Annotated in this window: 100 protein-coding genes and 1 pseudogene (2 of these 101 cut by a window edge); 61 read left to right on the plus strand and 40 right to left on the minus strand. The window is 73.4% G+C overall.

What is annotated here, in order from left to right:
* From B446_RS29065 to B446_RS29085, 5 genes are all read left to right on the plus strand, one after another.
* Window positions 1-212, plus strand: the end of a protein-coding gene (locus tag B446_RS29065) for an FAD binding domain-containing protein (protein WP_020943009.1). 682 nt of this gene lie to the left of the window's left edge; the window shows 212 of its 894 coding nt (coding positions 683-894); the start codon falls outside the window, past its left edge; it ends in the stop codon at window positions 210-212.
* Window positions 212-793 carry a (2Fe-2S)-binding protein gene (locus B446_RS29070; RefSeq protein ID WP_020943010.1) on the plus strand — a complete coding sequence of 194 codons (582 nt, stop codon included), beginning with the start codon at window positions 212-214 and terminating at the stop codon, window positions 791-793. Before B446_RS29065 ends, B446_RS29070 begins: the two co-directional genes overlap by 1 nt.
* 1 nt (window position 794) lies before the next feature.
* Window positions 795-3,179 (plus strand): xanthine dehydrogenase family protein molybdopterin-binding subunit, encoded by a 2,385-nt coding sequence (locus B446_RS29075; protein WP_020943011.1) that lies wholly within the window; start codon window positions 795-797, stop codon window positions 3,177-3,179.
* A 211-nt stretch (window positions 3,180-3,390) separates the two neighbouring features.
* On the plus strand, window positions 3,391-4,848 hold the full coding sequence (locus B446_RS29080; protein WP_020943012.1) for an NCS2 family permease: 1,458 nt from the start codon (window positions 3,391-3,393) through the stop codon (window positions 4,846-4,848).
* Between the two features lie 47 nt (window positions 4,849-4,895).
* Entirely contained in the window at window positions 4,896-6,050 is a 1,155-nt protein-coding gene (locus B446_RS29085) for an XdhC family protein (RefSeq protein ID WP_020943013.1), read from the plus strand.
* Between the two features lie 73 nt (window positions 6,051-6,123).
* Here the strand turns inward: B446_RS29085 and B446_RS29090 are convergent, their stop codons facing one another.
* Both B446_RS29090 and B446_RS29095 read right to left on the minus strand, forming a co-directional pair.
* Complete coding sequence (locus tag B446_RS29090; RefSeq protein WP_020943014.1) at window positions 6,124-6,564, minus strand: hypothetical protein; 441 nt, start codon at window positions 6,562-6,564, stop codon at window positions 6,124-6,126.
* A gap of 93 nt (window positions 6,565-6,657) precedes the next feature.
* Window positions 6,658-7,440, minus strand: coding sequence for a polysaccharide deacetylase family protein (locus B446_RS29095; protein WP_052352197.1), 783 nt, complete (start codon window positions 7,438-7,440; stop codon window positions 6,658-6,660).
* Between the two features lie 257 nt (window positions 7,441-7,697).
* Between B446_RS29095 and B446_RS29100 the strand changes: the two genes are divergently transcribed.
* The 7 genes from B446_RS29100 (at window position 7,698) to B446_RS29130 (ending at window position 17,625) form a co-directional block, all read left to right on the plus strand.
* Entirely contained in the window at window positions 7,698-8,348 is a 651-nt protein-coding gene (locus B446_RS29100) for a phosphoribosyltransferase (protein ID WP_020943016.1), read from the plus strand.
* Window positions 8,349-8,439: 91 nt separating this feature from the next.
* Window positions 8,440-8,961 carry a TIGR03668 family PPOX class F420-dependent oxidoreductase gene (locus tag B446_RS29105; protein ID WP_020943017.1) on the plus strand — a complete coding sequence of 174 codons (522 nt, stop codon included), beginning with the start codon at window positions 8,440-8,442 and terminating at the stop codon, window positions 8,959-8,961.
* Between the two features lie 65 nt (window positions 8,962-9,026).
* Window positions 9,027-10,667 carry a trypsin-like serine peptidase gene (locus B446_RS40830; RefSeq protein ID WP_020943018.1) on the plus strand — a complete coding sequence of 547 codons (1,641 nt, stop codon included), beginning with the start codon at window positions 9,027-9,029 and terminating at the stop codon, window positions 10,665-10,667.
* Window positions 10,668-11,086: 419 nt separating this feature from the next.
* Window positions 11,087-13,492: a serine/threonine-protein kinase gene (locus B446_RS29115; protein WP_020943019.1), complete on the plus strand. Its 2,406-nt coding sequence runs from the start codon at window positions 11,087-11,089 to the stop codon at window positions 13,490-13,492.
* Window positions 13,493-13,526: 34 nt separating this feature from the next.
* Complete coding sequence (locus B446_RS29120; protein ID WP_020943020.1) at window positions 13,527-15,092, plus strand: VWA domain-containing protein; 1,566 nt, start codon at window positions 13,527-13,529, stop codon at window positions 15,090-15,092.
* A gap of 38 nt (window positions 15,093-15,130) precedes the next feature.
* A complete protein-coding gene (locus tag B446_RS29125; RefSeq protein ID WP_020943021.1) occupies window positions 15,131-16,291 on the plus strand; it encodes a hypothetical protein in 1,161 nt (386 codons plus the stop codon).
* Between the two features lie 44 nt (window positions 16,292-16,335).
* Entirely contained in the window at window positions 16,336-17,625 is a 1,290-nt protein-coding gene (locus B446_RS29130; RefSeq protein WP_020943022.1) for an ABC transporter substrate-binding protein, read from the plus strand.
* 351 nt (window positions 17,626-17,976) lie between these two features.
* On the opposite strand, the gene B446_RS29135 is transcribed toward B446_RS29130, so the two are convergent.
* Window positions 17,977-18,876, minus strand: a complete 900-nt coding sequence (locus B446_RS29135; RefSeq protein ID WP_234967576.1) for a hypothetical protein — start codon at window positions 18,874-18,876, stop codon at window positions 17,977-17,979.
* Between the two features lie 134 nt (window positions 18,877-19,010).
* On the opposite strand from B446_RS29135, the gene B446_RS29140 reads away from it, so the two are divergent.
* The 6 genes from B446_RS29140 (at window position 19,011) to B446_RS29165 (ending at window position 26,435) form a co-directional block, all read left to right on the plus strand.
* Window positions 19,011-20,195 carry a CapA family protein gene (locus tag B446_RS29140; protein WP_052352198.1) on the plus strand — a complete coding sequence of 395 codons (1,185 nt, stop codon included), beginning with the start codon at window positions 19,011-19,013 and terminating at the stop codon, window positions 20,193-20,195.
* Between the two features lie 412 nt (window positions 20,196-20,607).
* Window positions 20,608-22,869 (plus strand): cache domain-containing protein, encoded by a 2,262-nt coding sequence (locus tag B446_RS29145; RefSeq protein WP_020943025.1) that lies wholly within the window; start codon window positions 20,608-20,610, stop codon window positions 22,867-22,869.
* Window positions 22,870-22,875: 6 nt separating this feature from the next.
* A complete protein-coding gene (gene pgsB / locus B446_RS29150; RefSeq protein WP_020943026.1) occupies window positions 22,876-24,528 on the plus strand; it encodes a poly-gamma-glutamate synthase PgsB in 1,653 nt (550 codons plus the stop codon).
* Window positions 24,525-25,007, plus strand: coding sequence for a poly-gamma-glutamate biosynthesis protein PgsC/CapC (locus tag B446_RS29155; protein WP_020943027.1), 483 nt, complete (start codon window positions 24,525-24,527; stop codon window positions 25,005-25,007). Before pgsB ends, B446_RS29155 begins: the two co-directional genes overlap by 4 nt.
* Before the next feature lie 37 nt (window positions 25,008-25,044).
* A complete protein-coding gene (locus B446_RS29160) occupies window positions 25,045-26,103 on the plus strand; it encodes an NlpC/P60 family protein (protein ID WP_020943028.1) in 1,059 nt (352 codons plus the stop codon).
* Window positions 26,104-26,165: 62 nt separating this feature from the next.
* Window positions 26,166-26,435 carry a hypothetical protein gene (locus B446_RS29165; protein ID WP_148305756.1) on the plus strand — a complete coding sequence of 90 codons (270 nt, stop codon included), beginning with the start codon at window positions 26,166-26,168 and terminating at the stop codon, window positions 26,433-26,435.
* A 405-nt stretch (window positions 26,436-26,840) separates the two neighbouring features.
* Here B446_RS29165 and B446_RS29170 read toward each other — a convergent pair whose 3' ends face one another.
* From B446_RS29170 to B446_RS29180, 3 genes are all read right to left on the minus strand, one after another.
* Window positions 26,841-27,686 (minus strand): patatin-like phospholipase family protein, encoded by an 846-nt coding sequence (locus B446_RS29170; RefSeq protein WP_020943030.1) that lies wholly within the window; start codon window positions 27,684-27,686, stop codon window positions 26,841-26,843.
* 104 nt (window positions 27,687-27,790) lie between these two features.
* Window positions 27,791-30,523 carry a cation-translocating P-type ATPase gene (locus B446_RS29175; protein ID WP_020943031.1) on the minus strand — a complete coding sequence of 911 codons (2,733 nt, stop codon included), beginning with the start codon at window positions 30,521-30,523 and terminating at the stop codon, window positions 27,791-27,793.
* 39 nt (window positions 30,524-30,562) lie between these two features.
* On the minus strand, window positions 30,563-31,600 hold the full coding sequence (locus B446_RS29180; protein ID WP_020943032.1) for a polyphosphate kinase 2 family protein: 1,038 nt from the start codon (window positions 31,598-31,600) through the stop codon (window positions 30,563-30,565).
* A 758-nt stretch (window positions 31,601-32,358) separates the two neighbouring features.
* Here B446_RS29180 and B446_RS29185 point away from each other — a divergent pair.
* Window positions 32,359-33,225, plus strand: a complete 867-nt coding sequence (locus B446_RS29185) for a LysR family transcriptional regulator (protein ID WP_020943033.1) — start codon at window positions 32,359-32,361, stop codon at window positions 33,223-33,225.
* Between the two features lie 100 nt (window positions 33,226-33,325).
* Window positions 33,326-33,508, plus strand: coding sequence for a 4-oxalocrotonate tautomerase DmpI (dmpI, locus tag B446_RS29190; RefSeq protein WP_020943034.1), 183 nt, complete (start codon window positions 33,326-33,328; stop codon window positions 33,506-33,508).
* Between the two features lie 99 nt (window positions 33,509-33,607).
* On the opposite strand, the gene B446_RS29195 is transcribed toward dmpI, so the two are convergent.
* From B446_RS29195 to B446_RS29205, 3 genes are all read right to left on the minus strand, one after another.
* A complete protein-coding gene (locus tag B446_RS29195; RefSeq protein ID WP_043476645.1) occupies window positions 33,608-34,396 on the minus strand; it encodes a S1 family peptidase in 789 nt (262 codons plus the stop codon).
* A 206-nt stretch (window positions 34,397-34,602) separates the two neighbouring features.
* A complete protein-coding gene (locus B446_RS29200) occupies window positions 34,603-37,449 on the minus strand; it encodes an ATP-binding protein (RefSeq protein WP_020943036.1) in 2,847 nt (948 codons plus the stop codon).
* Window positions 37,450-37,623: 174 nt separating this feature from the next.
* Entirely contained in the window at window positions 37,624-38,466 is an 843-nt protein-coding gene (locus tag B446_RS29205; RefSeq protein WP_020943037.1) for a helix-turn-helix transcriptional regulator, read from the minus strand.
* 217 nt (window positions 38,467-38,683) lie between these two features.
* Between B446_RS29205 and B446_RS29210 the strand changes: the two genes are divergently transcribed.
* Window positions 38,684-40,357: an AMP-binding protein gene (locus B446_RS29210; RefSeq protein ID WP_020943038.1), complete on the plus strand. Its 1,674-nt coding sequence runs from the start codon at window positions 38,684-38,686 to the stop codon at window positions 40,355-40,357.
* A gap of 32 nt (window positions 40,358-40,389) precedes the next feature.
* Entirely contained in the window at window positions 40,390-41,991 is a 1,602-nt protein-coding gene (locus B446_RS29215; RefSeq protein WP_043479336.1) for an AMP-binding protein, read from the plus strand.
* Between the two features lie 7 nt (window positions 41,992-41,998).
* Here B446_RS29215 and B446_RS39905 read toward each other — a convergent pair whose 3' ends face one another.
* Entirely contained in the window at window positions 41,999-42,898 is a 900-nt protein-coding gene (locus B446_RS39905) for a hypothetical protein (protein WP_020943040.1), read from the minus strand.
* A gap of 218 nt (window positions 42,899-43,116) precedes the next feature.
* Here B446_RS39905 and gcl point away from each other — a divergent pair, with 218 nt between their 5' ends.
* Complete coding sequence (gcl, locus tag B446_RS29225) at window positions 43,117-44,904, plus strand: glyoxylate carboligase (RefSeq protein WP_020943041.1); 1,788 nt, start codon at window positions 43,117-43,119, stop codon at window positions 44,902-44,904.
* Window positions 44,905-45,001: 97 nt separating this feature from the next.
* Here gcl and B446_RS29230 read toward each other — a convergent pair whose 3' ends face one another.
* From B446_RS29230 to B446_RS29250, 5 genes are all read right to left on the minus strand, one after another.
* Window positions 45,002-45,574: a TIGR04222 domain-containing membrane protein gene (locus B446_RS29230; protein WP_020943042.1), complete on the minus strand. Its 573-nt coding sequence runs from the start codon at window positions 45,572-45,574 to the stop codon at window positions 45,002-45,004.
* A 159-nt stretch (window positions 45,575-45,733) separates the two neighbouring features.
* Complete coding sequence (locus B446_RS29235; RefSeq protein WP_020943043.1) at window positions 45,734-45,967, minus strand: hypothetical protein; 234 nt, start codon at window positions 45,965-45,967, stop codon at window positions 45,734-45,736.
* Between the two features lie 399 nt (window positions 45,968-46,366).
* The gene (locus B446_RS29240) at window positions 46,367-47,824 is read right to left on the minus strand and encodes a catalase (RefSeq protein ID WP_020943044.1); all 1,458 of its coding nucleotides are present in this window, start codon (window positions 47,822-47,824) and stop codon (window positions 46,367-46,369) included.
* Window positions 47,825-48,020: 196 nt separating this feature from the next.
* A complete protein-coding gene (locus B446_RS29245) occupies window positions 48,021-48,914 on the minus strand; it encodes a 2-hydroxy-3-oxopropionate reductase (RefSeq protein WP_020943045.1) in 894 nt (297 codons plus the stop codon).
* 29 nt (window positions 48,915-48,943) lie between these two features.
* Window positions 48,944-49,765, minus strand: a complete 822-nt coding sequence (locus tag B446_RS29250) for a TIM barrel protein (protein ID WP_020943046.1) — start codon at window positions 49,763-49,765, stop codon at window positions 48,944-48,946.
* Between the two features lie 259 nt (window positions 49,766-50,024).
* Between B446_RS29250 and B446_RS29255 the strand changes: the two genes are divergently transcribed.
* The 8 genes from B446_RS29255 to B446_RS29290 all read left to right on the plus strand — a co-directional run bounded on the left by B446_RS29255 (window position 50,025) and on the right by B446_RS29290 (window position 56,491).
* Window positions 50,025-50,285: a thiamine-binding protein gene (locus B446_RS29255; RefSeq protein WP_020943047.1), complete on the plus strand. Its 261-nt coding sequence runs from the start codon at window positions 50,025-50,027 to the stop codon at window positions 50,283-50,285.
* The gene (locus tag B446_RS29260) at window positions 50,282-50,650 is read left to right on the plus strand and encodes a helix-turn-helix domain-containing protein (protein WP_020943048.1); all 369 of its coding nucleotides are present in this window, start codon (window positions 50,282-50,284) and stop codon (window positions 50,648-50,650) included. Before B446_RS29255 ends, B446_RS29260 begins: the two co-directional genes overlap by 4 nt.
* A 118-nt stretch (window positions 50,651-50,768) precedes the next feature.
* Window positions 50,769-51,281 carry a 2-oxo-4-hydroxy-4-carboxy-5-ureidoimidazoline decarboxylase gene (uraD, locus tag B446_RS29265; RefSeq protein WP_020943049.1) on the plus strand — a complete coding sequence of 171 codons (513 nt, stop codon included), beginning with the start codon at window positions 50,769-50,771 and terminating at the stop codon, window positions 51,279-51,281.
* Between the two features lie 4 nt (window positions 51,282-51,285).
* The gene (gene uraH, locus B446_RS29270) at window positions 51,286-51,690 is read left to right on the plus strand and encodes a hydroxyisourate hydrolase (protein ID WP_020943050.1); all 405 of its coding nucleotides are present in this window, start codon (window positions 51,286-51,288) and stop codon (window positions 51,688-51,690) included.
* A 5-nt stretch (window positions 51,691-51,695) separates the two neighbouring features.
* Window positions 51,696-52,643 (plus strand): factor-independent urate hydroxylase, encoded by a 948-nt coding sequence (gene pucL / locus B446_RS29275; RefSeq protein ID WP_020943051.1) that lies wholly within the window; start codon window positions 51,696-51,698, stop codon window positions 52,641-52,643.
* Window positions 52,644-52,766: 123 nt separating this feature from the next.
* Window positions 52,767-54,146, plus strand: coding sequence for an 8-oxoguanine deaminase (locus B446_RS29280; protein ID WP_020943052.1), 1,380 nt, complete (start codon window positions 52,767-52,769; stop codon window positions 54,144-54,146).
* Window positions 54,147-54,409: 263 nt separating this feature from the next.
* On the plus strand, window positions 54,410-55,801 hold the full coding sequence (locus B446_RS29285) for a nucleobase:cation symporter-2 family protein (protein WP_020943053.1): 1,392 nt from the start codon (window positions 54,410-54,412) through the stop codon (window positions 55,799-55,801).
* 69 nt (window positions 55,802-55,870) lie between these two features.
* Window positions 55,871-56,491, plus strand: coding sequence for a TMEM175 family protein (locus tag B446_RS29290; protein ID WP_020943054.1), 621 nt, complete (start codon window positions 55,871-55,873; stop codon window positions 56,489-56,491).
* Between the two features lie 26 nt (window positions 56,492-56,517).
* On the opposite strand, the gene B446_RS29295 is transcribed toward B446_RS29290, so the two are convergent.
* The 4 genes from B446_RS29295 to B446_RS29310 form a co-directional block, all read right to left on the minus strand.
* Window positions 56,518-56,940, minus strand: a complete 423-nt coding sequence (locus B446_RS29295) for an acyl-CoA thioesterase (protein ID WP_020943055.1) — start codon at window positions 56,938-56,940, stop codon at window positions 56,518-56,520.
* Between the two features lie 51 nt (window positions 56,941-56,991).
* Window positions 56,992-57,624 carry a hypothetical protein gene (locus B446_RS29300; protein ID WP_020943056.1) on the minus strand — a complete coding sequence of 211 codons (633 nt, stop codon included), beginning with the start codon at window positions 57,622-57,624 and terminating at the stop codon, window positions 56,992-56,994.
* Between the two features lie 101 nt (window positions 57,625-57,725).
* A complete protein-coding gene (locus B446_RS29305; protein WP_020943057.1) occupies window positions 57,726-58,325 on the minus strand; it encodes a histidine phosphatase family protein in 600 nt (199 codons plus the stop codon).
* A gap of 90 nt (window positions 58,326-58,415) precedes the next feature.
* Window positions 58,416-59,624, minus strand: coding sequence for a pyridoxal phosphate-dependent aminotransferase (locus tag B446_RS29310; protein ID WP_020943058.1), 1,209 nt, complete (start codon window positions 59,622-59,624; stop codon window positions 58,416-58,418).
* Between the two features lie 81 nt (window positions 59,625-59,705).
* Here B446_RS29310 and B446_RS29315 point away from each other — a divergent pair, with 81 nt between their 5' ends.
* Window positions 59,706-60,344, plus strand: coding sequence for a winged helix-turn-helix transcriptional regulator (locus tag B446_RS29315; protein ID WP_020943059.1), 639 nt, complete (start codon window positions 59,706-59,708; stop codon window positions 60,342-60,344).
* A 56-nt stretch (window positions 60,345-60,400) separates the two neighbouring features.
* Here the strand turns inward: B446_RS29315 and B446_RS29320 are convergent, their stop codons facing one another.
* The 3 genes from B446_RS29320 to B446_RS29330 are packed head-to-tail and all read right to left on the minus strand — an operon-like array spanning window position 60,401 to window position 64,023.
* A complete protein-coding gene (locus B446_RS29320) occupies window positions 60,401-61,207 on the minus strand; it encodes a hypothetical protein (RefSeq protein WP_020943060.1) in 807 nt (268 codons plus the stop codon).
* Window positions 61,207-62,469, minus strand: coding sequence for a VWA domain-containing protein (locus B446_RS29325; protein ID WP_020943061.1), 1,263 nt, complete (start codon window positions 62,467-62,469; stop codon window positions 61,207-61,209). Before B446_RS29325 ends, B446_RS29320 begins: the two co-directional genes overlap by 1 nt.
* A gap of 9 nt (window positions 62,470-62,478) precedes the next feature.
* Complete coding sequence (locus B446_RS29330; protein ID WP_020943062.1) at window positions 62,479-64,023, minus strand: IucA/IucC family protein; 1,545 nt, start codon at window positions 64,021-64,023, stop codon at window positions 62,479-62,481.
* A 104-nt stretch (window positions 64,024-64,127) separates the two neighbouring features.
* On the opposite strand from B446_RS29330, the gene B446_RS29335 reads away from it, so the two are divergent.
* On the plus strand, window positions 64,128-65,636 hold the full coding sequence (locus B446_RS29335) for an IucA/IucC family protein (protein ID WP_043476653.1): 1,509 nt from the start codon (window positions 64,128-64,130) through the stop codon (window positions 65,634-65,636).
* Window positions 65,637-65,681: 45 nt separating this feature from the next.
* On the opposite strand, the gene B446_RS29340 is transcribed toward B446_RS29335, so the two are convergent.
* Entirely contained in the window at window positions 65,682-66,113 is a 432-nt protein-coding gene (locus B446_RS29340) for a response regulator (protein WP_020943064.1), read from the minus strand.
* Between the two features lie 3 nt (window positions 66,114-66,116).
* The gene (locus tag B446_RS29345; RefSeq protein WP_234967578.1) at window positions 66,117-66,455 is read right to left on the minus strand and encodes a hypothetical protein; all 339 of its coding nucleotides are present in this window, start codon (window positions 66,453-66,455) and stop codon (window positions 66,117-66,119) included.
* A 151-nt stretch (window positions 66,456-66,606) separates the two neighbouring features.
* On the opposite strand from B446_RS29345, the gene B446_RS29350 reads away from it, so the two are divergent.
* Window positions 66,607-68,184 carry a sensor histidine kinase gene (locus tag B446_RS29350; protein ID WP_020943066.1) on the plus strand — a complete coding sequence of 526 codons (1,578 nt, stop codon included), beginning with the start codon at window positions 66,607-66,609 and terminating at the stop codon, window positions 68,182-68,184.
* Window positions 68,181-69,398 (plus strand): PP2C family protein-serine/threonine phosphatase, encoded by a 1,218-nt coding sequence (locus B446_RS29355; RefSeq protein ID WP_020943067.1) that lies wholly within the window; start codon window positions 68,181-68,183, stop codon window positions 69,396-69,398. Before B446_RS29350 ends, B446_RS29355 begins: the two co-directional genes overlap by 4 nt.
* Before the next feature lie 3 nt (window positions 69,399-69,401).
* On the opposite strand, the gene B446_RS29360 is transcribed toward B446_RS29355, so the two are convergent.
* On the minus strand, window positions 69,402-70,298 hold the full coding sequence (locus B446_RS29360) for a YihY/virulence factor BrkB family protein (RefSeq protein WP_020943068.1): 897 nt from the start codon (window positions 70,296-70,298) through the stop codon (window positions 69,402-69,404).
* 146 nt (window positions 70,299-70,444) lie between these two features.
* On the opposite strand from B446_RS29360, the gene B446_RS29365 reads away from it, so the two are divergent.
* Entirely contained in the window at window positions 70,445-71,359 is a 915-nt protein-coding gene (locus B446_RS29365; protein ID WP_020943069.1) for a HipA family kinase, read from the plus strand.
* A gap of 56 nt (window positions 71,360-71,415) precedes the next feature.
* Here the strand turns inward: B446_RS29365 and aceB are convergent, their stop codons facing one another.
* Together aceB and B446_RS29375 are read right to left on the minus strand one after the other, a co-directional pair.
* A complete protein-coding gene (aceB, locus tag B446_RS29370; protein WP_020943070.1) occupies window positions 71,416-73,041 on the minus strand; it encodes a malate synthase A in 1,626 nt (541 codons plus the stop codon).
* Window positions 73,042-73,225: 184 nt separating this feature from the next.
* Complete coding sequence (locus tag B446_RS29375) at window positions 73,226-73,843, minus strand: nucleotidyltransferase family protein (RefSeq protein WP_020943071.1); 618 nt, start codon at window positions 73,841-73,843, stop codon at window positions 73,226-73,228.
* Window positions 73,844-73,972: 129 nt separating this feature from the next.
* On the opposite strand from B446_RS29375, the gene B446_RS29380 reads away from it, so the two are divergent.
* Entirely contained in the window at window positions 73,973-74,287 is a 315-nt protein-coding gene (locus tag B446_RS29380; RefSeq protein WP_052352199.1) for a DUF5955 family protein, read from the plus strand.
* Window positions 74,288-74,671: 384 nt separating this feature from the next.
* On the opposite strand, the gene B446_RS29385 is transcribed toward B446_RS29380, so the two are convergent.
* Window positions 74,672-75,466, minus strand: a complete 795-nt coding sequence (locus tag B446_RS29385; RefSeq protein ID WP_020943073.1) for an IclR family transcriptional regulator — start codon at window positions 75,464-75,466, stop codon at window positions 74,672-74,674.
* Between the two features lie 274 nt (window positions 75,467-75,740).
* Between B446_RS29385 and allB the strand changes: the two genes are divergently transcribed.
* On the plus strand, window positions 75,741-77,081 hold the full coding sequence (gene allB / locus B446_RS29390) for an allantoinase AllB (RefSeq protein ID WP_020943074.1): 1,341 nt from the start codon (window positions 75,741-75,743) through the stop codon (window positions 77,079-77,081).
* Window positions 77,082-77,158: 77 nt separating this feature from the next.
* A complete protein-coding gene (gene alc, locus B446_RS29395; protein ID WP_043479340.1) occupies window positions 77,159-78,289 on the plus strand; it encodes an allantoicase in 1,131 nt (376 codons plus the stop codon).
* 377 nt (window positions 78,290-78,666) lie between these two features.
* On the opposite strand, the gene B446_RS29400 is transcribed toward alc, so the two are convergent.
* The gene (locus B446_RS29400) at window positions 78,667-79,419 is read right to left on the minus strand and encodes an SDR family NAD(P)-dependent oxidoreductase (protein WP_020943076.1); all 753 of its coding nucleotides are present in this window, start codon (window positions 79,417-79,419) and stop codon (window positions 78,667-78,669) included.
* 103 nt (window positions 79,420-79,522) lie between these two features.
* Between B446_RS29400 and B446_RS29405 the strand changes: the two genes are divergently transcribed.
* The 6 genes and pseudogenes from B446_RS29405 to B446_RS29425 all read left to right on the plus strand — a co-directional run bounded on the left by B446_RS29405 (window position 79,523) and on the right by B446_RS29425 (window position 83,638).
* Entirely contained in the window at window positions 79,523-80,332 is an 810-nt protein-coding gene (locus B446_RS29405) for an AIM24 family protein (protein ID WP_078614833.1), read from the plus strand.
* A gap of 156 nt (window positions 80,333-80,488) precedes the next feature.
* A complete protein-coding gene (locus B446_RS29410; RefSeq protein WP_020943078.1) occupies window positions 80,489-81,397 on the plus strand; it encodes a DMT family transporter in 909 nt (302 codons plus the stop codon).
* 85 nt (window positions 81,398-81,482) lie between these two features.
* Window positions 81,483-81,869 (plus strand): ribonuclease domain-containing protein, encoded by a 387-nt coding sequence (locus tag B446_RS29415; RefSeq protein ID WP_020943079.1) that lies wholly within the window; start codon window positions 81,483-81,485, stop codon window positions 81,867-81,869.
* A gap of 129 nt (window positions 81,870-81,998) precedes the next feature.
* Entirely contained in the window at window positions 81,999-82,310 is a 312-nt protein-coding gene (locus B446_RS29420; RefSeq protein ID WP_020943080.1) for a hypothetical protein, read from the plus strand.
* Window positions 82,274-82,375: pseudogene (locus tag B446_RS40475) on the plus strand (DNA-binding response regulator); the annotation flags it as partial. The gene B446_RS29420 and the pseudogene B446_RS40475, both read left to right, overlap by 37 nt.
* Before the next feature lie 72 nt (window positions 82,376-82,447).
* Complete coding sequence (locus B446_RS29425; RefSeq protein ID WP_043476658.1) at window positions 82,448-83,638, plus strand: cytochrome P450 family protein; 1,191 nt, start codon at window positions 82,448-82,450, stop codon at window positions 83,636-83,638.
* Window positions 83,639-83,649: 11 nt separating this feature from the next.
* Here the strand turns inward: B446_RS29425 and B446_RS29430 are convergent, their stop codons facing one another.
* Complete coding sequence (locus B446_RS29430; RefSeq protein ID WP_020943082.1) at window positions 83,650-84,672, minus strand: Gfo/Idh/MocA family oxidoreductase; 1,023 nt, start codon at window positions 84,670-84,672, stop codon at window positions 83,650-83,652.
* Between the two features lie 137 nt (window positions 84,673-84,809).
* Between B446_RS29430 and B446_RS29435 the strand changes: the two genes are divergently transcribed.
* The 8 genes from B446_RS29435 to B446_RS36210 all read left to right on the plus strand — a co-directional run bounded on the left by B446_RS29435 (window position 84,810) and on the right by B446_RS36210 (window position 96,032).
* On the plus strand, window positions 84,810-85,547 hold the full coding sequence (locus tag B446_RS29435; RefSeq protein WP_020943083.1) for a GntR family transcriptional regulator: 738 nt from the start codon (window positions 84,810-84,812) through the stop codon (window positions 85,545-85,547).
* A gap of 283 nt (window positions 85,548-85,830) precedes the next feature.
* The gene (locus tag B446_RS29440; protein ID WP_020943084.1) at window positions 85,831-86,835 is read left to right on the plus strand and encodes a sugar ABC transporter substrate-binding protein; all 1,005 of its coding nucleotides are present in this window, start codon (window positions 85,831-85,833) and stop codon (window positions 86,833-86,835) included.
* The gene (locus B446_RS29445) at window positions 86,832-87,875 is read left to right on the plus strand and encodes an ABC transporter permease (RefSeq protein WP_020943085.1); all 1,044 of its coding nucleotides are present in this window, start codon (window positions 86,832-86,834) and stop codon (window positions 87,873-87,875) included. The genes B446_RS29440 and B446_RS29445 overlap by 4 nt, the downstream gene beginning before the upstream one ends.
* On the plus strand, window positions 87,872-88,693 hold the full coding sequence (locus tag B446_RS29450) for an ATP-binding cassette domain-containing protein (RefSeq protein ID WP_020943086.1): 822 nt from the start codon (window positions 87,872-87,874) through the stop codon (window positions 88,691-88,693). Before B446_RS29445 ends, B446_RS29450 begins: the two co-directional genes overlap by 4 nt.
* Before the next feature lie 117 nt (window positions 88,694-88,810).
* Window positions 88,811-89,956, plus strand: a complete 1,146-nt coding sequence (locus tag B446_RS29455; protein WP_020943087.1) for an ROK family glucokinase — start codon at window positions 88,811-88,813, stop codon at window positions 89,954-89,956.
* Complete coding sequence (locus B446_RS29460) at window positions 89,953-90,534, plus strand: hypothetical protein (protein WP_020943088.1); 582 nt, start codon at window positions 89,953-89,955, stop codon at window positions 90,532-90,534. The genes B446_RS29455 and B446_RS29460 overlap by 4 nt, the downstream gene beginning before the upstream one ends.
* Before the next feature lie 195 nt (window positions 90,535-90,729).
* On the plus strand, window positions 90,730-93,573 hold the full coding sequence (locus tag B446_RS29465; RefSeq protein ID WP_020943089.1) for a DEAD/DEAH box helicase: 2,844 nt from the start codon (window positions 90,730-90,732) through the stop codon (window positions 93,571-93,573).
* Window positions 93,570-96,032, plus strand: a complete 2,463-nt coding sequence (locus B446_RS36210; RefSeq protein WP_020943090.1) for an SWIM zinc finger family protein — start codon at window positions 93,570-93,572, stop codon at window positions 96,030-96,032. Before B446_RS29465 ends, B446_RS36210 begins: the two co-directional genes overlap by 4 nt.
* A 114-nt stretch (window positions 96,033-96,146) precedes the next feature.
* Here the strand turns inward: B446_RS36210 and B446_RS39315 are convergent, their stop codons facing one another.
* The 6 genes from B446_RS39315 to B446_RS29495 all read right to left on the minus strand — a co-directional run bounded on the left by B446_RS39315 (window position 96,147) and on the right by B446_RS29495 (window position 101,500).
* Entirely contained in the window at window positions 96,147-96,293 is a 147-nt protein-coding gene (locus tag B446_RS39315) for a hypothetical protein (RefSeq protein WP_158506784.1), read from the minus strand.
* Between the two features lie 206 nt (window positions 96,294-96,499).
* On the minus strand, window positions 96,500-96,706 hold the full coding sequence (locus B446_RS29475; RefSeq protein WP_020943091.1) for a cold-shock protein: 207 nt from the start codon (window positions 96,704-96,706) through the stop codon (window positions 96,500-96,502).
* A gap of 230 nt (window positions 96,707-96,936) precedes the next feature.
* A complete protein-coding gene (locus B446_RS29480) occupies window positions 96,937-97,275 on the minus strand; it encodes a MerR family transcriptional regulator (protein WP_020943092.1) in 339 nt (112 codons plus the stop codon).
* 245 nt (window positions 97,276-97,520) lie between these two features.
* On the minus strand, window positions 97,521-99,206 hold the full coding sequence (locus tag B446_RS29485) for a ribonuclease J (RefSeq protein ID WP_020943093.1): 1,686 nt from the start codon (window positions 99,204-99,206) through the stop codon (window positions 97,521-97,523).
* Between the two features lie 103 nt (window positions 99,207-99,309).
* On the minus strand, window positions 99,310-100,428 hold the full coding sequence (locus B446_RS29490) for a fatty acid desaturase family protein (protein ID WP_020943094.1): 1,119 nt from the start codon (window positions 100,426-100,428) through the stop codon (window positions 99,310-99,312).
* 7 nt (window positions 100,429-100,435) lie between these two features.
* A complete protein-coding gene (locus B446_RS29495) occupies window positions 100,436-101,500 on the minus strand; it encodes a ferredoxin reductase (protein WP_043476662.1) in 1,065 nt (354 codons plus the stop codon).
* An 87-nt stretch (window positions 101,501-101,587) separates the two neighbouring features.
* On the opposite strand from B446_RS29495, the gene B446_RS29500 reads away from it, so the two are divergent.
* The 5 genes from B446_RS29500 (at window position 101,588) to B446_RS29520 (ending at window position 106,074) form a co-directional block, all read left to right on the plus strand.
* Entirely contained in the window at window positions 101,588-102,727 is a 1,140-nt protein-coding gene (locus tag B446_RS29500; protein ID WP_020943096.1) for a PucR family transcriptional regulator, read from the plus strand.
* 122 nt (window positions 102,728-102,849) lie between these two features.
* Window positions 102,850-104,142 (plus strand): 4-carboxymuconolactone decarboxylase, encoded by a 1,293-nt coding sequence (gene pcaC / locus B446_RS29505; protein WP_020943097.1) that lies wholly within the window; start codon window positions 102,850-102,852, stop codon window positions 104,140-104,142.
* Between the two features lie 35 nt (window positions 104,143-104,177).
* Window positions 104,178-104,813: an MBL fold metallo-hydrolase gene (locus B446_RS29510; RefSeq protein WP_020943098.1), complete on the plus strand. Its 636-nt coding sequence runs from the start codon at window positions 104,178-104,180 to the stop codon at window positions 104,811-104,813.
* Between the two features lie 46 nt (window positions 104,814-104,859).
* Window positions 104,860-105,639, plus strand: a complete 780-nt coding sequence (locus B446_RS29515) for an exodeoxyribonuclease III (RefSeq protein ID WP_020943099.1) — start codon at window positions 104,860-104,862, stop codon at window positions 105,637-105,639.
* Window positions 105,640-105,654: 15 nt separating this feature from the next.
* Window positions 105,655-106,074, plus strand: coding sequence for a DUF6278 family protein (locus tag B446_RS29520; protein WP_020943100.1), 420 nt, complete (start codon window positions 105,655-105,657; stop codon window positions 106,072-106,074).
* Window positions 106,075-106,473: 399 nt separating this feature from the next.
* Here B446_RS29520 and B446_RS29525 read toward each other — a convergent pair whose 3' ends face one another.
* Both B446_RS29525 and B446_RS29530 read right to left on the minus strand, forming a co-directional pair.
* On the minus strand, window positions 106,474-108,039 hold the full coding sequence (locus tag B446_RS29525) for an alpha/beta fold hydrolase (RefSeq protein ID WP_020943101.1): 1,566 nt from the start codon (window positions 108,037-108,039) through the stop codon (window positions 106,474-106,476).
* 122 nt (window positions 108,040-108,161) lie between these two features.
* Window positions 108,162-108,914, minus strand: coding sequence for a hypothetical protein (locus tag B446_RS29530; RefSeq protein ID WP_020943102.1), 753 nt, complete (start codon window positions 108,912-108,914; stop codon window positions 108,162-108,164).
* A gap of 142 nt (window positions 108,915-109,056) precedes the next feature.
* Here B446_RS29530 and ggt point away from each other — a divergent pair, with 142 nt between their 5' ends.
* Complete coding sequence (gene ggt / locus B446_RS29535) at window positions 109,057-110,859, plus strand: gamma-glutamyltransferase (RefSeq protein WP_020943103.1); 1,803 nt, start codon at window positions 109,057-109,059, stop codon at window positions 110,857-110,859.
* Window positions 110,860-111,021: 162 nt separating this feature from the next.
* Here ggt and B446_RS29540 read toward each other — a convergent pair whose 3' ends face one another.
* Window positions 111,022-113,610 (minus strand): ATP-dependent Clp protease ATP-binding subunit, encoded by a 2,589-nt coding sequence (locus B446_RS29540; RefSeq protein ID WP_020943104.1) that lies wholly within the window; start codon window positions 113,608-113,610, stop codon window positions 111,022-111,024.
* 219 nt (window positions 113,611-113,829) lie between these two features.
* Complete coding sequence (gene map / locus B446_RS29545; RefSeq protein WP_020943105.1) at window positions 113,830-114,606, minus strand: type I methionyl aminopeptidase; 777 nt, start codon at window positions 114,604-114,606, stop codon at window positions 113,830-113,832.
* 65 nt (window positions 114,607-114,671) lie between these two features.
* On the opposite strand from map, the gene B446_RS29550 reads away from it, so the two are divergent.
* Both B446_RS29550 and B446_RS29555 read left to right on the plus strand, forming a co-directional pair.
* Entirely contained in the window at window positions 114,672-114,923 is a 252-nt protein-coding gene (locus B446_RS29550) for a helix-turn-helix domain-containing protein (RefSeq protein ID WP_043479347.1), read from the plus strand.
* A gap of 125 nt (window positions 114,924-115,048) precedes the next feature.
* Window positions 115,049-115,343 carry the start of a hypothetical protein gene (locus B446_RS29555; protein WP_020943107.1) on the plus strand. Its footprint extends 1,760 nt past the window's final position, so 295 of the gene's 2,055 nt are visible here — the first part of the coding sequence; its start codon is at window positions 115,049-115,051; its stop codon lies beyond the right edge, outside the window.

Consider the following 115,343-nt stretch of genomic DNA (forward strand, 5'->3'; position numbering starts at 1 on the left):
AGGGCGGCTTCTGGGACAACGGAAAGATCATCACCCCGTCGGTCGCCAAGCAGTTCGCGGAGCTGTGCTCCGGCGCCTGCAACCCGATCGACGACGTCCGGGGCACCGCGAGCTACCGCCGCCACGCGGTCGGTGTGATGGCCCGCCGGACGCTCACCTGGACCTGGGAGTCGTACCGCGGCGCCCGCCGCGCATCTGAGGGAGCTGCGTAATGCGCGTCAACTTCACCGTCAACGGACGTCCGCAGGAGGCCGACGACGTCTGGGAGGGCGAGTCCCTGCTGTACGTGCTGCGCGAGCGCCTCGGCCTGCCCGGCTCCAAGAACGCCTGCGAGCAGGGCGAGTGCGGCTCCTGCACCGTGCGCCTGGACGGCGTACCGGTCTGCTCCTGCCTGGTCGCGGCCGGCCAGGCCGAGGGCCGGGACATCGTGACCGTCGAGGGCCTCGCCGACTTCGCCCGGCAGCGCGCCGAGGGCGGCTGCGCGAGCGGCGCCTGCGGCACCACCCCGGACGAGGCCGAGGGCCGGCAGGCCGGGGGCACCGACTCGCAGACCGGCGAGGGCACCGGACTCGCCCCGATCCAGCAGGCGTTCATCGACGCCGGCGCCGTCCAGTGCGGCTTCTGCACCCCCGGCCTGCTCGTCGCCGCCGACGAGATGCTGGAGCGCAACCCGAACCCGACCGACGCGGACATCCGTGAGGCACTGTCGGGCAACCTGTGCCGCTGCACGGGCTACGAGAAGATCATGGACGCGGTCCGCCTGGCCGCCGCCCGCCAGTCCGAGGGGGTCTGACATGCCTGCGAACGGCGCTCCTACGAAGATCACGCAGGGCTCGCAGACCAAGGGCGGCATCGGCGAGTCCACGCTCCGCCCCGACGGCACCCTCAAGGTCACCGGCGAGTTCGCGTACTCGTCCGACATGTGGCACGAGGACATGCTCTGGGGCCAGATCCTGCGCTCCACCGTCGCGCACGCCGAGATCGTCTCCATCGACACCGGCGAGGCCCTGGCCACCCCGGGCGTCTACGCGGTCCTGACCTACGACGACCTGCCCACCGCGGTGAAGAACTACGGCCTGGAGATCCAGGACACCCCGGTCCTCGCCCACGGCAAGGTCCGCCACCACGGCGAACCGGTCGCGATCGTCGCCGCCGACCACCCCGAGACGGCCCGCCGCGCCGCCGCCAAGATCAAGGTCGAGTACCGGGAACTGCCCGTCATCACCGACGAGGCCTCCGCCACCGCCCCGGACGCGATCCTCGTCCACGAGGGCCGCGACGACCACCACGCCGGGCACGTCCCGCACCCCAACATCGTGCACCGCCAGCCGATCGTCCGCGGCGACGCGGACGCGGCCGCCCGCCGGGCCGACGTGATCGTCAGGGGCGAGTACACCTTCGGCATGCAGGACCAGGCCTTCCTCGGCCCCGAGTCCGGCCTCGCCGTGCCCGAGGAGGACGGCGGCGTCCACCTCTACGTCGCCACCCAGTGGCTCCACTCGGACCTGCGCCAGATCGCCCCCGTCCTCGGCCTGCACGAGGACAAGGTGCGCATGACGCTGTCCGGCGTCGGCGGCGCGTTCGGCGGCCGCGAGGACCTGTCCATGCAGATCCACGCCTGCCTGCTGGCGCTGCGCACCGGCAAGCCCGTGAAGATCGTCTACAACCGGTTCGAGTCCTTCTTCGGGCACGTCCACCGCCACCCGGCCAAGCTCTCCTACGAGCACGGCGCCACCCGGGACGGCAAGCTGACCCACATGAAGTGCCGGATCGTCCTGGACGGCGGCGCCTACGCCTCCGCCTCCCCGGCCGTCGTCGGCAACGCCTCCTCCCTGTCGGTCGGCCCCTACGTCGTCGACGACGTCGACATCGAGGCCATCGCCCTCTACACCAACAACCCGCCCTGCGGCGCCATGCGCGGCTTCGGCGCCGTCCAGGCGTGCTTCGCCTACGAGGCGCAGATGGACAAGGTGGCGGCCGAACTCGGCATGGACCCGGTGAAGTTCCGGCAGCTCAACGCCATGGAGCAGGGAACGATCATGCCGACCGGACAGCCGGTCGACTCCCCGGCCCCGGTCGCCGAACTGCTGCGCCGGATCAAGGCGATGCCGCTGCCGCCCGAGCGCCAGTGGGAGTCCAGCGAGGGCGCGGACGTACGGCAGCTGCCCGGCGGCCTGTCCAACACCACGCACGGCGAGGGCGTCGTACGGGGCATCGGCTACGCGGTCGGCATCAAGAACGTCGGCTTCTCCGAGGGCTTCGACGACTACTCGACGGCCAAGGTGCGCATGGAGGTCGTGGGCGGCGAGCCCGTCGCGACCGTGCACACCGCGATGGCGGAGGTCGGCCAGGGCGGCGTCACCGTCCACGCGCAGATCGCCCGCACCGAGCTCGGCGTCGCCCAGGTGACCATCCGACCCGCCGACACCCAGGTCGGCAGCGCCGGCTCCACCTCGGCCTCCCGGCAGACGTACGTCACCGGCGGCGCCGTGAAGAACGCCTGCGAGCTGGTCCGCGAGAAGGTCCTGGAGATCGGCCGGCGCAAGTTCGGCACCTACCACCCGGCCTGGGCGACGGCCGAACTCCTGCTGGAGGGCGGCAAGGTCGTCACCGACGGCGGCGAGGTCCTCGGCGACCTGGCAGACGTGCTGGAGGGCGAGAGCGTCGAGGTCGAGGCCGAATGGCGGCACCGGCCGACCGAGGCCTTCGACCTGCGCACCGGCCAGGGCAACGGGCACGTCCAGTACTCCTTCGCCGCGCACCGCGCGGTCGTCGAGGTCGACACCGAGCTCGGCCTGGTCAAGGTCATCGAACTGGCCTGTGCCCAGGACGTCGGCAAGGCGCTCAACCCGCTCTCCGTCATCGGCCAGATCCAGGGCGGCACGACGCAGGGCCTGGGCGTGGCGGTGATGGAGGAGATCATCGTCGACCCGAAGACCGCCAAGGTCAGGAACCCCTCCTTCACGGACTACCTGATCCCCACCATCCTCGACACGCCGACCATCCCGGTCGACGTGCTCGAACTCGCCGACGACCACGCCCCGTACGGGCTGCGCGGCATCGGCGAGGCCCCGACCCTGTCGTCCACCCCGGCCGTCCTCGCGGCGATCAGGAACGCGACCGGGCTGGAGCTCAACCGCACTCCGGTACGGCCCGAGCACCTCACGGGAACCGCGTAACACCGAAAAGCACTCCGGGCGGCGCAGGGAACGTCACACACTCCGCAGCGCCGCCCGGGGGAACCCTCCTTCGAGTTCCGCACCGCTCGCGGCCTTGAAGTACCAGGCAACACGTTCGTCTCGGGCCGTCCCCCGGGTCGTCCATTCCCAAATCCCGCGCCCGTAAAGGCGGTTGCGCGGGTGCCCCTTTGAACCTTGGGAGATGGCCCCCATGACCCAGCAGTCAGTGGAGCCCAGGACCGCAGCCGACGACGCGGGTGACGGAACCCGCGTCCCGGCAGGGCGGTCCTGGCTCGACCGGTACTTCCACATATCCAGAAGAGGGTCCACGGTCTCGCGCGAAGTCCGTGGCGGCGTCACCACCTTCATGGCGATGGCGTACATCCTCCTGCTCAACCCCCTGATCCTGTCCGGCAAGGACGCGGCGGGGGACACGCTCGGCCAGAAGGCGCTGATCACCGCGACCGCGTTCGCGGCGGCCTTCACCACGCTCCTGATGGGTTTCGTCGGCAAGGTGCCGCTCGCCCTCGCCGCCGGCCTCTCCGTCTCCGGCGTCCTGTCCTCCCAGGTCGCCCCACAGATGACCTGGCCGCAGGCCATGGGCATGTGCGTGATGTACGGCGTCGTCATCATGCTGCTGGTCGTCACCGGCCTGCGCGAGATGATCATGAACGCGATTCCGCTCGCGCTCAAGCACGGCATCACCATGGGCATCGGCCTGTTCATCGCCCTGATCGGCTTCTACAAGGCCGGCTTCGTGCACCAGGGCAAGGCCACCCCGGTCACCCTCGGCCCCGCCGGTGAACTCGCCGGCTGGCCGGTCCTGCTCTTCGCCGGCACCCTGCTGCTGATCTTCATGCTCCAGGCCCGCAACATCCCCGGCGCCATCCTCATCGGCATCATCTCCGGCACCGTCGTCGCCGCCGTCCTCAACGGACTCGGCGTCGTCGCCCCCGAGCAGTGGGCCAACGGCGCGCCCGAACTGCACGGCAGCGCGGTCTCGATGCCCGACTTCTCGCTCTTCGGGCACGTGGAGTTCGGCGGCTGGGGCAAGGTCGGCGCCATGACGGTCGGAATGATCGTCTTCACCCTGGTGCTCGCCGGGTTCTTCGACGCCATGGCCACCATCATCGGCGTCGGTACGGAGGCTCGACTGGCCGACGACAAGGGCCGGATGCCGGGCCTGTCCAAGGCGCTGTTCATCGACGGCGCCGGCGGTGCCATCGGCGGTGTGGCGGGCGGCTCCGGCCAGACCGTCTTCATCGAGTCGGCGACCGGCGTCGGCGAAGGGGCCCGCACGGGACTCGCCTCCGTCGTCACCGGACTGTTCTTCGCGGCCTGCCTGTTCTTCACCCCGGTCACCGCGATCGTCCCGCAGGAGGTCGCCTCCGCCGCCCTGGTCGTCATCGGCGCCCTGATGCTGATGAACGCCCGGCACGTGGACTGGGCCGACCGCGCCACCGCGATCCCGGTGTTCCTGACGGTCGTGCTGATGCCGTTCACGTACACCATCACCACCGGTGTCGCCGCGGGCGTCGTCTCCTACGTGGCCATCAAGACCGCCCAGGGCAAGGCGCGCGAGATCGGCGCCTTCATGTGGGGGCTGACGGTCGTCTTCCTGGTCTACTTCGCGCTCCACCCGATCGAGGGCTGGCTCGGCGTCCACTAGCGGCCGCCGAACACCCCTGCCACGCAACCCCGTTAGGAGACCGACAGATGCTGGACATCGCCGACGAGCTGAACCGGTGGGTCGAGCAGGGCCGCGACTTCGCCGTCGCCACCGTGGTGGCCGTCGGCGGCAGCGCCCCGCGCCAGCCCGGCGCCGCCCTCGCGGTGGACGCCGACGGCACGGCGATCGGCTCGGTCTCCGGCGGCTGCGTGGAGGGCGCCGTGTACGACCTGTGCCGACAGGCGCTCGAGGACGGGGAGACCGTCCTGGAACGCTTCGGGTACAGCGACGAGGACGCCTTCGCCGTCGGCCTGACCTGCGGCGGCGTCATCGACATCCTCGTCGTGCCGGTCCGGGCGGACGGTCCGGCCCGGACGGTGGTCGCCGCCGCGCTGGCCGCCGCCGCGCGAGGGGAGGCGGCGGCGCTCGCGCGGGTCGTGGACGGCCCGGCCGAGTTGATGGGCCGGGCCCTCCTGGTCCGGCCCGACGGCTCCCACGACGGCGGCTTCGGGGCCCACCCCGAGCTGGACCGCACCGTCGCCGCCGAGGCCGGCGCCTTCCTGGACGCGGGCCGCACCGGCACCCTGGAGATCGGGGAGCAGGGCTCGCGCTGCGGCGCCCCGCTCACCCTCCTCGTGGAGTCCTCGGTACCCGCCCCTCGCATGATCGTCTTCGGTGCCATCGACTTCGCCTCGGCGCTGGTCCGCGTCGGCAAGTTCCTCGGCTACCACGTCACCGTGTGCGACGCCCGCCCGGTGTTCGCCACCCCGGCCCGCTTCCCGGAGGCCGACGAGATCGTCGTCGAGTGGCCCCACCGGTACCTGGAGCGCACCGAGGTCGACGCCCGCACGGTGCTGTGCGTCCTCACCCACGACGCCAAGTTCGACATACCGCTGCTCCGGCTGGCCCTGCGGCTGCCGGTCGCCTACGTCGGCGCGATGGGCTCCCGCCGCACCCACCTGGACCGCAACGAACGCCTGCGCGAAGTCGGCGTCGGCGACCTCGAACTCGCCCGCCTGCGCTCCCCGATCGGCCTCGACCTCGGCGCCCGCACCCCCGAGGAGACGGCCCTGTCCATCGCCGCCGAGATCGTCGCGAACCGGCGCGGCGGCAGCGGCGTCTCCCTGACCGGCGCGCACACCCCCATCCACCACGACCGCGCCAAGCGGCCCACGGGCCGCAGGATCGGCTCGGTGGCCTGAACGGCCGGCCGGGCGGGCGCCACGGTGACGCGGGAACCGGCCGCCCCCTGACCGGTACCCCGACCAGCCCCCGTCAGGGCCGGCGCAGCAGGTGGTTGAGGGCGCGGCCGAACACCGTGCGAGAGGTGTGCCGTACGACGTCGTCGAACAGGCTCGGCAGGAAGCGGATACGCAGATCCTCCTGCCACTCCACGCGGGTGCGGCCGCCGGGGCCCGGGCGGACCTCGATCTGCGCCCAGCCCAGGATCACCCGGCCGCGCTTCTCCAGGCGGCACAGCCCCGGCTCGCCGTCCACCGGCGGCCGCCAGACGGTGACCTCCATGGGGTCCTCGAAGGCGAGCGGGCCGAGGCCCGACCGGGCGACGACGCGGGTGCCCTCGCGGGTCGGTCCGGGCGGGACCGAGGTGACCCGGGTCAGCGGGACCGCGTCACCGTGGCGGGGCCATCGGGTCAGCCGGCGCCAGGTCTCCTCGACGGAGAGCGGCACGGTGCGTTCGAGAGAGAAGAAGGGCACGGCACGATCGTAGGCAATCGGCGCCGCCGACCTGTGCGTTCGGCCACGGGTCACCTGTCTGGCCCATGGCCGCGCCGCCCGCGGGCCGCCGCCTCAGGGGCGGTACACCTTGCCCGGCTCCGCCCTGCCCGGCGCGAGCAGCTGAGGCACCGTCACGAAGACGTAGCCGCGGGCCTTCAGGGCGTCGATGATGCCCGGGACGGCGGGTACGGTGCCCCGGTAGATGTCGTGCAGCAGGATGATCCCGTCCCGGGACGCCTGGTCGAGCACCCGCTTGGTGATCAGCGCCGAGTCCTCGGTCGTGTAGTCCTTCGCGGTCACGCTCCACAGCACCTCCGCCAGGCCCTCCTCCTTGGCGATCCGGTGCACGTCGGCGTCGGTACGGCCCTGCGGCGGGCGCATCAGCGTCGGCCTGCGCCCGGTGAGCCGCTCGATCGCGTCGTCGGGACGCTTCAGCTCCTCGCGTATCCGCGCGTCCGGTATGCGGGTGAGGATCTTGTGGTCCCAGGTGTGGCTCGCCACCTCGTGCCCCTCGGCCGCCATCCGCTTGACCAGCTCCGGATACGTGTCGATGTGCCGCTTGCCCAGCAGGAAGAAGGTGGCCGGGACCTTCTTCTCCTTCAGGATGTCCAGCAGCCGGGCCGAGTTCTCGCTGGGCCCGGCGTCGAAGGTCAGCGCGATGCACTTGGCCTCGCGGCAGTCCACCGTCCCCAGCCGGGCCGCCTGCGCCCCGTGCGCGCCCCCGTGCCCGGCCTCGGCGCGCGCCGACGCGGGCGAGGTCGTGCTGACCTGCGCGCAGCCGGACACCGTCAGCGCCAGACAGGCGGCGGCGGACGCGAGCGCGGACAGACGCAACCTTCGGCCGGGTCCGCGCATCTTCCTGTGTGCGGGCGGCGAGGCCGGATTCTTCTCGGAGGAACGCGAAAGAGCCATGCCGGGACTATACACAGAGTGTATAGCTCACGCGTTCGAATGCGTGAGGACCGGTCACCGCTTGGAATCCCGGTGCGGCGACCCGGCGCGGCACGCCACGCACGGCGGCCCGGCACGCCACGCACGGCGGCCCGGTGCGCCGCCGTAGCACCATGGAGGTGCGGGGAGGGCAGCACGCCGGCAGGCGGGAGGAGCAGCCCATGCGCTACCGGGACCGAGCCGAGGCCGGACGGCGACTGGCCGCCCTGCTGAGCGAAGTGCGCGAGCGGGACGGACTGCCCGACCCCGTCGTCCTCGCCCTGCCCCGCGGCGGCATCGCCGTCGCCGAACCCGTCGCCCGCGCGCTCGACGCCCCGCTCGACGTGCTCGTCGTCCGCAAGATCGGCGCACCGCACCACCACGAGTTCGCCGTCGGCGCCCTCGCCGCGGGCGACCCGCCCCTCTTCGACCCCGGCACCCTCGGACAGCTCGGCCTGACCGAGGAGCGGCTCGCCCCGGCCGTGGCGAGCGAACGGCGCGAGCTGGACCGGCGCGAGCGCCGCTACCGCGGCGACCGCCCGCCGCCGCGCGTGGAGGGCCGCAGCGTGATCGTCGTCGACGACGGCCTGGCGACCGGCGCCACCGCACGCGCCGCGCTGCGGCACGTACGGCGCCGGGCGCCCGCCCGGCTCGTCCTCGCCGTCCCGGTCGGCGCCCCGGACTCCCTCGACCGGCTCGCCGCCGAGGCCGACACCGTCCTGTGCCCGCTGCGCCCGGCCGCGTTCAGCGCCGTCGGCCAGTGGTACGACGACTTCGAGCAACTCACCGACGCGGACGTGCTCGGCGTACTCGACGCGCTGCACCCTCGGTGACGAGCCGGGCGGGAGGGCAGCCGGGCAGCCGGGGAGCCGAAGTGCCGGGGAGCCGGGTACTCAGGGGTTCGGGGAGCGAGAGGAGCGGAGGATGCCGGAGCTGGCCGAGGCGGAGGCGCGGCGCCGGTTCACCGCCGCCCGGGTGGCCCGGCTCGCCACGGTGGACGAGGCGGGCCGGCCGCACCAGGTGCCGGTCGTCTGCGTCACCGTGAGCGCCGAGGGCACCGGCGCCGCCGACCGGATCGTGACCGCCGTCGACCACAAGCCGAAGACCACCGCCCGGCTCAAGCGGCTGCGCAACATCGCCGCACACCCGGCGGTCTGCCTGCTCGCCGACGCCTACGACGAGGACTGGGACCACCTGTGGTGGGTCCGCGCCGACGGCGAGGCGAGCGTCCTGACGCCCGGCGCCGCCGACCCGGCCGTACGACAGGCCCACGCGCGTGCCGTCGGACTGCTGTGCGCCAAGTACCCGCAGTACCGCGACGATCCGCCGGCCGGCCCGGTGATCGCGGTCACCGTACGGCGCTGGAGCGGCTGGCAGGCGCGCGCGGAGCCCTCCGGCCGCCGAACCCCGTGCACACCAGTGGTACCGGAAACGCACGAAGAGTAACCTCGGGTGACATGACGCGCACGGGGGAGCGAGCCGTCAAGTCGCGGTTACGGACGCCACCTTGGGTGGCCCGCATCGAGGAGCCGGACGGGCGGGTCCTGGGTGCCGGGGTGCTGCTCGCCCCCGACCGCGTGCTCACCGCCGCCCATGTGGTCCGGCCCGGACAGGCGTACGTCGTCCACTTCGTCGGCGTGCCCGGCGTACCCGGGGTGGCGGCCACCGTCCGCGAGGACGAGTACGTGCCGCAGCAACGGGACACCTTCGGCGACCGCAGCGGCGACCTGGCCCTGCTGCGGCTGGCCGAGCCCCTGCCCGCCGCCCACACCACCCGGCTCTACCGGCTCGCCGCGCCGCACGGACCGGTGAGCATGTACGGCTTCCCGGTGGGCGACGACGGCGGCCGCTGGCACGGCGCCACGCTGGTCGCCGCCCGCGGCCGGGACCATCAGGTGCAACTGCGCCCGGAGACCCCCGGCGAACTCGCGGAGATCGGCTTCAGCGGCGGGGGAGTGGTGGACCACGAGACGGACGAGGTCATCGGCATCGTCCTCAGCGTCGACGAGGGACCGGGTTCCCTGTTCAGCTACATGAGCCCCACCGAGACCATCCTCAGCCATCTGCCGCAGGTCGCCGCCTGGACCGACGGCGCCGAAGCCGTCGACCCGTCGCTGCGCACGGGCGCGCCCGGCGGCGGCGACCGGCTCGACGTGCCGTTCGCCACCGAACTCGCCTCCTGGTTCCGGGGCGAGGGCTGGCCGGTGCTCGTCACCGTCGTCCCCGCCCGCAGCGACCGCGCCTGGACCCTCTCCCGCGCCGTCACCCTGGCCGACCGTGAACTGCGCACCCAGCGCAACACCAGCGCCTTCGGTCAGGATCCGCCCGAGACCGTGCCCCCGGCCGGCGGTCACGACCTCGCCCTGGACGTACGCGACATGACGGCCGCTCAGGTGACGGACCGCATCGCCGCACGGCTGGGCATCCGCGGCGAACCCCGGCCCGAACGGCTCGGCGCGCTGCGCGTCCCCCTCGCCGCCGTCCTCGTCGGAGTCGACCGGGCGGCCGAACCCGACGCCCTGCTCGGCCTGCTCGACCGGCTCGCCCGGCAGGGGGCCCGGCTGTTGCTGGTCTTCCGCGGGCGGGGCGACCAAGCGGACCGAGCGGCCGCGTCCTTCGTCGAGCGGCCCCTCGGCGAACGCTGGGCCCGGCTGCACCGCGAACTCGACCACATCGTCGACGAGTTGGGGCCCGCCCTGGAAGACCGCCGCGACCGGGTGCTGCCCGCCCCCGGCACCCGGCACCTGCTGGACCGGGCCGACTCCGGCGTACGGCGCACCCGGTTGCTGCGCGCCTGGGTCGCGCACACCCCCGAACGGGAGGCGGATCCCCGCCACGCCGACCTCCTGTTCACTTTCGAGGGCGCCGCGGGCCGCCGCCGGCGGCGCCTGGAGCGGGCGGTCGCCCTCCTCGACGAGCGGCTGCGCCGCCGCGACGAACTCCTCGGCCGCGTCACCGCCGAGTGGCCGCTGTGCCGCGAACGGGCCGCATCCGAGGGCGGCGACCGGGTCGAGGACGCCTACCGCCTCTACGAACTGGCCCTGTCCCTGCTGCGCCACACCCCCTGCGACGTGGACGAGGCGGAGGCCGCCGCCCGGCGGTTCGTCGGCTTCTGCTCCGGCACGGCTCCCGGAGCGGAGGGCGGCCGATGACGGCGTGCCTCCGCCCGGGTTGCGCGGGCCACATCATGGCCACCGGATACTGCGGTACCTGCGGCCACCGGCATGCGGAGCCGCGCCCGGAGCGGCGCCCGGAGCCACGGCCTGAGCCGGGCTCGGAGCCACGGCCGGAGCCGCGTCCCGAAGCGCCCCCCGCCCCGTCGCCGCCCGGGTCCCTGGGGCGGACGCGGCCCGAGACGTTGCGGCAGACGCGGCGCGAGTACCCGGGGGAGTCGGGGTCCGAGCCCCCGGGGCAGCGGCGTTCGGAGCCTTGGTCGGGACCGTCGCAGGAGGCGAGTTCGGGTGCGCGTTCGCGGGCGCGGTCCCACTCGCCGCACTCGGGGGCAGCGCCCGAGGGGGCGGCCCGGTCCAGTTCGGGGGCCCCGTCCGAGGCGCGCTCCGGGCCGCAGCCCGTGCCGCCGCACCGGGCGCGCACGACCCACCCGGCACCCCCGGCCGCCCCCGGCGAGCGCCGCACCGCCGTCGAGCGGCCCACTCCGGGCGAGCGGCCCATCGCCGTCGAGCAGTCCACCCCGGGCGAGCGGCCCATCGCCGTCGAGCAGCCCACTCCGGGCAGCCGGCCCGCCGCCGAGCAACCCATGCCAGGCGAGCGGCCCACCGCCGTCGAGCAGTCCGCCCCGGGCGAGCGGCCCACCATCACCGGGCAACCCGCCCCGGGACAGCCGTCCGCCACCGCGGAACGGCCCGTCCCCGTGCCCGTCCACGCCGTGGCCGGCGTCGGTGAACTCGACCAGCACGGGCTGGTGCGGCTGCCCGACGTACCCGCCCCCGGTGACGGGCTGCTCGTCGAGGACCCCCGGCCGCTCACCGGAGGCCGCCGCTGCGGCGCGAACGGCTGCACCATGACCGTCGGGGTCGGCTACGGCGGCCAGCCGGCCCGGGCCACCGGGCGCTGTCCCCGCTGCGGCACCCGCTACTCCTTCCTGCCCCAGCTCGTCGTGGGCGACGTGGTCGACGGCCACTACCGGGTCCTCGGCTGCCTGCCCCGCGGCGGCCTCGGCTGGGTGTACCTGGCCGAGGACACCCGCGCCGACGGCCACCGCGTCGTCCTCAAGGGCCTGATCGACGCCCAGGACGCGCTCGCCCGCCGCAACGCCGTGGAGGAGCGCCGCTCCCTCACCGACCTGCACCACCCGGACATCGTCCGCCTCGTCACCTACGCCGAGCACGCCGCCGAGGGCGGCACCCCCACCGGCTACCTGGTGATGGACTACATCGCCGGGCGCGACCTGCAGCGGCTCTTCCACAGCGACGACGCCGAGCGGATCTTCCAGGGCCGCCCCCGCCTCGACCACGTCCTCACCTACGGCTGCATGATCCTCGGCGCCCTGCAGTACATGCACGAACGCGGCCTGCTCTACTGCGACATGAAGCCGTCCAACGTCATCCACTTCGGACGCGCGATCAAGGTCGTCGACCTCGGAGCGGTCCGCGCCATCGGCGACCGCACCTCCGCCTACGTCTTCACCAGGTCCTTCGCCCCGCCCGCCGAGGAGATCCACAACCGCGGCTGGCACGTCGACAGCGACCTCTACACCGTGGGCACGACCCTCCAGAGCCTCGCCGAGAGCGCCGAACCGGCCCGCGGCCTCGCCCCCGACTCCTTCCGCCGCCTCGTCCACCGCGCCACCCACGCCGACCCGCGCGCCCGGTTCCGCTCGGCCGCCGAGATGTCCCGCCAGCTCTGGGAGGTGCTGCGCGAGTACCGGTCCCTCCAGTTCGGCGAGCAACTGCCCGAAGCGTCCACCCGGTTCCGCGCCACCGACGCCGGTCTGGACGCCGGGCTCGGCGCCATCCCCGCCCTCGACCACTGGACCGCCCGTCCCGGCGCGCTCCCCGCCGTCCTGGACGTCTCCCCGCCGCCGCCCGCCGAGGCCGCCGGCGCGCTCCCGGCCCCGGTGCCCGACCCCGACGACGGCGCCGCCCTCCTGCTCGACACCTTCTCGCCCGACGCGCCCGACCGGGTCGCCCGGCAGTGGACCCGCGAGTCCCGCCTCGGCACCCCCGAGACCGCGCTGTGGCTGTGCCGCGCCTACCTGCGCCGGGGCGAGCAGGCCGCGGCGGAGAGCTGGCTGGCCGAGGCCGTCACCCTGCTCGGCGAGCGGGCCGCCGGGCACGACTGGCGCATCGCCTGGCACCGCGGCGTCCTGCACCTGAGCAGGGCGGAGGTCCGGCAGGCCGGCGAGTGCTTCGAGGCCGTCCACCGAGCGCTGCCCGGCGAGTACGTGCCCAAGCTCGCCCTCGGCCACTGCGCCGAGCACGGCGGCGGGCCCACGGACCGGGTGATGCCGTACTACGAGGCCGTGTGGGCCCGCGACTTCGCGCACACCGCCGCCGCGTTCGGCCTGGCCCGCGGCCACCTGGCGGCCGGCGACCGCGACGCCGCCGTACGCGTCCTCGACGACGTCCCCGCCACCTCCCGCCACTACGACACCGCGCGCATCGCGGCCGTCCGCATCCGCGCCGGCCTCCTGGCCGGCCGGGCGCCGTCGCCCGCCGACCTGCGGGACGCGGAACGGCGGCTCCCCGAACTCCACCTCGACGGCGGCGCCACCGACGGCGAGTCACGGGCCCGGCTGGTCGCCGAGGTCCGCGAGAACGTGCTGCACGGCCTCCAGGAGCGAGCCGGGCCCAGGGAGTTCCCCACGGGCGACCTGCTCGGACCGGGCACCGAGGACGCCCTGCGCACCCTGCTGGAGCAGTCCTTCAGGCACCTGGCCGGACAGGCGCGCACCGCGGACGAACACGGCCGGCTGCTCGACCTGGCCCACGCCGTGCGGCCGATGACCACCTTCTGAGAACGACGGACCGGGAAGCGAGGGGAGCGCGGCCGTGAGCACCGCCGAGTACGCCGGGGGCGCCGAGCACACCGGGCACGCCGGGGACGTCGTGGTGACCCTGGAGGTCGGGCAGAACAAGGAACTGCCCGCCGTACCGGACGCGCCCGGGCAGTCCCGCGACCGGGAGATGCACGCCATCCTGGAGATCGGGGTGACACGCGCCGCCGACCGCACGGATCCCGTCACCGGCGCCGCCCACCCGCCCGGACCCGCCCTCGCCGAGGTGCTGATCGTCGACACCTCCCGCTCCATGCTGCACCCGGCCGCCAAACTCCGCGCCGCCAAGGACGCCACGGCCGCCGCCCTGCGGCTGCTGCCCGAGGGCAGCGCGTTCGCCGTGCTCTCCGGCCGGTTCGACGCCACCGTGGTGCACCCCGGGCCCGGCCACGACGGCATGGCCGTCGCCGGGCCCGCGGAGCGCGCGGCGGCCGAACGCGCCGTACGGATCCTGGACGCGGACGGCGGCACCGCCATCGGCCACTGGCTCGACCTGGCCCGGCGGCTGCTGAGCGGGCAGAGCGCGCCCGTCAAGCACGTCCTGCTGCTCACCGACGGGCGCAACGAGCACGACCACCGCGCCGCCATGCCGCTGGACACCGCCCTGGACGCCTGCGACGGCCGGTTCGTCTGCGACGCGTGGGGCATCGGCGACGACTGGGACGCCGACCTGCTGCTGCGCATCACCCGCCGACTGCACGGCCGGGCCGGCGCGGTCCGCCGCGAGGCGGACCTCACCGGCGTGTACGAGACGCTGGTGAGCGGACTGCTCGGAAAGGCGCTGCCCGAGCTGCGCATCCGGCTTACCCCGACCGCCGGCACCGTGATCCGCCAGGTCAAGCAGGTCGTGCCCGGCGAGCAGGAACTCCCGCCGGCCGTACCGGAGTCCGGGGGACGCGGCACCGAGTACGTCACCCGGGCCTGGGGCGAGGAGACCCGGCACTTCCAGGTCGTGCTGAGCGCCGATCCGACCGGCCGCGCCACCGGCGAGGACCTCCAGCTCGCCGCCGTCGAGGTGGTCGTCCCCGACTTCGGGCGCACCGTGCGGCTGCCCGCGCCCCGGCCGGTCCTCGTCCACTGGACCGACAACCCGCTCGACGCCTCCCGCCCGCACCCCGCGATCCACCGCCACCAGCTGTACCAGCAGGCCAGCGCGGCCGTCGGCCGGGCCTACCGGGCCTGGCTGCGCCGCGCCGAGGGCCGGGCCGAGGCCGACCGGCGGCTCACCCACGCGCTGGCCCTGGCCAGGGAACTCGGCGACGCCCACCTGCTGGGCGCGCTCGCCCGGGTCGAGGCCGCGCCGGGCACCGGACGGTTCCGCGACGGCCTCAAGGACGTCGACTGGCAGCACCTGATCCTCTCCAGCGCCGTGACCACACCACCGGAACCGCCGGCCACCGGGCAGCCCCCGCCCGTACCGCCGGACCCGCCCGGCACCGACGACCCCGCCCCCGCCGGGCCCGGCGGCCTCATCGAGTGCCCCGACTGCGGGTGGATCGGCCCCGCGGACTCGGTCTACTGCGGCGGCGACTGCGGACGGCCGCTGAGGAGGACCCGATGAGGAGGACTCGATGAGGAGGACTCGATGAGGGGGGCCCGGTGAGCGCCGACACGGGTGCCCGGACCGGCGGCGAGGCGGGCGCGCGGACCGGCGGCGGTCCAGGCACGCGGGCCGGTGGCGGGGAGGTCGCGGGGGCGGGCGGCGGGCCGGGCGCGCGCACCGGGGCCGGTGGCCGGGACCGCCCGGGCGCGGCCACGGCCGCCCGCCGTGTCCCCGGCCCGCGCGACGGCGCGTTCCTGCCGCGTCCGCTCGCCCGGCTCCTGGCCGGCGGGCGCCGGCCGCCCACGGACGGCAGCACGACCGCCCACGAACTGGCCGTCCGCAGGCGGCTGCTGCTCACCCTGAGCGCCCTGCTGACCCTCTCCCTGTTCCTGTCCTACGAGGGTGTGCACGGCGACGCGGACCCGCTGCGCACCTCCAGCGCGCCCGCCGTCCTCGCCATCGACACCGCCCTGTACGCGCTCGACGCGGCCCAGTCCGACGCGACCGGGACACCGCCGTCCCTCAGCGAATTCCAGAAGCAGATCTCGGTGGCCGCGCAGAGCATCTCGGTGGCCGCCGCCGACGACGCGGGCGGCCCGGCCGCCCGGCAGGCCGTGCAGACGGTCGCCGGACTGATCACCGGCTACTCCGGCATGGTCCAGAAGGCCCAACTGGAGCCCGAGCGCAGCATCTTGCGGGACGCCTACCTCAGCTACGCCACGGACATCCTCAAGGGTGACGACGCGAGCATCGAGGCCCGGCTCAAGGCGCTGCGCACGCGGCAGCTCGCGGCGGTGAAGCGGCAGACCTCCTTCGGGCCGCTCATGTGGCTCGGCTGGACCGCCTCCACCCTGCTCGTCCTCGCCCTCCTCGCGGCCCTGGCGGAGACGCAGCTCTTCCTGCGCCACCGCTTCCGGCGCCGCTGGAACCGCCGGCTGATCGCCGCCGGGGCACTGCTGGCCGCCGGGTTCGCGGTCCTGCTGCTGTTCACCGTCTGGACCCACCGGGGCATGGCGGACACCCGCGCCCTGCTCGACGGGGCGCCGCCCGGCCCCGCCATCCCCCGCGCGGGGCAGGACGCCGCCGCGCACCTGGCGCACACCGGATTCCGCGCGGCGGCCGCGGTGTGGATCGTGATAGGAGGCGCCCTGCTCATGGCACTGGCCGAGACCGGCCTGCGGCAGCACATCAACGACTACCGGTTCAGGCCCCGGTGAGCGCCCGCACTCCCGGCCCCGGACCCGCCCGTGGTCCGGCCCCCGTGCCGGACGGGCCCGGCACCCGGCGCCGCCCGTCGCGACGGCTGGTGCGCGTGGTCACCGTCGTGGCGAGCTGCCTGGCCGTGCTGGCCGCCGCCGCCGTGGTGGGCGTCCGCACGCTCGGACAGGAACCGACCGTCACGCTGCTGGCCAACTGGACCGGCGACGACGCCCGGCACCTGCGGGACGCGGTGATCGCCCCGTTCGAACGGGCGCACCACGTCCACGTCGACTACCAGGGCAGCTCCGCCGAGAGCCAGGTGCTCAGCGCCGACGTGGAGACGGGCACGCCCCCCGACGTCGTGGTGCTCACCGGGCCGGGCGAACTCGCCGACTACGCGGGCCGGGGACAGCTCCACCCGGTCGAGGACCTGCTCCCCAAGGGCGCGTTCGGCACCTCCTGGGCCACCCCGCTGCACGGGCACGTGTACTGGTTCCCGCTCAAGGCCGACGTCAAGAGCCTCGTCTGGTACCCCGGGGGCACCGCCGTCCCGGAGCTGCGGCGGGCGGCCGGGCGGCCGGACCGGTGGTGCGTGGGGCTGGGCTCCGGCGCCACCAGCGGCTGGCCCGGCACGGACTGGGTCGAGGACATCCTCCTCCAGCAGGCCGGCCCCCGGACGTACCAGCGGTGGGCGCGCGGGCGGCTGCCCTGGCAGTCCAAGGAGGTGGAACGGGCCTGGCGGACCTGGGGGCGGCTGGTCGGCGCCGGTCACTCGCCCGAGCTGGTGGCGCGGGCGCTCAAGACCGGCTACCAGGACGCCTCCAAGCTGCTCGCCGGGCACCCGCGGCAGTGCACGCTGGAACACCAGGCGTCGTTCGTGCGCAGCTACCGGCCCTGGAAGGACGCGCACGGCGCGTACCGGCCCTCGGCCGAACTGATCCCCGGTGCCACGGCCCGGAACGCCTGGGAGGTCTCCGGGGATCTCGTGGCCCTGCTGCACGACACCCCGCAGGCGCGAAAGCTGATCCGCCACCTCGCCTCCGCCGACGCGCAACGGGCCTGGAACGCGAAGGAGTCGGGGTTCTCCGTCTCCACCGCGGCCCAGTCGGCCGCCGACCCCAGCGGTTCCTGGCACCGCTCCCTGGCCCGCGAGCTGCTGGACACCGGCGCGGCGCACTGCTTCGACGCCTCCGACGCCATGCCGCCCCCGGTCCGCGACGCCTTCGCCCAGGCCACCATCGACTTCCTCGCCGACCCGAGCCACCTGGACGCCCTCCTGGCGGACCTGGACAGCATCAGCAGCAACGAGGAACTGACCTGGCTGCCCTCGGTCTGCGACCGCGGCACCTGAGCCCTCCGGGCACGGGGCGACGACGCCTGGTTCCCGGCCCGGACGGCGGCGTCCCGGCGAAGGGAGCGCCCACCGCCCCGGGCCCGGGCCGGTGGTGCCGTCGGCGTTCGGGCCGCCTGCGTGTGCGGGCCGGGGGTGCCGTCGGCGTTCGGGCCGCCTGCGTGCGCCGGTCGCTGATGCCGCCGGCGTTCGGTCCGCCCGTGCGCGCCGGTCGCGGATGCCCCCGGCGTTCGGCTGCCTGCGCGCCCCGAGTCGTGGACGCCACCCGCGCTCAGCTCGCCCGCGTCCCCGGCGTCGGATGCCCCCGCGCTCTGCCCGTCCGCGTGCGCCGCCCTCGGACGCGGCCGGCGCTCAGCCCGTCCGCGTGCCCCCGGCCCAGCCGCGGGTGACGACGGAGACGGCCCGGGCCGCCCGCGAGGCGGTCGCGGGCTCCGTGCGTGGTCCGGGAGCGAACTCCACGTGCAGGAAGGCGACCCCGTGGGCGGCGGCCTCGTGGCCCTGCACGTTGTCCCGGCCGGGCAGCGGGCAGGAGCGGACCCAGGCCCGGCACACGGAGAAGTGGCGTGCGCCCAGCTCGTCCGCGAGCCGGCGGGCCGCCGCGCGCCCGTCCGCCCCGGCGCCCGTGGAGGCGATCACGTCGTAGCGCGGGGCCGACTCCCGGGCGAAACCGTGCAGCTGGATGCCGGGTACCCGACGGGCGACGAGCTCGGCGCAGATCGCGTGGAAGACGGTGTCCCGGCGGTGCGCCACATCGGCCGCGTTCCCCTCGCCGGATTCGCGATGTGCACCAGCAATGACCAGAAGGCCACCGGGGGCACCCCTGAGGACACGGACGCCCAGCTGTTCCGTGTCGCGGTCGGCGACCGGGTGGGGTACTTGTACGGACCAGCGCACGGGGTGGTCGAGGTCGAGGAAGACACGGCCCCAGCCGCGCGGTGAGGGTCCCTGGTCCACACGGTCGTACACCTCTGCGAAGCGTCTGCCGGTGACCGTGTCGACCGTCGTACGCACCGCGAAATCGACCTCGGCGAGACGGTGTTCGGCCTGTTCGCGATGGTGGTCGAGAAGCAGTGCCACCCCCTGGGCGACGGTCTCCCGCTCGGTGCGTCCGGGCGGCCGGAAGCCGCCGCCCGGCGTGAAGCGGCCGGTGTAGGCGGCGACGGAGCGGGCCAGGTCGACGGAGGACGGACCGTCCCCGCGACGGCCTGCGGGTGCGTCGGCGGCGGTGCCGTCGGAGCCTCGCGACAGCACGGCTCCCAGGCCTGCCAGAGCGGCGACGACTAGGAGAAGTGTTGCGATCGTTATCGTTCTGGAGCGGTTTGCCCTCATGGTTGTACCAAGATATCCCGGTGATCAGACGCCGATGCCGCCGCGCCCTGCCCTCGATGCTGACCCCGCTCGCCCTCGTCGCCGCGCTGGCGGGGTGCGGACTCGTCGGTGGCGGTGACGACTCGGCGCCGGCGGGCGGCGGACGCTCGTTCACCGTAGCCGCGGCCGGGGACATCCTCATCCATTCGCAGCTGATCGACCAGGCCAGGGCGGACGCCGGGAAGACCGGCAAGGGCACCGACGGGCTGGACTTCGGCCCGCTGATGGCCGGGATCAAGCCGGTGATCAGCAAGGCCGACCTGGCGATCTGCCACATGGAACCGGTGATCGGCAAGCCGAAGGGGCCCTTCGAGAGCTACCCCGACTTCCTGATCCCGCCGCAGATAGCCGGGACGATCAAGGACATCGGGTACGACACCTGCTCCACCGCCTCCAACCACTCGATCGACCACGGTTACGCCGGAGTCGAGCGCACCCTGGACACCCTGGACGCCGCCGGCCTGAAGCACACGGGCTCCTTCCGGACCGAGAAGGACGCGCTCACCCCGCTGATCATGAAGGTCAAGGGCGTGAAGGTCGCGCAGATCTCCTTCGCCTTCGGCTTCAACGCCCACGAGCTGCCCAACGACAAGCCCTGGCTGGTCAACCAGAACGACCTGGGCCGGATCCGGGCCGCCGAGAAGCGGGCCCGCGCGGCCGGCGCCGAGGTCGTGATCCTCTCCATCCACTGGGGCCGTGAGCACCACCCCAATCCGTCGACCCCGCAGCTGGAGTTCGCCCGGCAGCTGGCCCGCAGGACCGGCATCGACCTGATCATCGGGCACCACGCGCACGTCGTGCAGCCGATGGAGAAGGTCGACGGCACCTGGATCGCGTACGGGCTCGGCAACCAGGTCGCCCGCCACGACGTGCCGACCGGCCTCACCGAGGAGGGGGTCATCGGCTGGTTCACCTTCACCGAGCGCGACGGCAGGTGGCAGGTCGAGCCGCGCTACGAGCCGACCCTCGTGGAGATCCCGCCGGACCCCGAGGTGACGGCGGACGGCACCCCGGCCGAGCCGGTGAAGGGCCAGGTGCGCGACTACCGCCTGGTGGACGTGGCGGCCGAGCTGAAGCGGGACGACCTCAGCGACGTGGAGCGCTCCCGTCTCCGGCTGGCCTTCGAGCGGACCGAGGGCACCATGCTCAACCGCGGTGCGGCGAAGGACGGTCTCAGGCCCCTGACGGAGCTGCCCGGCTGAGCCGCCGGTCGAGGAGACCCGCGCCCGGCCCGCACGAGGGCCGGGCGCTTTCGCATGCCCTGGCCGCGGGGGGAGGGGTGCTTTCGCCGGCCCTCCCCCCGGCTCCGGGTCCGGCGAGACGATCCGTATCCGAAACGATCACACGTGCTCGGAATCGTTCACTTGAAACGCCGATGTAGTCCAGATCACTCCGAACCCGTACAACTTTGTGGTGCCTTTGCCGGTCTCACCCGCTCGGAGACTCAGTTTTCTCACCCGTTTCTCACCCGTTTCACACTGCTGCCTCCGCACCGCACCCGACCCGCCGGCGGGGCCGCCACCAGGCGCTCCCGCCCGTGGCACCGCCTGAGAGGACCTGTCCGTGGCGCCATCGCCCCCGGCGCGGCAGCACCGTGCCCGCCGTAGAGCCGACATGTCGCTGCTCGGTGGCATCAGACCGCCCATCGCGGTCCTCTCCGCGCTGCTCCTCTCCCTCGCGGCCGTCACCGCCCTGGTGCTCGGCCCGGCCGGCGACACCCGCCTCCCCGAGGCCGTCCGTACCTCGCAGCAGCACTTCGCCGAGGACGGCGCGATCGCTCTGCGCGCCTCCATCGACGAGTCGGTGACCGACCTCGAACGCTCCGCCGGCCTCTTCAGCGCCGGTGCCCCCGTCTCCGGTGACGCCGTGCTCGACAAACTGGGCAACACGTACCAGAAGTGGATGGGAACGGCGGTCATCGAGATCCGCTCCGGCAAGCTCGTCGCGGCCCGCGGCGAGACCGTCCCGCTGACCTCGCTCGACCGGTCCGAGCTCGGCGCCGAGGGCGGACTCGCCCCGCGCATGGTGCGCCTGGAGAACGGCGAGGTCCGGCTGCTCTCCTTCGCGCTGCTGTCCTGGCCGGGCCGGCCCCAGCTGCTCCTCGTCGCCTCCAACAGCCTGAAGTTCCCGGGCATCAGCCTCGGCCAGTTCCGGGCCATCGCGGTCGTCGACCGGGCCGGGACCATCCTCAGCAGCGACGGCATCCCCGAGCCCGAGCAGGTGCTCACCGACCTCCAGCGCAAGGAGGTCACCGCATCGAACAAGCAGCTCAGGGCCTTCGCCAAGAAAGCGGCGGGCCAGGCGGGCCGCAAGCCGCTCACCACGAAGGAGCCCGGCTCCGGCGGTTACCTCGGCATCAGCGGCAGCCTGCTCGGCGGCACCTGGCTCAGCGACCGGTCCGTGGCCGGCTACGCCACGCTCTCCTCACCCCAGCCCGGCGAGGCCACCACCGCCACCGCCCTCGGCCTCACGGTGGTCGCCATGGTGAAGGTCGCCGAGGACCCCACCCACACCACCTCGCCCGTCTTCGGCCTCGTCGCCGCCGGTGCCCTGCTGCTCATCGGCGGCATAGCCGTCGCCGTCCTGCTCGGCACCGTCCAGCGGCCGCTGATCCGGCTCTTCCTCGAATCGCGCCGGCTCACCCGCGGCGACCTGGCGCGCCCGGTGAACGTCCCCGGCTACGGCGAGGCCCACCGCATCGGCACGGCCCTGGAACGGCTGCGCCGCCGGCTGCTCGGCGAACCCGGGGGCGACGACGGGCCCGTGCCCGCCCCGCGCGGGGCGCGCCGCATCGGCACCCGCGGCCTCCTCGCCGTGTCCGCGCTCCTGCTGCTCGCCTGGTCGGCTCCGCTGCTGCTCATCCTCAACCGGGCGGACGCCACCGTCGTCGTGCCGCAGCAGCTCGTCAACGACCAGCGCGAACGCACCGACACGCTCACCGACCGGGTGCGCCGCGCGCTCAACGAGGGCGAGGCCGACCTCCAGTCCGTGGCCTCGCTGATCGGCGACCGCACCACCCCCGCCGACATGACCAAGGTGCTCGACCGCACCCTCAACCAGCACCTGCGCTACCAGTCGCTCTACGTCGTGGACGCCGCAGGCCGGGTGGTCACCCGGGTCGGCGGCGCACCGCACGCGGCCCGCACCAAGCCGGCCACCGCCGACCCGATCGAACTGCTCGGGCGGGGCGGCACCAAGCCCCTGATCGTCGGCACCGCGGAGATCCCCGGGCGGGACGGCTCGGCGCTCGTCGGCGAGTTCCGGATCGACTTCCTCAACTCGATGCTCAAACGGCCGGGCCTGGGTGTCGTCCGGGTGGTCGACGACCACGGCAAGGTCGTCGCGGGCAACACCGGATACCTCGCCTTCCAGTCCCTGCCCAGCGACCGCCTGAAGGACCTGGTCCTCGCGGCCGGCCAGCGCGTCGGCAAGTCCGCCCACCCCGCCGGCGTCCTGTACCGCGAGAACGGGGTGCAGATCGCCGGCGCCGCCCCCTTCGTGGGCGGCGGCCCCGCCAAGGAACTCGGCTGGACCGTCGTGAGCTGGCAGCCGGCGAACCGGCTCGCCATCCCGGAGTACGACGTCCAGCACCGCACCGTCCTCGCCGGACTGCTCGGCGCCGCCGCTGCCGCCACCTGCCTCGGCTGGATGCACATCGTGGTGGCCCGGCCGCTGCGTGCCCTCGCGGAACAGGCCGAGGCCCTCGCCGACGGCGACCGGAAGACGGTCCTGTTCCCGCGCAACCACGACGAGGTCGGCGCGGTCACCCGCTCCCTGGAGCTGATCCGCCAACAGCTCCAGGCACAGCGCGGACCACAGCCGGCCGGGCGCCGCGGCGTCCCGGACACCGCTTCCCAGCAGCAGGTAAGGAACTGATCGGCCGTGCTCTTCCTCTACGCCGTCCTGATGGTGGGCTGCGCGATCCTGCTGGTCGCGGGCGTCGTCGAACAGCGGCGGCACTTCACCAACCTGAACCACGTCCCCGCCCGTGTGCTGGTCAACGGCATCCGCGGCAAGTCGTCCATCACCCGGCTGTGCGCGGGCGCGCTGCGCGGCGGCGGCCTCGTCACGGTCGCCAAGACCACCGGCACGGCCGCCCGCTTCATCCACCCGGACGCCACCGAGGAGCCGGTCTACCGCAAGTTCGGCATCGCCAACGTCGTCGAGCAGATCGGCATCGTCCGGCGCGCGGCCGCGTACCATCCGGACGCGCTGGTCATCGAGTGCATGGCCGTCATGCCGGCCCTCCAGGAGATCAACCAGTCGAAGCTGATCCGCTCCACGATCGGCGTCCTGTGCAACGTGCGCGAGGACCACCTCGCCGAGATGGGCCCGACCCTCGACGACGTGGCCCGCTCGCTCTCCCGCTCCATGCCGGAGGGCGGCATCTGCGTCACCGCGGAGCAGGAGCGCTTCGCGATCCTCCAGGAGGAGGCCGACTCCCGCGACTGCGAGCTGATCTACGCCGACCCGGAGACGGTCACCGACGAGGAGCTGCGCGGGTTCAGCTGGTTCACCTTCAAGGAGAACGTGGCGATCGCGCTCAAGGTCGCCGAACTCCTCGGTGTGGAGCGGCAAACGGCCCTGCAGGGCATGTACGACGCGCCGCCGGACCCGGGTGTCCTCTCGGTCGAGCGGTACGTCACCGAGGACGGCAGGAAGCTCCGCTTCGCCAACGTCTTCGCGGCCAACGACCCCGAGTCGACGCTGATGAACATCAACCAGCTCCTCGACCTCGGCGCCATCCACCGGCCGCTCAACGTGGTCGTCAACTGCCGTCCCGACCGCGTCGAGCGCAACGGGCAGATGGGGGAGATCATCCCCGATCTCGACCCCGAGAAGGTGTTCGTGATCGGCCACCCGGCCAAGAGCGCCATCGACGCGATGCCCGCCGAGTACCGCTCCCGCGCGGTGGACCTCGGGGGCGAGCGCCGCGAGCCCGAGGAGTTCATGCGGCTGCTGCTCGGCGAACTCGGCCCGGACAGCTCACTGGTCGCCATCGGCAACATCCACGGTCAGGGCGAGCACCTCCTGGAGCACCTCGCCGAACTCCCCGCCGACGACAGCGAGGACACCCCCGAGGACGGCGGCGCGAACGCAGCGCCGAGCACAACGCCGACGCACGGCCCCGCGACCGCGGCGAGCGGGCGGCGCCCGGTCCCGTCGGGCGTGCCCGAGCACGTCGAGACCGTGCGGCTGTACGCGCCGCGGATCGACCCCTACCAGCGGTACTCGCAGGCGTACGAGACGCGTTACGCGCCGCAGCCGCACGTCCCCGTGCAGCGCACCGCGCACGATCCGTCCCCCCGTCGGCCGGACCACGGGGAACCGTCGGAACAGGCGTACCACGCCTACCAGCCCCACCAGGCCGCCGAGCCCTGGCCGTCCGTGTCGCAGGGCCCCGGCGGCGCACCCGCCCGGCCGTACGGCTCCACCGAACAGCACGGCGCCCACGGCCTCTTCGAACCCCGCCTACCCCCCGCCCACCCCGCCGACGACCCGCAGCAGTGGCGCAGCCCAGGAGAGCCCCGTTGATCCCCTCCGTCCTCACCCCCGAGATCGCCGCGATCGGTATCGGCCTGGGCCTGATGTTCTCGCTGATCTGCTACCTCACGACCAACCTCTCGCCCGGCGGCATGATCACTCCGGGCTGGCTGGCGCTCACCCTCATCGAGGACCTCCAGCGCGCGGCCCTGGTCGTCGGCGTGACCGTGCTGACGTACGCGAGCACCCTGCTGCTCCAGCGCTTCGTGATCCTCTACGGCAAGCGGCTGTTCGCGGCCGTCGTGCTGACCGGCGTGCTGATCCAGGCGACCGTGATCATCGTGCTCCAGATGGAGTTCCCGCTGCTGTACGCCAACCAGACCCTCGGCTTCATCGTTCCCGGTCTCGTCGGCTACCAGCTGGTGCGCCAGCCCAAGGGAGCCACGCTGCTGTCGACCGGTTCGGTCACCCTCGCCACCTATGTGGTGCTGACCGCCGGAATCCTCCTCGGCGCCATGCCGTCCGCCTGAGCCCGCCCGCCATCCGGAAGATCCTGGAGCCCTCATCATGCCGAAGCGCAAAGGCCGTCCCGTTCTCCACGCGGTCACGGTCCTCTCGCTGCTCGCGGGCAGCGCCTACTTCACCTACGAGCTCCGCAAGGACGAGGAGGCGAAGGTCCCGGCCGTGCAGGCGGTGACCGACCGCCCCGACCTGGAGAACTCGGGCAAGGCCACCGGGAAGCAGACCTGGGAGCGGCTGCACAACCCGACGCGTTCCGTGCTGCGCGGCGAGAACGGCGACATCCTCGGCACGTTCACCGACGGAGCCCGCACCGCGACCCTCCGCGGTCCTTCGCGCACCTTCACCGAGCCGGCCAACACCCAGTCCCGGGTGGTCACCCAGGACTGGGTCCGCCTGATGCCGGAAGCCTGGCACAAGGGCGCCGAGAAGGAGAAGTGGTTCAAGGACTGGTTCAAGGAGTACAACGGCAGCGAGGCCGACGACATCTTCGCGATCGCCTTCCAGTACGTCCAGGGCGCGCCCGTGAAGAAGGACGACGAGGGTGTCCCGTACGCGGGCGACGCCGTCTTCGGCCCCTTCAAGGCGGACGGCGTCGACCGCCTGGAGCAGAACGACTTCTACGACTATCTCGGCATCAACTACACCTTCCGCAACGGCACCACGATGGTGGCGCGCAAGGAGCGCTACCGCGCCCTCGACTGCTCCGGGTTCATGCGGATGGTCTGGGGCTACCGGGCCCGCTTCCCGCTGATGGCGACCAACACCGACGGGGACGGACTGCCGCGCAGCGCCGACGGCATGGCCCGCTCGAAGGTGGGCGTGGACGTCCTGAAGCTCTCCGGCCCGTCCCCGTGGTACACGCGCCCCCAGAACATCGACGTCGTCCAGCCCGGTGACCTGCTCTTCTTCAAGATGGACCACCGCACCGGCAACCATCTGGACCACGTCGCCATGTATCTGGGCGTGGACACCGACGGCCACCGCGTCTTCATCTCCAGCCGCAAGGAGGTCAACGGGCCGACGATGGGCGACAAGGGCGGTGCCTCCCGCATCGACGGCAACGGCTTCTACGCCGGCCTGCTGCGCAGCGCCAAGCGCCTGTGAGCCGCCGGCGGCAGCCGGATCGGTCACCCCGCGTCCGTGAACCGCGCGTGCGGAACCTGCAGTTGCCCAGCCCCTGTACGAACTCGGTGACCGCGTTCGGCGGCACCGGTTCGGTCGCCAAGGCCGCGCTGGACGCCGCGGGCGCCGCGATCAGCGCGAGCGCGAGTCGGTTCGTGCACCACCCGTACCACGACGGCGCCGTCCCGGCGGCCTCCCGGCAGAGCACCTACGCGGCCCGCACCGACGGCGGCCTGCCCGCCACGGTCGCCCGCACGGGCCCGACCGGCGCGGCCCCCCGCCTGGACCCGCTCAGGACGGTCCGGCACCAGTAGGGGACAGGCCCCGGGCGGGGGCGCCGATCAGCACGGTCGGCGCCCCCGCCCAGGGGTCGGGCTCACCGCCCTAGGCGTCGGGCTCGTCGCCCCAGGGGTCGGGCCCTCAGCCTCGGGGGTCGGGCCCAGCCCTAGGGGGCGGGTCCTCAGCCTCGGGGGTCGGGTCCTCAGCCTCAGGGGTCGGGCCCAGAGCCTCGGGGGTCGGACCCAGCCCTAGGGGGCGGGTCCTCAGTCTCGGGGGTCAGGCCCAGCCCTAGGGGGCGGGCCCAGAGCCTCGGGGGTCGGGTCCTCAGCCTCAGGGATCGGGCCCAGAGCCTCGGGGGTCGGGTCCTCAGGGGTCGGGCCCAGCCCTAGGGGTCGGGTCCTCAGCCTCAGGGGTCGGGCCAACCGCCCCCCGGGCCGGGCTCAGCCCCGGTCGTCCCAGGGCGGCGTCAGTTCGCGGCCCTGGGCGCGGCCCGCCTCGGCGGCCGGGCGGCGGGTGGCCGGGTCGAGGGCGTTGTCGCCGATCGCCGCCCGGGACGCCTCGTCCGGCTCGATCACCCACACCTCGGCGCCCGCCGCGCGCCGTTCGGCGACGACCCGCTCCACCGGCCGCTCCGTGGGGAACGGATCGGTGGCGCCCAGCGGGAGCAGGACCACCAGCCGGTCCGCGCCGTCCGCGTAGTCGGCGTTGGCCATGGACCGTACGCCGCCGTCGACGTACCGGTGTCCGTCGACGGTGACCGGCGGCCACACGCCCGGCACGGCGCAGCTCGCCGCCACCGCGTCCACCAGCGGCACCCCCGAGTCCCGGTCGAAGACCCGGGCCTCGCCGCTCCCGGCGTCCACGGCGACCACCTTCAGCGCGCGTTCGGGCCAGCTGTGGGAGGGCAGCCGCGACTCGATCACCGCCAGCCGCTCGGCCTCCGTGACGGTCCGCGCCTCCAGCGCCATCCGGCCCACCGCGCGCCGCAGCTCCGGCAGCGAGGAGGCGGCGGCCGCCGCGGCCCCGAACTCGGCGCCGAACTTCTCCAGATCCATCTCGGCCATGATCTCGGCGGACTGCAGCGCGGGGTCCACCTGACGGGCGTAGAGCTCCTCCAGGCCGAGCCCGCTGCCCAGTTGGGCGGCGACGGTCGCGCCCGCGGAGGTCCCGAGCAGCAGGCCGGCCCCCGTCACGTCCCGCCCCCGCTCGGCCAGCCCCGCCAACACCCCGGTGAGCCAGGCGATCCCGCCCACCCCGCCGCCGCCCAGCACCAACGCCTCGGTCATGTCCACTCCTCGGAAGCCCCTGGAAGTCCCTGAACACCGTTGATCCGCAAGGGAATCTACGCCGGACCGGCCGCCGGAGTTCGCGAGGGGTCCCGGAGAACGGGTCAGCGGGCGTGCCGGGCCCGGCGGGCCAGGAGCTTGCCCAGCTCCCACAGGAGCAGCAGGACGACGGCGGACAGCAGCGCCCAGCCGAACTGCCGGGCGTCGATCCGGGTCGTCCCCAGCAGGCGGCGCAGGCCGTCCAGTTGGGTCACGAACACGGCGAGCGCGAACTGGGCCAGGGCCACCCAGTTCATCTGCCGGCTGTCGAACGTGGCCGGGGTGAGCACGGACTCCGTCTCGCTGCGGCACTCGAACGCGGCGACGATCAGGCAGAGCGCGAAGGCCGTGAACGCGACCGACTGCCCGATCGCGACACTGCCGAAGACGGCCTGGCCGAGCCGGATCATGCCGAGCAGCACGACGGTGATCGCCAGCCCGCCGAGCCCGACCGTCACCAGCACCGGCCGGGTGAGCACCGACTCCCCGCGCGGCCGCGGCCGGCGGCGCATCAGCCCGGGGCTCTCCCGGTCGAAGCCGAGCGCGAAGCCGAAGGAGGCGTTGACCACGAAGTGGATCCACAGCACCTGCGGCGGGGTGAACGGCTCGCCCGCCGCGATGTTCAGCACGGTGGCGCCGAGGAACGTCAGGACGAAGGTGACCAGCAGCAGCAGGACGAACCGGATGTACTTGGTGAGGTTGTCGTAGATCGTCCGGCCCTGCTCGACGGCGTACACGATGGTGGCGAAGTTGTCGTCGGAGAGGATCATGCGGCCGGCGTTCTTCGCCACGTCCGTGCCGCTGCCCATGGCGATGCCGATGTCCGCCGCCTTGATGGCGGGCGCGTCGTTGACGCCGTCCCCGGTCATCGCCACGACGTCGCCCTTCTTCTTGAGCGTGTCGGCGAGCAGCACCTTGTGCTCCGGCGCGACCCGTCCGACCACGCCGACGGTGTCGATGCGGGCCAGCCGCTCCTCCTCGCTCAGGGCGGCGAAGTCGGCGCCCAGGACGGCCTCGCCGGGGATGCCGATCTGCCGGGCGATCGCCGCGCCGGTGGTGACGTCGTCGCCGGTCACCAGGCGCACCCTGATCTGCGCCGCCCGGGCGTCCGCCACCGCGTCCCGGGACTCGGCGCGGGGCGGGTCGACCATGCCGACCAGGCTGGTCACCCGCAGCCCGGTGACGTGCGCGAGCAGGTCGCCCTCCGGGTCGAACGCGGCCGGGTCGAGGTCGCGGGTGGCCGCGGCCATCACCCGCAGCCCCTCGCCGCCCATCCGCCGGGTCTGCGCCTCGGCGCGCTCGCGCAGCTCCGCGTCCCAGGGGACGGTCCCGTCCGGTACGAGCGCGTCGGCGGCCCGTGCCGTCACCGCGGGGGCCGCGCCCTTGACGAAGCACCGGACGACCGGCCGGCCGGCGGCGTCGACGGCCGCATGGAAGGTGGCCATGAGCTTGTAGGACGGGTCGAAGGGGAGGGTGGCGAGCCGGGGGAGCCGGTCCCGGGAGGCGTCGACGTCCAGGCCCGCCTTGTGGGCCAGCACCAGCAGGGCGCCCTCGGTGGGGTCGCCGACCACCGCGCCGTCCACCAGCGTGGCGTCGCTCGCCATGGCGTACGGCAGGATCGCGTCCTCGATGCCCGGGGCCGTGCCGGCGGCGTGGTGGATCCTGCCCTCGAGGCCGTAACCCGTGCCCGAGACCGTGTACCGGTCGGTGGGGGTGAGCACCTCGACGGCGGTCATCTGGTTCATGGTGAGGGTGCCGGTCTTGTCCGAGTTGATCGCCGAGGTGAACGCCAGCGTCTCGACCGACGGCAGCTCCTTCACGATGGCGTTCCGCTTCGCCAGGTTGAGGCTGCCGACGGAGAGGATCGCCTGGGTCACGGTCGGCAGGGCCTCGGGGATGGCCGCGATGGCGAGGGAGACCGCGCTGACGAACAGCGTGTCCCAGGGCTGGCCGCGGCCGCGCCCCAGCGCGAACATCACGATCATGGTGAGTCCGGCCGCCCCGGTGATCCACAGGGTGAGGCTGTCCAGCTCCCGGGTGAGCGGCGGCACCTCCTTCCCGGTGGCCGACAGCATCCCGGAGATCTTGCCCAGCTCGGTGTCCTCGCCGGTGGCGGTGACCACGAGGACCCCGCTGCCGTGGGTGATCGGCGTGTTCATGAACGCCATACAGGTCTGGTCGCCGGGCGGCAGCCGGTCACCGGACACGGCGCCGGTGTCCTTCGCGGCCGGGACGCTCTCCCCGGTGAGCGCCGACTCGTCGATCTGCAGCGCGCTGGCCTCGATCACACGCCCGTCCGCGGGCACCTGGTCGCCGGCGGCGATCAGCACGACGTCGCCGACGACGAGCCGGTCGGCGGGCAGCTCCGCCTCGACGCCGTCCCTGCGCACCCGGGCGGTGGCCTCCAGCATCGACTTCAGCGCGTTCATCGCGCTCTCGGCCTTGCCCTCCTGGCGCAGGCCCACCACCGCGTTGAGCAGGGTCAGCACCAGCAGCAGGACCGCGGTCGTCCACTCCCCGATGCCCAGCGAGACGGCCGCGGCGGCCACCAGCACGAGCTGCATGTAGCTGCGGTACTGCGCGAGGAACCGGCGCCAGGCGGGCGTCCGCCGTTCCTCGGGCAGGGCGTTCGGGCCGTGCGCGGCGAGCAGTTCGGCGGCCCGCGCCGCGGTGAGGCCGGCCGCCGGGTCGACGCCGAGCGCCGCCACGACCTCGGGCGCGGGCACCGTGTACCACGGTCGCCGCGCCCCCTGTGAGGAGTCCGAGCCCCTCTCCGCCGAGTCCGACCGCACCGTCATCGCGTCGCCTCCGATCCGGGCGCCGAGGGTCCGGCCGTGTCAGCGCCGGCCGTGCTTCGCGCCGTGCTTCCCGCCCCGCCGTCCGCCCTGCTCGCCGCCGTCCCTCCGCTCCGGGCCGGCCGCCCCCGCCGGGTCCGCCGGCGTGTGCCGGGCCGCGTACGGGTCGGCCGCGGCCCCCGTGGGCGCCTCCCGCTCCAGGTCCTCCCGGGCGGCGAGCAGTTCCCTGCGCGCCTCCTCGCCCACGTCCGGGTAGCGGGGGTCGATGTCCATCAGCGTGTGCGCGAGGACGGCGGACGTGCACACCCGCGCGACCCACTTGCGGTCCGCCGGCACCACGTACCAGGGGGCCCACTCCGTGCTGGTCGCCGAGAGCATCTCGGAGAAGGCCCGCTGGTACTCGTCCCAGTGGCGCCGCTCGCGGACGTCGGACGCGGAGAACTTCCAGTTCTTCTCCGGCAGGTCGATCCGCTTCAGGAAGCGGACGCGCTGTTCCTCCCTGGACAGGTTCAGGAAGACCTTGACCACCTTGAACCCGTTGTCCGTCAGGTAGTGCTCCCACTCGTTGATCTCGCGGTGGCGCCGGTCCCAGACGCCCGGGCCGCGGGCCCGTTCCGGCAGCCGCTGCCGTACCAGGTTCTCCGGGTGCACCCGCACCACGAGGACCTCCTCGTAGTGCGAGCGGTTGAAGATGGCGATCTCGCCGCGCCGGGGCAGCCGCCGGGCGTAGCGCCACAGGTAGTCGTGGTCCAGTTCCTCCGCCGAGGGCACCTTGAAGCTGCTCACCCGGACGCCCTGCGGATTGACCCCGCTCATGACGTGCCGGATCGTCCCGTCCTTGCCCCCGGCGTCGAGCGCCTGCAGGCACAGCAGGACCCCGTAGGTGTCCTGGGCGGCCAGCCGTTCCTGGTACTCGGCCAGCAGGGCCACCCCGGACCGCAGCAGCTCCGCCGCGTCCCGCTTGCGCAGGCCCGCCTTCCAGGACGGGTCGAAGTCCCTGGCGAGGTCCACTCTCGCGCCCGGGGCCACGCGCAGGGGCGCGACGAACTCCGCGACGCGTGCGGCTCTGTCGTCCGACACCGGTCAGCCCCTCTCCGGTCAGGGCGGCCGGGGCCTGCCCACGACACCGCACCCGGCCCCCGGGCCGGCCGGGAAGCCCGCACCCGGCCCACGCTCATTCTCGGCGTGCCCGAGCAAGATCGCCCGTCGAACCGCCCGACCGCTCCGCTGGGAAGCGGGCGAACAGGGCGGGAGGCGGTGGCCTCCGGCGGGAGCGGGCGGCTGGAGGCGAGGGGCGCGGCCAGGATGAGCGGGCGGGCCGGGCGCAAGCCGGCGGCCGGGGCGGGAGCGGGCCGTGGCAGGAGCAGGCGGCCGGGGCGCCGCCGCACCGCCAAGTGCTCATGCGCCGCCGCACCGCCGCACCGCCGTGCACGGGGCACCATCGCGCGGCCATGCACCGCCGGTCACCGCCGCACCGCCGGGTATCGAGCACGGCCGCGCCGCCGGGTACCGCCGCACCGCCATGCACGGGGCACCATCGCGGGGCCATGCACCGCCGGGCGCCGCCGCACCGCCGGGCATGGCCGTGCGCCAGGCATCGCCGCGCCGCGGGTACCGGGCACGGCCCTGCCGCCGGGCGCCGCCGCGGGCGCCCGCCGCACCGCCGGGTACCGGGCATCGCCGCGCCGCCGGGCACCGCCGCACCGCCGGGCATGGCCGTGCGCCAGGCATCGCCGCACCGCCGTGCACGGGGCGCCGCCGCGCGGCCGCGCTCCGCCACCGCGCCGGGCTGTCGTGAGCCCGGGCGGCCGGGTGGGGCGGCGTTCTACAGTCGGGGGATGGAACTGCGGCAGCTCACCTACTTCGTCGCCGTGGCCGAGGAGTTGCACTTCGGACGGGCGGCCGGTCGGCTGCACATCGTGCAGTCCGCGGTCAGTCAGCAGATACAGCGTCTGGAACGGGAACTGGGCGCGGAGCTGTTCGACCGCTCGCCGCGCCGGGTGCGGCTGACGGCCGCCGGGGAGCGGCTGCTGCCCGAGGCGCGGGCGGTGCTGACCGCGGCCGAGCGGGCCCGGGCGGCCGTGGCGCCGCCCGCCGGGCTGCGCATCGGCACCAGCACCGGGCTCGGCGCCCACCTGGACCGGGTGCTCGCCGCGTTCGCCGCGCGGGAACCGGACGTACCGGTGGAGCTGTTCTCGCTGCCCGCCGGGGAACGGCTGGCCGGGGTCGCCGCCGGCCGGCTCGACGCCGCGTTCGTGCGGGCGGCCGAACCCCCGCCCGGCGTACGGGTGCTGCCCCTGTGGCCCGATCCGCTGGTGGCCGCCCTCCCGGCCACGCACCCGCTGGCCGCCCGGCCGGAGGTCGCGCTCGCCGACCTGGCCGGGCTGCCGCTGGCCCTGACCCCGCGCCGTACCAACCCCGCCCTGGTGGACCTGCTCCTCGGCGCCTGCCGGGCGGCCGGGTTCGAGCCGCGGCCGGGGCCCGTCGGCGGCTCCCTCCAGGACACCCTCGCCACCATCGGCTCCCGGCCCCTGTGGACGGTGGTGTTCGCCTCCCACGCGCGCGTGCTGCACACGCCCCGGGTGGCCTACCTGCCCTTCCGCGCGCCCGGCCTCGCGCTGCCCACCGGGCTGGCCGTCCCCGCCGCCGACCCCACGCCGCACCTGGAGAAACTGCTTCTGGCCTGCGGCGATCACGAAGGCTGATCGTCACGGTCGCGATCTGCTTCTTGGTCGGCGCCCCACCGCGCGGTGGACTGGTGCCACGGGCGATCATCCGCGGTCGCCGGCCACCAGGGAGTCAGTCATGCCGATCGTCACCGTCCAGCAGGGCCCGCGCGACACCGAGCTCAAGCGCGACCTCGTCAAGCGCGTCACCGACGCCTTCGTGGACGCCTACGGGGTCCCGGCCGAGAGCGTGCAGGTGTGGATCCACGAGGTGCCGGCCGACAGCTGGGGCGCCGCCGGGAAGCTCACCGCCGACCGGTAGCCGGGCAGATGGAAAGGGGGGCGCTGCGGGCCGCTCGTGGTGGCTCGCAACGCCCCCCCGGCTTCTACCTGAGGGGTGCTCAGGTGCACTGCTCCCGGGTCAGGACCCGACCTGCGCGGTCACGAGGTCCGAGAAGGTGGTCAGCCGGGTGTACACACCCGGGTAACCCGCCTCCGCGCACCCCTCCCCCCAGGAAGTGATCCCTGCCAGGACGCCCCCGATGAGCAGGGGACCGCCGCTGTCGCCCTGGCAGGTGTCTACGCCGCCGGACGTGTATCCGGCGCAAACCATGTCGGACTGGACGAAGTCCGAACCGTAGGAGCTCTTGCAGCCGGAGTCGGACACGATCGGGACGGTCGCGGTCCGCAGCTGGTTGGATGAGCTGCCGTTCTCCGAGGTGGTGCCCCAGCCGAGGATCCGGGCGGTGGTGCCGGACGCGTACAGACCGGTCTGGGACGGGGTGACGTACGGCGCCGGCTTGTACGGCATCGACGTCGCGAGGGTCAGCACGGCCACGTCGTCGCCGTCGGTGGCGTCGTGGTAGGCCGGGTTCACCCAGATCTTGCCGACCTTGCTCACGGTGCCGTCGGTGCCGTTCAGGTTGGTCCGCCCGCCGACCACCCGGACACTGCTCGTCGTCTCGCCGACCATGCAGTGCGCGGCCGTCACGACCTTCCGGGGGGCGACCAGGGTGCCGCCGCAGAACTGGCTCCCCGACGCGTCGGTGATCTGCATCACGAAGGGGTACGCCGCGGTGGTGGTGGTCGTACCGCCCACGATGGGCTGGGGTGCGGCGGTCGCCGTGGGGGAGGCGGCCAGCGCGGTCGCCGCGGCGGCGGTGGCCACCAGCACCGCGGCGGTAGGTCTTGCACGTCTGAGCCCGAACATGAGTCTCCTCAGTGGCGTTGCCGGTGGGGGGGTCGCACGGGTGTGGGGGTCGGTCACGGAAGGCCGCGGAAGCGGACCCCGTATGCCCGGGCGAGCGGCACACCCCTTACGCTAGGACCCGTGACCTCCGTCCCCCAATGAGGGAAACCCCCTGGGGGGTGGGGGAGGGAAAACCCTCGGTCCGGCTCAGTTAACCTGGCGCGTCGTCACTTCGCGCGCCGCGCCGCCGCCAAACGGACGATGTCCACGCGCGAGCGGATGCCGAGCTTGCGGTAGACGCGGGTCAGGGTCGCCTCGACCGTCTTCACACTGACGAACAGCCGCCCGGCTATCTCCCGGTTGGTGGCGCCCTCCATCACCAGCGCGGCCACCTGACGCTCCATCGACGCCAGGCCCGCCAGCGCGTCCCGCGCGTCCGGGGTCTCCGGCACCGCCGGGGACGGCTCCGGCTGCTGCCCGGTGAGGGCCTCCTCCACCTGGCGCAGCCACGGCAGCGCCCGGCAGCGCCGGAACTGCCGCGTGGCCTCGTCGTACGCCGCCGTCCTGCGGGGGCCGTTCTCGGTGTGCCGGGTGCGCAGCTGGGCCAGCGCGAACGCGGCCCTCGCCTCCTCCAGGCCGTACCCGAGCTTGGCGAGGCGGTCCTGAGCGGACGTCAGCTGCGCCACGGCGCCGTCCTGGTCGCCGAGCGCCGCGCGGACCAGTGCCTGCGCCCGGTCCAGGACGGCGAGCACGCTCTCCCGGCCGAGCCGCAGGGCGTGCTCGCGGCTGGCGTCGATGACGTCCTGCGCCTCGGCCGGCTCACCGATGCGGACCAGCGCCTCGGCGAGGTCGCCGTGCCAGCGGCCGCGCGCCGGGTCGGTGATGCCGAGCCCCAGCTCCAGACGGCGTACCCGGCGCAGCGACCGGACCGTGCCCGCCGGGTCCCCGGCCACCAGCTGGGCGTACCCGAGGGCGCCCAGGGCCCGGGACAGGTACATCTGGTCGCCGTCCTCCTCGGCGTGCTCCACCGCCTCCCGGGCGAGGGCCAGCGCGCGGTCCACGTCCCCGCCGGACGCCTCGGCGAGCGAGGTGAGCATCGCCGAGGCGGTCTCGCCGATGCCCGAGTCCCGGGCCAGGCGCAGGCTTTCGCGGGCCAGTTCCAGGGCCCGGCCGCAGTGCCCGGCCCGCAGCTCGGTCTCGGCCAGGCCGCGCAGGAAGTGCACCTCGCTCTCCACCGAGCCGCGCCGGCGCACCTCGCGCAGCAGCGCGGTGACCGTCGCCCGGGCCTCCACCAGCTGGTCGCCCATGACCAGCCAGCGGAACCGGGCGCTGCCCGCGCCGTTGTGGTGCCAGGCCACCCGCGGGTCCTGGGGCTCCTTCAGGGCGCGCTTGATGGTCCGGGGGGCCTCCGGATGGCCCATCAGCGTCTCGGTCTGCGCCTGGAAGGCGAGGGCGAGCAGTTCGGTGCGCCGGTCGCCGCCGCGCTCGGCCAGCTCGGCGGCGTGCGCGGCCTCCTCCCGGGCCTCGGTGAAGTCGCCCTCCACGATCAGCCCCCGCCAGGCGAGCTGGTAGTGGACGAGGGCCAGCAGCCGCAGGTCGTCCCCGGCGTCGGCCAGGGCCTGCGGGAAGACGGCGTCCACCTCGGCCATGGTGTGCCCGGCGGTGTCGATGACGATGATCCAGGCCCGTACCCGGTCCGCGGGCACGGTCGCCCGGGTCAGCACCTCGCGGGCGATGTCCCGGGCCAGGTCGACCTCGCCCGCGGTGATCGCGTCCTCGGCCGCCTGCAGCCGCCGTTCGTCGGGGCCGGGCACGCTGTCGGCGGGGGTGTGCCGGGCGGCGAGCAGCCCGAGCTGGGCGGCGACCGAGGGGGCGCCCCGGTCCCGGGCCAGGGCCGCGGCCTCGGCGAGCCGGGCGGCCACCTCGGGGTCGGTGCCGGTGGTGGCGAGGGCCAGGTGCCGGGCCCGTTCGATCGGGTCGGAGGCGGCGGTCGACAGCGCCGCGTGCGCGGCCCGCCGCTCCTGGGCGGGCGCCTCGGCGTACAGCGCGGCGGAGATGAGCGGATGCGCGAACCGCACCGCCGACGGTGCCTCCTGCTCGGTGGCCAGCAGGCCGAGTTCGGCGGCCTGGGCGCACTCGGCCTCGGCGTTGTCCCGGCCGGCCGCGTGCAGCAGGGTCAGGGTGGGGCGGGCGCCGGCGCTGGCCACCAGCAGCGTGCGGCGGGCCTCGACCGACAGCATGTCCAGGCGGCTGAGGACCAGGGCGCGCAGCGAGGTCGGCACCGGCAGCGGCTCGCCCGGCCGGGGCCGGGCGGTGCTCTCGGCGAGGGCGCGGCCCAGCTCCAGGGCGAACAGCGGGTTGCCGCCGCTGGTGCGGTGGATCTCGCGGACCGTGGAGCGGGGCAGGCCGCCGTGGCCCCGGTGGTCGAGCAGCTGGGCGACCTGGGCGCGGTTGAGCGGGCCGAGCCGGACGGCGACCGTGTCCGGCGGGCAGGAGCGCAGGTGGCGGGCGTACTCCTGGCTCTCCTGGCCCTCCGTGCGCACCGCGCACAGCAGCTGCACCGGGGTGCCCTCGAGACGGCGGGCGGCGAAGCCGAGCAGTTCGGCGCTGGCCGGATCCAGCCACTGCAGGTCGTCCGCCACGACCAGGACCGGGCCCCGGGTGGCGAGCGCGCGCAGGGCGGAGAGCACCGCCAGGCGCAGCGCGAGGCCGTCGCGCAGCAGGCTGGACTCGCCGCGTCCGGTCAGCGCCGACTCCAGAGCGGTGCGCTGGGCGGCGGGCAGCCGCGGGGCGATGTCGTCGAGGACCAGGCCGAGCAGGTCGGCGAGGGCCAGGAACGGCAGGTGCGATTCGGACTCCGTCGCCGAGCAGCGCAGGACGGTGTGCGCGGTGGCCCCGTATTCGTCGGCCAATGCCCGCAGGACGGTCGATTTCCCAATTCCGGCGGCGCCGTGCAGCAGCACGCTGCCGCCCGAGGCGAGCTGGTCGCGCGCGGTGGTGAACAGGTCCTCGCGGCCGATGAGCAGGTCGGGGCGGCATCGGGCAGGCTCCTGGAAGTCCCGTCGCACGGTCACCGCTCCCCTCCTGTGTCGCGTACTGGCCAAATTCTAGGCAACGATCCGTGAAATCCGGATGGAGGCCGTGGTGAGGGAAATAACAAACGGTCACGCATGGGAAAATTCAGAGCACCGTTGCATGAATGGGCAGGTGCCCCCACGGTCGCGGCGGACGGCCCGGCGGCCGCCCGCCTAGGGCAGCAGTCCGGCCCGGCGTGCCGCGGTCACCGCCTCCCCCCGGGTGTGGGCGCCCAGCCTCCGCATCGCCGAGCGCAGATATCCCTTCACCGTCTCCGGGCGCAGGCCCAGCCGCTCGCCCACGGCCGCGTTGGTGGCGCCCGCCGCCACCCAGGACAGCACGTCCAGCTCACGCGGCGCCAGGCTCGTGCCGGCGGCGGGGCGCGTCGCGGTCAGCAGGCCGCAGGCGGCGAGCAGTTCGGCCCGCAGCGCCGGATCGGCGATCCGCGGCGCCAGCGCGCGCAGCGCCGCGTGCGCCTCGCGCACCTGCTCCCAGCCGCCCGCGCCGTCCCCCCGCCTCGAGCCCGCGGCCGGCTCCGGGCCGGCCGCGGCCAGCAGCCCCCGCACCTCGTCCCGGACCACCAGCGCCTGCTCCACGTCCCGCGCCGCCGCCACCGCCGCGTCCAGCGTGCGGTCGCCCAGCGGCTGGGCCGAGCGCAGGGCGCCGTACAGCACCCCGCGCACCCGCCGCCGCACCACGACCGGCACCGCGAGCACGGAGCGGATGCCCTCGGCGGCCACCGGCACGTCGTACTCGTGGCTGATGTGCCGGGAGCTGGGGTAGTCCATGACCGCGCACGGCCGGCCCAGCGCCACCGCCTTGCCGCCCAGCCCGTTGCCCGAGGTCACCGCGAGCGAGCTGAGGGCCGCCGTCGCGGTGCCGCTCAGCTCGCTGATGCGGATCTGCGGCCTGCCGGACTCGACCAGGCCCCCGAAGGCGACGGGGAGTCCGGTGCCGCGCCGCAGCCGGGCCAGCGCACCACGAATCTCCACCGCCGCCACGGCCTCTGCTGCCACTTCATCGCTCCTTCGGCGCGGCTCCCGTGCTGCCCACACCCCCGTTTCGCGTGGCTCACACCCCCGTTCGGGGGTAGTGAGACCTGCATCACGGATTAGACGATGCCATGGAGCCGCCCGGCAATGGTCGGGAACACCGGGAGTGAGCCCGCGGAAGCACACCGGCACCGTCCGGGACCCCGCCGGGGGCGAGCGACCAGACAGGCCTGGAGGAGAGATGACGACGGCGACCGAGCTGTTCCGCAGCGCTCGGGACTTCCTGCTGGAGCACCGCGAGGACTACGCGCGGGCCTACGAGGGCTTCCGCTGGCCGCGGCCCGAGCACTTCAACTGGGCGCTGGACTGGTTCGACGTGATCGCCGCCGGCAACGACCGGACCGCGCTGCACATCGTCGAGGAGGACGGCACCGAGACCCGCCTCTCCTTCGCCGAGCTGGCCGAGCGCTCCAACCGGGTCGCGAACCACCTGCGCGCGCGGGGCGTCGGCGCCGAGGACCGCGTCCTGGTCATGCTCGGCAACCAGGCCGAGCTGTGGGAGACCGCGCTGGCCGCGATGAAGCTGCGCGCGGTCGTCATCCCGGCCACCCCGCTGCTCGGCCCCGCCGACCTGCGGGACCGGGTGGAGCGGGGCCGGGTCAGGCACGTGCTGGTGCGGGCCGAGGACACCGCGAAGTTCGCCGACGTGCCCGGCGCCTACACCCGGTTCTCGGTCGGCGGGCTGCCCGAGGAGGGCTGGGAGCCCTACGAGGACGCCTACACCGCCTCCGCCGAGTTCGTGCCCGACGGCCCCACCCTGGCCGACGACCCGCTCATGCTGTACTTCACCTCCGGCACGACCGCCCGGCCCAAGCTGGTCGAGCAGACCCACACCTCGTACCCCATCGGGCACCTGGCCACCATGTTCTGGGTCGGCCTGAAACCCGGCGACGTGCACCTGAACATCTCCTCGCCCGGCTGGGCCAAGCACGCCTGGTCCAACCTGTTCGCGCCGTGGAACGCCGAGGCGACGGTCTTCATCCACAACTACACGCGCTTCGACGCGGCCCGGCTGATGTCCGAGATGGACCGGGCCGGGGTCACCACCTTCTGCGCGCCGCCCACGGTGTGGCGCATGCTCATCCAGGCGGACCTCGGGCAGCTGCGCGGCCGGCCCCGCGAGGTCGTGGCCGCGGGCGAACCGCTCAACCCCGAGGTCATCGAACAGGTGCGGCGCGCCTGGGGCGTCACCATCCGGGACGGCTTCGGGCAGACCGAGACCGCCGTCCAGGTCTCCAACAGCCCGGGACAGCGGCTGAAGACCGGCTCCATGGGCCGGCCGAGCCCCGGCTACCGCGTCGAGCTCCTCGACCCGGTCTCCGGCGCGCCCGGCGCCACCGAGGGGGAGATCGCCCTCGACCTGTCCGAGCGCCCGGTGGGCCTGATGGCCGGCTACCACGGCGACCCGGACCGGACGGCCGAGGCGATGGCCGGCGGCTACTACCGCACCGGTGACATCGCCGCCCGGGACGAGGACGGCTACCTGACCTACGTCGGGCGCGCCGACGACGTCTTCAAGGCGTCCGACTACAAGATCAGCCCGTTCGAGCTGGAGAGCGTGCTGCTGGAGCACCCGGCCGTCGCCGAGGCGGCCGTCGTGCCCGCGCCCGACGAACTGCGGCTCGCCGTGCCCAAGGCGTACGTCGTCCTCGCCGAGGGCTGGGAGCCCGGGCCCGACACCGCCAAGGTCGTCTTCGAGCACTCCCGCGAGGTGCTGGCGCCCTACAAGCGCATCCGCCGCCTGGAGTTCGGCGCGCTGCCCAAGACCGTCTCCGGCAAGATCCGCCGCATCGAACTGCGCGAGGCCACGGCCGCCGGCTCGGCCCACGAGTACCGCGAGGAGGACTTCCGGTGACCGCAGCGACCCCGCACGCCCCGTCGGCCCCGTTGCCGTCGTACACGCACGGTACGGGCGGCACCGCCCTGCTCGGCGACACCATCGGCGCCGATCTCGGCCGGGCCGTGGCCGCCTGGCCCGGCCGCGAGGCCCTGGTGGAGGTCGCCACCGGCCGGCGCTGGACGTACGCGGAGTTCGCCGCCGACGTCGACCGGCTGGCCCGCGCCCTGCTCGCGAGCGGGATCGCCAAGGGCGACCGGGTGGGCATCTGGGCGGTCAACTGCGCCGAGTGGGTGCTCGTGCAGTACGCCACCGCGCGGGTGGGCGCCATCATGGTCAACATCAACCCGGCGTACCGCACCCACGAGGTGGAGTTCGTCCTCAACCAGGCCGGGATCTCCCTGCTGTTCGCGACCCTCGGCCACAAGTCCAGCGACTACCGGGCGATGGTCGAGGAGGTCCGCGGGCGGTGCCCGCGGCTGACGGAGACCGTGTACATCGGGGACCCCGGCTGGGACGCGTTCACCGCGCGCGGCACGGAGGACCGGCGGGACGAACTGAAGGCCCGCGAGGCGTCGTTGTCCTGCGACGACCCCATCAACATCCAGTACACCTCGGGCACGACCGGCTTCCCCAAGGGCGCCACGCTCTCCCACCACAACATCCTCAACAACGGCTTCTTCGTTGGTGAGTCGGTCGGCTACACGGAGCAGGACCGGATCTGCATCCCGGTGCCCTTCTACCACTGCTTCGGCATGGTCATGGGGAACCTGGCCGCCACCTCGCACGGCGCCTGCATGGTGATCCCGGCGCCGTCCTTCGAGCCGAGGGCGACCCTGGAGGCGGTCCAGCGGGAGCGGTGCACCTCCCTGTACGGCGTCCCCACCATGTTCATCGCGGAGCTGAACCTCCCCGGCTTCGACGGCTACGACCTCTCCTCGCTGCGCACCGGGATCATGGCCGGTTCGCCCTGCCCGGTGGAGGTGATGAAGCGGGTCGTCGCCGAGATGCACATGGAGGAGGTCTCCATCTGCTACGGCATGACGGAGACGTCCCCGGTCTCGCTGCAGACCCGCAGGGACGACGACCTGGAGCACCGCACCGCCACGGTCGGCCGGGTGCTGCCGCACCTGGAGGTCAAGGTCGTCGACCCGGCCACCGGGGTCACGCAGCCGCGCGGCACGGCGGGGGAGCTGTGCACCCGCGGCTACAGCGTGATGCTCGGCTACTGGAACGAGCCGGAGAAGACCGCCGAGGCCGTGGACGCGGGCCGCTGGATGCACACCGGCGACCTCGCCGTGATGCGCGACGACGGGTACGTGGAGATCGTCGGCCGGATCAAGGACATGATCATCCGGGGTGGAGAGAACATCTACCCGCGCGAGATCGAGGAGTTCCTCTACGCCCACCCCAAGATCCGGGACGTGCAGGTCGTCGGGGTGCCGCACGAGACGTACGGCGAGGAGGTCCTCGCCTGTGTGATCCCGCGCGACGGGGCCGAGCCGCTGACCCTGGAGGAGCTGCGCGCCTTCTGCGAGGGCAGACTCGCGCACTACAAGATCCCCAGCGCCCTGCGGCTCCTCGACGCCTTCCCGATGACGGTGTCCGGGAAGGTGCGCAAGATCGAGCTGCGGGAGGCGTACGGCTCCTGAGGCCCGCTCAGGCCGCGCCCGCCTCGGCCAGGGCGCGGCCCGGGCCGTTCACCGGCGTGGGGATGCCGGTGAGGCCGAGGACGAACAAGGGGACGCCCAGCGTGTCGGCACACGCGCGGGCGTCCTCGTCGTATCCGGCGAGCGAGAAGTAGGCGCAGCCCGCCGACTCCGTCATGGCCGTCAGCCACAGGCACTCCACGTCCCGCGGGGCGGCGGGGCGCAGCGCCGGGTCCACCTGGGCGACGAGGCCGTGCGCGGCCAGCCCGACGCCGGACGGGGGCCGCTGGTCGGCGCGCCGTATGCCCCGGTAGCCGAGCCAGCGCAGGTAGAGCGCCGTGGCCGTGACGGCGTCACGGGCGGTACGGATGGTGACCGGCCGGAAGGGACCCCGGCGCGCGGGGGCGGGGGCGGCCGCGGGAGGCGAAGCCGGAGGGGCAGCCGGAGTCGGGGGGAGAGCTGGGGTCGGAGGGTGAGCGGGAGCCGGAGGGAGCGCCGGCGCAGGCGGGGGTGTCGGGGCCGGAGGTCGAGCAAGGGCCGGAGGGGGAGCGGGGGCCGGGGCCAGGGGGTGAGCCGGCTCGGGAGCGGGATCGGGAGACGGGGTCGGAGCGGGAGCGGTGGGGCCGGGGCTCGGGAGGGCCGCCGGGGGCGCGTCGCTCAGGGCGAGGCGCAGGACCGTGCCGCACGGGCAGCCCAGTTCGGGGTGCGGCCACTGGTTGCCGCGACCGCAGGCGGCGCAGCGCACCGTGACCCACTCCTCGTCCCAGGCGCGGTGCGCCAGGACGGCCGGCCCGGCGGCGCCGTCCAGCCGCACGGCGGTCGGCGCGCCGCAGGCGCACGGATAGGACGGCGCGGTGCAGACGTGCGCGCGCCGGCAGACCGGACAGCGCACCGGCACGCTCTCGGGCATGGCCCCTCCCGGACGTCGCGTGGGGACGGCGGTCCCCATCGTCCTCCTGCCGCCCGCCTCCTGTCCGCCGCTTGCACGGTCCGGCCGGCTCTTGACGGCGTTCATCGACGCCCCTAGATTGCTTCCAGATCGTAGAAGTAAATTTCCACAATGCGGAAGTTACTCACCGCGGGGCGCGCCGGGAGTACGCATCCGAGAAGCCGAAGCAGGAGTACTCGATGGCTCGTATGACCGCTGCCCGCGCGGCAGTTGAGATCCTCAAGCGCGAGGGCGTCACGGACGCCTTCGGGGTGCCGGGCGCGGCGATCAACCCGTTCTACAAGGCGCTCAAGGAGGGGGGCGGCATCCACCACACCCTCGCCCGACACGTCGAGGGCGCCTCCCACATGGCCGAGGGGTACACCCGGACCACGCCGGGCAACATCGGCGTCTGCATCGGCACCTCGGGCCCGGCCGGCACCGACATGATCACCGGCCTCTACTCGGCCATCGGCGACTCGATCCCGATCCTGTGCATCACGGGCCAGGCGCCCACCCACGTGATCCACAAGGAGGACTTCCAGGCCGTCGACATCGCCTCGATCGCCAAGCCGGTGACCAAGATGGCGGTCACCGTCCTGGAGGCCGCGCAGGTCCCCGGCGTCTTCCAGCAGGCCTTCCACCTGATGCGCTCCGGCCGTCCCGGCCCGGTCCTGATCGACCTGCCGATCGACGTCCAGCAGACCGAGATCGAGTTCGACCCGGAGACCTACGAGCCGCTCCCGGCCTACCGGCCGGCCGCCACCCGCCCCCAGATCGAGAAGGCGATCTCCTTCCTGCTGGCCGCCGAACGCCCGGTCATCGTCGCCGGCGGCGGCGTCATCGGCGCCGACGCCTGCGACCTGCTCGTCGAGTTCGCCGAGCTGACACAGACCCCGGTCGTCCCCACCCTGATGGGCTGGGGCGCGCTGCCCGACGACCACGAGCTGAACGCCGGCATGGTCGGCGTCCAGACTTCGCACCGCTACGGCAACGCCAACTTCCTGGAGTCGGACTGCGTCCTCGGCATCGGCAACCGCTGGGCCAACCGGCACACCGGCTACAAGCTCGACGTCTACCGCGGCGACCGGAAGTTCGTCCACGTCGACATCGAGCCCACCCAGATCGGCAAGATCTTCCCGCCGGACTACGGGGTCGTCTCCGACGCCAGGGCCGCGCTGGAGCTGTTCATCGAGGTCGCCCGGGACCTCAAGGGCGAGGGCCGGCTGCCCGACCGCTCCGCCTGGGTCGCCTCCACCCAGGAGCGCAAGGCCACCCTGCTGCGCCGCACGCACTTCGACGAGGTGCCGATGAAGCCGCAGCGCGTGTATGAGGAGATGAACAAGGCCTTCGGCCCGGACACCCGGTACGTCACCACCATCGGCCTCTCCCAGATCGCCGGCGCGCAGATGCTGCACGTCTACAAGCCGCGCCACTGGATCAACTGCGGCCAGGCCGGCCCGCTCGGCTGGACGATCCCGGCCGCGATCGGCGTCGCCAAGGCCGACCCGGACGCCCCGGTCGTCGCGCTCTCCGGCGACTACGACTTCCAGTTCATGATCGAGGAGCTGGCGGTCGCCGCCCAGCACCGGATCCCCTACGTCCACGTCCTGGTGAACAACGCCTACCTGGGCCTGATCCGCCAGGCGCAGATCGGCCTGGACATCAACTTCCAGGTCAACCTGGAGTTCGAGAACATCAACACGCCGGAGATCGGCGTCTACGGCGTCGACCACGTCAAGGTCGCCGAGGGCCTGGGCTGCAAGGCGATCCGGGTCACCGAGCCGGACCAGCTCGGCGCCGCGTTCGAGCAGGCCAAGAAGCTGGCCGCCGAGTACCGGGTGCCGGTCGTCGTCGAGGCGATCCTGGAGCGGATCACCAACATCTCCATGAGCCGCACCATGGACATCAGCGACATCTCCGAGTTCGAGGACCTGGCCACCGAGCCCGGCCACGCGCCGACGTCGCTCAAGCCGCTGAAGGTCTGACCCGGCCCGGCCGGCACGGACGAGGGGCGGCCCTTCCCGAGGGGGGAGGGGCCGCCCCTTCCTCGTGCGCCCTGCCCGTGCGGGCGGGGGTGCGCTCTCACACCGTCCCGCAGGTGAAGCCGCCCCCGCCGCCCCCGCGGTCCCACGAGCCGCGCAGCTCGCGCTCCGTCGTCCCGCCGCGGCCGGTCAGGCCCGCCTCGCGGGCGAAGCGGGGCGCGAGCAGGGTCAGCGCCCGGTCGCCGTGCAGGGCCACCAGCAGCACCCGGTCCCCGGCGGAGAGGCCGTCCGGGGCGGCGGGCAGCGGATGCCGGGCGCGCAGGTCCCGCAGGGCCCGCCGTCCGGCGCGGGTGCGGCCGGGCGGGAAGCTCCGCAGCAGCCCCGCCCCGGCGAGGTCCCCGCGCAGAGTGCCGAGCGCCTCGCGCACCGGGCGCCGCTCCAGCAACTGGCGCAGACCCGCCGGGCGGTAGAGGCTCGCGTGCACCGCCTTCGTGAGGGCGGGCAGCGGTGCCCCGGACGTCCGTCCCGAGGTGCGCATGGTGCCGGGCCGCCCCGCCCGTACGGTGCCGCGCAGATGCAGGTCCAGCACGGCCGCCACCACCGCCGCCCGGGGCCCGCCGCGCAGCAGGGCCAGCGCGTGCGGCTCGGCCGGGACCCTCGTCGTACCACCCATGACACACCCCCGTGCGGGGTCCGCCGCCCCCGTGCCGGCGGGCCCCGCGTACCCGTGATGTGCCCACGGCGGGGGGCGGTCCACGCCTGTCCGGCCGTGTTCAGAGCTCCATTTGAGGATGCCGTAGGCCGGGTACGGCCGCTGCCGTACCCGGCCTGGTCACTCCTCGTGCTCCGACAGCCCGGGCCAGTCGTCCGGTCCGCCGCCCTGCCACTCGATGAGGTCGCTCTCCTCGACCTCGATCCGGTCCAGGTCGGCCAGGCGCAGGATCTCCACGACGTCGTCCAGGTGGGAGGCGAGTCCCAGGGTCACGTCCCCCTCGGTGACCCGCCGGGAGCCGTCGAGGGCCGGGGAGTGGACCACGATGTGCGGGTGGTGCGTCGGATGTCCCATGGGTTCAGCCTGCTGCGGTTGCGGCGGTCCCGCACGCCGGGGCCGGGACGGCACGAGAGCGCCCCCGCGTTCGGGGGCGCTCTCGTGGTGGGGTGGTGTGATGGCCGTCCGACGGCGCGAGGCTGGGCGCGACAGGTCGTTCGCGCCGCCGGACGGAGCCGGGAGGGACCTCTGCCGAGGTCGTGGCTGGGGACCGCGGCGGATGCGACGGAGCCGGGGACCCTCCCCTCTGGTCGAGAAGGGGACTCGGTTCCTTCACCACCGCACTGGCTCGCACACCGCCGCGGTCCTCGCCCTGCCCGCTGTGCCGGCGATCACCCCTCATCCGGATCGCTCGGCGGCGGGTCGTTCGCGTCCGGGGCCGGACCTCCCCGTCGGGTCCCGGACGCGGTCCGCGGGTCAGTCCTCGCGCAGGGCGCGGACCGCCTCCTCCACGCGCCGGCCGTACTCCGGGTCGGCGGCGTGGAAGTGGGCCAGGTTCTTCTCGATCACGTCGTCGCGGGAGACCTGCGAGAGGCCGCCGGCGATGTTCGCGACCAGGCGCTGCCGCTCCTCCTCGGACATCAGGCGGTACAGGTCGCCCGCCTGGACGAAGGGGTCGTCCTTGGTGTGCAGCGGGGCCTCGTGGGTGCCGGTGTGGCCCGTCACCGCCAGCGGGGCGGACAGCGGGCGGCCGGTCTCCACCGGGCCGTCGTAGGAGTTCGGCTCGTAGTTCTTCGCGTACCGGCCCTGGGAGTTGACCGCCATCAGGCCGTCGCGGCCGTAGTTCTGCGCGGTCGTCGCCTTCGGCGCGTTGACCGCCAGCAGGGTGTGGTTGACGCCGAGGCGGTAGCGGTGGGCGTCCGCGTAGGCGAACAGGCGGCCCTGGAGCATCTTGTCCGGGGACGGGCCGATGCCGGGGACGAAGTTGTTCGGGGCGAACGCGGCCTGCTCGACCTCGGCGAACACGTTGTCCGGGTTGCGGTCGAGCACCAGCCGGCCGACCCGCTGCAGCGGGTAGTCCCGGTGCGACCACACCTTCGTCAGGTCGAACGGGTTGAAGCGGTAGTCCGCGGCCTCGGCCGCCGGCATGAGCTGCACGTACAGCGTCCAGGACGGGTGTATACCGCGCTCGATGGCCTGCAGCAGGTCCGTCTGGTGGGAGTTGGGGTCCCGGCCCACGAGCTCGGCGGCCTGCTCGCTGCTCAGGGAGCGGATGCCCTGGTTCGTCTTGAAGTGGTACTTGACGAAGAAGGCCTCGCCCTCGGCGTTCGTCCACTGGTAGGTGTGCGAGCCGTAGCCGTTCATGTGGCGGTACGACGCCGGGATGCCGCGGTCGCCCATCAGCCAGGTGACCTGGTGCGTGGCCTCGGGGGAGTGGGCCCAGAAGTCCCAGACGTTGTCCGGCTCCTGGCGGCCGGTGAACGGGTCGCGCTTCTGCGAGTGGATGAAGTCGGGGAACTTGATCGGGTCCTTGATGAAGAACACCGGGGTGTTGTTGCCGACGAGGTCGTAGTTGCCCTCCTCGGTGTAGAACTTCACCGCGAAGCCGCGCGGGTCGCGGACCGCGTCAGCGCCGCCGAGGGAGTCGGCGACCGTGGAGAAGCGCAGGAAGACCTCGGTGCGCTTGCCCACCCGGTTCAGGAAGTCGGCGTGGGTGAAGCCGGTGACGTCGTCCGTCACCTCGAAGTGGCCGTAGGCGCCGGAGCCGCGGGCGTGCACCACACGCTCCGGGATCCGCTCGCGGTTGAAGCGCGCGAGCTTCTCCAGCAGGTGCTGGTCCTGAAGCAGGAGCGGACCGCCGACGCCGGCGGAGGCGGAGTTCTGGTTGTCGGCGACCGGGGCGCCGGACTCGGTGGTGAGCACGCGCTTCGACATCGTGGACCTTCCGTGCGGGTGTCAGCGGAAACCTGTTTCCGCTTCGTGGAGCCTAGAAGTGGGGCGATCCGGGCGTCAACAGTTTGTTGAACCGAATCCGTGGTTCGCGGGAGGTGATTCCGGGCCGCGGCGCCGCCTGGGCGCGACAGGACAGGTGTCGGCGGCGCCGCGGCCCGGAAGTCTCGGGGGAGGGGGCTCAGACCTGGGCGCCGGACAGGCGCTCCACGGCCCGCAGCAGGGCCGAGTGGTCCAGGCCGCCGTCGCCCTGCGCGCGCAGCGAGGCCACGAGCTGGGCGACCACGGCGCCGACCGGCAGGGCGGCGCCGACCGTGCGGGCGGCGTCGGTGACGATGCCCATGTCCTTGTGGTGCAGGTCGATGCGGAAGCCGGGCTTGAAGTCGCGGTCGAGGAAGTTGTCCCTCTTGCGCGACAGCACGGTCGAGCCGGCGAGACCGCCGTTGAGGACGTCCAGCGCGGCCCTCAGGTCCACGCCCGACTTCTCCAGGAAGACCACGGCCTCGGCGCACGCCTGGATGTTCACGGCCACGATGAGCTGGTTGGCCGCCTTCACGGTCTGGCCGGAGCCGTGCGGGCCGCACAGCACGATCGTCCTGCCCAGGGCCTCGAAGATCGGCTTCGCCTGGTCGAAGTCGGCCTGCTCGCCGCCGACCATGATCGACAGGACGGCCTCGACGGCGCCGGCCTCACCGCCGGACACGGGGGCGTCCAGCACCCGGACGCCCTTGTCCCGGGCGGCCTTCGCGAGGTCGACCGAGGTCTGCGGGGTGATCGAGGACATGTCGATCAGCAGGGCGCCGGCCCTGGCGTTCTCCAGGATGCCCTCGGGGCCGTAGCAGATGGCCTCGACCTGCGGGGAGGCCGGGACCATGGTGATGACGACGTCCGCGTCCCGGACGGCCTCGGCGATCGAGCCGGCCGCGGTGCCGCCGGCGGCCGCCAGGCGGTCCAGCTTGTCCTGCTCCAGGGTGAAGCCGGTGACGGTGTAACCCGCCTTGATCAGGTTCTCCGACATGGGCGAACCCATGATGCCGAGGCCGATCCAGGCGATCGTGGGAAGCGTGCTGCTCATGATGATGGGGTGCCTTTCGGTACGGGGGGTCAGCGGGGCAGCCAGTCGAAGGCCTCGGCGCTCGGGCGCTCGCCCGGCTTGTACTCGAGGCCGACCCAGCCGTCGTAGCCCGCCTTCCTGAGCTGGTCGAGGAGGTCCTCCAGGGGCAGCGAACCGGTGCCCGGGGCGCCGCGGCCGGGGTTGTCGGCGATCTGGACGTGGCCCGTCCGCGCCGCGTACCGCTCGATCACCCGCGGCAGGTCCTCGCCGTTCATGGACAGGTGGTAGAGGTCCATGAGGAACTTCGCGTTGCCGAGGCCGGTCGCCGCGTTGACCTTGTCGACGACCTCGATCGCGGCCGGCGCCGACACCAGCGGGTAGAGCGGCGACTCGGGCCGGTTCAGCGCCTCGATCAGCAGGATCGCGCCGATCCGGTCGGCCGCCCGGGCCGCGAGGACCAGGTTCTCCAGGGCGAGCGCGTCCTGCTCGGCCGGGTCCACGCCCTCGACGCGGTTGCCGTACAGCGCGTTGAGCGCGGTGCAGCCGAGCGACCGGGCGAACTCTGCCGCCACGTCGATGTTGGCGCGGAACCGCTCCGACTCCGCGCCCGGCACCGACAGGGCGCCGCGGTCGGGGCCGGGCAACCGCCCGGCGTAGAAGTTCAGCCCCGTGAGCCGGACGCCGGCGTCCTCGATCGCCTTCCTCAGGGCGTCGAGCTCCGCCTGCTCGGGGGTGGGGGAGTCGACCCAGGGCCACCACAGCTCGACCGCGGTGAAGCCCGCCGCGGCGGCGGCCGCGGGGCGCTCCAGGAGCGGGAGTTCCGTGAAGAGGATCGACAGGTTGACGTTGAAGCGCTGGTCTGCAAATCCCACGGGGGCGGCGCTCCCTTCCTGTAGTTCCACGAGGCGAACCCCACTCGGTATTCCATAATGTGGAAGTTCGTTTCTGCTTAACGGAAGACTGCCTGTGCGGGGCGAGGGCTGTCAAGAGCGCCCGGGAAAAAGTGCCGGTGAGCGGACCGGAAGGGCCCGCACGGGTGTCCGTTAAGGTCTTTCCGAACGGCCCGGGCGGTCCGGTCCGGGCGCGGACCCGGCGCTACGCACGGGCCGCAGCAAGAGCCTTGGGGGCGCAGTGCGACTGAAAGTGGAGTTCACGACGGAGCCCTTCGACCTCGACGAGGCGCCCGCGCACGCGGTGGTCGCCCGCGAGGTCATCGAGGCGGCCCAGCTCGACGCGGTGGACGTCGGCCCGTTCGGCAACACGGTGGAGGGCGCCGCCGACGCCGTGCTCGGGGCCGTGGACGCCCTGCTGCGCCGCAGCCTCGCGGCCGGCGCGACCCGGGTCTCGCTCCAGGTCAACGTCGTCGGCGCGGCCGGGGAGGACGAGAAGTGACCGGCACCGGGGACGAGTCCTTCATCGCGGCCGTGAAGCCGCTGGTCGACGCCATGGGCGGGGAGATGCTCCCGCCGGACGAGGCCGGCGCGGACGACGTCGTGCTCGCCTGGGAGGGCGCCGACGTGCTCGCCGTGCGCCTGCCGCAGCTCGCCGACTCGCTGGACCACATCCTCGCCGCCATGGAACGCAGACGCGGCTGCCCGCTGGCCGACCTGGACCGCAAGTCCAAGCAGGAGGTCGTGCGGATACTGGAAGCGCGCGGTGCCTTCGCCGTCCGCCATGGCGTGGAGACCGTGGCGAGCGCGCTCGGCGTGAGCCGCTTCACCGTGTACAACTACCTCAACCGTGAGAAAGAGGGCTGACACCCGGCCGGAGCCCCACCCCCGAATTTTCAACAAAGTGTTGACGTGTTGTTTCGGAGGGCGTTAGCTACTGGCAGCCCGTTCAGCACGAAGGCCGTTTCCGGCCACGGAGGCTCCCGTGACTACGACTTCCACGCCCCCGGGCCTGGCCCGGTTCAACGTCCTGGAGGAGCACGCGGCGCTCGCCGGGCTCCACGAGGCGTGCGCCTCCACCGTCTGGGCCCGCCGGCTGCTCGCCGGCCGTCCGTACGCCACCCTCGACGACCTCTGTGCCGCCAGCGACGCCGCCATGGCCGACCTGGGCACGGAGGACCTCCAGGAGGCGATGGCCGGCCACCCGCCGATCGGCCGCCCCCGGCCCGGCGACCCCACCTCCACCCGGGAGCAGGCCGGCATGGCCGGCGCCGCGGCGGAGCTCAGGGCCGAGATGCTCGAACTGAACCTGGCCTACCAGGAGCGGTTCGGGCACGTCTTCCTCATCTGCGCCACCGGCCGGACCGGCGAGCAGATGCGCGACGCGGTCAAGGAGCGGATCGGCAACTCGCCGGAACAGGAGCGGGAGATCGTCCGCACCGAGCTGGGCAAGATCAACCGCATCCGACTGGCCCGACTCGTCGAAGAGGACGCCTGACACCATGAGCACCAGCACCACCGCCTCCGTGTCCACGCACATCCTGGACACCTCCGTCGGACGCCCCGCCGAGGGCGTTGCCGTCCACCTCTCCGCCCGGTCCGGCGGCACGGCGGACTGGCAGGCGCTCGGCGGCTCCGCGACCGACGCCGACGGCCGGTGCAAGGACCTCCCGGCCCTGCCGGAAGGGACGACCCACGTACGGCTCGACTTCGCCGTCGAGACGTACTTCTTGCAGTCCGAGAAGAAGCAAGCCGATGCGCAGCAGGACGCCCCCGCGAACCGGGACAGCGGACCGGGCGTGTTCTTCCCGGAGGTGGCGATCACGTTCGCCGTCGTGCCGGGCGAGCACTACCATGTACCGCTGCTGCTCAACCCGTTCGGCTACTCCGTTTACCGAGGGAGCTAGCAGACATGGCAGTCAATTCCCGTCCGGCCCAGCCGGTGATGCTGGGACAGAACCAGTACGGCAAGGCCGAGAACCGAGTCGTCAAGATCACGCGGGACGGCGCCACCCACCACATCAAGGACCTCAACGTCTCCGTGGCCCTGAGCGGCGACATGGAGGAGGTCCACTACTCCGGCTCCAACGCCAACGTCCTGCCGACCGACACCACCAAGAACACGGTGTTCGCCTTCGCCAAGGAACACGGCATCGAGTCCGCCGAGCAGTTCGGCATCCACCTCGCCCGCCACTTCGTCACCTCGCAGGAGCCGATCAGGACCGCCCGGATCCGGATCGAGGAGTACGCCTGGGAGCGGATCGAGACCTCCGACGCCAACTCCAGGTTCATCGGCGCGGACGAGGTCAAGCACTCGTTCGTGCGCAAGGGCCAGGAGACCCGGGTCGCCCAGATCACCTACGACGGTGAGAAGTGGGAGGTCATCTCCGGCCTCAAGGACCTCACCGTCATGAACTCGACCAACTCCGAGTTCTGGGGCTACGTCAAGGACAAGTACACGACGCTCCAGGAGGCCTACGACCGCATCCTGGCGACCTCGGTGTCCGGCCGCTGGCGGTTCAACTGGACCGACGACGACCAGAAGATGCCCAACTGGGAGAAGTCCTACGAGCAGGTGCGCAGGCACGCGCTCCAGGCCTTCGCCGAGACGTACTCGCTCTCGCTCCAGCAGACGCTGTACCAGATGGGCTCGCGCATCATCAACAACCGCAGCGAGATAGACGAGGTCCGCTTCTCCCTGCCGAACTCGCACCACTTCCTGGTCGACCTGGAGCCCTTCGGGCTCAAGAACGACAACGAGGTCTACTTCGCCGCCGACCGGCCCTACGGCCTGATCGAGGCGACCATCCTCCGCAACGGCTGCGAACCGCGGATCCCGGTGGACCTCACCAACCTCTGAGCCACACCCCTCTTTTCGGCACCCGTGACCGGGGAACGTCCACCCCGGTCACGGCACTCAAAACTCCCCAGGGTCCTGCCGTGCCCTCCCTCACAGAGTCCACTGAGCGAAAAGGACGAAGTCATGGCAGCAGACCAGCGCATCGTCATCGAGAACTGCGCGATCGCGACCGTCGACGCCGACGACACCGAGTACGCCTCCGGGTACCTGGTCATCGCCGGCAACCGGATCGAGGCCGTCGGCGCGGGCAGCGCCCCCGAGGGCCTGGAGAACGTCGTACGCCGGATCGACGCCACCGGGCACCTCGTCACCCCCGGCCTGATCAACACCCATCACCACTTCTACCAGTGGATCACCCGCGGCCTGGCCACCGACCACAACCTCTTCAACTGGCTGGTCGCGCTCTACCCCACCTGGGCGCGCATCGACGAGCCCATGGTCTACGCGGCGGCCCGCGGCTCGCTCGCGATGATGGCCCGCGGCGGCGTCACCACCGCCATGGACCACCACTACGTCTACCCGCGGGGCTCCGGCGACCTGTCCGGCGCGATCATCCGCGCCGCCCACGAGACCGGCGTCCGCTTCACCCTGGCCCGCGGCTCCATGGACCGCAGCGAGAAGGACGGCGGCCTGCCCCCGGACTTCGCCGTCGAGACCCTCGAAGGCGCCCTCACCGCCACCGAGGCGACGGTCAAGGAGCACCACGACGCCTCCTTCGACGCGATGACCCAGGTCGCCGTCGCCCCCTGCTCCCCCTTCTCCGTCTCCACCGAACTCCTCAGGCAGGGCGCCGAACTGGCCCGCGGCCTCGGCGTGCGGCTGCACACCCACGGCTCGGAGACCGTGGAGGAGGAGAAGTTCTGCCACGAACTGTTCGGCATGGGGCCGACCGACTACTTCGAGTCGACCGGCTGGCTCGGCGAGGACGTGTGGATGGCGCACTGCGTCCACATGAACGACTCCGACATCGCCGCCTTCGCCCGCACGAAGACCGGTGTCGCGCACTGCCCCTCGTCCAACGCCCGCCTCGCGGCCGGCATCGCCCGCGTCCCCGACATGCTGAAGGCGGGCGTGCCCGTCGGCCTCGGCGTCGACGGCACGGCGTCCAACGAGTCGGGCGAGCTGCACACCGAACTGCGCAACGCGCTCCTCATCAACCGCCTCGGCGCCCACCGCGAGGCCGCGCTCAACGCCCGGCAGGCGCTGCGCCTGGGCACCCACGGCGGCGCCCAGGTGCTCGGCCGCGCCGCCGAGACCGGCTCGCTGGAGGCCGGCAAGCTGGCCGACCTCGTGCTGTGGAAGCTGGACACCCTCGCCCACGCCTCCATCGCCGACCCGGTGACCGCGCTGGTGTTCGGCGCGGCCGCCCCCATCACCGCCTCCTTCGTCAACGGCCGCCAGATCGTCGAGGACGGCCGCCTGCTCACCGTCGACGAGGACGCCGTCGCCCGCTCCACGCGGGACGAGGCCCAGCGCCTGGCGAGGATCGCCGCCCAGGGCTGAGCCGCCTTCGGACTCCGGCCGGGAGGGACGGCTCCCGGCCGGCAGCCGTGGACCCGAGCGGGGTCCATGGCGGCCGTCTCCGGGGCGCGTGTGTGAGCGCGCGCCCCGGAACGGTCACCGTCCCGCGACCCCGAGGGGTCTCTCCCCGGTCCCTCCCCCGCTCTCGACTTCGCTCGAGCGGGAGGTACCCCCATGCCCGCCGCGCACCACCTCCCTGAAACCCGCGTCAGAGCCGATGCGTCTAACCGACCGGAGGAGCCGCCGTGTCCGCCCACCCCGCCCACGAGAAGTCCGTCCACCCCGTGGACGAGAAGCTCCCCGCCCTCAAGATGGCGACGAGCGGCCTGCAGCACGTGGCCGCCATGTACGCCGGAGTCGTCGCCCCGCCCCTGATCGTCGGCGCCGCCGTAGGGCTGTCCGGCACCGACCTCACCTTCCTCACCGGAGCGTGCCTGTTCACCGCGGGCCTCGCGACCTTCCTGCAGACCCTCGGGATCTGGAAGATCGGCGCCCGCCTGCCCTTCGTCAACGGGGTCACCTTCGCCGGGGTCGCCCCGATGACGGCGATCGTGGCCTCCGCCAAGGACAAGTCCGACGCCCTGCCGATGATCTTCGGCGCGGTCATCGTCGCCGGCCTCCTCGGCTTCCTCGCCGCCCCCGTCTTCTGCAAGGCCGTCCGCTTCTTCCCCCCGGTCGTCACCGGGACGGTCATCACCCTGATCGGGGTCTCCCTCCTCCCGGTCGCCTTCAACTGGGCCCAGGGCCCCGACCCCGCGGCGCACGACTACGGTTCGACGACCAACCTCGCCCTCGCCGGCCTCACCCTGCTGATCGTCCTGCTGCTGCGCCGCTTCACCCGCGGCTTCGTCAAGCAGATCGCGGTCCTCCTCGGCCTCGTCGCCGGCACGCTCATGGCCATACCCTTCGGCGTCACCGACTTCGACCCCGTCGCCAAGGCGGACCTGGTCGGCTTCCCGACCCCGTTCCACTTCGGCGCCCCGCAGTTCCACATCGCGGCGATCCTGTCGATGTGCGTGGTGATGGTGGTCTCCATGACCGAATCCACCGCCGACATGCTGGCGCTGGGCGAGATCGTCGAGCGTCCGGCCGACGAGCGGACCATCGCCGCCGGGCTGCGCGCCGACACCCTCGGCTCCGCCCTCAGCCCCGTCTTCAACGGCTTCATGTGCAGCGCCTTCGCCCAGAACATCGGGCTCGTCGCCATGACACGGATCCGCAGCCGCTTCGTGGTCGCGGCCGGCGGCGGGTTCCTGGTCCTGATGGGCCTGTGCCCGATGGCCGCCTCGCTCATCGCGGTCGTCCCCCGCCCGGTGCTCGGCGGGGCCGGCGTGGTCCTCTTCGGCTCGGTCGCCGCCAGCGGCATCCAGACCCTGGTCCGGGCCGGCCTGGAGCGGGACAACAACGTCCTGATCGTGGCCGTCTCCCTGGCCGTCGGCATCATCCCGATCACGGCGCCGGGTTTCTACCACGCCTTCCCCGAGACCGCGCGGATCGTCCTGGACTCCGGAATCTCCACCGGCTGCGTCACGGCCGTTCTACTCAACCTGGTCTTCAACCACCTCGGCCGCGACCCCGAGGCCGCGGACGTCACCCACCCCATGGAGTCGGGCGAGGAACTGGCCCCGGCCCACTGACACCCGGCACGCACGCGGGGTACGGCGACCGCCGTACCCCGCGCCGTCCTGTGCGGCAGGCTGGGGCGTATGAACGAGTCCGGCCGCGTGGAGGCCTTCAGCGACGGGGTGTTCGCCATCGCCATCACCCTGCTCATCCTGGACATCAAGGTGCCGAAGGCCGACGGACCGGGCGGTCTGTGGCACGCGCTGGGCGCGCAGTGGCCGTCCTACGCCGCCTATGTGGTGAGCTTCCTGGTCATCGGCATCATGTGGGTCAACCACCACCAGGTGTTCAGCTACGTCGCCCGGGTCGACCGGGCGCTGATGTTCCTCAACCTGCTGGTGCTGATGGTCGTCGCCGCGGTGCCCTGGCCGACGGCGATGCTCGCGGAGTACCTGCGCGAGGACCGGGCCTCCCACGTGGCCGCCGCCGTGTACAGCCTGGTGATGGTCGCGATGGCACTCGCCTTCCAGGCCCTGTGGTGGCACCTGACCCGCACCGGCCACCTCTTCGACCCCCGGGTGGACGCCCCCGCCGCCCGGGCCACCCGGATCCGTTTCGCGCTGGGCTCGCTCGGTTATCCGCTGACGGTGGGCCTGGCCTTCGTCTCCGCCCCCCTCACCCTGGCCGCCCACGGCCTGCTCGCCCTCTACTACGGCTTCAACCAGGTCCCGGTGCCGACCCGGGAGGCCGCGGCCCCGTCATGAGCCGGGCCCTCCTGGCCACGCGGACGTCAGAGGCCGAGCAGGGCCGGGTCGGCGGTCAGTTCCTTGAAGACCGCGCCCGGATCGGGCACCAGTCTGCGGGCCGCGAGGTCCATGATCCCGCCCACGGCGGTGATCTCGGCGGCCACCGTGCCGTCGGTCCTGCGGATCTCCTGGCGGATCCGGAACGTCTTGCCGGTGCCCCACTCGAACGCGCAGGTGACGTCGACCTCGTCACCGGCGAGCAGCTCGCGCCGGTAGCGGATCGTCGTCTCCAGCGCCACCGGTCCGACTCCCTCGCGGCCCAGCCGCGCCTGGCTCAGCCCGGCCGCCTGGAGCAACGACCAGCGGGCGTGCTCCGCGTAGTTGAGGTAGACCGCCTGGTTGAGGTGGCCCTGGACGTCGGTCTCGTAGCCCCGGACGCCCACCCGCACGGAAAACGGTTCGCTCACGACTTCCCCTTCTCGTGTACGACGCACTGATCCCCGATCCTGGCACGCCGCTCACGCCCGGCGCGGGGAGGCCAGCAGATAGCGTTCCCGCGTGCGGGGCTCGGTGTACTCGCCGGCCTGCCAGCCCGCTCCCTCCAGCGTGGCCGCGCAGGCCCGCAGGGTGGGCTCGTCCGGCCCGTGCACGGCGACGGCCTCCGGCTGCGGGGTGGCGCGCACCCGGTACCCGGCGCCGTCCGGGCCCTCGGGCGGGTGCCCGGCCGCCTCCAGGGCGAGCGCGGCGGCCCGCACCAGGTGCGCGCGCTCCCAGCCGCACGGGCGGTCGGTGGCCCCGCCGGGGTTGGTCATCCGGCGCAGCTCCAGCAGCCCCTGCCAGGCCCCGCGCACCTCGCGCAGCCGGGCCGCGGCGGAGGCCGGGGCGCTGTCCTCGCCGCCGACGCGCGCCGCGAAGACCCCGGCCTCGGGTGCCGGCTCCGGCGCCGGTCGCGGCGCGGCCTCGGCCGCGCTCTCCCGTACGCGGTGCCCCGCCGGGGTGAGGAAGTGGTCGTGCGGCGGCCGTGGATGCCGGAAGGCGAGACCGTGCCGCACCAGCGCGGCCAGCTGCGCCGGGGTCCCGCGCAGCCGCCCGGTGACCGGCTCCGCGGCGTCGATCACCCGCCGCTGCGCGGCGGTCGGGGGTCGGGTCACGGCGTGCTCCCTTCCGGTGTGCCGCCTCGGGCGGGCCGCCGGGCGGGCGGCTCCTCAGAAGCGTACGACCGGGTACCGACAGCGGCGCCGGGCCGGCCGGGTCAGCCGGTCGTCCGGAGGTTCCAGCCCGCCACCACGGGGCGCCCGTGCTCGGTGCCGAGCCGGCACAGCGTGCCCGTCGCGAGCTGGAAGTGGGCGCCGTCCCGCGGGGGCAGACCGAGGCGGCGGGCGGTGAGCACCCGCAGGAAGTGGCCGTGGGCGACCAGGACGACGTCCCCCTCGGTGCCGGCGAGGGCGGCGTCCACCTTGCCGAGCATCCGGTCGGCGCGCGCTCCCACCTGTGCGGGGCTCTCCCCGGGGTGCTCCGGCGGCCCCGGCGCGACCCCGTCCGTGAAGAGGAACCAGCCGGGCCGGGTCCGCTGGATCTCCGCGGTGGTCACGCCCTCGTACCCGCCGTAGTCCCACTCGCACAGGTCGGCGTCGACCCGCGCGTCCGGGAGCCCGGCGAGCGCGGTGGTCTCGCGGGCCCGCCGCAGCGGGCTGACGAAGGCGGCGCCGATGTCAAGGTCCCGGAGCAGCGGCGCCAGCCGCCGGGCCTCCGCGCGCCCGTCCCCGGTGAGGGGCAGGTCCGTCCAGCCGGTGTGCCGTCCGGAGCGCGACCACTCGGTCTCACCGTGCCGGACGAGAAAGAGGTCACCCATGTCAGCGCCCTTCCCGCTCGCCTCCCGAGCACGGTCGCACGGCCCGGGGCGGCCCGCAGCGCGGACTGGGCCGGACGGCCGCGCACCGCGTCACTGCCGGTACCCGCCGAGGAACCGTCCGATCCGGCCGATCGCCGCCTCCAGGTCCTCCGCGTGCGGCAGCGTGAGGATGCGGAAGTGGTCGGGCTCGGGCCAGTTGAAGCCGGTGCCCTGGACCACCTGGATCTTCTCGCGCAGCAGCAGGTCGAGGACGAACCTCTCGTCGTCGTGGATCCTGTGCACCTTCGGGTCCAGGCGCGGGAAGGCGTACAGCGCGCCCTTGGGCTTCACACAGGACACCCCGGGGATCTCGTTCAGCTTCTCCCAGGCGATGTCGCGCTGCTCGCGCAACCGCCCGCCCGGCGCGGTGAGTTCACGGATGGACTGGCGGCCGCCGAGCGCGGCCTGGATGGCGTACTGGGCGGGCGCGTTGGCGCACAGCCGCATGGAGGCCAGCATGGTCAGGCCCTCCAGGTAGTCCCTGGCGTGCTGCCGCGGACCGGTGACCACCAGCCAGCCGGAGCGGAAGCCCGCCACCCGGTACGTCTTGGACAGGCCGCAGAAGGTGAGGACCACCAGGTCGGGGGCGAGGGCCGCGGCCGAGTGGTGGACGGCGTCGTCGTAGAGGATCTGGTCGTAGATCTCGTCGGCGAAGACCATCAGACCGTGCCGGCGGGCGAGGTCCAGGACGCCCTCGACGACCTCCTTCGGGTACACGGCTCCCGTGGGGTTGTTCGGGTTGATCAGCACGAGGGCCTTGGTGCGGTCGGTGATCTTCGCCGCCATGTCGGCCAGGTCGGGGTTCCAGTCGGCCTGTTCGTCGCAGCGGTAGTGGACCGCCTTGCCGCCGGCGAGGGTCGTCACCGCCGTCCAGAGCGGGAAGTCCGGTGCGGGGATGAGGATCTCGTCGCCGTCCTCGACCAGCGCCGTCACCGCCATGGAGACCAGCTCCGAGACGCCGTTGCCGAGGAACACGTCGTCGACGTCCACCTCGAGGCCCAGGTTCTGGTAGCGCTGGGCGACGGCGCGGCGGGCGGAGAGGATGCCGCGCGAGTCGCTGTAGCCGTGCGCCCGGGGCAGCATCCGGATCATGTCCTGGAGGATCTCCTCCGGCGCCTCGAAGCCGAAGAGCGCGGGATTGCCGGTGTTCAGCCGGAGCACGCTGTGGCCCGCCGCCTCCAGCGCGTCGGCGTGCTCGATCACCGGGCCGCGGATCTCGTAACAGACCTCGCTGAGCTTGTTCGACTGCCGGAACTCCATGCGCCCCTCCGGGAACTCGTGTTGCTTGGTTTTACCAAGCAGGAGCTTGGAAAGTCCAACAACCCGTCTAGACTGCGCCGCATGTCACCTCGCCGAAGCTACGACCAGTACTGCTCCGCGGCCCGCGCGCTCGACCTGGTCGGCGACCGCTGGACCCTGCTGATCGTCCGGGAACTGCTCGCCGGTCCCCGCCGCTACACGGACCTGCACGCGGACCTGCCCGGCGTGAGCACGGACGTACTCGCCTCCCGGCTCAAGGACATGGAGCGCGACGGGCTCGCCGGCCGGCGCAGGCTGCCCCCGCCGAGCGCCGCCTACGTGTACGAACTGACTGGTCGTGGCCGCGCGTTGCTGCCGGTGCTGCAGGCGCTGGGGGAGTGGGGGCAGCCCGAACTGGGAGAGCGGCGGCCCACCGACGCGGTGCGCGCCCACTGGTTCGCCCTGCCGCTGCTGCGCGCCCTGGAAGGCACGGCCGAGGGCGAAGGCGTGGTCGAAGTCCACCTGGACGAGGGAAAGTTCCACCTCCACGTCGGTGCCGGGGAGGGGCCGGTGTACGGCGACGGGCCCGCGCCCGGTCCGGCGGACGCGTGCCTCGGCACCGACTCCGGGACGCTCGGGGCCGTCGGCCACGGGGCGCTGACGCTGGCGGACGCGGTGCGCGCCGGACGGATCGCGGTCACCGGCGACGGCACCCTCGCCAAGGCACTGCGGGAGGCGTGAGGAACACGGAAGGCCCGCCTCGGGGGCGGGCCTTCACGGGCGGCGCGGGGAGAGGGTCAGGCGTTCGGGGGCACCCGGGACGGCCGCCCAGAGCCGCGCGTGAGCGCGTATCCGCCGATGCCCGCGAGTGCCGCGAGCACGCCACCGATGCCGGTCCACACCCAGCGGTCGGACCACCAGCCGGAGGACCAGCCGCCGTCGGGCTCGATGCTCGACAGCACGGCCGACCTGGCGCCGTCACCGTCCTTCCGGGCCGCGGACTTCACCGCGATCCCGGGGACGAGCGGCTCGGCCAGCGAGCCGTCCACGGCGGCGGCGCCGCCGATGTGCTTGGAGTCGGCGCGGACCTCGGCACTCACCGGCTGGCCGAGGTCGCCCGCGGCCAGGTCCACGACCGTCAGCCGGACGTAGTACGTGCCCGGCAGCGGGTCGTTCGCCCACGGCTCCGACCAGGCGCGCACCGTGCGCAGCACGCACGCCAGCTCGACCGAGGAGGTGCCCTGGGCGGCGGTGCGGGTGGCGGCGCCGTACTGGCAGGACTGGCGGCGCCGCAGACCGTCGTACACGTCGATCTGCCAGGTCTGCGTCCCGTGCGAGGCGGGCAGCTTCACGGTCGCCGCGACGGTCGGGCGCTGCCCGGCGTCCGCGGGGAACGACCAGTACAGGTAGTCGCCGGTGGACCCGGACGCGGTGGCCCGCTGCCCCTGGTCGATCTCGGTGGCCGTGCGGAAGGACGTGCCCGCCCGGGTGGGCGCCTTGCCGTCGTCCGAGGCGCCGGGCGACGGCGTGGAGTCGGCGGCCGCGGGACCCGCGGCCAGCCCGAGCGCCAGCAGGGCGGTGCTCAGCACACGTGTGATACGCATCAGTTGGTCCTCCAGACCGCGACCCGCCAGCGGGACACCCAGCCCCACAGCAGACCCGCGACGAAACCGGCCAGCACCAGCGCGCCGAGCAGCCACCAGCCGCGGCCGAGGCCGAAGGAGGCGACGTCCCCCGCCTTCGACGGGCCGTCCACCACGTCGACCGTCAGCTCCAGCGGCAGACCGGGCGTGGTCTTGACGCCCGCGGCCGCCGAGAAGGAGTTGGTGACCTGGAGGCACACGGTCTCCGCGGAAGCGTTCTCGTCGTCGCTCTCGGGCCGCGGGTAGCGCAGGCCCGTGGAGATGACGTCGGTACGGCCGTCGCCCGCCGCCTCACCGCGCACGATCTCGCGTCCGTGCAGCGTCACGGCCCGCAGCAGCACCCCGTAGTCCGGGTTCACCGCGCGGTCGTCGGCCACGCTCACCGAGGCGCGCACCTCCTGGCCCGGCTCGACGGCCACCTTGTACCAGCGCTGCTGCCCGAACTCCTCGCGGTCCGTGTAGAGACCGGACTTCAGGGACGGTGCCGAGGAGCACGCGCCCGCGCCCTCGGTCGCCACCGGCGTCACCACGGGGTCGGCCGCGCGGTCCACCAACTGGCCCACGCGGTCGGTCAGTTGTTCCTTGTGCTGCACGGAGGTGTAGGTGCCGCCGGTCGCGTCCGCGATGCAGCTGAGCTGGTCACGGGTCTTGGCGTCGGGCACCAGGCCCAGGGTGTCGATGGTCAGCCCGATGCCCTTGGCGGCTATCTCCCGGGCCACCTCGCACGGGTCGAGCGGCTGGCAGGTGTCCTCGCCGTCGCTGATCAGGACGATACGGCGGGCGCCGTCGCCGCCGTTCAGGTCGTCCGCCGCCTTCAGCAGCGCGGGACCGATCGGGGTCCAGCCGGTCGGCGACAGCGTGGCGACCGCGGTCTTCGCCTCCGTGCGGTCCAGCGTGCTGACCGGGTAGAGCTGCGCGGTGTCCTTGCAGCCCGTCTTGCGGTCGTTGCCGTGGTAGTTGGCGCCCAGGGTGCGGATGCCGAGCTGGACCTCCTCGGGCGTCGCGTCGAGCACCTCGTTGAACGCCTGCTTCGCGGCCGCCATCCGGGTGCCGCCGTCGATGTCCCGGGTCCGCATGGAACCGCTGACGTCCAGCACGAGTTCGACCTTCGGGGCGGCCTGTTGCGTCTCGTCGGCCGCGGCCGGCCCGGGGAAGGCGAGCCCCGCCGTCAGGGCGGCGAGCAGGGCGCAGACGCCCGCCGCCAGCCGTTGTCTTCTGATCATCGGCGGATCTTATTGATCTCGGGTGCCGGGCTCCAAAACGAGCGGGTTCGGCAGTGCCGTCCACAGGTCGCCGGGGGTCTCGGGGGAGAGCCGCATCAGCGTCAACGCCTTGGCGGGCACGGGACCTTCGCGCAGCGCGGCCAGGTCCGGGGTGCGCGGCAGGCCGGGCAGGGCCGCCGCCAGCGCCGCGCCGAGCGCCGGTCCCGAGCCCGCCGCACCGGCCAGCGCCCCCGCCACCAGGGACCCGAACAGCTTGCGGCGCAGGGCCGTTTCGTCGTCCGTGACCAGCCGGCCGGTCAGCGGCGGCGGGGTGATGCCGTGGCGCCGCAGCCGGGCGGGGCTGATCCGGATGTCGGCGAGATCGCGGTAGACCAGACGCAGCGGGGTGCCGTCGGCCGAGAGCACGACCAGCAGGTTCTGCCCGTGGGCCTCCAGGGCGACGCCGAGGTCCAGCAGCCGCAGCCCGACCGTGAGGGCGAGCCGGGTGAGGCGGGCCAGCCGGGCGGGGGAGTCCCCGAGGCCGCTGACGGGCAGCGCGGCCACCGGCAGCACCCGCTCGCCGGGTCCCGCGTACACCCGCGGCGACTCCCGCAACAGGGCGGCGAGATCGGGCGAGTGGGCGGTGGCCGCGCCCAGGGTGCGGGTGATGTGCAGCAGCCCGTCCGTGCGCGCGACCAGGTCCGAGGCGAGGGCGGTGAGCGCCGCCGACGCCTCCACGGAGTACGCGGAGATGTCCCGCACCGAGGAGGTCAGCCGCGCGCTGAGCGCCGTCTTCACGTGCGGGCCGTCGTCGTCCAGGGCGAGCGTGCGCAGCGACATCAGGGGGTGCGCGGGCCGCCAGGGGACGCACGTCCGCTCGAGCACGTGCGCGGCCTGCCAGGGGTGCACCGGCAGCAACAGGTCCCCGCCGGAGCGCAGTTCGTCCGGCCAGTCCCCGGAGACCAGGCACTCGGCGGCCGGCACCGCGAGGGTGCCCAGCTCCACCACGGGCCGGTGCTCGGGCGCGTACGCCAGCTGGTCCGCCACCGAGAAGCCGGGGCGGGAACGGCAGTTCGGGTGGAAGGGGTGCCCGTCCACCACCCGCTGCTCCCACTCCCAGTCCCGGCTCCCGTCGTCGGCCCGGGCGTCGCCCGCCGGCCACTCGTCCGGGTGGTCCGCGTCGGCCCGGGACAGCGCCAGGGAGGCCACGCTGTCCCCCAGTTCGGCCGCGAACGCGGCAGCGTGCGGCACGGCGAGCGCGGTCATCAGCCGGGCCGGGTCGTCGTGGCGGTCGCGGTCGAGCCGTACGGCGGTGACCCGGTCCCCGGTGGCGTACGGGTCGGCGAGCGGGCCGTGCAGCGTCCGGCCGTCGGCCAGCCGCAGCGCCAGGGCGTGCGCGCCGCGGACCCGGCCGGTGATCCACGGCAGCGGCTCGTGCGCGAAAGCCCGCCACAGCCGGGTCAGGACCGCCGCGCGGGCGCCCGGCAGCCCGGCCGTGTACCGGGGCAGCAGGCCGGGCCGTACGGCGGCCAGCTCCTCGGCGATCCGGGCCTCGGCGGTGGGGTACTGGTACACGGTCGGCTCCTCGGATACACGCGGCACGGGGCACGATGGTCTGGGACGACAGACACAGGGACGACAGACATACTGATCGCCTTCGGGCCCCCGACGAAGAACGAATGGATCGCGTGGACCTCAAGCCTCCCGCCGACGCCGTCGGACGGCGTGCCGACGCGTATGCGGCCGCCCCCCTGCTCAACTGCCTGCTGCGGGAGATCGCCGAACCGCTCCCGGAGCCCGGGCCCGGGGCGCGGCCGGTCTACCGGCTGCCCGGCACCGGCCGCCTGCTGCGGGTGCGCCCCGGCCGCCGGCCCGCCGAGCCGGAGGTGTCCGACGCCGGCACCTGGCACCGGCTCGGCCACTCCGAGCTGGTCAAACTGGTCGCCGAGGAACTGCGCCGGCTCACCGGGTCGGCGGGCGGCGACGTGCCCGCCGAGATGATCGACAGCCGGGACACCGTCGCCGCCCTGCTCGCCGCCCGCGCCCGGGCGGCCGAGCCCCGCGACCCGTACCTGCGCTCCGAGCAGTCCCTGATCACCGGCCACCCGCACCACCCGGCGCCCAAGGCGCGCGGCGGCGGCCCGGCCGCGGCCTGGCTGCCGTACGCGCCCGAGGCCCACGCGCACTTCCCGCTGACGCTGCTCGGCGTCCGCGAGGACCAGGTGGCCGAGGAGGGCGACACCAGCGCCCTGGACGCCCTGGGCGCGTCCCCGCCCGGCTACCGGCTGCTGCCCGCCCACCCCTGGCAGCTCGGCCTCCTCGGCCGCGCGCTCGATCCGTACCTCGCCGACGGCCGGCTCGTCCGGCTCGGCACCACCGGCTTCGACACCTGGCCGACGGCGGCCGTCCGCACGGTGTACGAGCCGCGGCGCGACCTCTTCCTGAAGTTCAGCCTCGACGTGCGCATCACCAACGACGTCCGCCGGCTGTGGCGCCACGACCTGCTGAGACTGCGCCGCACCGACACGGCCGCCCGCGCGGCGTTCGCCGCCCTCGGCCCGCCGGCGGCCTGGCTGGCCGACCGCGGCTACCGCACCGCCGCCTTCGCCTTCGAGGAACTGGCCGTACTCGTCCGCGACGGGCTGCGCGGCCACCTCCTGCCGGGCACCGACGCGCTGCTGGCGGCCGGCCTCGCGGAGGGCTTCGAGGGCAGCCCCCTGGCCGCCACGGCCACGCCCGGGACCTGGTGGGAGGCGTACCTGCGGCAGGTCGTCCCGCCCGCCCTGAAGGCGTTCGACGAGCACGGGGTCGTGCTGGAGGCGCACCTGCAGAACACCCTGGTCGCCGTCGACGCGGCCGGCACTCCCGTGCAGGCGCTGTTCCGGGACGCCGAGGGCGCCAAACTGCTCGCGGACGTCTCCCGCGAGGCGGGCTGGGAGCGGCTGGTGTACTGCCTGGTCGTCAACCACCTCGGCGAGATCGCCGGCGCCCTCGCCGAGGACCACCCGGGGTTCGACCCCTGGCCCGCCGCCCGCCGGGAACTCGCCCGGCACGCCCTGCCCGAGATCCACGCCCTGCTCACCTCGCCCACCCTGCCCGGCAAGACCAACCTGCTGCTGCGCTGGACCGGGGCGGACGGCGCCGCCGCCCGCTACCGCCCGCTGCCGAACCCGCTGGCCGGCGCCTGACCGGCCCGGCCGCGGGACGGCGGCCCGCCCGGCGGCCGTGCGGCCCTACTCCTTGGGAGGCTTGACGGCGACGTCGAGGTAGAAGGCGTCGATGCTGCGCACGGCCGCCTCGAACTCCTCCAGGTTGACCGGCTTGGTGACGTAGGCGTTGGCGTGGTGCTGGTAGGCGCCCGTGACGTCGTCGGGGGCGGCGGAGGTGGTCAGCACGACGACCGGGATGGTGCGCAGCGCGGCGTCCTCCTTGACCACGGCCAGGAACTCACGCCCGTTCATGCGCGGCATGTTCAGGTCGAGCACGATGAGGTCGGGACGCGCGTTGCCCGGGTCGCGCAGGTACTCCAGCGCCTCGACGCCGTCGGAGACCTGGGTGAGGTTACGGGCACCGCGCTCGGTCAGGGCGTCCTGGATGAGCATCGCGTCGGCGACGTCGTCCTCGACCAGGAGCACGTCATAGGGGCGGGTGGTGGCGGCAGCCATGATTCAGGTGCTCCGGGATGGGGGGCGGTGGGTCGGTTGGTGTGCGCCGTTGCCGATCAGACCGGGCCAGCGGCGCCTTGCTCCCTGCCGGCTCATGCCGACTGCCTGGCCGATCTCGGGGTATCCGGCTCCGTACTCGGCGGCGGACCGGGCGGCCTGCTCCTCCAGGTGCCGGACGGCCCGTCTGACGTCGGTGAGGACCCGCAGGCGCAGCAGGGCGTATCCGCGGGACTCGGGGGATCTGTCGGCGGGCTCGGCCGGCGGGCGGGTGATCTCCGGCGCCAGGCGCCGGGCGACCTCGTCCACCAGACGGTCCACCAGCACGGCCGTATCCTCGCTCATCGGGCGGGGAGTGGGAGACGGACCTGGCATGGGCGTCACTGTACTGCCCGACCACGAATGTGGACAACACGTGTTGTCGGGATGCGGGTACAGTGTGCTTGCCGTATGACAAGCAAGCAGGACGGCCGGCCGAGGGAGAGGCTCCACCACGATGACCAGCGGTCCCCCGAAGACCCCGGGCTCCTTCGCCGACTGGACGACCCGCCGCTGGCTGCGCGTGGGGGTGACCGGCGCGCTCGTCGTCCTGGCGGTGCTGGGCTCGCTGGGCGGCTGGGCGATGTGGCGCACCTCGCAGATCACCGCCTCCCTGGTCGACCGGCGCTCCCCGGCGCTCATCGAGTCGATCCGGATCGAAGCGGCCATGGTCAACCAGGAGACCGGCATCCGCGGCTACGGCGTGACCGGCCGCCCCGACTTCCTGCAGCCCTACGCGCGGGGCGCGGCCGACCAGAGGACGGCGACCAGGCGGCTGCGGCCCCTGCTCCGCGGGGACGACCGGGGGCTCGCCGACCTGGCCGCCGTGGAGCGGTACGCCGGTGCCTGGCGGACGCACATAGCCGGGCCGGTCTCCGCGGCCGCCCCCGGCGAGGCCGCGAGGATCGCCGCGCAGCGGGCCGACGCGGGCAAGGCCGACTTCGACGCCCTGCGGGGCGCGATGACGCGCCAGCAGGCCCACCTGTGGGACGAGCGGATCGCGGCGACGCGCGAGCTGCGGCGGGCGACGACCCTGCGGGACTGGATGTTCGCCGTCATCGCGGTCGTCATCCTCCTGGTGGCCGCGCTCGTCTTCGAGGCCCTGCGCCGCGGCGTCACCGGCCCGCTCACCCGGCTCGGCTCGGCCGCCCGCGAGGTCGCGCAGGGCCGCTTCGACCGCTCCCTCGAAGGCACCGGACCCGCCGACCTGCGCCTGCTGGCCGCGGACGTGGACTCCATGCGGCTGCGGCTGGTGGAGGAGCTGCGCTTCACCGAGGGCGCCCGCAGGATGCTCGACGAGCAGGCCGAGGAGCTGAAGCGGTCCAACGCCGAACTGGAGCAGTTCGCCTACGTCGCCTCGCACGACCTCCAGGAGCCGCTGCGCAAGGTGTCCAGCTTCACCCAGCTCCTGCAACGGCGCTACGGCGGGCAGCTGGACGCGAAGGCCGACCAGTACATCGCCTTCGCCGTCGACGGCGCCAACCGCATGCAGAACCTCATCAACGACCTGCTGGCCTTCTCCCGGGTCGGCCGCGTCCACAACGAGCAGCAGACCGTGGACCTGGAGAAGGTGCTCACCAGGACGCTGGGCGACCTCAGCGTCAGCGTCGAGGAGACCGGCGCCGACATCAGCCACGACGCCCTGCCCACCGTCGTCGGCGACCCGACCCAGCTCGGCATGCTGTGGCAGAACCTGCTGTCCAACGCCATCAAGTTCCGCAGTCCCGACCGGCCGCCGCGCATCCACGTCGGCGCCGCGCGCGACGGGGACACCTGGCGGTTCACGGTCACCGACAACGGCATCGGGATCGCGCCGGAGTTCCAGGAGAAGGTCTTCGTCCTCTTCCAGCGGCTGCACACCAAGGACGCCTACCCGGGCACCGGCATCGGCCTCGCCATGTGCAAGAAGGTCGTGGAGTTCCACGGCGGCACGATCGGCATCGACCCCGGCCACCGGACCGGCACCCGCGTGCTCGTCGTCCTCCCCGCCCTCGCGGCCGCGCCCGCGGCCCCGGACCGGGAGGCGCGGCCGTGACCGCCCCGGCCGCGGACCAGGCCGAGCGGTACGACGTGCTCCTCGTGGAGGACGACGACGGGGACGCGCTCCTGGTCGAGGAACTCCTCCTCGACACCGACCTGCCGCATTCCCTGAAGCGGTGCCGCACGGCGGCCGAGGCGCGCCTGGCCCTGGAGACGGCCCCCGTCGACTGCGTGCTGCTCGACCTCCACCTGCCGGACGCCTCGGGCGTGGAGACGGTGCACGCCGTCCAGGGCGACACGAACGCCGCCATCATCGTGCTGACCGGACTGGACGAACCACGCGCCGGGGTCGACGCGCTCGCCGCGGGCGCCCAGGACTACCTCGTCAAGGGCACGGTCGAACCCGAACTGATGCAGCGGGCCGTCCGCTACGCGGTCCAGCGCAAGCAGGCCGAACGCGCCAACGCCGCCCTGCAGATCGGCCGCCTGCGCGCGGCGGAGAACGCACGCCTGGAGCGCGGGCTGCTGCCCGAACCCCTCCTGTCCTCCGCCGCCGTCACCGCCTCCAGCCGCTACTACCCCGGCCGGGCCCAGGCCCTGCTCGGCGGCGACTTCCTCGACGTCGTCCAGACCGACGACGGCCAGGTCCACGCCGTCATCGGGGACGTCAGCGGCCACGGCCCGGACGCCGCCGCGCTCGGCGTCTGCCTGCGCATCGCCTGGCGCGCGCTGACCCTCGGCGGCCACCGCGACCAGCACCTGCTGCGCCTCCTGGAACAGATCCACATCGCCGAACGCGCGGGCAGCGACCTGTTCACCACCTGCACCCTGATCACCCTGGACGCCGAGGCCGCCACCCTCACCCTGCACCTGGCCGGCCACCACGAGCCCCTGATCACCACCCCCGACGGCACCCGGCAGGTCGTGGCCGCCCACGGCATCGCCCTGGGCATCGCACCCGGACTGGGCGCCTGGCCCGCCACCACCCTGGCGCTGCCCCCGGAGGGCGCGCTCACCGCCTACACCGACGGCCTCGTCGAGGGCTTCGTGGACGGCACGGGCACCCGGCTCGGCGTGGACGGCCTGCTCGGCATCATCGACACCCTGGACACGTCCGACCCCGGCACCCACCTCGACCGGCTCATCGCCCGCACCCGCGCGCTCAACGCGGAGCGCCACACCGACGACCTCGCCGTGCTGCGCCTGGACTGGCGCACGGAGGCGTCCGGCCCTCCCACCACCGCGGGGCGCGGCGCACCGCACGCGTGAACCTCACCGGCGGCCGGGGACCAGCGCCTCCCCGTCGGCGCGGCTGCCGGCGCCCGGCGCGCCGGTACCGGCGAGTTCCGCGTTGAACTGGGCGCCGACCAGCAGGGCCAGATTGGACAGCCACAGCCAGATCAGGAAGACGACCACGCCCGCCAGCGAGCCGTACAGCCGGTCGTACGCGCCGACCCGCGAGGTGTAGAGGGTGAACCCGAGCGAGACGGCCAGCAGCAGGAGCACCGCCAGCGCGCCGCCCGGCGCCATCCGCCCGACGGGACGGGAGGACACCGGGCCCGAGCGGTAGAGGACCAGCACCAGGACGACGGCGACCGCGGCCATGACGGGCCACCGCAGGGCGTCCCAGGCGGCCTGCGGCCCGGTGCCCAGGTGCAGGACCCGGCTCAGCCGCCGGGTCAGGGCGCCGGTGAGGAACAGCGCGATCGTGGTCGTGAGCAGCAGGCCGATCAGGACGAGCGCCGTGGCGAGGATGCGCGGAGCGGTGCGCCAGACCGGCCGGTGCGAGTTGACCCGGTGCATGGAGTGCAGCGCCCGGCGGAACACGCTCAGATAGCTGGACCCCGACCACAGGGCCCCCGCCGCACCGAGGAAGACCAGCGTCCAGGCCGTCGACGACTGCCCGGCCGTCTGCCGCAGGGCCCCGCGCAGCAGGGCCCGCGAGGCCACCGGGGCGGCCTGCGAGAGGCTGTCGATGACCTCGGGCTTCGCGGTGGGGACGGTCAGGCCGATGATCGACAGGATCACCAGCAGGACCGGGAACAGGGCCAGTACCGCGTAGTACGTCAGGGCGGCGGCCCAGTCCGTGACGTCGTCGTTCCAGACGGCCACCGGGGTCCGGCGCAGCGCCGCCCACCACCGGGCCGTGCCACCGTCCGTCTTGTCCATGGCGCGGATGTTCTCACCTTCACTGCTCACTCGACCGGGGACCGGGTCGGGGAGCATCTGCCCGCCATCCTCGATACGAAAAGACGATTACGCTGGGTTACTATGCTTGCCTCCTTCCCGGAAACGGAAGCAAGGGAACCTAGCGCATGCTGAGAGAGGTCACCGCGACCCGGTACGTGGCGCCCCTGCACTCCGGCGGCTCCGTCCCCGGCGTCGTCGAGGCGGACGACCTCGGCACGTACGTCGTGAAGTTCACCGGCTCGGCGCAGGGGCACAAGGCGCTGGTCGCCGAGATCGTCGTCGGGGAACTGGCCCGCGCGCTGGGTCTGCGCTTCCCCGAGCTGGTGCTGGTCCACTTCGACCCGTGGATCGCCGACGCCGAGCCGCACCAGGAGGTCCGGGACCTGCACGGCGCGAGCGCCGGGGTGAACCTCGGCATGGACCTCCTCCCGGGCGCCGCGGACCTCACCCCGGAGATCGCGCGCTCGTTCGCCGTCGACCCCGTGGAGGCGGGCCGGATCGTGTGGCTGGACGCGCTCACGGTCAACGTGGACCGCACGGTGCACAGCTCCAACCTGATGGTCTGGCCGACCCTCGGGACCGTGCCGCCGCGGCTGTGGCTGATCGACCACGGCGCCGCCCTCGTCTTCCACCACCGCTGGGACACCACCACCCCGGGCAAGCGCTACGACTTCCGCCACCACGCCCTCGGCCGCTACGGCCCCGACACGCGCGCCGCCGACGCCGAACTCGCCCCACGGGTGACCGGGGAACTGCTGCGCGCGATCCTCGCGGAGGTCCCGGACGCCTGGCTCGCCGAGGACGCCGGGTTCGCGAGCCCCGACGACGTCCGGGAGGCCTACGTCGCCTATCTCCTGGCCCGGGTCCGGCTCTCGTCGCAGTGGCTGCCCACCGACTTCCCGACCGGTGCCGAGCTCGCTGCCGAAGAGGCGGCCCGCGCGGCGAAGAGCCAGGCGGCCCGCCCGGCCTGGCTCAAGCGCGTCCCGGACCTGCACGGCAAGCCGGCCGCGGAACAGGACTGGTCGGCGCATCTGGGGTGAACGCGGACGGGCGGCCCCGGGACGTGTCCCGGAGCCGCCCGCCGTACCGCCGGGGCTCAGCCCTTGAGCTGCTCGTACGCCGGCAGCGTCAGGAAGTCGGCGTAGTCCTCGTCGAGGGAGACCCGCAGGAGCAGGTCGTGCGCCTGCTGCCAGTGGCCGGCCGCGAAGGCCTCCTCGCCGATCTCCTTGCGGATGGCGTCCAGTTCCTCGGCGGCCACCTTGCGGGCCAGCTCCGGGGTGGCCCGGTCGCCGTTCTCGAACTCGACGCCCGCGTTGATCCACTGCCAGATCTGGGAGCGGGAGATCTCGGCGGTGGCCGCGTCCTCCATCAGGTTGAAGATGGCGACCGCGCCGAGCCCGCGCAGCCAGGCCTCGATGTAACGGATGCCCACCTGCACGGCGTTGACGAGACCGGCGTACGTCGGCTTCGCCTCCAGCGAGTCGACGGCGATCAGGTCGGCCGCCTCGACGTGCACGTCCTCGCGCAGCCGGTCCTTCTGGTTGGGCTTGTCGCCGAGGACCCGGTCGAAGGACTCCATGGCGATCGGCACCAGGTCGGGGTGGGCCACCCAGGATCCGTCGAAACCGTCGCCGGCCTCACGGTCCTTGTCGGCGCGGACCTTCTCGAAGGCCACCTTGTTGACCTCGGCGTCGCGCCGCGAGGGGATGAAGGCCGCCATGCCGCCGATGGCGTGCGCGCCGCGCTTGTGGCAGGTGCGCACGAGGAGTTCGGTGTAGGCCCGCATGAACGGGGCGGTCATGGTCACCGCGTTGCGGTCCGGGAGGACGAACTTCGGCCCGCCGTCACGGAAGTTCTTCACGATGGAGAACAGGTAGTCCCAGCGGCCGGCGTTCAGCCCCGCGGCGTGGTCGCGGAGTTCGTAGAGGATCTCCTCCATCTCGTACGCGGCCGTGATCGTCTCGATCAGCACGGTGGCGCGGACGGTGCCCTGGGGGATGCCGACGTAGTCCTGGGCGAAGACGAACACGTCGTTCCACAGCCGGGCCTCGAGGTGCGACTCGGTCTTCGGCAGGTAGAAGTACGGGCCCTTGCCGAGGTCGAGCAGCCGCTGGGCGTTGTGGAAGAAGTACAGGCCGAAGTCGACCAGGGCGCCGGGCACCGGGGTGCCGTCGGCGTCGGTGAGGTGGCGCTCGTTCAGGTGCCAGCCGCGCGGGCGCATGACGACGGTCGCCAGCTCAGCGGCCGGGCGCAGGGCGTAGGTCTTGCCGGTGCGCTCGTCGGTGAAGTCGATGTTCCCGGTGTAGGCGTCGCTCAGGTTGACCTGGCCGAGGACGACGTTCTCCCAGGTGGGCGCTGAGGCGTCCTCGAAGTCGGCGAGCCACACCTTCGCGCCGGAGTTGAGCGCGTTGATGGTCATCTTGCGGTCGGTGGGGCCGGTGATCTCCACGCGCCGGTCGTTCAGCGCGGCCGGGGCCGGGGCGACCTTCCAGGAGTCGTCCGCGCGCACGGCGGCCGTCTCCGGAAGGAAGTCGAGCGTGGAGGTGCGGGCGATCTCGGCGCGGCGCTCGGCACGGCGGGCGAGGAGTTCGTCACGGCGCGGGGTGAACCGCCGGTGCAGCTCCGCCACGAAGGCGAGCGCCGCTTCGGTGAGGACCTCCTCCTGCCGGGGCAGGGGCTCGGCGTCGACGATGGCCAGCGGGGACGGCGCTGGTGCGGACATGAGCTGTCACTTCCTTCAGCGGTGGCACCGGGTGCCAGGCGGCACGAATAGGGCGAATGACGCCCGTTGTGCGGTCGGGCGCTTCTGAACAGTGGATAGTAGTTTCCTCATCGTGGAACTTCAATGGTTTGTTGATGTCGAGATTCTCTGAGTCGAGGCAAGGTGGCGCCCCGTGCCACCCCGCTCACTCGAGGTGGACCAGGTCCGCCTCGGTGTCGATGTCGTACGGCTCCGCCACGTCGGCGCACTCCACGAGCCTGACCCGGGCCGCGTGCTCCTCGAGGTAGGCGCGCGCGCCCCGGTCCCCGGTGGCGGCCGCCGCGATGTCCGTCCAGTGCGCCGCGCCGAACAGGACCGGGTGGCCGCGCACCCCGGCGTAGGCCGCCGAGACCAGCGAGGTCTCGTCCTCGTACCCGGCCAGCACCCGGGTCACCGCCCGCGGCCCGATGCCGGGCTGGTCGACCAGGCTCACCAGCGCGGCCCGCGCGCCGGTGCCGGCCAGCGAGCCGAGCCCGGCGCGCAGCGAGGAGCCCATGCCGTCGGCCCAGCCGGGGTTGTCGACCAGCACGCACCCGGCCAGGTCGGCGCGCTCGCGGACGTCGTCCGCCCGCGCCCCGAGCACGACGTGGATCCGGGCGCATCCCGCCGCGCGCAGCACGCCGACCGCGTGTTCGACCAGGGGGCGCCCCCGGTGTTCCAGCAGCGCCTTGGGGCGTCCGCCGAGCCGTCTGCCGCCGCCCGCGGCGAGCAGCAGAGCGGCGATCTCCGTACGAGGGTCGGGGGCGTGGTCTCGGGTGTCCATGTCTCCTGCATACCTGACGCGGCCGGTCCCGGCCGGTTCCCTTGGGCTGAATTTCGGTCCGCGCGGTGGCGCTCCGGCACGGGGTGGCGTTAACTGACCCGCGCACGAGGGCGTGCGAGGGGGAGGGCCGTGTTGCGGAGCTTGGGGCAGAGGCCGGTGGCCGACAGCGACGAGGACCAGAGAGTGGCGGTACTGCGCACCGCGGTGGCCCGCCTGCGCCGCGAACTCGCCGCACACCCGGTGGAGTTCCCCGACCGCGGCATAGCGGAGGACGAACTGGCCGCCCTGGCCGCGATGGCCGCCGGCGGCCCGCCCGAGACCCCCCGCCTGCGCAGGTCCCTGCTACTGATCGCCGGAGCCATCGGCTCGGTCAGCGCCCTGTCCCGAGGCGTGGCGGAAGTACGCGAGGCGGTGGACCGCTTCGCGGAGAACGGGACGGGCTGAGGCGCACGGATCGCCGCGGCACCCCGCCGGGGGCTACGGGGTGTGCTGACCGCGGGGGTCCCATGGGGCAGGCCGAGGGGTGCGGCCCCGCGCGGCCCGCCGGGTCGCGACGAGGGCGGGCTGCCCGCGCGGCCCGCTGGGTGACAGGACCCGCCCGGCGCCGGCTCCGTACTCGCGCCCGCGCCGCCTGCGCCGGCCACGCCGGTGCTCGCGCTGCTCTGCGCGCGGGCCTTCCGGCGGAGTTGGGCCGAGGCGCCCGGCTCGGCGAGGATCTCGCCACCGGCCACCGGCAAGCCTCTGACGGCCGCCGGGGCGAGAGGCTCGAGATGCTGATCTGCGCCGGGGCGTTAAGGGCAAGCTCTGGCGAGCGCCGCAGGCCGGTGCTCAGGCTCCCGAGCTGGCCAGCGCCTGGGAGAGTTCCAGGGCCACCTGCTGGAGCACGGGCACGATCTTCTCGGTCGCCGCCTCCGTGACGCGTCCGGCCGGCCCCGAGATGGAGATCGCGGCGGCCGTGGGGGAGTCGGGGACCGGCACCGCGAGGCAGCGCACCCCGATCTCCTGCTCGTTGTCGTCCACCGCGTAGCCCGCCTGCCGGACGTCGGCCAGCGCGGCGAGGAAGCCGTCGGGCGTGGTGATGGTCTTCTCCGTCGCGGCCGGCATGCCCGTACGCGACAGCAGCGCGCGCACCTCGTCGTCGGCCACGCCCGCGAGCAGCGCCTTGCCCACCCCCGTGGAGTGCGGCAGCACCCGCCGGCCGACCTCGGTGAACATGCGCATCGAGTGCTTGGACGGCACCTGCGCCACGTAGACGATCTCGTCGCCGTCCAGCAGCGCCATGTTCGCCGTCTCACCGGTCTCCTCGACCAGCCGGGCGAGGTAGGGCCGGGCCCAGGTGCCGAGCAGCCGGGACGCGGACTCCCCGAGCCGGATCAGCCGCGGCCCGAGCGCGTACCGGCGGTTCGGCTGCTGGCGCACGTACCCGCAGGCCACCAGGGTGCGCATCAGCCGGTGGATGGTGGGCAGCGGGAGGCCGCTGGTGGCGGACAGCTCGCTCAGGCCCACCTCGCCGCCCGCGTCCGCCATCCGCTCGAGCAGATCGAAGGCACGCTCCAGTGACTGGACCCCGCCGCCGGCGGAGGACTTGGCGGAGTCGGTGGTGCTGGCGCTGGACGTCGGCACGGCGCGTTCCTTTCGGGGCGGGCGGGAAGGGCTGAAGCCTACCCGGCGGCCGGTTGACTGCCCGCCTGTACGTAGCTACGTTCTGCTTGATGGAATTCTAATTCCACTTTGTGGAAACGTCCAGACCGACCCGCCCCGCCGCCCCGCTTCGAAGTGTGCCCCTTGACGAGGGGAAGGCGGGAGTGAAGACTCCTTCAACAGAACGTTGAAATCCGTTACGTGGGTGTACATCCCGTTTCCTGGCAGCAGGCCGGCGGCAGAGAGAGGGGTTCGCGTGTCCGACGCTGAACTGGTGCTGCGCTCGACGCGCGTCATCACTCCGGAGGGGACCCGGGCCGCCGCGGTCACCGTGTCCGGCGGCACCATCACGGCCGTCCTGCCGTACGACACCGAGGTACCGGCCGGCGCACGCGTCGAGGACTTCGGCGACCACGTCCTGCTGCCCGGCCTCGTCGACACCCACGTGCACGTCAACGACCCGGGCCGCACCGAGTGGGAGGGCTTCTGGACGGCCACCCGCGCGGCGGCCGCCGGCGGCATCACCACCCTCGTCGACATGCCGCTCAACTCCCTGCCGCCCACCACCACGGTCGCCAACCTGCGGGTGAAGCAGCAGGTCGCCGCCGACAAGGCGCACACAGACGTCGGCTTCTGGGGCGGCGCCCTGCCCGACAACGTGGGGGACCTGCGCCCGCTGCACGACGCCGGCGTCTTCGGCTTCAAGGCGTTCCTGTCGCCGTCCGGCGTGGACGAGTTCCCGCACCTCGACCAGGAGCAGCTCGGCCGCTCCCTGGCGGAGATCGCCGGCTTCGGCGGCCTGCTGATCGCGCACGCCGAGGACCCGCACCACCTGGCGGCGGCGCCCCAGCACGGCGGGCCCCGGTACGCCGACTTCCTCGCCTCCCGCCCGCGCGACGCCGAGGACACGGCCATCGCGCACCTGATCGCGCGGGCCAGGGAGCACGACGCGCGCGTCCACGTGCTGCACCTGTCCTCCGGTGACGCGCTGCCGCTGATCGCCGCAGCCCGCGCCGAGGGCGTCCGCCTCACGGTGGAGACCTGCCCGCACTACCTCACCCTGACCGCCGAGGAAGTCCCCGACGGCGCCAGCGAGTTCAAGTGCTGCCCGCCGATCCGCGAGGCCGCCAACCAGGACGTGCTGTGGCAGGCGCTTGCCGACGGCACCATCGACTGCGTCGTCACCGACCACTCACCCTCCACCGTCGACCTGAAGACCGACGACTTCGCCACCGCGTGGGGCGGCATCTCCGGTCTCCAGCTCAGCCTCCCCGCCGTGTGGACCGAGGCCCGCAGGCGCGGCCACGGCCTGGAGGACGTCGTCCGCTGGATGTCCACCCGCACGGCCGCCCTGGTCGGCCTCGAAGCCCGCAAGGGCGCCATCGCGCCCGGCCACGACGCCGACTTCGCCGTCCTCGCCCCCGACGAGACCTTCACCGTCGACCCGGCGGGGCTCCAGCACCGCAACCGGGTCACCGCGTACGCCGGCCGGACCCTGTACGGCGTGGTGAAGTCCACCTGGCTGCGCGGCCGGCGCATCGTCGCGGACGGCGAGTTCACCGCCCCGCAGGGCACCCTCCTCACCCGCCCCGAGTGAGCCTCCCGACCCCCACCCCCCCCAACCAGGCCCCGCTTTCCCGCACCCGGCGACTCCCGAAAGGATCCTTGATCACCGTGACGGCGCAGCAAGATGCGAGTCGAGCCCGTTTCACCGGCGACGCGAACCCCTACGGAGGCGGCGACCCGTACGCGGACTACCGGACCGCCGACTTCCCCTTCACCCGGTACGCCAACCTGGCCGACCGGCGGCTCGGTGCCGGCGTCGTCGCCGCCAACGACGAGTTCTTCGCCGAGCGGGAGAACCTGCTGGTGCCCGAGCGGGCCGAGTTCGACCCCGAGCACTTCGGGCACAAGGGCAAGGTCATGGACGGCTGGGAGACCCGCCGCAGGCGCGGCGTCTCCGCCGAGCACCCCTGGCCGACCGCCGACGACCACGACTGGGCGCTGGTCCGGCTCGGCGCGCCCGGAGTGATCCGCGGGATCGTCGTCGACACCGCCCACTTCCGCGGCAACTACCCGCAGGCGGTCTCGGTCGAGGCCACCTCGGTGCCGGGTTCCCCGTCCCCGCAGGAGCTGCTGGGCGACGACGTGAAGTGGACGACGCTGGTGCCGCGCACCGCGGTCGGCGGCCACGCGGCGAACGGCTTCGACGTCACCGCCGAGCAGCGCTTCACACACCTGCGCCTCAACCAGCACCCCGACGGCGGCATCGCGCGGCTGCGCGTGTACGGCGAGGTCGTACCGGACCCGCGGTGGCTCCAGGCGCTCGGCACCTTCGACGTGGTCGCCCTGGAGAACGGCGGCCTGGCCGAGGACGCCTCCAACCTCTTCTACTCCCCGGCCACCAACACCATCCAGCCGGGCCGCTCCCGCAAGATGGACGACGGCTGGGAGACCCGGAGGCGGCGCGACCAGGGCAACGACTGGATCAGCTACCGGCTGGTCGGCCGGTCCGAGATCCGCGCGATCGAGATCGACACGGCGTATCTGAAGGGCAACAGCGCCGGCTGGGCCTCGGTCTCCGTGCGCGACGGGGAGAGCGGCGAGTGGACCGAGGTCCTGCCGCGCACCCGCATGCAGCCCGACACCAACCACCGCTTCGTGCTGCCGCGGCCCGCCGTCGGCACCCACGCGCGCGTGGACATCTACCCCGACGGCGGCATCTCCCGCCTGCGTCTGTTCGGCAACCTCACCGAGGACGGCGCCCAGCGGCTCGCGGCCCGCCACCAGGAACTGGGCGGCTGAGCCGGCTTCCGGGCCGAAACCCACTCCCACGCGCGCGGGACGCACCGGCCGGACAGCACCGGTGCGCTCCGCGCGCGTGCGGCGACGCGCCGCGGAGGGGCGGCGAATCCGCCGCCCACCCGCGCGTGCCGCGCCGTGACGGAGCGGCGAGCCCACCGTCCCCGCGCGTGCCGCCCCGCTCCGCTGCGGGCGGTGAAGCTGCCGTCCCCGCGCGCGTGCCGCCACACCGGGGCGGGCGGGTGGTGGAGCGTCCGTCCACCCGCGCGTGCCGCTCGACTCTGCTGTGGGCGTGAAGCCGCCGTCCCCGCGCGTGCCCCGCCACACCGGGGCGGGGCGGGTGGTGGAGCGTCCGTCCACCCGCGCGTGCCGTGCCGCCGTCAGGCCGCGAAGCCGCCGTCCACGACCAGCTCGGCCCCTGTGACGTACGAGGCCCCGGACCCGGCGAGGTAGGCCACCGCCGAGGCCACCTCGGCGGCCGTTCCGTAGCGGCCGAGGGCGGTCATCGCCGCCTGGCCGGCCGCGGAGGGGCCGTCGGCGGGGTTCATGTCGGTGTCGGTCGGGCCGGGGTGGACGATGTTCGCCGTGATCCCGCGCTCCGCCAGCTCGTGGGCCAGCGCCTTGGTGAGCCCGACGAGCGCCGCCTTGCTGGTCGCGTAGAGCGTTCCGCCGGGCCCCGGGACCCGGCGGGTGAGGCAGCTGCCGATGGTGATGATCCGGCCGCCGGACGCCATCCGCGCGGCGGCCGCCCGGGAGGTCAGGAAGACCCCGCGCACGTTGACCGCGAGGGTGTGGTCGACCTCGGCCAGGGACAGGTCCGCCAGGGCGCCGAGGGCCGCCACGCCCGCGTTGTTCACCAGCACGTCGAGGCCGCCCAGCGCGTCGGCGGCCCGCTCCACCGCGCCCGCCGCCTCGGCCGCGTCCGCGGCGTCCGCGCGCACCGCCACCCCGCGGCGGCCCAGCGCCCGGACGGCCCGGACGACCTCCTCGGCCGCTTCCTCGCCCTTCACATAGGTCACCGCCACGTCCGCGCCGTCGTGCGCGAGCCGCAGCGCCGTCGCGGCGCCGATGCCCCGGCTGCCGCCGGTGACCAGGGCCGTCCTGCCGTCGAGAGATCCGTTCGTGTTCGTCATGGCTCCATCCCAGCGGCCCCGCAGCGCGTCCGCTGGCGGCGAACGGACACGGACGTGCGCGCGAAACCGGAACTCTTCGCTCCCCCGTCCGCGTTCTCCCGCCGTGACTCTTCAGCAAGAAATCGTGGGCAACGCCATGCAGATGGCGGTCGTCAACCTGCACCCCGGCCAGACCGTCTACTGCGAGGCGGGAAAGTTCCTGTTCAAGACGACGAACGTGACCATGGAGACGCGCCTGTCCAGCCCGTCGGGCAACGGCAACGGCAACGGCGGAGGCGGCGGCATGGGCGGCATGCTGCGCCAGGCCATGGGCACCGCCATGCAGGTCGGCCAGCGCATGCTGGCCGGCGAGTCGCTGGCGTTCCAGTACTTCACCGCCCAGGGCGGCCAGGGCACCGTCGGCTTCGCGGGCGTGCTGCCCGGCGAGATGCGCGCCCTTGAGCTGGACGGCACGCGCGCGTGGTTCGCGGAGAAGGACGCCTTCGTGGCGGCCGAGTCCAGCGTCGAGTTCGGCATCGCCTTCCAGGGCGGGCGGACCGGCATGAGCGGCGGCGAGGGCTTCGTACTGGAGAAGTTCACCGGCCGGGGCACGGTGATCATCGCGGGCGCGGGCAACTTCATCGATCTGAACCCGGCGGACTTCGGCGGCCGCATCGAGGTGGACACCGGCTGCGTGGTCGCCTTCGAGGAGGGCATCCAGTACGGCGTCCAGCGCGTCGGCGGCCTCAACCGGCAGGGGATCATGAACGCCGTCTTCGGCGGCGAGGGCCTGTCCCTGGCCACCCTGGAGGGCAACGGCCGCGTCATCCTGCAGTCCCTCACCATCGAGAGCCTGGCCAACGCCCTGAAGAAGGCCCAGGGCGGCGACAAGCAGGGCCCGACCGGCGGACTGTTCTCCACGCACGCCGGCTGAACCGACGAGTGGCGAGGCGCTCCCGAGGATGCCCGGCACCCCCCCCGGCCCGGGAAAAAGCCCTGGCCGGGGGCCTTCGCGGCCGGTACGGTGAGCGCGCCCCGCGCGAGCCGCCGACGTCTGCGCACCCCCGCCCCGCACCCGGAGAGCCGCACCATGTCGTCGATCGCCGTACCGGCCGCCCGGGTCGCGCCCCGCCGCGCCTGGCACACGGACCTGCCCGTCCTGCTCGTCGCCGCGTTCTGGGGCGCCAGCTACCTCGCGGCGAAGGACGTCACCACGGCCCGTACGGTGCTCGCCGTCCTGGTCCTCCGGTTCGCCCTCGCGCTGCCCGTGCTGGCCGTCGCCGGGTGGCGCCCGCTGCGCGCCCTGACCGGCGCCCAGTGGCGCGGCGCCGCCCTGCTCGGGCTGATCCTGAGCGGCATCTTCCTGCTGGAGACGTACGGGGTGGTGCACACCTCGGCGACCAACGCGGGCCTCGTCATCAGCCTCACCATGATCTTCACGCCGCTCGCCGAGGCGGCCGCCGAGCGCACCCGGCCCACCCCGCCCTTCCTCGGCGCCGCGGCCCTGTCGGTGCTCGGCGTCGTCCTGCTCACCCAGGGCGCCGGCTTCACCCGGCCCTCCCTCGGCGACCTGCTGATGCTGCTCGCCGCCCTCGCCCGCACCCTGCACGTCCTCGTCATGTCCCGGCTCCGCGCGGTCCGGGGCGCGGGCGCGCTGCCCCTCACCACGGTCCAGCTCGGTACCGCGGTGGCCGTCTTCGCGGTGCTGTCGGCCGGCACCGGCCAGTCGCCGTGGGCGACGGCGGCGGGCTTCGGCGTCCGGCAGTGGGCGGGGCTGCTCTTCCTCGCGGTGCTGTGCACGCTGGTCGCCTTCTTCGTGCAGATGTGGGCCGTGCGCCGCACCTCCCCGTCCCGGGTGGGCCTGCTGCTGGGCACCGAGCCGCTGTGGGCGGCCGCGGCCGGTATCGCCCTGGGCGGGGACCGGCTCGGCGCCGTCGGACTGGCCGGCGGCGTGCTCGTCCTTGTGGGGACGGCGTGGGGACGCCGGGCCGCACGTTAACTTCTGGAAGCTTCACGGGACTTGAACGGAAACTCTTCAACCTTGTCGTTGACATGCCAACGTCTACGCGCGTCATCATGAAGTCATGAACCTCCCCCCACACCTGACCCGCATCGGCGCCGTGGGCGCCCTGCTCTCCACCCTCCTCGTCGGCGGCACCGTCTCCGCCACCACCGCCTCCGCCGCCGTCGGCAGCATCTGCCACAGCGCCCTGCCGTCCCAGGCCGACGACACGCTGCGGCTGATCGACCAGGGCGGCCCCTTCCCCTACTCGCAGGACGGGATCGTCTTCTCCAACCGTGAGGGCGTGCTGCCGAGTCAGTGGTCCGGCTACTACCACGAGTACACGGTGAAGACCCCCGGCTCCTCCACGCGCGGTGCCCGGCGCATCGTCACCGGCGAGGAGCAGCAGGAGGACTACTACACCTCCGACCACTACGCCACGTTCGACCTGATCGACTTCGACTGCTGATCCGCCCGGGCCGTCCTCCGGCGGTTCCCCCACGGCACGACCCCCGTCCCGCGGCCTGCCCCAAGCACGGCCGCGGGACCGGTCGCAGGCACCGCACCTCCCGCTCCGCGGAGCGGGGAGATCATCGGCGTGCTGCGCGCCGGCGACGGCGACGACGCCTGCGGCGGCCGCCCCCAGCCGACGCCGGCGGCGCTGGACGCGCTCGTCGCCGAGTGCCGGGAGGCGGGCATGGAGGTCACCCTCGACCACCGCGTCGCCGATCCGGCCGCCGTCCCCGCCTCCGCCGGGCGCACCGCCTACCGCATCGCCCAGGCGGCGCTCACCAACGCCCGCAAGCACGCCCCCGGGAGCGACGCCGTCCGCGTCGCCGGCGCCCCGGACATCACCGTCGTCAACTCCGCCCCGCGCACGTCTCCCGCATCCTGGCCAGGCTCGGGTTGAACGACCGGGTCCAGACAGCCCTGCTCGTGCACGACGCGGGGCTTCTCGACGAGGACGGGCACTGAGCGCACGGCTCGCGCGTTGTCCGGGTACCGGGACGTGCCCGGTGCGCCTCGGGGGAGTCCGGAAGGGGAACGATGGACAGGCAACGGGTGGTCGACCTGGGGGAGTTCGGAGACGCGTTCCGCAGCGATCCGCACCCGGTGTACGCGCGGCTGCGCGAGCGCGGCCCCGTGCACCGGATCCGGCCGCCGGGCGCGGACCCGGACTACGCGGCCTGGCTGGTCGTGGGGTACGACGAGGCACGCGCGGCGCTCGCCGACCCCCGGCTCGCCAAGGACTTCGCCAAGATCGACGCGAGCTTCCTGGACGAGAACCTGATCGGCAAGCACCTGCTGGCCACCGACCCGCCCCAGCACACCCGGCTGCGCTCGCTGGTCACCCGCGCGTTCACGGCCCGCCGGGTGGAGCTGCTGCGCCCGCGCGTCCAGCAGATCACCGACGAACTGCTGGAGGAGATGCTGCCGCGCGGCCGCGCCGACCTCATCGACGCGCTCGCCTACCCGCTGCCCATCACCGTCATCTGCGAGCTCCTGGGTGTCCCCGACATGGACCGCGCGGAGTTCCGCAAGATGTCCACGGAGGTGGTCGCCCCCTCCGGCGGGGACGCGGAGTACTCGGCGATGACCCGTCTCGCCGAGTACCTGACCGAGCTGATCGAGGACAAGCGGGCCGGCGGCCCGACCGGCGACCTGCTCAGCGACCTGGTCCGCACCACCGCCGAGGACGGCGACCGGCTCTCCCCGGTGGAACTGCGCGGCATGGCCTTCCTGCTGCTGATCGCCGGCCACGAGACCACCGTCAACCTGATCGGCAACGGCGTCCACGCCCTGCTCACCCACCCCGGCCAGCTCGCCGCCCTGCGGGCCGACCGGAGCCTGCTGGACGGCGCCGTCGAGGAGATGCTGCGCTACGAGGGCCCGGTGCAGAGCGCCACGTTCCGGTACGCGGCCGAGTCCCTGGAGATCGCCGGCACCCGCATCGAGCGCGGAGAGCACGTGATGATCGGCCTGACCGCCGCCCAGCGCGACGCCGGCCGCTACCCCGACCCGGACCGGTTCGACATCCGCCGCGACACCCGCGGCCACCTCGCCTTCGGCCACGGCATCCACTTCTGCCTGGGCGCGCCGCTGGCCCGCCTCGAGGGCCGGATCGCGATCGGCACCCTGCTGGAGCGCGCCCCCGGCCTCGCCCTCGACGGCCCGCCCGGGGAGTACCTGCCGGGCCTGCTGATGAGAGGCATGCGCACGCTCCCGGTGCGCTGGTGAGCGGTCCGGGCTCAGCCGTCCGACGGCCGGACCCGGCCCTCGATCTCCGCCAGCCGTACCGGACGGCGCTCGCGGCGGGACACCTCGCACGCCTCGGCGATCCGCAGCGCCTGGAGGGCCTCGTGGCCGTCGCAGGGGTTGGGCCGCGCCCCGCGCAGCACCTCCACGAAGGCGCACAGTTCGGCCTCGTAGGCGGGGCCGAACCGCTCCAGGAAGCCGGTCCAGGGCTTGTCGGCGGGCGGCGGCCCGGTCGGCTCGGTGGACGCCACGGGCGTGCGGTCGTCCAGGCCCACCACGACGGTGTCCCGCTCCCCGGCCAGCTCCATGCGGACGTCGTAGCCCGCCCCGTTGAGCCGGGCCGCGGTCGCCGCGGCCAGTGTGCCGTCGTCCAGCGTGAGCACGGCCGCGGCGGTGTCCACGTCGCCGGCCGCGCGGAACATGGCGGGCCCCGCGTCCGAGCCGGTCGCGTACACGTCGACCACCTCGCGCCCGGTCACCCAGCGCAGTGCGTCGAAGTCGTGGATCAGCGTGTCCCGGAACAGCCCGCCGGACAGCGGGAGCCACTCGGGCGGGGGAGGGGACTGGTCGGCGGTCGTCGCCCGCACGGTGTGCAGCCGCCCGAGCCGTCCCGAGCGCACCGCGTCCCGGGCGCCGACGTACCCCGCGTCGAAGCGCCGCTGGAAACCCATCTGGAGAATCGTTCCGGCGGCGTCCACCTCCGCCAGCGCCTGCAGCGTGCCCGGCAGGTCGAGGGCGATCGGCTTCTCGCAGAAGACCGGCAGGCCCGAGCGCGCGGCCCGGCCGATCAGCTCGGCGTGCGCCGCCGTCGCCGTGGTGATCACCACCGCGTCCACGCCCCACCGGAAGATCTCGTCCACCCCGGGCGCCGCCGTCTCGCCCAGCCGCTGCGCCAGTGCCTGGGCCCGCGCCGGATCGGCGTCCGTGAGGATCAGCGATCCGACCTCACGATGGCGACTCAGCGTGTTCGCATGAATGGTGCCGATGCGACCCGTACCGATGACCCCGATGCGCATGGGAACAAAGTGAGGGCGAACACCGCACCCTGTCAATGCTAATGTCTGAACAACTGGACAATCTGTCTACACAACTTCCCGTCAACCGGGCACGGGACTACGCTCGGCCCGTGCCGAAACCAGATGGGGACCCGACCGTGTCGCTCGACCTCCACGTGGACCGCGGCTCACCGGTGCCGCTGTACTTCCAGCTCTCCCAGCAGCTCGAAGCGGCCATCGAGCACGGCGCACTCACGCCCGGCAGCCTGCTGGGCAACGAGATCGAGCTGGCCGCCCGGCTCGGACTGTCCCGGCCCACCGTCCGTCAGGCCATCCAGTCCCTGGTCGACAAGGGCCTCCTCGTCCGCCGCCGGGGCGTGGGCACCCAGGTCGTGCACAGCCAGGTCAAGCGCCCCCTGGAGCTGAGCAGCCTCTACGACGACCTCGAGGCGGCCGGCCAGCGGCCCGCCACGAAGGTCCTCGTCAACACCGTCGTCCCCGCGTCCGCCGAGGTCGCCGCCGCGCTCGGCGTCACCGAGGGCGGCGACGTGCACCGGATCGAGCGGTTGCGCCTCGCGCACGGCGAGCCCATGGCCTACCTGATCAACCACCTGCCACCCGGCCTGATGGACCTGGACACCGGCCGGCTCGAGGCCACCGGCCTGTACCGGCTGATGCGCTCCGCCGGGATCACCCTGCACAGCGCCCGCCAGTCCATCGGCGCGCGCGGCGCCACCGGCACCGAGGCGGAGCGGCTGACCGAGGCGGAGGGCGCCCCGCTGCTGACCATGCGGCGCACCACCTACGACGACACCGGCCGCGCGGTCGAGCTGGGCGACCACACCTACCGCCCCGGCCGCTACTCCTTCGAGTTCCAGCTCCTCGTACGCCCCTGAGGAACGGCCGGGCAACCGGCCGGAGAACGGGCCGGGGACCGGCCGGAAACCGTCGGTGAGCCGCCGACGGCCCACCGACGGTTTGTCGCAATGTCCGGACGAAGTGCCGTCCCACCGCGCCCCGGGCATGTCAGGGGCGCTCCCGGTGTTCGATACTGAAGTGTTTGGGGCAGGCGAGGTCGCCGCCGGATCGTACCGACGGCGTCCCCGCCCGCCCCTCGCGCACGTCGGAGCACAGCAAGAACACACGGCAAGAACACACGGCAAGAAGGGGCACGGCCTCGTGGCACGGTTTCGGACCTGGGTAGGCATCGCGGTGGCGGGGGCGCTCGGCATCTCCCTCACCGCCTGCAGCAGCACCGGCGGCAAGCGGGCGGAGGACGCCCGCAAGGCCGCGGCGGCCCAGGGGAGGGCGGCGGTGAACACGCCCCGCTGGACGTTCGCCATGATCACCCACTCGGGCGACGGCGACACCTTCTGGGACATCGTGCAGAGCGGCGCCAAGCAGGCCGCCGTCAAGGACAACATCAACTTCGTCTACTCGCACGACGCCCAGGCGCAGCAGCAGGCGCAGCTCGTGGACGCGGCGGTGGACAAGAAGGTCGACGGCATCATCGTCACCCTCGCCAAGCCGGACGCGCTCAAGGCCGCCGTGGCCCGCGCCGAGAAGGCCGGCATCCCGGTGGTCACGGTGAACTCCGGCTCCGAGCAGTCCAAGGCGTTCGGCGCCCTCACCCACATCGGCCAGGACGAGACGATCGCCGGTGAGGCCGTCGGCGACGAACTGAACCGGCGCGGCCGCAAGAAGGCCCTGTGCGTCCTGCACGAGCAGGGCAACGTCGGCCACGAACAGCGCTGCGACGGCGTCGCGAAGACCTTCCACGGCACGGTCCAGAAGCTGTACGTCAACGGCACCAACATGCCCGACGTGCAGTCCGCGATCGAGGCCAAGCTCCAGGCGGACAAGTCCGTGGACGCCGTCGTCACCCTCGGCGCCCCGTACGCCGACACGGCCGTCAAGGCCAAGGGGGACGCGGGCAGCTCCGCGGAGGTCGACACCTTCGACCTCAACGCCAAGGTCGCCGCCGAGCTGAAGGACGGCACCCTCGGCTTCGCGGTGGACCAGCAGCCGTACCTCCAGGGCTACCAGGCCGTCGACCTGCTGTGGCTGTACAAGTACAACGGCGACGTCCTCGGCGGCGGCAAGCCGGTCCTCACCGGTCCGCAGATCATCACCAAGGACCAGGCCGGCGCCCTCGCGGAGTACACCCAGCGGGGCACCCGATGAGCGCGGCCACCGACGGGGACCTGCGGGACGAAAGGATTCTGCAGACCTCACCGCTGCGGAAGCTGCTGGCCCGGCCCGAGCTCGGCTCGGTCGTCGGCGCCCTCGCCGTCCTCGTCTTCTTCGCCCTGGCCGCCGACGGCTTCCTGCGCGCCGCCAGCCTGGGCACGGTCCTGTACGCCTCCTCGACCATCGGGATCATGGCCGTACCGGTCGCCCTGCTGATGATCGGCGGTGAGTTCGACCTGTCCGCCGGCGTCCTCGTGACGTCCTCGGCGCTGGTCTCCTCGATGTTCAGCTACCAGATGACGGCGAACACCTGGGTCGGCGTCGGCGTGTCCCTGCTGGTCAGCCTGGCGATCGGCGCCTTCAACGGCTTCGTGCTCACCCGCACCCGGCTGCCCAGCTTCATCGTCACGCTCGGCACCTTCCTCATGCTGACCGGCATGAACCTCGGCTTCACCAAGCTCATCGACGGCACGGTCTCCACCAAGACCATCGCCGACATGGAGGGCTTCCCCAGCGCCCACGCCGTCTTCGCCTCCACCCTCACCCTCGGCGGCGTCGACGTCCGGGTCACCGTCCTGTGGTGGTTCGCCCTCGTCGCCCTCGGCTCCTGGATCCTGCTGCGCACCCGCGCCGGCAACTGGATCTTCGCGGTGGGCGGCAACCAGGACGCGGCCCGCGCGGTGGGCGTCCCGGTCGCCCGGACCAAGATCGCCCTCTACATGGGCGTGGCCTTCGGCGCCTGGGTCTCCGGCCAGCACCTGCTGTTCTCCTTCGACGCCGTCCAGTCCGGCGAGGGCGTCGGCAACGAGCTGATCTACATCATCGCGGCCGTCATCGGCGGCTGCCTGATCACCGGCGGGTACGGCAGCGCCGTCGGCTCGGCCATCGGCGCCCTGCTGTTCGGCATGACCAGCAAGGGCATCGTCTTCGCCGAGTGGAACCCCGACTGGTTCAAGTTCTTCCTCGGAGCGATGCTGCTCCTCGCGACCCTGCTCAACGCCTGGGTCCGCAAGCGCGCGGAGGCGACGAAATGACCGGGACCACCGCCGGGACCCCCGCGGCCACGGGGACCACCGAACGCACCCCGCTGGTCGAGCTGGAAGGCGTCAGCAAGCGCTACGGCAACGTCCGCGCCCTTCAGGACGTCTCCCTGGAGGTCCACGCCGGCGAGATCACCTGCGTCCTCGGCGACAACGGCGCGGGCAAGTCGACCCTGATCAAGACGATCGCCGGCCTGCACCCGCACGACGGCGGCACGCTGCGCATCGAGGGCGAGGAGACCCGGCTGTCCTCCCCGCGCGAGGCCCTGGACCGCGGGATCGCCACCGTCTACCAGGACCTCGCGGTCGTCCCGCTGATGCCGGTCTGGCGCAACTTCTTCCTCGGCTCCGAGCCCCGCACCGGCGTGGGCCCCTTCAAGCGCCTCGACACCGGCCTCATGCGCCGCACCACCCGCGAGGCCCTGCTCCGCATGGGCATCGACCTCAGGGACGTCGACCAGCCCATCGGCACCCTCTCCGGCGGCGAACGCCAGTGCGTGGCCATCGCCAGGGCGGTCCACTTCGGCGCCAAGGTCCTGATCCTGGACGAGCCGACCGCCGCGCTCGGCGTCAAGCAGTCCGGCGTGGTGCTGAAGTACGTGGCGGCGGCACGCGACGAGGGCCTGGGCGTCGTGCTGATCACCCACAACCCGCACCACGCGTACCTGGTCGGCGACCGCTTCGTCCTGCTGCGCCGGGGGACGATGGTGGGCAATCACACACGGGACGGCATCATCCTGGACGAACTGACCCGGCAGATGGCGGGCGGGTCCGACCTGGAGGCGCTGCGCCACGAACTGCGGCGCGACTGACGGGTACCGGGGGACCGCGCGACGGGCCGCGACGCACCCGCGGACGGCCCCGCTCGCGCGTTCCCTCCTCCCGCCCCGCGCCGCACCCGGCCTGTGCGTGCGGCACAATCGACCGCGATGAGCACCTACCGCGACCTCACGGCCCCCATCGGCTCGCGCCGCGCCCCCGTCCTGCGCACGGTCGGTACCCGGGAGCGCCGGTCCCACCTGACCGCCCCCCGCGTCCCCACCGTCGGCATCGACATCGGCGGCACCAAGGTCATGGCCGGCGTGGTGGACGCGGACGGCAACATCCTGGAGAAGCTCCGCACGGAGACCCCGGACAAGTCCAAGAGCCCCAAGGTCGTCGAGGACACCATCGCCGAACTGGTGCTCGACCTGTCCGACCGGCACGACGTGCACGCGGTCGGCATCGGGGCCGCCGGCTGGGTCGACGCCGACCGCAACCGCGTCCTCTTCGCGCCCCACCTGTCCTGGCGCAACGAGCCGCTGCGCGACCGCCTCGCCGGACGCCTCTCCGTCCCGGTCCTCGTCGACAACGACGCCAACACCGCCGCCTGGGCGGAGTGGCGCTTCGGCGCCGGCCGCGGCGAGGACCACCTGGTCATGATCACCCTCGGCACCGGCATCGGCGGCGCGATCCTGGAGGACGGCCAGGTCAAGCGCGGCAAGTACGGCGTCGCCGGCGAGTTCGGCCACATGCAGGTCGTGCCCGGCGGCCACCGCTGCCCGTGCGGCAACCGCGGCTGCTGGGAGCAGTACAGCTCCGGCAACGCCCTCGTCCGCGAGGCCCGGGAACTCGCCGCCGCCGACTCCCCGGTGGCCTACGGCATCATCGAGCACGTCAAGGGCAACATCGGCGACATCACCGGCCCGATGATCACCGACCTGGCCCGTGAGGGCGACGCCATGTGCGTGGAGCTGCTCCAGGACATCGGCCAGTGGCTCGGCGTCGGCATCGCCAACCTCGCCGCCGCCCTCGACCCCTCCTGCTTCGTCATCGGCGGCGGCGTCAGCGCCGCCGACGACCTGCTCATCGGCCCTGCCCGGGACGCCTTCAAACGCCACCTCACCGGCCGCGGCTACCGCCCCGAGGCCCGCATCACCCGCGCCCAGCTCGGCCCCGAGGCCGGCATGGTGGGCGCCGCCGACCTCGCCCGGCTGGTCGCCCGCCGCTTCCGGCGGGCCAAGCGGCGCCGGGTGGAGCGCCACGAGCGCTACGAGCGGTACGCCCAGGCCCGCCGCGCGGAGGACACCGCATGACCGCGTCGCTGCCCCACCAGGCCACGCCCCCGGACGAGTCGCGCCGGCCGTCCGAGAACCCGCGCCACAAGGCCAGGCGCAGGGCGCTGACCCTGCTGATCATCGGACTGCTCATCGGCGTCCCCGCGGGCTACCTGGTGATCTCCGCCAACCAGAGCCGCAACAGCGGCAAGGACAAGGAGGCGAAGTACTCGGCGACCGGCCTCACCCCGGGCTGGCCGTCGAAGGTGCAGCGCCGCCTGTACCGGGTGGCGATCCCGCACCCCGCCGACTACGTCGCCTCCTACGAGACCAACAACTGGAAGACCAGCCGCCTGTACGTGCAGTTCCGCACCACACCCGCGGGCCTGGACAGCTACCTCGGCGCCATGGGCGTGCGCCGCGAGCAGCTCAAGCAGGGCGACATCACCGTCGGCGCCCGCGACCGCAAGGTCTCCGGCTGGAACTTCACCGGCCCGGGACCCTGGGCGGGCCTCACCCACAAGCAGAAGAACCCGGCGCCCACCCAGGACGTGGTCGTCAACACCTCCGACCCGAACTATCCGATGGTGTACGTCGTCTCCCGCACCGTCCCGTAGACGTACGGCATCTCGCGCACCGGCCCGTAGGCGTACGGCATCTCGCGCACCGTCCCGTAGGCGTACGGCGCCTGCCCGCACCGGCGCCGCGGGCGCGGGCCGTCCCGCGGACCGCCCGCCGGAGCCGATTGTCAGACCCCGCCCGTACAGTCGAAGACGTCTGATCCGACGGAGGGGCGGGAGGTGGCAGGACGTATGAGCGGCGGCACGCCGGCGGTGGCGGAGCGCACGGGAGGCACCCCCGGGACCGGGAACCCGGTCCCGGTGCGCCTCGCGTCCGTCTACCTGCCCGCGCCCGTCCCGCGCGAGGGCCGCGTCGCCTTCTGGGACCCCGACGGCGGCCCCCTGCCCGACGCCGCCACCGAGGACCTCACGGTCGTCCGCCGGCACGGCTCGGGCGTGCGCCGGCGGCAGGTCCCCGCGCTCACCCTGCCGCTCGCCGAGGCGCTGCCGCTGCTGGTCCGGGCCCGCCGCGACCCGGCCGCCCACCCCGCCACGGCCTGCTGGGGCGCCGCCGCCCTGCACGCGCTGCGGCTGGTCGCCCGCGGCCGCCTGCTGCCCGGCCTCACCCCGAGCGGCCACGACGCCTGGCGGGCCGGCCCGCTCGAACCGGCCGACATCGCCCACCTGCGTGCGGTCGCCGCGGCGCTGCCCCCCGAGGGCCACGCCGTCCCGCTGCCGGAACCGGGCCCGCTGCGGCTGCCCGAGCCGGAGGCCCTGGTCCGTTCCTTCCTGGACGCGGTCGCCGACACCCTGCCCCGCACCCCGGCCGCCCACCTCACCTCGGGACGCCCGTTCGCGGCCCGCGAGCCCCAGCCGCTGCCCGCCGCCCACGACTGGGCCGCCGAGGTCGCCGCCGGCATGGACGCGGGCGTACGGATCTCGCTCCGCCTCGACCTCTCCGCGTACGACGTCTTCGACGCCGGCACCGCCGACGGCGCGCGCGCCGCCGGAGCCGCGCTCGTCCAGGTGCACAGCCTCGCCGACCCCACCCTGGTGGCCGACGCGGCGGCCCTGTGGGCGGGGGACGCGGACGCCGCCTTCGGCCCCCGCGCCCGCGTGGACGCCGCACTCGCCGTGCGGCGAGCGGCCCGGGTCTGGCCACCCCTCGACCGGCTCACCGAACAGGACGTCCCGGACGTCCTCGCCCTGTCCGAGGAGGAACTGGGGGACCTGCTCGGCGTGGCCGCCGGCCGGCTGGCCGCCGCCGGCGTCGCCGTGCACTGGCCCCGGGACCTCGCCCGTGACCTCGCCGCCACCGCCGTGGTCCGGCCCGCGCCCGGCTCGGCGACCGACGGCACCGGATTCTTCGAGAGCGAGGACCTGCTGCAGTTCCGCTGGCAGCTCGCGCTCGGCGGGGACCCGCTCAGCGAGGCCGAGATGGACGCGCTCGCCGAGGCCCACCGGCCCGTCGTACGGCTCCGTGACCGCTGGGTGCTCGTCGACCCCGCCCTGGTCCGCAAGGCCCGCAAGCGCGAACTGGGCCTGCTCGACCCGGTCGACGCGCTGTCCGTCGCCCTCACCGGCACCGCCGAGATCGACGGCGAGAGCGTCGAGGCCGTCCCCGTGGGCGCGCTGGCCGCCCTGCGCGACCGCCTCACGGCCGGCCTGCACCCGGCCGATCCGCCCGCCGGCCTCGCCGCCACCCTGCGCGACTACCAGCGGCGCGGCCTGGCCTGGCTCGACCAGATGACCTCCCTCGGCCTCGGCGGCTGCCTCGCCGACGACATGGGGCTCGGCAAGACCGTCACGCTCATCGCCCTGCACCTCGAGCGCGCCCGCCCCGAACCGACCCTCGTGGTCTGCCCCGCCTCCCTGCTGGGCAACTGGCAGCGCGAGATCACGAAGTTCGCGCCCGGCGTCCCGGTCCGCCGCTTCCACGGCCCCGACCGCACCCTCGACGGCCTGGCCGGCGGCTTCGTCCTCACCACGTACGGCACGATGCGCTCCACCGCGCCCCAGCTCGCCGAGCAGTCCTGGGGCATGATCGTCGCCGACGAGGCCCAGCACGTGAAGAACCCCTACTCGGCCACCGCCAAGGCGCTGCGCACCGTCCCGGCCCCCGCGCGCGTGGCCCTCACCGGCACCCCGGTGGAGAACAACCTCTCCGAACTGTGGGCCCTGCTCGACTGGACCACCCCCGGGCTCCTCGGCCCGCTGAAGTCCTTCCGTGCCCGGCACGCGCGCGCGGTGGAGAACGGCGAGGACGCGGAGGCGGTGGAGCGCCTGGCCCGGCTGGTCCGCCCCTTCCTCCTGCGGCGCAGGAAGTCCGACCCCGGCATCGTCCCCGAGCTGCCGCCCAAGACCGAGACGGACCACCCGGTGCCGCTCACCCGCGAGCAGGCCGCGCTGTACGAGGCGGTGGTGCGCGAGTCGATGCTGGCCATCGAGTCGGCGGAGGGCATCGGCCGCCGGGGCCTGGTCCTCAAGCTGCTCGGCGCCCTCAAGCAGATCTGCGACCACCCGGCGCTGTACCTGAAGGAGGACCCGCCCGCCGACCGGCTCGCGGCCCGCTCCGGCAAGCTCGCCCTGCTCGACGAACTGCTGGACACCCTGCTCGCCGAGGACGGCTCCGCCCTCGTCTTCACGCAGTACGTCGGCATGGCCCGCCTCATCACCGCCCACCTGTCCGCCCGCGCGGTTCCCGTCGACCTCCTGCACGGCGGCACCCCCGTGCCGGAGCGCGAGCGCATGGTCGACCGCTTCCAGGACGGCGAGACCCCGGTCCTGGTGCTGTCCCTGAAAGCGGCCGGCACCGGCCTGAACCTCACCCGCGCCGGCCATGTCGTCCACTTCGACCGCTGGTGGAACCCGGCCGTCGAGGAACAGGCCACCGACCGCGCCTACCGCATCGGCCAGACCCAGCCCGTCCAGGTCCACCGCCTGGTCACCGAGGGCACGGTCGAGGACCGCATCGCCGAGATGCTGGAGTCCAAGCGCGCCCTGGCCGACGCCGTCCTCGGCTCCGGCGAGTCGGCCCTGACCGAACTGACCGACCGTGAACTGTCCGACCTGGTCTCCCTGCGGAGGACCGCGTGACCACCGGGGAGCAGCGCCCGGGCGACGCCGCCCGCCGCGCCCTGCGCGCGGCCCGGGAGCGCGCGGAGTCCGAACGGGACGGCGGCACGCCGGACACCCCGGAGACGCGGACACCTGTGCCGGCCGACGCGGGGGACGCCTCGGCGCCCGGGTCGCCGACGCGGGCGCATCGGCCGGAGCCGGACACGGGGGAGGCCCCGAAGCGGGCGTACCGGCCGGCACCGGACACGGCCGGGACGCCGAGCGAGGACACGCCGGCGGCGGAGCACCGGCCGGCGGAGCAGGACAGGTCGGCGGCGCAGGACAGGTCGGCGGAGGCGCCGCGGCCCGGCGACATCGCGAGGGCGGCCCTGCGAGCCGCGGTCGCGGCGGCCCGCTCGACGGGACGGGGCGGGGACGCGGCGGCTGCGGCGGTGGACGTGCGGCCGGCCGGGGGAGCCGAGCACGCCGGGGCAGCCGAGGTGGCCGAAGCACCCGAGGTGACCGGGGGAGCCGGGGCGACCGGCGTGGCCGGGACGGAACCCGCCCCGGGCGAGAGCCCCGCCGGCGGCGCGCCGGCCGGGGAACCGGTGCGCGGGGATGCGTCAGCGGCGGGCACGAGGTCCGCCGCAGGCGAGCCGGGCGATACGGCGGAGGGCCTCGCCGTCGGCGATGTCTCACAGCCGGACACCGAGCGCGCCCCGGCCGACGGCGCGGTCGGCCCGGCCCCCGAGAGCGCCCCCACCGCACCGCCCGCCGAGGCGCGCCCCGCCGAGGGCCGCCCCGCCGAGGGCCGCCCCGGCGACGCCGCCCGGCAGGCGCTGCGCGCGGCCCGCTCGGAGGCGCTGCGCGCCGGGCCCGCGCCGGGCATGCCGCGTGGAGGACGTACCAGGGCACGGGCCGCCGGCTCCGCGGCACGCACCACGCCCGGCCCCGAGCGTCCCGGCGGCGAGTCCGGGACGGTCCGGGCCGAGGCCGCCCGCGAGATGCGGCGATTCCTCACGGACGCCTTCCGCATGCCCTCCTGGGGCGACACCGCCGAAGAGACCGACGACACCGTCACCCCCGCCTCCGACACGCGCCACACCACCGCGCACGACGCGGACTCGGCCGCCGACGCCCCCGCCCCCGCCCCCGCCCCCGCACGAGGCGACCACCCTCCCGCGGACCCCGACCCCGCGGGTGCGGCCGCACCACGGGTCCCCACCACCATGGCCACCCCGCACCGCGACTCCGAACTGCGCCGCACCTTCCCGGCGTTGGGGCCGGGACCGGGTTCCCGGGGGGCTCCGGATCCCGCCGAGACGTGGTGGGGCAACGCCTGGATCGACGCGCTGGAGCGGGGTGCGCTGGACCCCAAGCGGCTCGCCCGCGGCCGGGGTTACGCGGAGCAGGGGAACGTCGACGCGATCACCGTGACCCCCGGGACGGTACTGGCGTACGTGCGCGGCAGCAGACCTCGCCCGTACCGGGTGCAGGTGCGGCTGCGCACGCTGGAGGACGACGACTGGGAGCGGTTCCTGGACGCCGCCGCCGACCGGCCGGGGCACATCGCGGCCCTGCTGGACAAGGAGCTGCCCCAGTCCCTCGCGGACTGCGGTGTGCCCCTGCTGCCCGGGCCCGGCGACCTCGCCCCGCACTGCAGCTGCCCCGACTCCGGTCATCCCTGCAAGCACGCGGCCGCCCTCTGCTACCGGACGGCACGCCTGCTCGACGCCGACCCCTTCGTGCTGCTCCTGCTGCGTGGCCGGGGGGAGAGGGAACTGCTCGACGCGCTCTCGCGCCGCAGCGCCGCCCGCGCGGCCCGGGCGGCGCGGGAGGGTTCGCCGTGCAGCCTGCCCGGCGTCCGTGCCACCGACGCCCTCGCGCCGGGTGGCCGGCCGCCGCTGCCCGCGCCGCTGCCCCCTGTGCCGCACCCCGAGCAGCCCCCGGTGTACCCGGCGGCGCCCGGCGGCCCCGACCCCTTCGCGCTGGACCAGCTCGCGACCGACGCGGCCGCCCGCGCGCACGCGCTGCTCGCCACCGGCCGTGACCCGGTCGGCGAGCTGACGCTCTGGGAGGACGCCGTACGGCTCGCCGCCGCCCGGCCCGGCTCCGGCCTGACCGCGACCAGCCGGGCCCTGTACGCGACGCTCGCGCAGGCCACCGGCCGCACCCCGGCCGACCTGGCCCGCGCGGTGGCCGCCTGGCGCCAGGGCGGTCTGGAGGGCCTGTCCGTCCTCGACGAGCCGTGGGACCCGCCGGCCGGCCGCTTCGACCGGGCCCGCCCGCTGCTGCTCGCCGCCGACCTCCCGGCGTTCCGCCCCTGGCGCAACCGCCTGACCCACCCCCACGGCCGCGTCCAGCTCCGCCTGGGCCGCGACGGCCTCTGGTACGCCTACGAGTCCGAACCCGGCCAGGACGACTGGTGGCCCCGCGGCACCCCGGACCCGGACCCGGTCGGCGCCCTGACGGGCCTCGGCACCCCGGACGATCTGTGACGGCCGGCGGCGCCGGCGTGAGCGGGCGCGCTTCGTGGCAGGTGAAGCCGAGCCGGGTCAGGGGACGCGGAAGAACATCGGAGAAGCCGACGGCTCGACGCGGCCGGACGACGGTCAGGGCGTGAGAGCGAGCACGCCGAGGGCGTAGCCGTGTTCATCGATCAGCCGAGTCCGGTCGATGTACCACGAGGCGCCGCGGTGCGCGGCGAGCTGTGCCCGTGTGACCAGCCCGCGCACCGACGTCCTCGTCCCGGAGTTCATGGAAGAACCTTCCCCGATGCGGCGTATCGAGGAATTCCGGCCGGCGGCGATGGCCGCACAAGGATTCGCGGAAATGAGCCGAATGAAAAGAAGAGCCGGTCCGGGAAATCCGGAAAACGGGAAAATGGCTGGGGCCCGTACCCCAAGAGCACGGGCCCCAGCCACATGATGCGCGAACCGCTGGTTCGCGACGATTCGTGTCAGCGTCAGGCGGGAACGATGTTCTCGGCCTGCGGGCCCTTCTGGCCCTGAGTGACGTCGAAGCTGACCTTCTGGCCTTCCTGAAGCTCGCGGAAGCCACCGTTGCTGATGATGTTCGAGTAGTGGGCGAACACGTCAGCGCCGCCGCCCTCCTGCTCGATGAAGCCGAAGCCCTTTTCCGCGTTGAACCACTTCACGGTGCCAGATGCCATATTGAATCTCCCTTGGGGGGCAGTGCCGGTCTCCGCACTCTGCGAAGCCGAGTCGCCGCGATGATCACCCCTCCGGAAAGATCCGGAAAGCTCTGCAAAGAAAAAATCTCTGGTAACCAAAACTGCAACTGGTATCACGTTAACACAGGCTGGACGGAGAACCTGACGCGTTTTCGGGAGCGACCGGAAATCATCCTCCCGCGCCGGGGTGTATTTCTGTAGTGGCGGGACTAGATATCCGCGCCGTGCTCGTCCAGCTTCCGGCGTATTTCCTGGTTCGTGCGCAGGGCGTCGTCGAGCTGGTCTTCGAGGGAGACGATGCGGCACGCGGCCTCGACGGGGGTGCCCTGGTCGACAAGCCCGCGAGCGCGGGCGGCGATGCGCAACTGGCGGCGGGAGTAGCGGCGGTGGCCGCCTTCCGAACGCAGCGGAGCGATCAGCCCGGCCTCGCCGACGGCGCGGAGAAAGGCCGGGGTGATACCGAGAATGTCCGCGGCCCGCCCCATGGTGTAGGCGGGATAGTCGTCATCGTCGAGGTTGCCGGTGACGGAGACGTTCTCAGCTGGCATGGCACCTTCGTTTCGGGGACGCGGCCAGAGGGGCCCGGTGGTGCCTGGCACCGGCCTCCCAGGGATCCGGCACCATCCGCGTCGTGCGATCACCCTAACGCCGACCGGCACGCACATGTGTGCTCGCCGTGACAGATTTTCCGCAGGGAGATGACGTGCGTCCACGCGCCGGCCGAGGACGTGTGTTCGGCCGGTCGTGGGACCGGGCGGCGGCGGCGCCGGAGGCCGTGCCGCCCGGCTGTGGCTCAGGCGTCGATGATGACGGGGATGATGAGGGGCTTGCGGCGGTGGGTGCGGAACGCCCAGTTCGCCACGGCGCGGGCGAGGAGCTGTTCGAGTTGGTGCGCGTCCCCGACGCCTTCCTCGGCGGCGGTGGCCAAAGTCTTCTCGATGACGGGGACGACCGTTTCGAAGGTGGTGTCGTCGTGGACGAAGCCCCGGGCCAGGAAGTCGGGGGCCTCGGCGAGGGCGCCGGTGTCCGCGTCGACGATCGCCACCACGGTGACCACGCCTTCGGCGGCGAGGGTGAGGCGGTCCTTGAGGGACGCTTCGGTGGCGCCGCCGACTTCCATGCCGTCCACGTAGACGTTGCCGGCGGGGACTTTGCCGGTGATGGACGCGCGCCCGTCGACCAGGTCCACGACGACGCCGTCCTCGGCGATGACGACCCGGTCGGCGTCGACACCGGTGCGGATGGCGAGGTCGCCGTTGGCCCGCAGGTGGCGCCACTCGCCGTGCACGGGCATGACGTTGCGGGGCTTGACGATGTTGTAGCAGTAGACGAGTTCGCCGGCACTGGCGTGCCCGGAGACGTGCACCTTGGCGTTGCCCTTGTGGACCACGTGGGCGCCCCACCGGGTGAGCCCGTTGATCACCCGGTAGATGGCGTTCTCGTTGCCGGGGATGAGGGAGCTGGCGAGCAGGACGGTGTCACCCTTGCCGATGCGGATCATGTGGTCGCGGTTGGCCATCCGTGACAGCGCGGCCATGGGCTCGCCCTGGGAGCCGGTGCACACCAGAGTGATCTTGTGGTCCGGGAGCTTCTCCAGCTCCCTCGTGCTCACGACCAGACCGGAGGGGACCTTCAGATAGCCCAGGTCACGGGCGATGCCCATGTTGCGTACCATCGACCGGCCGACGAAGGCGACCTTGCGGCCGTGCTGGTGGGCGGCGTCCAGGACCTGCTGGATGCGGTGCACGTGGCTGGCGAAGCTGGAGACGATGACCCGTCGCGGCGCGGTGCGCATCACCTGCTCGATCGCCGGGTTCAGCTCCCGCTCGGAGGTGGTGAAGCCGGGTACTTCGGCGTTGGTGGAGTCGGTGAGGAACAGGTCCACGCCCTCCTCGCCCAGGCGGGCGAAGGCACGCAGATCGGTGATGCGGTCGTCGAGGGGGAACTGGTCCATCTTGAAGTCGCCGGTGTGCAGCACCATCCCGGCCCGGGTGCGGATCGCGACCGCCAGGCTGTCGGGGATGGAGTGGTTGACCGCCACGAACTCGCAGTCGAAGGGCCCGAAACCCCGCCGGTCGCCTTCCCGGACCCGCACCGTGCGCGGCCGGATGCCGTGTTCCTTGAGCTTGGCCTCCAGGAACGCCAGCGTGAGCTTGGAGCCGACGACGGGGATGTCGGACCGCTCGCGCAGCAGGTAGGGCACGCCGCCGATGTGGTCCTCGTGGCCATGGGTGAGGACCACGGCCACGATGTCGTCCAGCCGGTCACGGATCGAGGTGAAGTCCGGCAGGATCACGTCCACGCCGGGCTGGGTCTCCTCGGGGAACAGCACGCCGCAGTCGACGATGAGCAGCTTGCCCGCATGCTCGAAGACGGTCATGTTGCGGCCGATCTCACCCAGGCCGCCCAAGGGGATGACCCGCAGCCCTCCTTCGGCAAGGGGCGGGGCGGCTTTGAGTTCGGGGTGCGGATGGCTCATACCCTGACGGTACCCGGAGAGCGGACAGGATGATCCATTGCCTGTGGGTTCCGCTTCTCCCGACGAGGACGGCATCAGGCGTCCCCCCCCCGTCACAGGGGCGTCAGGCGGCGACGAGCTCCCGCTCACGGTCCGGCGTCTTGATCCCGGGCTTCCTGTTCGGCAGCGAGAGCCGGAAGACCTTGCGCCACGCGGAGAACACCTGTCTGGGCAGCGGTCCGGTGACGTACTCCAGCTCGTACTTCTCGAACAGCGCGCGCACCTTCACCGCGACCTCGGCGTACCGGTTGCTCGGCAGGTCCGGGAACAGGTGGTGCTCGATCTGGTGCGACAGGTTGCCGGTCATGAAGTGCATGGCCCTGCTGCCGCTGATGTTCGCCGAGCCCATCATCTGGCGCAGGTACCACTGGCCGCGCGTCTCGTCCTTGATCGACCGGCGCTCGAAGACCTGTACGCCCTCGGGGAAGTGCCCGCACATGATCACGGAGTGGGACCAGATGTTGCGGACCAGGTTCGCGGTGAACGTGGCGGCGAGCGTGGTGAGGAACGACGGGCCCGACAGCAGCGGGTGGATCACGTAGTCCTTGAGTACCTGATTGCGGATCTTGCGGCCCACGGCCCTGGCCCGCGCGCGGAACTCCGGGTTCTTGCGGCGCCGCTTGTGCAGGTTCTCGCCGAGCTCCAGGTCGTACGCCGCGATGCCGTACTCGAAGAAGCAGGCGTTGACGAAGTTCCACAGCGGCTGACCGAGGTGGAGGGGATGCCACTCCTGGTCCTCGTCGACGCGCATGATGCCGTAGCCGAGGTCGTTGTCCTTACCGAGCACGTTGGTGTACGTGTGATGCAGCTCGTTGTGGGAGTGCTTCCACTGGTCGGCCGGTGAGACGTGGTCCCATTCCCAGGTGGTGGAGTGGATCTTCGGGTCCCGCATCCAGTCCCACTGGCCGTGCAGGACGTTGTGGCCGATCTCCATGTTGTCCATGATCTTCGCCACGGACAGACCGGCGGTGCCGAGCACCCACGCGGGCGGGAAGAGCGAGAACAGCAGCACTCCCCTGCTGACCAGCTCGAGCTTGCGCTGCGCCGAGATCACCTTGCGGATGTAGGCGGCGTCCTTCTCTCCGCGGCTGGCGATCACCTCGTCGCGGATCGCGTCCAGCTCGCGGCCGAGCTCCTCGATCTGCTCGGCGGTCAGGTGGGCGGTGGGGTCGATGGCGGTCAAAGTGCTCCTACCGTTCGATGACGCAAGGGCCCGCCGCGGCGGACACACAGGTCTGGATGAGGACGCCCGGCTCGGCCTCGGTGATCTCGCCGGTGCGCAGGTCGCGGACGGCGCCCGCCTTGAGCGGCGTCACGCAGCCGAAGCAGATGCCCATGCGGCACCCGGACGGCATGAGCACGCCGGCCTCCTCGCCGACGTCCAGCAACGGCGTAGCGCCGTCCGCGTCGACGGTCTTGCCGGTGGCGCGGAACGTGACCTCGCCGCCGCCGCATCCGTCGCCGGCGACGGCGACGCCGGGGCGGAAGCGTTCGGTGTGCAGGCGCTCCTGGACGCCGTGCCCGCTCCAGTGCTCTTCGGCGGCGTCGAGCAGGCCTGCGGGCCCGCAAGCCCAGGTCTCGCGCTCGGCCCAGTCGGGCACGAGTTCGTCGAGACGGGCGATGTCGAGCATGCCGTCCGTGTCGGTGTGCACCTCGATGAGCCGCAGCTTCCTGTCCGCGACCAGATCGTGCAGTTCGTCGCGGAAGATCACGTCCTGCGGCCGCGGCGCGCAGTGGACCATGACGACGTCGTCGAACTCGATGTCGCGCAGCATGCCCATCACGGGGGTGATGCCGCTGCCGGCCGTCAGGTGGAGCACCTTGGCGGGCCTGGCCTGCGGCAGCACGAAGTCACCGGTCGCCTGGTCGAGCTGGATCAACGTGCCCGATTTCACCCTGCGGACCAGGTGGTTGCTGACCTTGCCGTCCGGGATCGCCTTCACGGTGATCGTGACGCGGCCGTCCTGGCGGTTCGTCGGCGAGGTGATGGAGTAGGCACGCCACAGGCGCACCCCGTCGACATCGACCCCGATCCGCATGTACTGACCGGCTGTGTGGCCGCGCCAGCCCCGTCCCGGCCTGATCACGACAGTCGCGGCGTCATCCGTCTCGGGGTGCACGGCCTCGATGCGCCCCCGCAGGTCAGCGCCCGCACGCAGGGGGCTGACCAGGTCGAGGTAGTCCGACGGCAGCAGCGGCGTCGTGACCATCTCCAGCAGTTTCCACGCCCTGCTGCGAAGGGCTGCACTCGTCATGACTCCAGCTTGCTGCGTCTCAGGGCGTAAAGTCCTGACCGTAGGGCGTGAATCTGGTAGGTGGAATTGTTCGCAGGGAATAAAAACGTGAGTCGTGTAACCCAGAGGGCCAGCGAACTGGCCCTGGATGAGACCACGGTCACCGCACTTCGGGCCGCGCTGAAGACGACCGCCGACGAGGTCGTCCAGGCGATCATCGACGAGGTCCCTCCCTATGCCAACGCCCTTTCGGGCAGCATGGGCGGCACCATCCGCCGAGCCGTTCGCACCGCGCTCGGGCTCTACCTGGACCTCGCGAGCGGGAACGCCACGGGCGGCGACGGCGGTGACGCGGCCTACGAGCTGGGCCGCGGCGAGGTGCGCGACGGCCGTTCGATGGACGCCCTGCTCAGCGCCTACCGCGTCGGCGCCCGCGTGGCCTGGCGATGCCTGGCGGCGGGCGCCGTGTCCGCAGGTCTGCCCGCCGCCGAGGTCGCCAAGTTCGCCGAGCTGACCTTCGCCTACATCGACGAGCTCTCCGCCGCGAGCGCCGCGGGCCACGCCGACGAACTGGCCGCCCGGGGCAGGGCCCACGAGCGTCACCTCGAACACCTGGCCCGCGACCTCCTCGCCGGCGCGAGCCCGGACGTGCTGCTGGCCTCCGCCCAACGGGCCGGATGGCAGCCTCCGGTCACGCTGACGGCGGTCCTGCTGCCCGCCGCCCAGGCCCGGCCTGCCTACCGCGCGCTCGATCCGAGCACCCTGGTCCTCGACGATCTGCCGGACGCCACCGGTGTGCTGCTCGTCCCCGATTCCGACCGGTCACATCTCTTGCGGCAGCTGACCGAGCGCACCGCCGTGGTCGGCCCGGCCCGGCCGTGGACCCGTGCGTCCGCCTCGTACGCGCGAGCCGTACGCGCGCGCTCCCTCTCCCCTGACTTCCGCGACACCGAGGACCACCTGCCCGAGCTGGTGCTGAGCGCCGACGTGGACGCGTTCGCAGACCTGCGTGTCCGGGCCCTCGCACCGTTGCGCACCCTGCCTGTCGCGACCGCACGGCGGCTGGAGGAGACGTTGCGGGCGTGGCTGCTGCACCAGGGCAGGCGGGAGGAGGTGGCGGCGGCGCTGTTCGTCCATCCCCAGACAGTCCGGTACCGGATGTCGCAGTTGCGGGAGCTGTTTCCGGATCTCGCATCGCCACACCGGGTCCTCGAACTGACGCTGGCGGTCGGTCTCCGGGCCGGTTGACGCGTACCGAGGCACCGGTTCCGATCCGCTGCAGGACTCCTACGGGTGGTCCACCTGGTCGGACCTGTGCAGCCGCAACCCTCGCTGCAGGGGCAGTCCTGAGACGTGAGAGGGTCTGGGGCGTGAGTGAGACACCCCCGAACACCCTGCAATACCGCTTCGACGGGCCGGAAGACGCTCCGGTCCTGATCCTGGGTCCCTCACTGGGTACCACCTGGCACATGTGGGACCGGCAGGTCCCCGAGCTGACGAAGCAGTGGCGGGTCTTCCGGTTCGACCTGCCGGGCCACGGCGGCGCGCCCGCCCGGCCGGCCGGCTCGGTCGGCGAGCTGGCGGAGCGGCTGCTGGCCACCCTGGACGCGCTGGGGGTGCAGCGTTTCGGCTACGCCGGCTGCGCCCTGGGCGGCGCGATCGGCCTGGAGCTGGCGCTGCGCCGCCCCGAGCGGCTCGCCTCGCTCGCGCTGGTCGCCGCCTCGCCCCGGTTCGGCACGGCCGACGAGTTCCGCCAGCGCGGCGTGGTCGTGCGGTCCAACGGCCTCGACCCGATCGCCCGGTCCGCGCCCGACCGCTGGTTCACCGGCGGCTTCGCGGCCGCCCAGCCGGCGATCACCGAGTGGGCCGTGCAGATGGTGCGCACCACCGACCCCGGCTGCTACATCGCCGCCTGCGAGGCGCTCGCCGGGTTCGACGTGCGGCCCGAGCTGGGCCGGGTCGGCGCGCCGACGCTGGTGCTGGTCGGGTCCGACGACCGGGTCACCGGCCCCGCCGAGGCCCGCACCCTGGTCGCCGGGATCCCGGACGCCCGGCTCGCGGTCGTCCCCGGCGCCTCCCACCTGGTGCCGGTCGAGCAGCCCGCCGCCGTCACCGACCTGCTGGTCCGGCACTTCTCCACCGCCTGGCAGCAGCCCTTCGACACCGGCCAGACCGCGCTGCCGGCCGCCCCGGTCAACCCGGCCCTGGCCGCGGCGCCCCAGTTCGCGCCGCGCGCCGAGATCGCCCCCGCCGTCGTACCGCAGGCGCAGCCGTTCGGGGAGCCCGACCGGTACGGGACCGGTCTGAAGGTCCGCCGTGAGGTGCTGGGCGACGCGCACGTGGACCAGGTGCTGGCACAGGCCGACGACTTCTCCGGCGACTTCCAGGAGCTCGTCACCCGCTACGCCTGGGGCGAGGTCTGGGACCGGCCGGGCCTCGACCGCCGTACCCGCAGCTGTGTGACGCTCACCGCGCTGGTGGCCGGCGGGCACCTGGAGGAGCTGGCCGCCCACACCCGCGCCGCCCTGCGCAACGGCCTCACGCCGGACGAGATCAAGGAGGTGCTGCTGCAGGCCGCCGTGTACTGCGGCGTCCCGGCGGCGAACAGCGCCTTCCGGGTGGCCCAGCAGGTCATCCGCGAGGAGACCACGCCCACGGAGTGAGTCCCCGGCCGCCGCGCCCGGCAGGATGGGGAGACATGAAGCTCACCAAGAAGTCCCACGCCTGCGTCCGTCTGGATAAGGACGGGCGCACGCTCGTCCTCGACCCCGGCGGGTTCACCGAGCGGGACGCGGCCGTCGGCGCGGACGCGATCCTGGTCACGCACGAGCACCCGGACCACTTCGACGAGGGCCGGCTGCGGGCGGCGCTGGAGGCGAACCCGGCCGCCGGGGTCTGGACCCTGCGGGCCGTCGCGGACCGGCTCGCGGCGGCCTTCCCCGGCCGGGTGCACACCGTCGGCCACGGCGACACCTTCACCGCCGCCGGCTTCGACGTCCAGGTCCACGGCGAACTGCACGCGGTGATCCACCCCGACCTGCCGCGCATCACCAACGTCGGCTACCTGATCGACGACGGCAGGGTCTTCCACCCGGGCGACGCCCTCACCGTCCCCGGGCGGCCCGTCGAGACACTGCTGGCCCCGGTGCAGGCCCCGTGGAACAAGATCGCCGAAGTGATCGACTACGTCCGCGAGGTCGCGCCGGAACGCGTCTACGACGTCCACGACGCCCTGCTCACCGATCTGGCGCGGCCGATCTACGACACCCACCTCGGCAACCTGGGCGGCGCCGAGCACCTGCGGCTGGCCCCCGGAGCCTCCGCCGAGGTCTGACGCGCGGCCGTCCGCGCTGTCGTACCCGCCGGGTAGGTTGTGAGGCATGCGCATCGCGACCTGGAACGTGAACTCGATCACCGCCCGCCTCCCCCGGCTGCTCGCCTGGCTGGAGAGCAGCGGCACCGACGTGCTCTGCCTCCAGGAGGCCAAGATCGCCGAGGAGCAGTTCCCGTTCGAGCAGCTGCGCGAGCTGGGCTACGAGGCGGCGGTGCACGCCACCGGCCGGTGGAACGGTGTGGCGGTGCTCTCCCGCGTCGGCCTGGAGGACGTCGTCAAGGGACTGCCCGGCGACCCGGGCTACGACGGGGCGACCGAGCCGCGCGCCGTCTCGGCGACCTGCGGCCCGGTCCGGGTCTGGTCGGTGTACGTGCCCAACGGCCGCGAGGTGGAGCACCCCCACTACGCCTACAAGCTCCAGTGGTTCGAGGCGCTGAAGGCCGCCGTCGCCGGCGACGCGGCCGGCAGCCGCCCGTTCGCCGTGCTGGGCGACTACAACGTGGCGCCGACGGACGACGACGTCTTCGACCGGGCCGCCTTCGAGGGCTCCACCCACGTCACCCCGGCCGAGCGGGCCGCGCTGGCCTCGCTGCGCGGGACGGGCCTGACGGACGTCGTGCCGCGGCCGCTGAAGTACGACCACCCCTACACGTACTGGGACTACCGCCAGCTCTGCTTCCCCAAGAACCGCGGCATGCGCATCGACCTGGTGTACGGCAACGAGCCGTTCGCCAAGGCCGTCCAGGACGCCTACGTCGACCGCGAGGAGCGCAAGGGCAAGGGCGCGTCCGACCACGCGCCGGTGGTGGTCGACCTGGACGTCTGATGCCAGGCTTGGCCCATGAACATTCCGTTCCTGGGCCACCGGCACGACAGAAGCGGTACGGCGGCGCTCCCGGCCGACCCCGAGTCGATCGCCGCGCTCCTGTCCGAGTGCGAACTGCTCCGCTCCCAGGCGGACGAGGCCGGCGTCCGGCTCGACGACACCCCGGCCTCACTGGAGGCGCTGGACCAGGTGGTCCCGCGCTGGCGCGACGACGCGGAGATCCTGCCCCGGCTCGGCAACGACGCGGGGCTGTACCTGGGCACGGTCGTCGTGCGCACGGTGGCCGGCGCCGCCTGGCGGATCAGGCCCGACGGCGAACCCGTCGTACGGCTCGCCTCGGGCCGTGAGGTGGAGGTGGTGGAGTCCGGCCGGGAGTGGGCCACCAGCGGCGTCCCCGAACTGTCCCAGCTCTACGCGGAGGTCTCCGAGCTCTGAGGCGGACGGGGAGCCGCGCGCCGGAGCCCCGCCCCGCGCATGCGACACGTACCCGTGACACATGAATGCGACAAACCTCACGTATGCGGCGTAAATACGGCTAATGCCCGCAAGGTGCGTGTCGCCCCCCAGGGACCCCGGCGGCTGGATAGTTTGCGGGCCGACAGTCCTCGACACGAAACGCCAGGCCGGAGAGCGGATGGGGGGCCGCGGACGGACACCGGGAGACGCAACCCGGCAGACCTCGACTACGCTTTGCCGTTCATCCCCTTGTGGTGACGGCGGCCCCGCCGGCCCACGACAGGATGACGCCACTGCCGGTGGGGTACCCCCCACGGCCCTGAAACCGTAGGGGGCGGCAGTACACACGGGCCAGGCTCGTCCGGCGGCAGCCGGAGATCACTGCTCGCGCAGGGGGACGGACACGTATGACGGGTCGTCCGACGGCGAGGAGAAGGTCAGCTGCGCGCCGGACGGGTTGTGCTCGATGTAGAGCGGGTCGACCGTGTCGACCACCAACGCGAGCCGGTGCCCGGCCGGGACGTCGTAGGCGGTGGAGAACAGGTCCAGGTCGACGCCGAACGGCTCGCCGGGGGTGCGCCCGTACCAGGTGTACGGCGCGTTGGTCACCAACTTGCCGAAGCCCAGCGGCCCGACGTCGTACAGATAGGCGATCAGGGTGCCGCTCTCCTTGGTCGGGGTGAGCGTGGTGTGCAGCGTGGCCGTGCCGCGCACCCGCTGCGGGGCGCCGTACCGCTCCGACTGCCACACCGCCGCCCAGCGGCGCGGCAGCAGCGGGATCGAGGCCATGGGCGGCAGTTGGGCGACCTGGTCCAGGATGGAGGACAGGAAGACGATCCCGCCGTCCGCGCCCGAGTCGACGTTGGCGTGGATGGTGCTGGAGCCCGCGAGGGCGATCTTCAGGCGGGTCGCGCCGACCGACTTCCAGTCCGGGTAGCCCTCGTACCCGCCCGCGCTGCGGGACTTGAGCTGGACCGGCTGCTCGCGCTCGATGCCGTTGCCGACCCCCTTGAGGTAGTGGTCGAACCAGCGCCCGGTGTCCGTCCACACGTCGTTGGGGAGCCCGAACAGGCCGGTCAGTTCGGCGGTCGCGTGGTCGCCCGGGCGCATCTCCAGCCGCTTGGGGACCGTCAGTTTCTCGTAGAAGTCGGCGTACTGGTTCGCCGGGAAGACGGTGTCGCCCCAGGCGTTGGCGAGCATGACCGCGGTGCCGTTGCTGTTGAGCTGGTCGACGTAGGTCGCGACGGAACGTTTCCGCCCCCAGTCGATCATCTCCTGCTCCTTGCTCAGGTTCGAGGCGTAGAAGTTGTCGAAGATCTGCCGCAGTTCGGGGCTCTCGTGGCCGGTGACGACGCCCGCGCCGTCCAGCAGGGCCCCGGCCTGGACGTGCTGGGTGCGGCCCGAGTAGATCGAGGAGATCAGGTCGGCCCAGCCGCTGAGTGCGGCGACCGCCTTGATGCGCTTGTCGTGGGCGGCGGCCAGCAGGCTGATGCCGGCGCCGTAGGAGACGCCCGCCATGCCGATGTGGCGCGGGTCGGACGGTGTGTGGTCCAGCGCCCAGTCGATCACCTTGGAGGCGTCCGCTGTGTCCGGCGGACCGGCCACTTCTATCTCGCCGCCGGACTGCCAGAACCCGCGCACGTTGTAGGTGAGGACCACGTACCCGGAGTCGGCGAGCTTCTGCGCCTGCGCGAGGTACTCCGCCTGCGGCAGGCCCCAGCTCGTGGGCAGCACGATGAGCGGGTAGGTGTGCGTGCCGTCGGCGTCCTCGGGCGTCACGACGTTCGCCTTCAGCACGGTGCCGCCCTCGCCCGTGATGTCCACGAAGCGCACGGACGGCGCGGCCTGGGCGCCCGGGGCCAGGCCGACGACGCCGCCGGCGAGCAGGGCGGCGCTGACGGCGCCGGCGGCTGAGGTGCGCACGGTGGTGCGACCACGTCCCATGGGTCACTCCTCGACTGGTGACAGAAGAAAGTGACCCGACGGTAACCGGAGGACCTTACCCTAAGTAACCCGTGGGTAAGTTACGTACGGGTAAAGGTTGTTGACGTCACGACCGCAGGACGTCACGACGTCCGCTGCGCGGCGCTCGGCTCCTCGGCCGCCGGAAGGGGTGCCTGCGCCGCCCGGGTCACGTCCGCCACCAGCTCCACCAGATCGGGGCCGTACGCCTGGGAGTTGACCACCTTCAGCAGCAGCACGAAGGAACCCTTGCCGTGCTTGCGGCTCAACCGCTCGTGGTTGCGGGCGAGATAACGGGTCGCGGCCTGGTTGGTGATGGCCCGCTGACCGCAGAAGAGGAACACCGGCCGGGCCGGCCGGCCGGCGGTGAGCCGGGCCAGCAGCACGTACTCCGTGACGCCGGCCTCCATCCGGTACAGCTCGCCGCCGATGCGGAACGCGCCGCGGTCCGGCCCCGGTTCGGCGTCGACGTTCACCCGCACCCCCGGCAGCATCGCCGACATGTGGGCCAGCATCCGCCGGTTGGAGGCGGGGCCGCCCACACAGAACTCGGTGCGCTCGCCGAACCCCTGCTGCATCGCGTCCTGCGTCACCATCTGCATGTGCGCCCCGCACTCCTTGATCAGGGCGGAGAGTTCGAGGAGCGCGAACACGTCGAAGCGGTGGACGGCCAGGTCGGCCGTCGCCGGGTCGCGGTTGACCACCAGCAGCGACTCCGCGTGCTCCGGCAGGCCGAAGAACGCCTGCTTGCGCCGCAGCCTGCGGCGCCACAGGGAGGTGCGGGCCAGCCAGCCCAGCGCGGCACTGATGCCGGTCGCCAGGACACCCAGGACGATGTTGCGCACGTCGTCGTTCATGGCCGCGCATGCTAGCGGGCCCGGACACCGCCTACGTACCCGTGTTCGAGGTGTGAGCCCGGTGCCGCACGTGACGGAGGCGTACTGTCGGTACTGCGGCAATCTCGTTACGCTGCGCGGACTGTCCCAGCAGGAGGTACGGATGGGTCGTCCTGGCACGCGGAAACTGGCGGTTCTGGCGGTCTCGGCCGCCATGGTGTCGGTGGGAGCGGCCGCGCCGCCCGCCGCACCGGCGAGCGGCAGGGTCACGAAGGTCCCGGTCGCCGTCGGCTACGGCGGCGCGGTGGCCAGCGTGGACGCCGACGCCACCGCCGCCGGCATCGAGGTGCTCAAGAAGGGCGGCAACGCGGTCGACGCGGCCGTCGCCACGGCCGCCGCGCTCGGCGTCACCGAGCCCTACTCCGCCGGCATCGGCGGGGGCGGCTACTTCGTCTACTACGACGCCCGCTCGCGCACGGTGCACACCATCGACGGCCGCGAGACCGCGCCGCAGTCCGCCGACTCCGGCCTGTTCCTGGAGAACGGCAAGCCGCTCGCCTTCAACGACGCCGTCAGCAGCGGACTGAGCGTCGGCACCCCGGGCACGCCCGCCACCTGGCAGAAAGCGCTGGACGAGTGGGGCAGCAAGGGGCTCGGCACCGTCCTGAGGCCCGCCGAGCGGATCGCGCGCGACGGCTTCACCGTCGACGACACCTTCCGTTCGCAGACCGCCTCCAACGAGACCCGCTTCCGCTACTTCCCGGACACCGCCAGGCTGTTCCTGCCGAACGGCCGGCTCCCGGTCGTCGGCTCCCGGTTCCGCAACCCCGAACTCGCCCGCACCTACGAGGAGCTGGGCCGCCGGGGCACCGGCGCGATCTACCGCGGGGCCATCGGCGACGACATCGTCAAGACGGTGGAACACCCGCCGGTGGACCCCGCCTCCGGCTGGAACGCCCGCCCGGGCAAGCTGGCCGAGAAGGACCTCGCCGTCTACCGCGCCAAGCTCCAGGCGCCCACCAGGACGTCGTACCGCGGTCTGAACGTCTACTCCATCGCGCCCTCCTCCTCCGGCGGCACGACCGTCGGCGAGGCCCTCAACATCCTGGAGAACACCGACCTCTCCAAGGCGAGCGAGGTGCGGTACCTGCACCGCTTCATCGAGGCCAGCCGCATCGCCTTCGCCGACCGCGGCCGCTGGGTCGGCGACCCCGCCTTCGAGGACGTGCCGACGAGGGAACTGCTCTCCCAGCGGTTCGCCGACTCGCGCGCCTGCCTGATCAAGGACGACGCCGTCCTCACCAGCCCGCTCGCACCGGGCGACCCGCGCCACCCGGCCGCCTGCGGCAAGGGCGGCACCGCCGCCCCCACGACCTACGAGGGCGAGAACACCACCCACCTCACGGTCGCCGACAAGTGGGGCGACGTGGTGTCCTACACGCTCACCATCGAGCAGACCGGCGGCAGCGGCATCACCGTGCCCGGCCGCGGCTTCCTGCTCAACAACGAGCTGACCGACTTCTCCTTCGCCCCGGCCAACCCGGCCGTGCACGACCCGAACCTGCCGGGCCCGGGCAAGCGGCCGCGCTCGTCCATCTCGCCGACCATCGTGCTCGACGGGCACGACCGGCCGGTGGTGGCGCTCGGTTCGCCCGGCGGCGCGACCATCATCACCACCGTGCTGCAGACCCTGACCGGGTTCCTCGACCGGCACCTGCCGCTGGTCGACGCCATCGCCGCACCGCGCGCCAGCCAGCGCAACGCGGCCCAGACCGAACTCGAACCGGCCCTGTACGACAGCCCCCTGCGCGCCCGTCTCGAAGCCCTCGGGCACAGCTTCAAGCTCAATCCCGAGATCGGCGCGGCAACCGGCGTGCAGCGGCTGCCGGACGGCAGGTGGCTGGCCGCCGCCGAGAAGGTACGGCGCGGCGGCGGCTCGGCGATGGTGGTGCACCCGGCGCCGTAGCGCCGGCCGCGGGCTGCGGGGGTCGTGGGGTCATGACGAACGCGGCGGCCACGGCGAACGCGGCGGCCAGGGCGACAGCGGTGGTTCACCCGCGGTGAGCCACCGCCCGCGCGTCGGCCAGGGCGGCCGCGGCGCGACCGCGGTGACCGCTCCCTCGGGACCCTACGACTCCGGAGGGAGCGGCGGCGCCTCCTGGGCCGGTTCCGGGGCGGGCGGTGCGGGCGGTGGGGGCGGCTCGGCGCGGAAGTCCAGCCGCCCGTCCGCCACGTCGACGGTGACCCGGCCGCCCGCCGCGATCGTGCCGTTCAGCAGCAGCCGCGAGAGCTGGTTGTCGACCTCCCGCTGGATGGTGCGGCGCAGCGGGCGGGCGCCGTACTCCGGCTGGTAGCCGCGCTCGGCGAGCCAGTCGACGGCCGCGTCGGTGAACTCCACCGAGACGTTCTGGCCGTCCAGCAGCCGCCGGGTGCCCTCCAGCAACAGGTTGGTGATCTGCCGCAGTTGCTCGCTCGTGAGTTGCCGGAAGACGACGATCTCGTCGATGCGGTTGAGGAACTCCGGCCGGAAGTGCTCCCGCAGCGGCCGCAGGATCCGCTCCCGCCGCGCCTCCTCGTCCGCGTCCGCGCCGCCCGGTCCGAAGCCGATCCCGGCGCCGCGCCGGGTGATCGCCTCGGAGCCGAGGTTGCTCGTCATCACGATGACCGTGTTGGTGAAGTCCACCGTCCGGCCTTGAGAATCGGTGAGCCGGCCGTCGTCCAGCACCTGCAGCAGGATGTTGAAGACGTCCGGGTGGGCCTTCTCCACCTCGTCGAGCAGGAGCAGCGAGTACGGATGCCGCCGCACCACCTCGGTGAGCTGCCCGGCCTCCTCGTGGCCGACGTACCCGGGCGGGGCGCCGACCAGCCGGGAGACGGTGTGCCGCTCCTGGTACTCGCTCATGTCCAGCCGGACCATGCGGTCCTCGCTGCCGAACAGGGCCTCGGCGAGCGCGCGGGCCAGTTCGGTCTTGCCGACGCCGGTGGGGCCGAGGAACAGGAAACTGCCGATCGGCCGGTTCGGGCTGGACAGCCCGGCGCGCGAGCGCAGCACCGCCTCGGCGACCACGCTCACGGCCTCCTCCTGGCCGACCACCCGCTGGTGCAGGTGCTGCTCCAGGCCGAGCAGCCGCTCCTTCTCCTCCTGGGTCAGCCGGCTGACCGGGATGCCGGTCTGCCGGGACACCACCTCGGCGATGGCCTCCGCCGTCACCTCCAGGTCCATCCCCTCGTCGGCCTCGTCACCGCCGCTGGCCTCGGCGATACGGCCCTTCAGCTCGCCGATCCGGTCGCGCAGTTGCGTGGCCCGCTCGTACTGCTCGTCGGCGACCGCCTGGTCCTTGTCGCAGACGAGCTGCTCGACCTCGCGCTCCATCGCCCGTACGTCCGTGCCCTTCGTCCGCGAGCCGAGCCGCACCCGGGCGCCGGCCTGGTCGATCAGGTCGATCGCCTTGTCGGGCAGGCGCCGGTCGGTCAGATAGCGGTCGGACAGCTCCACGGCCGCCACCAGCGCCTCGTCGGTGTAGCGGACCTGGTGGTGGGCCTCGTACCGGTCGCGCAGGCCGCGCAGGATCTCGATGGCGTCCTCGACCGTCGGCTCGGGCACCAGGATCGGCTGGAAGCGGCGGGCCAGCGCCGCGTCCTTCTCGATCCGCCGGTACTCCTCCAGCGTGGTCGCGCCCACGACGTGCAGCTCGCCCCGGGCGAGCGCGGGCTTGAGGATGTTGCCCGCGTCCATCGAGCCGCCCTCGCCGCCGCCGCCCGCGCCGACGACGGTGTGCAGCTCGTCGATGAAGACGATGAGCCGGTCGGAGTGGGCGCGGATCTCCTCCACGATGCTGTTCAGGCGCTCCTCGAAGTCGCCCCGGTAACGGGTGCCGGCGACGACCCCCGTCAGGTCGAGCGCCACGACCCGCCGGCCGGCCAGGATGTCCGGTACGTCGCCGTCCACGATCCGCTGGGCGAGTCCCTCGACGATCGCCGTCTTGCCGACGCCCGCGTCGCCGATCAGCACGGGGTTGTTCTTGCCGCGCCGGGACAGCACCTCGATGGTCTGCTCGATCTCCGTGTCGCGGCCGATGACGGGGTCGACACGGCCCTCCCGGGCCATCTCGGTCAGGTCCCGGCCGTACTTGTCCAGCGTGGGCGTGGTGGTGGGCCTGCGGGTCTCCGGCCGCGTCTGGGTGGCCTCCGGCGTCTCGGGCGGCAGCGAGTTCGCCGAGAAGCGGGCCGCGTTCAGGATGTGGCCCGCCGCGGAGTCCGGGTTCGAGGCGAGCGCGCTCAGCACGTGCTCCGGGCCGATGTACCCGGCGCCGCTGGCCCGCGCCATGTCGTGCGCGTCCAGCAGGGCCCGCTTGACGGCCGGGGTGAGCGACAGCGAGGTCGGCGGCGGCAGCTCCCCGGGCGGGTGCTGGACGGGGCCCGAGCGGTGGTCGATCTCCGTCGCGAGCGAGTCGGGATCGGCTCCGGCGCGGCTCAGCAGGCTCCGCGTGGGCTCGGCCGACAGGGCCGCGCGCAGCAGGTGCTGGGTGTCCAGGTCCCGGCTGCCGTGCTCGACGGCGTACACCGCGGCCCCTCTGACCAGCTCGCGGGCCGGCTGGCTGAGCAGGCGGCCGATGTCGATGTGCCTCGGGCCGGGCCGGGCGTTGCCCGACCCGCCGAAGAAGCGGGCGAAGAACTCGCCGAAGGGGTCCTCCGGGCCGTTGTAGCCGCTGGTCATCGTTTCGTTTCCTTCGCAGACGACGTGCGGAGCGGCCGGGTAACCCGGGGGCGGGCCGCTCATGCCACGATGACACGAGCTTCTGCGAAGGGCATGTGCGGAGGGCTCCGCCGGCCGGGTGGGGGATTGGGTGCGTGGGGTGCGGCCCCCCCCGGAGCCGGGTCAGAAGGCGCCCCGCCGCTCACCCGGGCGGCTCGCGCCGCCAGTCCGAGCAAGCCCTCAGCCGTCCTCCCGGGCCGTCAGGACGCGGGGACCCTGCGGGGTGATCGCCACCGTGTGTTCGGCGTGGGCGGCTCGGGAGGCGTCCGTGGTGCGGAGGGTCCAGCCGTCGTCCGCCTCGTAGTAGCCGTCCTTGCCGCTCGCGATCAGCATCGGCTCGATCGCCAGGGCCATCCCCGCCCGCAGCGGAAGCCCCCGGCCGGGCCGGCCCTCGTTCGGCACGTCCGGCGCCTCGTGCATCCGGCGGCCGATGCCGTGACCGCCGAAGCCCGCAGGGATGCCGTAGCCGGCGCCCCGGCACACCTGGCCGACGGCGTGCGCGATGTCGCCGATGCGGTTGCCCACGACGGCGGCCGCGATGCCGGCCGCCAGGGCGCGCTCGGCCGTCTCGACCAGGCGCAGGTCCGCGGGGCGCGGACGGCCGACCACGAAGCTGGTCGCCGAGTCGCCCACCCAGCCGTCCAGCTCGGCGCCGCAGTCGACGGAGAGCAGGTCGCCGTCGCGCAGACGGTAGCCGGTGGGGATGCCGTGCACGATCGCGTCGTTGACGGAGGCACAGATCACCGCGGGGAAGGGGGTCGCGGCGAAGGACGGGCGGTAGCCGAGGAAGGGGGAGGTCGCCCCGGCCTCGCGCAGTACCTCCCGGGCCACCTCGTCCAGCTCCAGCAGGGAGACGCCGACGCGGGCGGACCGGCGCACGGCCGTCAGGGCCCGCCCGACGACCTGTCCCGCGGCGTGCATCGCGTCGATCGATGTGTCCGTCTTCAGTTCCACCATGCCAATTACTATACCGGTATTTGAATAGGGTCGATGGTGGTGGGTGCGGTATTAGAATGGGCGGCATGGTGCGCACCCCCCTCACCCCCGAAGAGCGCGAGCGCGGCGAACGGCTCGGGCGGTTGCTGCGCGAGGCCCGTGGCCCCCGCAGCATGGCCGAGGTCGCGGCCGAGGCGGGCGTCTCCGCCGAGACCCTCCGCAAGATCGAGACCGGGCGGGCGCCGACCCCCGCCTTCTTCACCGTCGCCGCGCTGGGCGCGGCGCTCGGGCTGTCCATGGACGAGCTGGCGGCCCGGTGCGCCCCGGTGGGCGTCTGACGCGCGCCGCGGGGAGTGCGGCGAAGGGGTGCCCGCACGCTTCCCGAAAACTCTGCGTAGCCGTCCCGTAACACAACTGGTGTTGCCTACCGACCGGAGCGCTGGCGATCGGGCGGGAGTCGGGCATGTCGGTGGATCAACCCCCCAAAGGAGTAAGGGAGTTCGCGAACTACCTGGACGGCTTCCTGGAGCGCCTGAGGCAGGACGGGGGCTGGTGCGGGGTCTTCTGGCGGCGCGATCCGGAGGGCATGCGGGCCTGCCTCGACGGGCTCGAGGTGCCGCCGTGGGACGTGATGGAGGCGCTGCTGCAGGATCTGGCCGCCGCGTACGGCCCCGCGGCGGCCGCGGCGGAGCGGGAGCGCGCGCTGCTCCTGCACAGGGCCGCCGTCGCCGCGTGCGACGCGCTGCCCGGCGCCCGGG

Origin of the sequence: Streptomyces collinus Tu 365 (genome assembly GCF_000444875.1) — a bacterium.
Classification (GTDB): domain Bacteria; phylum Actinomycetota; class Actinomycetes; order Streptomycetales; family Streptomycetaceae; genus Streptomyces; species Streptomyces collinus_A.

Coding starts and splice junctions, on each gene's coding strand:
- B446_RS29070 (WP_020943010.1), top strand. CDS start 212: ATGCGCGTCAACTTCACCGTCAACGGACGTCCGCAGGAGGCCGACGAC.
- B446_RS29075 (WP_020943011.1), top strand. CDS start 795: ATGCCTGCGAACGGCGCTCCTACGAAGATCACGCAGGGCTCGCAGACC.
- B446_RS29080 (WP_020943012.1), top strand. CDS start 3,391: ATGACCCAGCAGTCAGTGGAGCCCAGGACCGCAGCCGACGACGCGGGT.
- B446_RS29085 (WP_020943013.1), top strand. CDS start 4,896: ATGCTGGACATCGCCGACGAGCTGAACCGGTGGGTCGAGCAGGGCCGC.
- B446_RS29095 (WP_052352197.1), bottom strand. CDS start 7,440: ATGCGCGGACCCGGCCGAAGGTTGCGTCTGTCCGCGCTCGCGTCCGCC.
- B446_RS29100 (WP_020943016.1), top strand. CDS start 7,698: ATGCGCTACCGGGACCGAGCCGAGGCCGGACGGCGACTGGCCGCCCTG.
- B446_RS29105 (WP_020943017.1), top strand. CDS start 8,440: ATGCCGGAGCTGGCCGAGGCGGAGGCGCGGCGCCGGTTCACCGCCGCC.
- B446_RS29140 (WP_052352198.1), top strand. CDS start 19,011: ATGCTGACCCCGCTCGCCCTCGTCGCCGCGCTGGCGGGGTGCGGACTC.
- B446_RS29145 (WP_020943025.1), top strand. CDS start 20,608: ATGTCGCTGCTCGGTGGCATCAGACCGCCCATCGCGGTCCTCTCCGCG.
- B446_RS29160 (WP_020943028.1), top strand. CDS start 25,045: ATGCCGAAGCGCAAAGGCCGTCCCGTTCTCCACGCGGTCACGGTCCTC.
- B446_RS29170 (WP_020943030.1), bottom strand. CDS start 27,686: ATGACCGAGGCGTTGGTGCTGGGCGGCGGCGGGGTGGGCGGGATCGCC.
- B446_RS29175 (WP_020943031.1), bottom strand. CDS start 30,523: ATGACGGTGCGGTCGGACTCGGCGGAGAGGGGCTCGGACTCCTCACAG.
- B446_RS29185 (WP_020943033.1), top strand. CDS start 32,359: ATGGAACTGCGGCAGCTCACCTACTTCGTCGCCGTGGCCGAGGAGTTG.
- dmpI (WP_020943034.1), top strand. CDS start 33,326: ATGCCGATCGTCACCGTCCAGCAGGGCCCGCGCGACACCGAGCTCAAG.
- B446_RS29195 (WP_043476645.1), bottom strand. CDS start 34,396: ATGTTCGGGCTCAGACGTGCAAGACCTACCGCCGCGGTGCTGGTGGCC.
- B446_RS29210 (WP_020943038.1), top strand. CDS start 38,684: ATGACGACGGCGACCGAGCTGTTCCGCAGCGCTCGGGACTTCCTGCTG.
- B446_RS39905 (WP_020943040.1), bottom strand. CDS start 42,898: ATGCCCGAGAGCGTGCCGGTGCGCTGTCCGGTCTGCCGGCGCGCGCAC.
- gcl (WP_020943041.1), top strand. CDS start 43,117: ATGGCTCGTATGACCGCTGCCCGCGCGGCAGTTGAGATCCTCAAGCGC.
- B446_RS29230 (WP_020943042.1), bottom strand. CDS start 45,574: ATGGGTGGTACGACGAGGGTCCCGGCCGAGCCGCACGCGCTGGCCCTG.
- B446_RS29235 (WP_020943043.1), bottom strand. CDS start 45,967: ATGGGACATCCGACGCACCACCCGCACATCGTGGTCCACTCCCCGGCC.
- B446_RS29240 (WP_020943044.1), bottom strand. CDS start 47,824: ATGTCGAAGCGCGTGCTCACCACCGAGTCCGGCGCCCCGGTCGCCGAC.
- B446_RS29245 (WP_020943045.1), bottom strand. CDS start 48,914: ATGAGCAGCACGCTTCCCACGATCGCCTGGATCGGCCTCGGCATCATG.
- uraH (WP_020943050.1), top strand. CDS start 51,286: ATGAGCACCAGCACCACCGCCTCCGTGTCCACGCACATCCTGGACACC.
- pucL (WP_020943051.1), top strand. CDS start 51,696: ATGGCAGTCAATTCCCGTCCGGCCCAGCCGGTGATGCTGGGACAGAAC.
- B446_RS29280 (WP_020943052.1), top strand. CDS start 52,767: ATGGCAGCAGACCAGCGCATCGTCATCGAGAACTGCGCGATCGCGACC.
- B446_RS29290 (WP_020943054.1), top strand. CDS start 55,871: ATGAACGAGTCCGGCCGCGTGGAGGCCTTCAGCGACGGGGTGTTCGCC.
- B446_RS29305 (WP_020943057.1), bottom strand. CDS start 58,325: ATGGGTGACCTCTTTCTCGTCCGGCACGGTGAGACCGAGTGGTCGCGC.
- B446_RS29310 (WP_020943058.1), bottom strand. CDS start 59,624: ATGGAGTTCCGGCAGTCGAACAAGCTCAGCGAGGTCTGTTACGAGATC.
- B446_RS29315 (WP_020943059.1), top strand. CDS start 59,706: ATGTCACCTCGCCGAAGCTACGACCAGTACTGCTCCGCGGCCCGCGCG.
- B446_RS29320 (WP_020943060.1), bottom strand. CDS start 61,207: ATGCGTATCACACGTGTGCTGAGCACCGCCCTGCTGGCGCTCGGGCTG.
- B446_RS29325 (WP_020943061.1), bottom strand. CDS start 62,469: ATGATCAGAAGACAACGGCTGGCGGCGGGCGTCTGCGCCCTGCTCGCC.
- B446_RS29335 (WP_043476653.1), top strand. CDS start 64,128: ATGGATCGCGTGGACCTCAAGCCTCCCGCCGACGCCGTCGGACGGCGT.
- B446_RS29340 (WP_020943064.1), bottom strand. CDS start 66,113: ATGGCTGCCGCCACCACCCGCCCCTATGACGTGCTCCTGGTCGAGGAC.
- B446_RS29345 (WP_234967578.1), bottom strand. CDS start 66,455: ATGAGCGAGGATACGGCCGTGCTGGTGGACCGTCTGGTGGACGAGGTC.
- B446_RS29350 (WP_020943066.1), top strand. CDS start 66,607: ATGACCAGCGGTCCCCCGAAGACCCCGGGCTCCTTCGCCGACTGGACG.
- B446_RS29360 (WP_020943068.1), bottom strand. CDS start 70,298: ATGGACAAGACGGACGGTGGCACGGCCCGGTGGTGGGCGGCGCTGCGC.
- B446_RS29365 (WP_020943069.1), top strand. CDS start 70,445: ATGCTGAGAGAGGTCACCGCGACCCGGTACGTGGCGCCCCTGCACTCC.
- aceB (WP_020943070.1), bottom strand. CDS start 73,041: ATGTCCGCACCAGCGCCGTCCCCGCTGGCCATCGTCGACGCCGAGCCC.
- B446_RS29375 (WP_020943071.1), bottom strand. CDS start 73,843: ATGGACACCCGAGACCACGCCCCCGACCCTCGTACGGAGATCGCCGCT.
- B446_RS29400 (WP_020943076.1), bottom strand. CDS start 79,419: ATGACGAACACGAACGGATCTCTCGACGGCAGGACGGCCCTGGTCACC.
- B446_RS29410 (WP_020943078.1), top strand. CDS start 80,489: ATGTCGTCGATCGCCGTACCGGCCGCCCGGGTCGCGCCCCGCCGCGCC.
- B446_RS29415 (WP_020943079.1), top strand. CDS start 81,483: ATGAACCTCCCCCCACACCTGACCCGCATCGGCGCCGTGGGCGCCCTG.
- B446_RS29425 (WP_043476658.1), top strand. CDS start 82,448: ATGGACAGGCAACGGGTGGTCGACCTGGGGGAGTTCGGAGACGCGTTC.
- B446_RS29430 (WP_020943082.1), bottom strand. CDS start 84,672: ATGCGCATCGGGGTCATCGGTACGGGTCGCATCGGCACCATTCATGCG.
- B446_RS29445 (WP_020943085.1), top strand. CDS start 86,832: ATGAGCGCGGCCACCGACGGGGACCTGCGGGACGAAAGGATTCTGCAG.
- B446_RS29450 (WP_020943086.1), top strand. CDS start 87,872: ATGACCGGGACCACCGCCGGGACCCCCGCGGCCACGGGGACCACCGAA.
- B446_RS29455 (WP_020943087.1), top strand. CDS start 88,811: ATGAGCACCTACCGCGACCTCACGGCCCCCATCGGCTCGCGCCGCGCC.
- B446_RS29460 (WP_020943088.1), top strand. CDS start 89,953: ATGACCGCGTCGCTGCCCCACCAGGCCACGCCCCCGGACGAGTCGCGC.
- B446_RS29465 (WP_020943089.1), top strand. CDS start 90,730: ATGAGCGGCGGCACGCCGGCGGTGGCGGAGCGCACGGGAGGCACCCCC.
- B446_RS39315 (WP_158506784.1), bottom strand. CDS start 96,293: ATGAACTCCGGGACGAGGACGTCGGTGCGCGGGCTGGTCACACGGGCA.
- B446_RS29475 (WP_020943091.1), bottom strand. CDS start 96,706: ATGGCATCTGGCACCGTGAAGTGGTTCAACGCGGAAAAGGGCTTCGGC.
- B446_RS29480 (WP_020943092.1), bottom strand. CDS start 97,275: ATGCCAGCTGAGAACGTCTCCGTCACCGGCAACCTCGACGATGACGAC.
- B446_RS29485 (WP_020943093.1), bottom strand. CDS start 99,206: ATGAGCCATCCGCACCCCGAACTCAAAGCCGCCCCGCCCCTTGCCGAA.
- B446_RS29495 (WP_043476662.1), bottom strand. CDS start 101,500: ATGACGAGTGCAGCCCTTCGCAGCAGGGCGTGGAAACTGCTGGAGATG.
- B446_RS29510 (WP_020943098.1), top strand. CDS start 104,178: ATGAAGCTCACCAAGAAGTCCCACGCCTGCGTCCGTCTGGATAAGGAC.
- B446_RS29515 (WP_020943099.1), top strand. CDS start 104,860: ATGCGCATCGCGACCTGGAACGTGAACTCGATCACCGCCCGCCTCCCC.
- B446_RS29520 (WP_020943100.1), top strand. CDS start 105,655: ATGAACATTCCGTTCCTGGGCCACCGGCACGACAGAAGCGGTACGGCG.
- B446_RS29525 (WP_020943101.1), bottom strand. CDS start 108,039: ATGGGACGTGGTCGCACCACCGTGCGCACCTCAGCCGCCGGCGCCGTC.
- B446_RS29530 (WP_020943102.1), bottom strand. CDS start 108,914: ATGAACGACGACGTGCGCAACATCGTCCTGGGTGTCCTGGCGACCGGC.
- ggt (WP_020943103.1), top strand. CDS start 109,057: ATGGGTCGTCCTGGCACGCGGAAACTGGCGGTTCTGGCGGTCTCGGCC.
- B446_RS29540 (WP_020943104.1), bottom strand. CDS start 113,610: ATGACCAGCGGCTACAACGGCCCGGAGGACCCCTTCGGCGAGTTCTTC.
- map (WP_020943105.1), bottom strand. CDS start 114,606: ATGGTGGAACTGAAGACGGACACATCGATCGACGCGATGCACGCCGCG.
- B446_RS29550 (WP_043479347.1), top strand. CDS start 114,672: ATGGTGCGCACCCCCCTCACCCCCGAAGAGCGCGAGCGCGGCGAACGG.